General features: G+C 69.6%; 105 protein-coding genes, 3 tRNA genes and 1 riboswitch (2 of these 109 running past the window's edge). Of the genes, 65 read left to right on the forward strand and 43 right to left on the reverse strand.

Features of this window, described 5'->3' with window-relative positions; all coding sequences use genetic code 11:
• Together LQ938_RS00805 and LQ938_RS00810 are read left to right on the forward strand one after the other, a co-directional pair.
• Positions 1-134 carry the final stretch of a GH1 family beta-glucosidase gene (locus LQ938_RS00805; protein ID WP_223722167.1) on the forward strand. It extends 1,312 nt beyond the left edge of the window, so 134 of the gene's 1,446 nt are visible here — the last part of the coding sequence; its start codon lies beyond the left edge, outside the window; the stop codon is at positions 132-134.
• Positions 135-240: 106 nt separating this feature from the next.
• Positions 241-1,236, forward strand: a complete 996-nt coding sequence (locus LQ938_RS00810) for a LacI family DNA-binding transcriptional regulator (protein ID WP_223722168.1) — start codon at positions 241-243, stop codon at positions 1,234-1,236.
• A gap of 175 nt (positions 1,237-1,411) precedes the next feature.
• Here the strand turns inward: LQ938_RS00810 and LQ938_RS00815 are convergent, their stop codons facing one another.
• Together LQ938_RS00815 and LQ938_RS00820 are read right to left on the reverse strand one after the other, a co-directional pair.
• Positions 1,412-2,731 (reverse strand): uracil-xanthine permease family protein, encoded by a 1,320-nt coding sequence (locus LQ938_RS00815; protein ID WP_223722169.1) that lies wholly within the window; start codon positions 2,729-2,731, stop codon positions 1,412-1,414.
• Positions 2,732-2,927: 196 nt separating this feature from the next.
• Positions 2,928-3,944 (reverse strand): phosphoribosylaminoimidazolesuccinocarboxamide synthase, encoded by a 1,017-nt coding sequence (locus LQ938_RS00820; RefSeq protein ID WP_223722170.1) that lies wholly within the window; start codon positions 3,942-3,944, stop codon positions 2,928-2,930.
• 72 nt (positions 3,945-4,016) lie between these two features.
• Here LQ938_RS00820 and LQ938_RS00825 point away from each other — a divergent pair, with 72 nt between their 5' ends.
• The 3 genes from LQ938_RS00825 to LQ938_RS00835 all read left to right on the forward strand — a co-directional run bounded on the left by LQ938_RS00825 (position 4,017) and on the right by LQ938_RS00835 (position 6,889).
• Positions 4,017-4,643 carry a PadR family transcriptional regulator gene (locus LQ938_RS00825; protein ID WP_308116158.1) on the forward strand — a complete coding sequence of 209 codons (627 nt, stop codon included), beginning with the start codon at positions 4,017-4,019 and terminating at the stop codon, positions 4,641-4,643.
• Positions 4,640-6,136 (forward strand): DHA2 family efflux MFS transporter permease subunit, encoded by a 1,497-nt coding sequence (locus LQ938_RS00830; RefSeq protein ID WP_223722171.1) that lies wholly within the window; start codon positions 4,640-4,642, stop codon positions 6,134-6,136. The genes LQ938_RS00825 and LQ938_RS00830 overlap by 4 nt, the downstream gene beginning before the upstream one ends.
• A gap of 204 nt (positions 6,137-6,340) precedes the next feature.
• Positions 6,341-6,889 (forward strand): hypothetical protein, encoded by a 549-nt coding sequence (locus LQ938_RS00835; protein WP_223722172.1) that lies wholly within the window; start codon positions 6,341-6,343, stop codon positions 6,887-6,889.
• A 43-nt stretch (positions 6,890-6,932) separates the two neighbouring features.
• Here LQ938_RS00835 and purD read toward each other — a convergent pair whose 3' ends face one another.
• Complete coding sequence (gene purD, locus LQ938_RS00840; protein WP_223722173.1) at positions 6,933-8,204, reverse strand: phosphoribosylamine--glycine ligase; 1,272 nt, start codon at positions 8,202-8,204, stop codon at positions 6,933-6,935.
• 143 nt (positions 8,205-8,347) lie between these two features.
• Here purD and LQ938_RS00845 point away from each other — a divergent pair, with 143 nt between their 5' ends.
• From LQ938_RS00845 to LQ938_RS00875, 7 genes are all read left to right on the forward strand, one after another.
• Positions 8,348-8,704, forward strand: a complete 357-nt coding sequence (locus LQ938_RS00845; protein WP_223722174.1) for a sterol carrier family protein — start codon at positions 8,348-8,350, stop codon at positions 8,702-8,704.
• A gap of 185 nt (positions 8,705-8,889) precedes the next feature.
• Entirely contained in the window at positions 8,890-9,960 is a 1,071-nt protein-coding gene (locus LQ938_RS00850; protein ID WP_223722175.1) for an HtaA domain-containing protein, read from the forward strand.
• On the forward strand, positions 9,957-11,069 hold the full coding sequence (locus LQ938_RS00855) for a heme/hemin ABC transporter substrate-binding protein (RefSeq protein ID WP_223722176.1): 1,113 nt from the start codon (positions 9,957-9,959) through the stop codon (positions 11,067-11,069). The genes LQ938_RS00850 and LQ938_RS00855 overlap by 4 nt, the downstream gene beginning before the upstream one ends.
• On the forward strand, positions 11,066-12,130 hold the full coding sequence (locus tag LQ938_RS00860) for a FecCD family ABC transporter permease (protein WP_223722177.1): 1,065 nt from the start codon (positions 11,066-11,068) through the stop codon (positions 12,128-12,130). Before LQ938_RS00855 ends, LQ938_RS00860 begins: the two co-directional genes overlap by 4 nt.
• Entirely contained in the window at positions 12,127-12,906 is a 780-nt protein-coding gene (locus LQ938_RS00865; protein WP_223722178.1) for a heme ABC transporter ATP-binding protein, read from the forward strand. The genes LQ938_RS00860 and LQ938_RS00865 overlap by 4 nt, the downstream gene beginning before the upstream one ends.
• Before the next feature lie 117 nt (positions 12,907-13,023).
• Positions 13,024-16,143: an HtaA domain-containing protein gene (locus LQ938_RS00870; RefSeq protein WP_223722179.1), complete on the forward strand. Its 3,120-nt coding sequence runs from the start codon at positions 13,024-13,026 to the stop codon at positions 16,141-16,143.
• Between the two features lie 95 nt (positions 16,144-16,238).
• Positions 16,239-16,589, forward strand: a complete 351-nt coding sequence (locus LQ938_RS00875) for a potassium transporter Trk (RefSeq protein ID WP_223722180.1) — start codon at positions 16,239-16,241, stop codon at positions 16,587-16,589.
• A 47-nt stretch (positions 16,590-16,636) separates the two neighbouring features.
• Here the strand turns inward: LQ938_RS00875 and LQ938_RS00880 are convergent, their stop codons facing one another.
• Both LQ938_RS00880 and LQ938_RS00885 read right to left on the reverse strand, forming a co-directional pair.
• The gene (locus LQ938_RS00880; protein WP_223722181.1) at positions 16,637-16,810 is read right to left on the reverse strand and encodes a hypothetical protein; all 174 of its coding nucleotides are present in this window, start codon (positions 16,808-16,810) and stop codon (positions 16,637-16,639) included.
• Between the two features lie 37 nt (positions 16,811-16,847).
• Positions 16,848-18,053, reverse strand: coding sequence for a fatty acid desaturase family protein (locus LQ938_RS00885; protein WP_223722182.1), 1,206 nt, complete (start codon positions 18,051-18,053; stop codon positions 16,848-16,850).
• A gap of 199 nt (positions 18,054-18,252) precedes the next feature.
• Here LQ938_RS00885 and LQ938_RS00890 point away from each other — a divergent pair, with 199 nt between their 5' ends.
• Positions 18,253-18,990 (forward strand): GAF and ANTAR domain-containing protein, encoded by a 738-nt coding sequence (locus tag LQ938_RS00890; protein WP_223722183.1) that lies wholly within the window; start codon positions 18,253-18,255, stop codon positions 18,988-18,990.
• Between the two features lie 476 nt (positions 18,991-19,466).
• Here the strand turns inward: LQ938_RS00890 and LQ938_RS00895 are convergent, their stop codons facing one another.
• Positions 19,467-20,078, reverse strand: a complete 612-nt coding sequence (locus LQ938_RS00895; protein WP_223722184.1) for a zinc-binding alcohol dehydrogenase — start codon at positions 20,076-20,078, stop codon at positions 19,467-19,469.
• 752 nt (positions 20,079-20,830) lie between these two features.
• Between LQ938_RS00895 and purM the strand changes: the two genes are divergently transcribed.
• Genes purM through LQ938_RS00910 form a run of 3 tightly spaced genes read left to right on the forward strand, consistent with a single transcriptional unit; the run spans position 20,831 to position 24,707 of the window.
• A complete protein-coding gene (purM, locus tag LQ938_RS00900) occupies positions 20,831-21,958 on the forward strand; it encodes a phosphoribosylformylglycinamidine cyclo-ligase (protein ID WP_223722185.1) in 1,128 nt (375 codons plus the stop codon).
• A 6-nt stretch (positions 21,959-21,964) separates the two neighbouring features.
• Positions 21,965-23,425 (forward strand): amidophosphoribosyltransferase, encoded by a 1,461-nt coding sequence (gene purF, locus LQ938_RS00905; RefSeq protein WP_223722186.1) that lies wholly within the window; start codon positions 21,965-21,967, stop codon positions 23,423-23,425.
• A gap of 46 nt (positions 23,426-23,471) precedes the next feature.
• Entirely contained in the window at positions 23,472-24,707 is a 1,236-nt protein-coding gene (locus LQ938_RS00910) for an MFS transporter (RefSeq protein ID WP_223722187.1), read from the forward strand.
• 78 nt (positions 24,708-24,785) lie between these two features.
• On the opposite strand, the gene LQ938_RS00915 is transcribed toward LQ938_RS00910, so the two are convergent.
• Positions 24,786-24,968: a DUF3073 domain-containing protein gene (locus LQ938_RS00915; RefSeq protein WP_223722188.1), complete on the reverse strand. Its 183-nt coding sequence runs from the start codon at positions 24,966-24,968 to the stop codon at positions 24,786-24,788.
• Between the two features lie 142 nt (positions 24,969-25,110).
• Here LQ938_RS00915 and LQ938_RS00920 point away from each other — a divergent pair, with 142 nt between their 5' ends.
• Positions 25,111-25,614 carry a universal stress protein gene (locus LQ938_RS00920; RefSeq protein WP_223722189.1) on the forward strand — a complete coding sequence of 168 codons (504 nt, stop codon included), beginning with the start codon at positions 25,111-25,113 and terminating at the stop codon, positions 25,612-25,614.
• A 3-nt stretch (positions 25,615-25,617) separates the two neighbouring features.
• Here the strand turns inward: LQ938_RS00920 and LQ938_RS00925 are convergent, their stop codons facing one another.
• A complete protein-coding gene (locus tag LQ938_RS00925; protein ID WP_223722190.1) occupies positions 25,618-26,235 on the reverse strand; it encodes a PadR family transcriptional regulator in 618 nt (205 codons plus the stop codon).
• Complete coding sequence (locus tag LQ938_RS00930; protein ID WP_223722191.1) at positions 26,235-27,119, reverse strand: DUF4097 family beta strand repeat-containing protein; 885 nt, start codon at positions 27,117-27,119, stop codon at positions 26,235-26,237. The genes LQ938_RS00925 and LQ938_RS00930 overlap by 1 nt, the downstream gene beginning before the upstream one ends.
• A gap of 150 nt (positions 27,120-27,269) precedes the next feature.
• On the opposite strand from LQ938_RS00930, the gene LQ938_RS00935 reads away from it, so the two are divergent.
• Positions 27,270-28,028 (forward strand): MerR family transcriptional regulator, encoded by a 759-nt coding sequence (locus tag LQ938_RS00935; protein WP_223722192.1) that lies wholly within the window; start codon positions 27,270-27,272, stop codon positions 28,026-28,028.
• 66 nt (positions 28,029-28,094) lie between these two features.
• On the opposite strand, the gene LQ938_RS00940 is transcribed toward LQ938_RS00935, so the two are convergent.
• A complete protein-coding gene (locus tag LQ938_RS00940; RefSeq protein WP_223722193.1) occupies positions 28,095-28,259 on the reverse strand; it encodes a hypothetical protein in 165 nt (54 codons plus the stop codon).
• 342 nt (positions 28,260-28,601) lie between these two features.
• On the opposite strand from LQ938_RS00940, the gene LQ938_RS00945 reads away from it, so the two are divergent.
• The 5 genes from LQ938_RS00945 (at position 28,602) to LQ938_RS00965 (ending at position 34,336) form a co-directional block, all read left to right on the forward strand.
• On the forward strand, positions 28,602-29,564 hold the full coding sequence (locus tag LQ938_RS00945; protein WP_223722194.1) for a DNA topoisomerase IB: 963 nt from the start codon (positions 28,602-28,604) through the stop codon (positions 29,562-29,564).
• Between the two features lie 68 nt (positions 29,565-29,632).
• Positions 29,633-30,082 (forward strand): hypothetical protein, encoded by a 450-nt coding sequence (locus LQ938_RS00950; RefSeq protein WP_223722195.1) that lies wholly within the window; start codon positions 29,633-29,635, stop codon positions 30,080-30,082.
• A 108-nt stretch (positions 30,083-30,190) separates the two neighbouring features.
• On the forward strand, positions 30,191-30,607 hold the full coding sequence (locus LQ938_RS00955) for a fluoride efflux transporter FluC (protein WP_223722196.1): 417 nt from the start codon (positions 30,191-30,193) through the stop codon (positions 30,605-30,607).
• On the forward strand, positions 30,604-30,972 hold the full coding sequence (locus tag LQ938_RS00960) for a fluoride efflux transporter FluC (RefSeq protein ID WP_223722197.1): 369 nt from the start codon (positions 30,604-30,606) through the stop codon (positions 30,970-30,972). The genes LQ938_RS00955 and LQ938_RS00960 overlap by 4 nt, the downstream gene beginning before the upstream one ends.
• 181 nt (positions 30,973-31,153) lie before the next feature.
• Complete coding sequence (locus tag LQ938_RS00965) at positions 31,154-34,336, forward strand: efflux RND transporter permease subunit (protein ID WP_223722198.1); 3,183 nt, start codon at positions 31,154-31,156, stop codon at positions 34,334-34,336.
• A gap of 1,171 nt (positions 34,337-35,507) precedes the next feature.
• On the opposite strand, the gene LQ938_RS00970 is transcribed toward LQ938_RS00965, so the two are convergent.
• The gene (locus LQ938_RS00970) at positions 35,508-36,413 is read right to left on the reverse strand and encodes an aldose 1-epimerase family protein (protein ID WP_223722199.1); all 906 of its coding nucleotides are present in this window, start codon (positions 36,411-36,413) and stop codon (positions 35,508-35,510) included.
• Positions 36,414-36,655: 242 nt separating this feature from the next.
• Here LQ938_RS00970 and LQ938_RS00975 point away from each other — a divergent pair, with 242 nt between their 5' ends.
• Positions 36,656-38,935, forward strand: a complete 2,280-nt coding sequence (locus tag LQ938_RS00975) for a DEAD/DEAH box helicase (RefSeq protein ID WP_223722200.1) — start codon at positions 36,656-36,658, stop codon at positions 38,933-38,935.
• A gap of 102 nt (positions 38,936-39,037) precedes the next feature.
• On the opposite strand, the gene LQ938_RS00980 is transcribed toward LQ938_RS00975, so the two are convergent.
• Positions 39,038-40,156, reverse strand: a complete 1,119-nt coding sequence (locus LQ938_RS00980; protein WP_223722201.1) for an Rv2578c family radical SAM protein — start codon at positions 40,154-40,156, stop codon at positions 39,038-39,040.
• A 120-nt stretch (positions 40,157-40,276) separates the two neighbouring features.
• Between LQ938_RS00980 and LQ938_RS00985 the strand changes: the two genes are divergently transcribed.
• On the forward strand, positions 40,277-41,248 hold the full coding sequence (locus tag LQ938_RS00985) for a M15 family metallopeptidase (RefSeq protein ID WP_223722202.1): 972 nt from the start codon (positions 40,277-40,279) through the stop codon (positions 41,246-41,248).
• Here the strand turns inward: LQ938_RS00985 and LQ938_RS00990 are convergent.
• From LQ938_RS00990 to LQ938_RS01025, 8 genes are all read right to left on the reverse strand, one after another.
• Positions 41,236-41,787: an ECF transporter S component gene (locus LQ938_RS00990; protein WP_223722203.1), complete on the reverse strand. Its 552-nt coding sequence runs from the start codon at positions 41,785-41,787 to the stop codon at positions 41,236-41,238. The genes LQ938_RS00985 and LQ938_RS00990 overlap by 13 nt on opposite strands.
• Positions 41,784-42,653, reverse strand: coding sequence for a siderophore-interacting protein (locus LQ938_RS00995; RefSeq protein WP_223722204.1), 870 nt, complete (start codon positions 42,651-42,653; stop codon positions 41,784-41,786). Before LQ938_RS00995 ends, LQ938_RS00990 begins: the two co-directional genes overlap by 4 nt.
• Before the next feature lie 42 nt (positions 42,654-42,695).
• A complete protein-coding gene (locus tag LQ938_RS01000; protein ID WP_223722205.1) occupies positions 42,696-43,502 on the reverse strand; it encodes an energy-coupling factor transporter transmembrane component T in 807 nt (268 codons plus the stop codon).
• Positions 43,499-45,487 carry an ABC transporter ATP-binding protein gene (locus LQ938_RS01005; RefSeq protein WP_223722206.1) on the reverse strand — a complete coding sequence of 663 codons (1,989 nt, stop codon included), beginning with the start codon at positions 45,485-45,487 and terminating at the stop codon, positions 43,499-43,501. Before LQ938_RS01005 ends, LQ938_RS01000 begins: the two co-directional genes overlap by 4 nt.
• Positions 45,488-45,542: 55 nt before the next feature.
• Positions 45,543-46,163 carry a TetR/AcrR family transcriptional regulator gene (locus LQ938_RS01010; RefSeq protein WP_231341346.1) on the reverse strand — a complete coding sequence of 207 codons (621 nt, stop codon included), beginning with the start codon at positions 46,161-46,163 and terminating at the stop codon, positions 45,543-45,545.
• On the reverse strand, positions 46,160-46,711 hold the full coding sequence (locus LQ938_RS01015; protein WP_223722208.1) for an ECF transporter S component: 552 nt from the start codon (positions 46,709-46,711) through the stop codon (positions 46,160-46,162). The genes LQ938_RS01010 and LQ938_RS01015 overlap by 4 nt, the downstream gene beginning before the upstream one ends.
• A 62-nt stretch (positions 46,712-46,773) precedes the next feature.
• Positions 46,774-47,763, reverse strand: coding sequence for a pirin family protein (locus tag LQ938_RS01020; protein WP_223722209.1), 990 nt, complete (start codon positions 47,761-47,763; stop codon positions 46,774-46,776).
• Positions 47,760-48,140, reverse strand: coding sequence for a GNAT family N-acetyltransferase (locus LQ938_RS01025; RefSeq protein ID WP_223722210.1), 381 nt, complete (start codon positions 48,138-48,140; stop codon positions 47,760-47,762). Before LQ938_RS01025 ends, LQ938_RS01020 begins: the two co-directional genes overlap by 4 nt.
• Positions 48,141-48,218: 78 nt before the next feature.
• Here LQ938_RS01025 and LQ938_RS01030 point away from each other — a divergent pair, with 78 nt between their 5' ends.
• From LQ938_RS01030 to LQ938_RS01060, 7 genes are all read left to right on the forward strand, one after another.
• Positions 48,219-50,732, forward strand: a complete 2,514-nt coding sequence (locus tag LQ938_RS01030) for a DEAD/DEAH box helicase (RefSeq protein WP_223722211.1) — start codon at positions 48,219-48,221, stop codon at positions 50,730-50,732.
• Positions 50,733-51,111: 379 nt separating this feature from the next.
• On the forward strand, positions 51,112-52,281 hold the full coding sequence (locus tag LQ938_RS01035) for a glycoside hydrolase family 3 N-terminal domain-containing protein (protein WP_223722212.1): 1,170 nt from the start codon (positions 51,112-51,114) through the stop codon (positions 52,279-52,281).
• Positions 52,282-52,356: 75 nt separating this feature from the next.
• Positions 52,357-52,824 (forward strand): hypothetical protein, encoded by a 468-nt coding sequence (locus LQ938_RS01040; RefSeq protein ID WP_223722213.1) that lies wholly within the window; start codon positions 52,357-52,359, stop codon positions 52,822-52,824.
• A 114-nt stretch (positions 52,825-52,938) separates the two neighbouring features.
• Positions 52,939-53,487, forward strand: a complete 549-nt coding sequence (locus LQ938_RS01045) for a DUF1697 domain-containing protein (protein ID WP_223722214.1) — start codon at positions 52,939-52,941, stop codon at positions 53,485-53,487.
• A 90-nt stretch (positions 53,488-53,577) separates the two neighbouring features.
• Entirely contained in the window at positions 53,578-55,614 is a 2,037-nt protein-coding gene (gene recQ / locus LQ938_RS01050) for a DNA helicase RecQ (RefSeq protein ID WP_223722215.1), read from the forward strand.
• Between the two features lie 175 nt (positions 55,615-55,789).
• On the forward strand, positions 55,790-57,895 hold the full coding sequence (locus LQ938_RS01055) for an acyl-CoA dehydrogenase family protein (RefSeq protein WP_223722216.1): 2,106 nt from the start codon (positions 55,790-55,792) through the stop codon (positions 57,893-57,895).
• A gap of 52 nt (positions 57,896-57,947) precedes the next feature.
• Positions 57,948-58,526, forward strand: coding sequence for a DNA-3-methyladenine glycosylase I (locus tag LQ938_RS01060; protein WP_374197472.1), 579 nt, complete (start codon positions 57,948-57,950; stop codon positions 58,524-58,526).
• Between the two features lie 96 nt (positions 58,527-58,622).
• On the opposite strand, the gene LQ938_RS01065 is transcribed toward LQ938_RS01060, so the two are convergent.
• From LQ938_RS01065 to LQ938_RS01075, 3 genes are all read right to left on the reverse strand, one after another.
• Positions 58,623-59,129 (reverse strand): recombinase family protein, encoded by a 507-nt coding sequence (locus tag LQ938_RS01065; protein WP_223722218.1) that lies wholly within the window; start codon positions 59,127-59,129, stop codon positions 58,623-58,625.
• Between the two features lie 64 nt (positions 59,130-59,193).
• The gene (locus LQ938_RS01070) at positions 59,194-60,918 is read right to left on the reverse strand and encodes a cation:proton antiporter (protein ID WP_223722219.1); all 1,725 of its coding nucleotides are present in this window, start codon (positions 60,916-60,918) and stop codon (positions 59,194-59,196) included.
• Between the two features lies 1 nt (position 60,919).
• Positions 60,920-61,936, reverse strand: coding sequence for a malate dehydrogenase (locus LQ938_RS01075; protein WP_223722220.1), 1,017 nt, complete (start codon positions 61,934-61,936; stop codon positions 60,920-60,922).
• Positions 61,937-62,010: 74 nt separating this feature from the next.
• On the opposite strand from LQ938_RS01075, the gene pip reads away from it, so the two are divergent.
• On the forward strand, positions 62,011-62,985 hold the full coding sequence (gene pip / locus LQ938_RS01080; RefSeq protein ID WP_223722221.1) for a prolyl aminopeptidase: 975 nt from the start codon (positions 62,011-62,013) through the stop codon (positions 62,983-62,985).
• 57 nt (positions 62,986-63,042) lie between these two features.
• Here the strand turns inward: pip and LQ938_RS01085 are convergent, their stop codons facing one another.
• From LQ938_RS01085 to LQ938_RS01095, 3 genes are all read right to left on the reverse strand, one after another.
• Entirely contained in the window at positions 63,043-64,773 is a 1,731-nt protein-coding gene (locus LQ938_RS01085) for an aldehyde dehydrogenase family protein (RefSeq protein ID WP_223722222.1), read from the reverse strand.
• Positions 64,774-64,851: 78 nt separating this feature from the next.
• Complete coding sequence (locus LQ938_RS01090; RefSeq protein WP_223722223.1) at positions 64,852-67,326, reverse strand: acyltransferase family protein; 2,475 nt, start codon at positions 67,324-67,326, stop codon at positions 64,852-64,854.
• A gap of 113 nt (positions 67,327-67,439) precedes the next feature.
• Positions 67,440-67,700, reverse strand: a complete 261-nt coding sequence (locus LQ938_RS01095; RefSeq protein WP_223722224.1) for a glutaredoxin family protein — start codon at positions 67,698-67,700, stop codon at positions 67,440-67,442.
• A gap of 165 nt (positions 67,701-67,865) precedes the next feature.
• Between LQ938_RS01095 and LQ938_RS01100 the strand changes: the two genes are divergently transcribed.
• Complete coding sequence (locus LQ938_RS01100) at positions 67,866-69,014, forward strand: glycosyltransferase (RefSeq protein WP_223722225.1); 1,149 nt, start codon at positions 67,866-67,868, stop codon at positions 69,012-69,014.
• A 35-nt stretch (positions 69,015-69,049) separates the two neighbouring features.
• On the opposite strand, the gene LQ938_RS01105 is transcribed toward LQ938_RS01100, so the two are convergent.
• Positions 69,050-70,150 (reverse strand): polysaccharide deacetylase family protein, encoded by a 1,101-nt coding sequence (locus tag LQ938_RS01105; protein WP_223722226.1) that lies wholly within the window; start codon positions 70,148-70,150, stop codon positions 69,050-69,052.
• 270 nt (positions 70,151-70,420) lie between these two features.
• Here LQ938_RS01105 and LQ938_RS01110 point away from each other — a divergent pair, with 270 nt between their 5' ends.
• The 3 genes from LQ938_RS01110 (at position 70,421) to LQ938_RS01120 (ending at position 74,087) form a co-directional block, all read left to right on the forward strand.
• Positions 70,421-72,121 carry an AMP-binding protein gene (locus LQ938_RS01110; RefSeq protein WP_223722227.1) on the forward strand — a complete coding sequence of 567 codons (1,701 nt, stop codon included), beginning with the start codon at positions 70,421-70,423 and terminating at the stop codon, positions 72,119-72,121.
• A gap of 126 nt (positions 72,122-72,247) precedes the next feature.
• On the forward strand, positions 72,248-73,765 hold the full coding sequence (locus tag LQ938_RS01115; RefSeq protein ID WP_223722228.1) for a SulP family inorganic anion transporter: 1,518 nt from the start codon (positions 72,248-72,250) through the stop codon (positions 73,763-73,765).
• Positions 73,766-73,847: 82 nt separating this feature from the next.
• On the forward strand, positions 73,848-74,087 hold the full coding sequence (locus LQ938_RS01120; RefSeq protein ID WP_223722229.1) for a DUF3072 domain-containing protein: 240 nt from the start codon (positions 73,848-73,850) through the stop codon (positions 74,085-74,087).
• A 3-nt stretch (positions 74,088-74,090) separates the two neighbouring features.
• Here the strand turns inward: LQ938_RS01120 and LQ938_RS01125 are convergent, their stop codons facing one another.
• The 9 genes from LQ938_RS01125 to LQ938_RS01165 all read right to left on the reverse strand — a co-directional run bounded on the left by LQ938_RS01125 (position 74,091) and on the right by LQ938_RS01165 (position 81,708).
• Positions 74,091-74,471 (reverse strand): DMT family transporter, encoded by a 381-nt coding sequence (locus tag LQ938_RS01125; RefSeq protein ID WP_223722230.1) that lies wholly within the window; start codon positions 74,469-74,471, stop codon positions 74,091-74,093.
• Positions 74,471-74,785 carry a DMT family transporter gene (locus LQ938_RS01130; protein WP_223722231.1) on the reverse strand — a complete coding sequence of 105 codons (315 nt, stop codon included), beginning with the start codon at positions 74,783-74,785 and terminating at the stop codon, positions 74,471-74,473. The genes LQ938_RS01125 and LQ938_RS01130 overlap by 1 nt, the downstream gene beginning before the upstream one ends.
• Before the next feature lie 10 nt (positions 74,786-74,795).
• Positions 74,796-74,861, reverse strand: a riboswitch (guanidine-III (ykkC-III) riboswitch).
• 80 nt (positions 74,862-74,941) lie between these two features.
• Complete coding sequence (locus tag LQ938_RS01135; RefSeq protein ID WP_223722232.1) at positions 74,942-76,279, reverse strand: flavin monoamine oxidase family protein; 1,338 nt, start codon at positions 76,277-76,279, stop codon at positions 74,942-74,944.
• 141 nt (positions 76,280-76,420) lie between these two features.
• Entirely contained in the window at positions 76,421-77,722 is a 1,302-nt protein-coding gene (locus tag LQ938_RS01140; RefSeq protein WP_223722233.1) for a dicarboxylate/amino acid:cation symporter, read from the reverse strand.
• A gap of 212 nt (positions 77,723-77,934) precedes the next feature.
• Complete coding sequence (locus LQ938_RS01145; RefSeq protein WP_223722234.1) at positions 77,935-78,336, reverse strand: hypothetical protein; 402 nt, start codon at positions 78,334-78,336, stop codon at positions 77,935-77,937.
• Positions 78,336-78,767: a hypothetical protein gene (locus tag LQ938_RS01150; RefSeq protein ID WP_223722235.1), complete on the reverse strand. Its 432-nt coding sequence runs from the start codon at positions 78,765-78,767 to the stop codon at positions 78,336-78,338. Before LQ938_RS01150 ends, LQ938_RS01145 begins: the two co-directional genes overlap by 1 nt.
• 598 nt (positions 78,768-79,365) lie before the next feature.
• Positions 79,366-80,457: a GmrSD restriction endonuclease domain-containing protein gene (locus LQ938_RS01155; protein WP_223722236.1), complete on the reverse strand. Its 1,092-nt coding sequence runs from the start codon at positions 80,455-80,457 to the stop codon at positions 79,366-79,368.
• The gene (locus LQ938_RS01160) at positions 80,450-81,082 is read right to left on the reverse strand and encodes a hypothetical protein (RefSeq protein ID WP_223722237.1); all 633 of its coding nucleotides are present in this window, start codon (positions 81,080-81,082) and stop codon (positions 80,450-80,452) included. Before LQ938_RS01160 ends, LQ938_RS01155 begins: the two co-directional genes overlap by 8 nt.
• A gap of 161 nt (positions 81,083-81,243) precedes the next feature.
• Entirely contained in the window at positions 81,244-81,708 is a 465-nt protein-coding gene (locus LQ938_RS01165; protein ID WP_223722238.1) for a zinc ABC transporter ATPase, read from the reverse strand.
• A 241-nt stretch (positions 81,709-81,949) separates the two neighbouring features.
• On the opposite strand from LQ938_RS01165, the gene LQ938_RS01170 reads away from it, so the two are divergent.
• Together LQ938_RS01170 and LQ938_RS01175 are read left to right on the forward strand one after the other, a co-directional pair.
• On the forward strand, positions 81,950-82,522 hold the full coding sequence (locus LQ938_RS01170) for a Pycsar system effector family protein (protein WP_223722239.1): 573 nt from the start codon (positions 81,950-81,952) through the stop codon (positions 82,520-82,522).
• 2 nt (positions 82,523-82,524) lie between these two features.
• A complete protein-coding gene (locus LQ938_RS01175; protein WP_223722240.1) occupies positions 82,525-83,253 on the forward strand; it encodes an adenylate/guanylate cyclase domain-containing protein in 729 nt (242 codons plus the stop codon).
• Positions 83,254-83,566: 313 nt separating this feature from the next.
• Here LQ938_RS01175 and LQ938_RS01180 read toward each other — a convergent pair.
• From LQ938_RS01180 to LQ938_RS01190, 3 genes are all read right to left on the reverse strand, one after another.
• A tRNA-Phe gene (locus LQ938_RS01180) sits at positions 83,567-83,639 on the reverse strand.
• 79 nt (positions 83,640-83,718) lie between these two features.
• Positions 83,719-83,792, reverse strand: a tRNA-Asp gene (locus tag LQ938_RS01185).
• A gap of 27 nt (positions 83,793-83,819) precedes the next feature.
• Positions 83,820-83,892 (reverse strand) — tRNA-Glu (locus tag LQ938_RS01190).
• A gap of 301 nt (positions 83,893-84,193) precedes the next feature.
• Here LQ938_RS01190 and LQ938_RS01195 point away from each other — a divergent pair.
• Entirely contained in the window at positions 84,194-85,543 is a 1,350-nt protein-coding gene (locus LQ938_RS01195) for a peptidoglycan DD-metalloendopeptidase family protein (RefSeq protein WP_223722241.1), read from the forward strand.
• Positions 85,544-85,611: 68 nt separating this feature from the next.
• Here LQ938_RS01195 and LQ938_RS01200 read toward each other — a convergent pair whose 3' ends face one another.
• Positions 85,612-86,145, reverse strand: coding sequence for an inorganic diphosphatase (locus LQ938_RS01200; RefSeq protein ID WP_223722242.1), 534 nt, complete (start codon positions 86,143-86,145; stop codon positions 85,612-85,614).
• A gap of 572 nt (positions 86,146-86,717) precedes the next feature.
• Here LQ938_RS01200 and tilS point away from each other — a divergent pair.
• The 13 genes from tilS to lysS all read left to right on the forward strand — a co-directional run bounded on the left by tilS (position 86,718) and on the right by lysS (position 98,900).
• Positions 86,718-87,704 carry a tRNA lysidine(34) synthetase TilS gene (tilS, locus tag LQ938_RS01205; RefSeq protein ID WP_223722243.1) on the forward strand — a complete coding sequence of 329 codons (987 nt, stop codon included), beginning with the start codon at positions 86,718-86,720 and terminating at the stop codon, positions 87,702-87,704.
• Between the two features lie 200 nt (positions 87,705-87,904).
• The gene (gene hpt / locus LQ938_RS01210; RefSeq protein ID WP_223722244.1) at positions 87,905-88,456 is read left to right on the forward strand and encodes a hypoxanthine phosphoribosyltransferase; all 552 of its coding nucleotides are present in this window, start codon (positions 87,905-87,907) and stop codon (positions 88,454-88,456) included.
• Positions 88,457-88,576: 120 nt separating this feature from the next.
• The gene (gene ftsH, locus LQ938_RS01215) at positions 88,577-90,586 is read left to right on the forward strand and encodes an ATP-dependent zinc metalloprotease FtsH (RefSeq protein WP_223722245.1); all 2,010 of its coding nucleotides are present in this window, start codon (positions 88,577-88,579) and stop codon (positions 90,584-90,586) included.
• A 9-nt stretch (positions 90,587-90,595) separates the two neighbouring features.
• A complete protein-coding gene (gene folE / locus LQ938_RS01220; RefSeq protein ID WP_223722246.1) occupies positions 90,596-91,186 on the forward strand; it encodes a GTP cyclohydrolase I in 591 nt (196 codons plus the stop codon).
• The gene (gene folP, locus LQ938_RS01225; RefSeq protein WP_223722247.1) at positions 91,183-91,983 is read left to right on the forward strand and encodes a dihydropteroate synthase; all 801 of its coding nucleotides are present in this window, start codon (positions 91,183-91,185) and stop codon (positions 91,981-91,983) included. Before folE ends, folP begins: the two co-directional genes overlap by 4 nt.
• Positions 91,980-92,351 (forward strand): dihydroneopterin aldolase, encoded by a 372-nt coding sequence (folB, locus tag LQ938_RS01230; protein ID WP_223722248.1) that lies wholly within the window; start codon positions 91,980-91,982, stop codon positions 92,349-92,351. The genes folP and folB overlap by 4 nt, the downstream gene beginning before the upstream one ends.
• The gene (gene folK / locus LQ938_RS01235) at positions 92,348-92,878 is read left to right on the forward strand and encodes a 2-amino-4-hydroxy-6-hydroxymethyldihydropteridine diphosphokinase (protein ID WP_223722249.1); all 531 of its coding nucleotides are present in this window, start codon (positions 92,348-92,350) and stop codon (positions 92,876-92,878) included. Before folB ends, folK begins: the two co-directional genes overlap by 4 nt.
• Complete coding sequence (locus tag LQ938_RS01240; RefSeq protein ID WP_223722250.1) at positions 92,875-93,360, forward strand: DUF3180 family protein; 486 nt, start codon at positions 92,875-92,877, stop codon at positions 93,358-93,360. The genes folK and LQ938_RS01240 overlap by 4 nt, the downstream gene beginning before the upstream one ends.
• Positions 93,314-93,892, forward strand: a complete 579-nt coding sequence (locus LQ938_RS01245; protein WP_223722251.1) for a PH domain-containing protein — start codon at positions 93,314-93,316, stop codon at positions 93,890-93,892. The genes LQ938_RS01240 and LQ938_RS01245 overlap by 47 nt, the downstream gene beginning before the upstream one ends.
• Positions 93,889-95,583 carry a PH domain-containing protein gene (locus LQ938_RS01250; protein WP_223722252.1) on the forward strand — a complete coding sequence of 565 codons (1,695 nt, stop codon included), beginning with the start codon at positions 93,889-93,891 and terminating at the stop codon, positions 95,581-95,583. The genes LQ938_RS01245 and LQ938_RS01250 overlap by 4 nt, the downstream gene beginning before the upstream one ends.
• Positions 95,580-96,308, forward strand: a complete 729-nt coding sequence (locus tag LQ938_RS01255) for a DUF2520 domain-containing protein (protein ID WP_223722253.1) — start codon at positions 95,580-95,582, stop codon at positions 96,306-96,308. The genes LQ938_RS01250 and LQ938_RS01255 overlap by 4 nt, the downstream gene beginning before the upstream one ends.
• Positions 96,305-97,150, forward strand: a complete 846-nt coding sequence (panC, locus tag LQ938_RS01260) for a pantoate--beta-alanine ligase (RefSeq protein WP_223722254.1) — start codon at positions 96,305-96,307, stop codon at positions 97,148-97,150. The genes LQ938_RS01255 and panC overlap by 4 nt, the downstream gene beginning before the upstream one ends.
• Before the next feature lie 202 nt (positions 97,151-97,352).
• Positions 97,353-98,900: a lysine--tRNA ligase gene (gene lysS, locus LQ938_RS01265; protein WP_223722255.1), complete on the forward strand. Its 1,548-nt coding sequence runs from the start codon at positions 97,353-97,355 to the stop codon at positions 98,898-98,900.
• A gap of 56 nt (positions 98,901-98,956) precedes the next feature.
• Here lysS and LQ938_RS01270 read toward each other — a convergent pair whose 3' ends face one another.
• On the reverse strand, positions 98,957-100,078 hold the full coding sequence (locus LQ938_RS01270) for a DUF4192 family protein (protein WP_223722256.1): 1,122 nt from the start codon (positions 100,076-100,078) through the stop codon (positions 98,957-98,959).
• A gap of 104 nt (positions 100,079-100,182) precedes the next feature.
• Here LQ938_RS01270 and LQ938_RS01275 point away from each other — a divergent pair, with 104 nt between their 5' ends.
• The 7 genes from LQ938_RS01275 to LQ938_RS01305 all read left to right on the forward strand — a co-directional run bounded on the left by LQ938_RS01275 (position 100,183) and on the right by LQ938_RS01305 (position 108,679).
• On the forward strand, positions 100,183-100,371 hold the full coding sequence (locus LQ938_RS01275) for a hypothetical protein (protein WP_223722257.1): 189 nt from the start codon (positions 100,183-100,185) through the stop codon (positions 100,369-100,371).
• Between the two features lie 80 nt (positions 100,372-100,451).
• Positions 100,452-101,915, forward strand: a complete 1,464-nt coding sequence (gene cls / locus LQ938_RS01280; RefSeq protein ID WP_263317615.1) for a cardiolipin synthase — start codon at positions 100,452-100,454, stop codon at positions 101,913-101,915.
• Between the two features lie 148 nt (positions 101,916-102,063).
• Positions 102,064-102,783, forward strand: a complete 720-nt coding sequence (locus LQ938_RS01285) for a hypothetical protein (RefSeq protein WP_223722259.1) — start codon at positions 102,064-102,066, stop codon at positions 102,781-102,783.
• A gap of 511 nt (positions 102,784-103,294) precedes the next feature.
• Positions 103,295-104,242 (forward strand): endonuclease domain-containing protein, encoded by a 948-nt coding sequence (locus LQ938_RS01290; protein ID WP_223722260.1) that lies wholly within the window; start codon positions 103,295-103,297, stop codon positions 104,240-104,242.
• 586 nt (positions 104,243-104,828) lie between these two features.
• Positions 104,829-107,351: an ATP-dependent Clp protease ATP-binding subunit gene (locus LQ938_RS01295; protein ID WP_223722261.1), complete on the forward strand. Its 2,523-nt coding sequence runs from the start codon at positions 104,829-104,831 to the stop codon at positions 107,349-107,351.
• 88 nt (positions 107,352-107,439) lie between these two features.
• Positions 107,440-107,943, forward strand: coding sequence for an amino-acid N-acetyltransferase (locus LQ938_RS01300; RefSeq protein ID WP_223722262.1), 504 nt, complete (start codon positions 107,440-107,442; stop codon positions 107,941-107,943).
• 61 nt (positions 107,944-108,004) lie between these two features.
• Positions 108,005-108,679, forward strand: coding sequence for a hypothetical protein (locus tag LQ938_RS01305; RefSeq protein WP_223722263.1), 675 nt, complete (start codon positions 108,005-108,007; stop codon positions 108,677-108,679).
• Positions 108,680-108,719: 40 nt separating this feature from the next.
• Here the strand turns inward: LQ938_RS01305 and LQ938_RS01310 are convergent, their stop codons facing one another.
• Together LQ938_RS01310 and LQ938_RS01315 are read right to left on the reverse strand one after the other, a co-directional pair.
• Positions 108,720-108,911 carry a hypothetical protein gene (locus LQ938_RS01310; protein ID WP_223722264.1) on the reverse strand — a complete coding sequence of 64 codons (192 nt, stop codon included), beginning with the start codon at positions 108,909-108,911 and terminating at the stop codon, positions 108,720-108,722.
• Between the two features lie 123 nt (positions 108,912-109,034).
• On the reverse strand, positions 109,035-110,567 hold the full coding sequence (locus LQ938_RS01315) for an amino acid permease (protein ID WP_223722265.1): 1,533 nt from the start codon (positions 110,565-110,567) through the stop codon (positions 109,035-109,037).
• 200 nt (positions 110,568-110,767) lie between these two features.
• Here LQ938_RS01315 and LQ938_RS01320 point away from each other — a divergent pair, with 200 nt between their 5' ends.
• The 5 genes from LQ938_RS01320 to LQ938_RS01340 form a co-directional block, all read left to right on the forward strand.
• Positions 110,768-112,123: a glutamine synthetase family protein gene (locus tag LQ938_RS01320; protein ID WP_223722266.1), complete on the forward strand. Its 1,356-nt coding sequence runs from the start codon at positions 110,768-110,770 to the stop codon at positions 112,121-112,123.
• Positions 112,104-112,901, forward strand: coding sequence for a gamma-glutamyl-gamma-aminobutyrate hydrolase family protein (locus tag LQ938_RS01325; RefSeq protein WP_223722267.1), 798 nt, complete (start codon positions 112,104-112,106; stop codon positions 112,899-112,901). Before LQ938_RS01320 ends, LQ938_RS01325 begins: the two co-directional genes overlap by 20 nt.
• Complete coding sequence (locus LQ938_RS01330; RefSeq protein WP_223722268.1) at positions 112,898-114,256, forward strand: aldehyde dehydrogenase family protein; 1,359 nt, start codon at positions 112,898-112,900, stop codon at positions 114,254-114,256. The genes LQ938_RS01325 and LQ938_RS01330 overlap by 4 nt, the downstream gene beginning before the upstream one ends.
• An 82-nt stretch (positions 114,257-114,338) precedes the next feature.
• On the forward strand, positions 114,339-115,112 hold the full coding sequence (locus LQ938_RS01335; RefSeq protein ID WP_223722269.1) for a 3-oxoacyl-ACP reductase: 774 nt from the start codon (positions 114,339-114,341) through the stop codon (positions 115,110-115,112).
• A 187-nt stretch (positions 115,113-115,299) separates the two neighbouring features.
• Positions 115,300-115,343, forward strand: partial view of a FadR/GntR family transcriptional regulator gene (locus LQ938_RS01340; protein ID WP_223722270.1) — the beginning only. The gene runs 676 nt beyond the window's last position; only the first 44 of its 720 coding nucleotides appear in the window; the start codon lies at positions 115,300-115,302; its stop codon lies off the right edge, out of view.

The raw sequence follows: 115,343 nt of genomic DNA on the forward strand, positions 1-115,343 counted from the left end.
TCGACAATTACGAATGGGCGTGGGGGTACGAGAAGCGCTTCGGCATCGTGCGAGTCGACTACGAGACGCAGGAGCGCATTCTCAAAGACAGTGCACACGGATACCGCCGCATCATCGACGCTCGCGCGTTGTAGTCTCGGCTGACGCTCCCCCGTACCGCGGGGGAGCGTGGTGCGCACCCCCGCCATCCGCCCCTCCGGGCGTCGGATGCCGCGGCGGCGCGGGGGAGAAGGAGTCATCATGGCCGGATCGGTGACGATCGAGGAAGTCGCTCGGGTCGCGGGCGTCTCACGATCGACCGTGTCGCGGGTGGTCAACGGGTCGACCGCGGTCAGTCCGGAGGCACTCGACGCCGTCCGGCAGGCGATCGATTCGCTGAACTACGTGCCCAACCGCGCGGCACGATCGCTGGCGAGCAGCCGCACCCTCGCGGTCGCCGTGATCGTGCCCGAAGACGTGCACCGTTTCTTCGGGGACCCGTTCTTCGCCTCGATCATCGCGGGCATCAACGCGACGATCTCCGCATCCGACTACGTGCTGACCCTCGCCATCGCGAGCAACGATCCCGACGACAAGATGATCGGCTACGTGCGCAGCGGCGCCGTCGACGGGGCGATCATCGTGTCGCACCACGAGGGCGACACGTTCGTCGACCGCATCGCCGCGTCGGTGCCCGTCGTGTTCGGCGGCCGCCCGACCTCGCTGACGCCCGAGACCTACTTCGTCGACGTCGACAACGTGCGCGGTGCGCGCGACGCCGTCGAGTACCTGCTCGGCCAGGGCCATCGGTCGATCGCGACGATCACCGGACCCCACACGATGGTCGCGAGCAACGACCGCCTCGACGGCTATCGGCAAGCGCTCGCCGCCGCGGGCGTGAAGCCGGGCGTGATCGCCGACGGCGACTTCACGATCCAGGGCGGAGCGGCCGCGATGCGCAGCATCCTGGCCCAGAGCACTCCGGATGCGGTGTTCGTCGCGAGCGACCTGATGGCCCGCGGCGCGCTGGGCGTGCTCGAGTCGGCGGGGCTCCGCGTGCCCGAGGACGTCGCGGTCGTCGGATACGACGACTCGCTGCTCGCGACCAGCGCCGCGCCGATGCTCACCACGATGCGCCAGCCGTCGTTCGGTCAGGGCAAGCGGATGGCGCAGGTGCTGCTCGAGCGCCTCGAGGGCCACGAGCCTCCCCACGCCACGGTCATGCCGACCGAGCTGATCGTCCGCGACTCCGCCTGAGCCCGGGTGGCGGCTGCGTGCCGCCCGCCCGGCTGGGTGCCGCCTGCCCAACCGGCCCGTGCGCCCTTCCCTCTGGGTTTGGGGCACATTCCTGCGTTTGGGGCGCGAATATTGCGCCCCAAACGAAGAATCGTGCCCCAAACCCGCGCCTCGGTGGGTGCGGTGCCGCCAGGGGTCAGGTCGGGTCGCCGCCGAGCGGACCGACGGCGGGGATGGGGCCGCCATCGTCCGCGCCGGTCTTCCGCCATCGGGCGATCGCGTTGCCGAGGTGGTAGATCACGAGCGCGGCAGCGGAGGCGAGCACGATCGCGCCGAGTTCGAACGCGCCCCAGCTCATCGTGAATCCGGCGACTGCCATGACGAGCGCGACGGCGGCGGTGTACTGGTTCACCGGTCGCGAGAAGTCGACGCGGTTGTCGACCCAGATCTTGATGCCGATGATGCCGATCAGGCCGTAGAGCGCGGTGGTCGCCCCACCCAGCACGCCGGCGGGGATCGAGTTGAAGACCGCCCCGACCTTGGGTGAGAGGCTGAGCAGCACCGCCACGATGCCCGCGACCCAGTACGCGGCCGTCGAGTACACGCGGGTCGCGGCCATGACGCCGATGTTCTCGCCGTACGTCGTGGTGCCCGATCCGCCGAACATGCCCGCGACCGTCGTCGAGACGCCGTCGGCGATCAGCGCCCGGCCGGTCGACCGGTTGGCGGAGGCATCCGTCATCGTGGCGACTCCGCGCACGTGCCCGACGTTCTCGGCGATCAGCACCAGCACGACGGGCAGGAACATCGCGATGGCCGACCACGTACCCGGCTCGGTGAAGTTCGCGAGCTCGAACGTCGGGAGGCCGACCCACGCCGCATCCGCGACCGAACTGAAGTCGAGCTGGCCGAGGACGGCGGCGGTGACGTAGCCGACCACGACGCCGAGGAAGATCGAGATGCGGCCGAGGAACCCGCGGAACAGCACGCTGAACAGGATGATCGACCCGAGCGTGATGCCGGCCACGACCGGACCCTGCTGGAAATTGCCCCACGCGGCGGGCGCGAGGTTGAAGCCGATCAGCGCGACGATCGCGCCGGCGACCACCGGGGGCATCAGACGGTCGATCCAGCCGAGACCGGCGACCTGCACGATGACGCCGACGAGTGCCAGCAGGATGCCGACGGCCACGATGCCGGCGAGCGCCGAACCCATGCCGGCGCTCGCTGTGGCCGCCGTCACGGGCGCGATGAAGGCGAACGACGATCCGAGGTAGCTCGGCAGCTTGTTCTTCGTGATGACCAGGAAGAGCAGCGTGCCGATGCCCGAGAACAGCAGGGTCGTCGAGACGGGGAACCCCGTGATCGTCGGCACCAGGAAGGTCGCGCCGAACATCGCGACGACGTGCTGCGCGCCGATCGCGATGGTCGCCGGCCAGTTCAGGCGTTCGTCGGGTCTGACGACCGCGCCCGGTGCGACGGTCCGGCCGTTGCCGTGCAGTTTCCAGATGGGCATGGTGCTCCTTTGTCGTCGCGGGCGAGGCATCCGCACTCACCGCGGGCCCCGCCTATTCTCCGCGAGACGGGATCTGTGCGCCGAGACTGCGGGTTTACCCCACTGTCTCGGCGCGAAGATCCCGTCTCGCGGACGTGGGGCGGATGCGGGTTACGGGCCCGGGTGCGGCGCGCGGGCGGATGCGGCGGGCGCCGGGTCAGGCGGTGAGGCGCTGCAGCAGCTCGGCGTAGCGGGCAGCCGTGCGAGCGACGACATCGTCGGGCAGCGCGGGCGGGGTGCCTTCTTTCTCCGGCCAGGCTGCAGCGAGCCAGTCGCGCACGATCTGCTTGTCGAAGCTCGCCATCCGCGACTCGGGCGTCGTTCCCTCGGCCCACGCGGCGGCGTCCCAGTACCGCGACGAATCCGGCGTGAGCACCTCGTCGGCGAGCGTCAGGACGCCATCCGCGTCGATGCCGAACTCGAACTTCGTGTCGGCGAGGATCAGACCCCGCTTCTCCGCGGTCGCCGCGGCGCGCGCGTAGATCTCCAGCGACAGGTCGCGCAGCTCCGCCGCGCGTTCGGCGCCGACCAGCTCGACGGTCTGCGCAAACGAGATGTTCTCGTCGTGCTCGCCCATCGGAGCCTTATACGCGGGCGTGAAGATCGGTTCCGGAAGACGGCCGCCGTTACCGAGACCCTCGACGAGCCGGATGCCGCACACCGTCCCGCTCTCCTGGTACTCGGCCCAGCCCGAACCTGTCAGGTATCCGCGTACGACGCATTCCACCGGCAGCATATTCAGATTGCGCACCACCATCGCGCGCCCCGAGACCGCATCCGGGATTAGCGAGTACGCCGCGGCGGCGTCGTCGGCGGACGCGCTGAGCCGGTGGTCGGCGGCCAAGTGATTCGGGATGCGGCGGCCACCGTCGGCGCCGGCGAGCCGGTCGAACCACCAGAGGCTCAGCGTGGTCAGCAGCTCGCCCTTGCCGGGAACTCCCGGCTCGAGCACGTGGTCGAACGCGCTCACCCGGTCGCTCGCGACGACCAGCATCCGGCCGGGGGTGGCGCGGGGGTCAGCCGACGCACCGGCATCCGACGCCCCCGCATCCGACGCATCGTCATCCGCCGCAACGGCACCGCCCGCGTCCGCGTCGTCGCCGGATACGTACAGGTCGCGCACCTTGCCGGAATAGACGTGGTGCCAGCCGGGAAGAGAGAGAGCGTCGGTCACCCGCCCATTATCGCGAGAAAGCGCAGCGAAGAAGCGCTATAGTCCATCTGGACTAGTTCATGAGGAGTACCCGTGCCCACCCCGACCCCGCGTCTCACGCCGCTCAGCGTCATGCTGCTCGCGTTGCTGCGCGAAGACGACATGCATCCGTACGAGATGATCCGGCTGATGCGTATCCGACGCGATGACCGCATCATCCCCCTCACGAACGGCACGATCTACCACACGGTCGAGCGCCTCGAGCGGGCGGGGCTCGTCACCGAGGTCGGCGTGGATCGTGACGGCAATCGCCCCGAACGAACGACGTACGCATTGACGGATGCGGGTTCTGCCGCGGTCGAAGCGTGGGTGCGACACGAACTGCCGCGCATCGATCGCCCCCTGGAGTTCCGGGTCGCGCTGTCGGAGGCCCACGAACTCGACCGCGCGACGGTCGCACAGCTGCTCACCGAACGCCGCGACGGGCTCGAGGCCGACGCGGCGCGGTTGCAGAACGAGGTCGACACCTCGCGCCGCGGCGGAACCCCCGAGCAGTACCTCATCGAGGTGGATCGTCATCTGGCGCTCGTCGCCGCGGACATCGCCTGGCTCGACGCCTTCCTGGTGCGCCTGCAGAACCCCGATCTCGCGTGGGGCGCCGACCCGTCGGCATCCCGCAGCGACCGCTATCTCTCGCAACGAAAGGCCGCACGGCTATGACATCCCCCACCGCCCCCGGCACCGGTACGACTTCCACCGGCAGCCGGCCGGAACGCAGTCCGTGGCCCGCCCTGTGGGCTCTCGTGATCGGGTTCTTCATGATCCTGGTCGACACCACGATCGTCTCGGTCGCCAATCCCGCGATCAAGGCGGCGCTCGACCCGGCCACGGCCAACCTCGACAATGTGGTGTGGGTCACGAGCGCGTACCTGCTCGCCTACGCGGTTCCGCTGCTGATCACGGGTCGGCTCGGTGACCGCTTCGGTCCCAAGAACATCTACCTGATCGGCCTCGCGATCTTCACGATCGCGTCGATCGGATGCGGACTGTCGGGCTCGCTCGGCATGCTGATCGCGATGCGGGCCGTGCAGGGTCTCGGCGCCGCGCTGATGACGCCGCAGACCATGGCGGTCATCACGCGGACCTTCCCGCCCCAGCATCGCGGCGCCGCGATGGGCTTGTGGGGGGCGACGTCGGGCGTCGCGATGCTCGTCGGTCCCTTGGCCGGCGGACTCCTCGTCGACGGACTCGGCTGGCAGTGGATCTTCTTTGTCAACGTGCCCGTGGGCGTTATCGGGTTCGTGCTGGCGTGGATTCTCGTGCCGAAGCTCGCGACGCATCCGCATCGCTTCGACTTGGTCGGCGTCGTCCTGAGCGCCACGGCGATGTTCCTCATCGTGTTCGGCCTGCAGGAGGGCGAGCGCTACGACTGGGGGCAGATCTGGGGACCGATCACGATCTGGATGCTGATCGGCGCGGGCGTCGTCGTGCTGGCGATCTTCATCTGGCAGCAGTTCCACACGCGCAGCGAGCCGCTCGTGCCGATGTCGCTCTTCCGCGACCGCAACTTCTCGGTGTCGAGTCTCGCGATCTCCACGGTGGGCTTCACGGTCACGTCGATGACGCTGCCGTTGATGTTCTTCCTGCAGCTCGCGCGCGGCCTGTCGCCGACCGAGTCGGCGCTGCTGCTGGTGCCGATGGCGATCGCGGCGGGCATCCTCTCGCCGATCGCGGGCCGCATCCTGGACCGCACCGACCCGCGATACCTGCTCGTTCCCGGCATGCTGGCGGTCGCCGGAGCGCTCGTCTGGTACTCGGCGCTGCTGCGCGTCGATACTCCGGTCTGGATGTTCCTGCTGCCCTCGGCGCTGCTCGGCATCGGGCAGGCGGGAATGTGGGGGCCGCTGGCCACGACCGCCACCCGCAACCTCGCGCCGCAGCAGGCCGGCGCGGGCGCGGGCATCTACAACACGACCCGCACGATCGGCTCGGTGCTCGGGTCGGCGGCGATCGCGGTGCTCATGCAGAGCCGCCTCGAGGCCAACCTGCCCGGAGCGTCCGGAGGCGCGTCGGAGTTCGCGGGCGGAACGCTCCCGGATGCGGTCGCCGGCTCCTTCTCGTCGGCGATGGCGCAGTCGATCCTGCTGCCCGCGGCGGTGATGCTCGTCGGCGTCGTGTCGGTGCTGTTCCTCCGCCGCACCCCCACCCGCTGATCCCGCCCCGCTGATCCCGCCCCCGCTGTTCCCGCCCTGCGATGACCGCGAGACTGCATTCGGGCAACGAGACGTTGGTCGGGAGCCGACGTCTCGCCGCGAAACTGCTGTCTCGCGGTCGATCGCAGGCGGGACGGTAGGCGAGGGGTGGCGATCCCGCAAGGCGGGGGACGAGCGGATGCGGCGCTGCGTACCGTGGCCCGCATGGCTCACGCACACTCGATCCCCCGCACCTTCGTGCTCTTCGGTGCCGTAGCCCTCGCGGGCCTCGGCCTCACGGCGTGCGCGCCGGAGGCCGCGCCGACCGCGCCGACCGCGACCGCGACCGCGACCGCATCCGCATCCGCATCCCCGACCGGGTCCTCGGAAGCCTCGCCCGCGCCGACAGACGCGGCCGCGAGTCTCGACTGGCCCGACACTGCGCTCGCGTCACAGATCGGCGTCGCGCTGTTCAACCCGCCGGGTTCCGACCCCGCGATCTCCACCGGGCAATCCATCGCCGGCCCGGCATTGGCGGAGGCGGGACGCACCATCCGCATCACGGCGGAGTGCGCCGGGTCCCGGATGCAGTACGAACTCCGCACGGCTCAGGTCGATGAGGACCAGCGCGTCCTCTTTACCGACACCGTCGCCTGCGGCACGCCGTCGACCGCGACCTTTACGGGCCTCAGTTACTCCGGACCGGTGCAGCTCGCCATCACGAACGCGGACGCCGCCGATGCCGGATGGGTGCAGGCGACGCTCGCCCCGTAGCGCGCACGGTGCACCCCAGGCCCGCCTCACGCCGCCCCGCGCGTCAGCCGGTGACGGCCCGGGCGGCGATGTCGGTGCGGAACTGCCCGCCGTCGAGGTCGATCTCCGCCAGCGCGCGGTAGGCGCGGTCGCGGGCGTCGGCGGCGTCCGCGCCGATGCCGACGACGCTCAGCACGCGGCCACCCGTGGCGATCAGGGCGTCGCCGTCGGTGGCGGTCGCGGCGTGCGCGACGTGCGTGCCGGGCACGGCGGATGCCGCATCCACCCCGGTGAGCACGCGGCCCGTCAGGGGCGCCGCGGGGTATCCCTCGCTCGCGAGCACCACGGTCACGGCCGTCTCCGCGGTGAATCGGGGGCGGGGTTCGTCTTCGAGGGTGCCGGATGCGGCGGCCAGCAGCAGCTGCGACAGCGGATCGATGAGCCGCGGCAGCACGACCTGCGTCTCGGGGTCGCCGAAGCGCGCGTTGAACTCGATGACCTTCACGCCGCGGTCGGTCAGGATCAGGCCCGCGTATAGCAGTCCGATGAACGGGGTGCCCTCCGCATCCAGGTGCCGGATGACGGGCTCCGCGACCTCGCGGGTGACCTGGTCGACGAATGCCTCTTCGCTGCCGAATCGGTCGGCGAGCCAGGGGAGGGGCGAGTACGCGCCCATGCCGCCGGTGTTGGGGCCGGCGTCGCCGTCGGCGAGGCGCTTGAAGTCCTGTGCGGGGCTGAGCGGGCGCACCGTGTCGCCGTCGCTGACGAAGAAGAGCGACACCTCGGGCCCGGCGAGGAACTCCTCCACGAGCACCGGGCCCGTCGTCAGGTACGTGGCGGCGTGGGCGAGCGCAGCGTCGCGGTCATTGGTCACGATGACGCCCTTGCCGGCGGCGAGACCGTCGGCCTTGACGACGTGCGGTGCGCCCAGATCGTCGAGGGCAGCCGCCACCTCGTCGAGCGTGCGCGCCCGGCGTGCGCGGCCCGTCGGCACGCCGGCCGCTTCCATGACGCGCTTCGCGAAGGCCTTCGAGCCCTCCAGCTGGGCGGCGGCGCGACCGGGGCCGAACACCGGGATGCCTTGCGCCCGGAGTCGATCCGCAACGCCCGCGACGAGGGGGGCTTCGGGGCCGATGATGACCAGGTCGACCGCGTTCGCGTGGGCGAAGCCCGTGACCGCACCGGGATCGTTCTGATCGAGGTCGACGAGTGTCGCGTCGCGACCGATGCCCGCGTTGCCCGGCGCGGCGAACAGCTCGTGAGGCGCCGCCTCCGCACGGAGCGCGAGGATGATGGCGTGCTCGCGCGCGCCCGAACCGAGGACCAGGATTCTCACCCGCACAGCCTACCGACGGGCCATCGTTCGCGCCGGTGGCCGGCGCGTGCCCGGCACAACTCCTCCACCTTCGGCCCTCCGGCGCGTATCGGGCGGGTTCGGGCCAGGATTGGAGGAGTTGTGCGACGAAGTACCGTGGAGACATGGCCCGCCGCATCTCCACCGAAGAGGGACGAGCGGCGCTCGCCGGCGTCTCCGCGGCCGAAAACCCGAGTCGCACCGATCTCGCCACCGCCGTGCGCTATCTGCTGCAGCTGCTGGTTGAGAAGGCGCCCGGCCACACGGTCGAGGTGCGGGTTCCCCCTTTCGGCGCGGTGCAGGTCATCGAAGGCCCGCGGCACACCCGCGGCACGCCCCCGAACGTCGTCGAGACGGATGCGCGCACGTGGATTGCGGTCGCGACGGGTGCCGAGCAGTGGGCGGATGCGGCATCCGCCGGTCGCATCGTGGCCTCGGGCACGCGCGCCGACATCTCCGATCTGCTGCCGCTGCGCCCGTGACGCGTCGAGCCCGTCGCGGGTAACACGTTCGACGTTCGGGTTTGGCGGGCGAACTCGCGTGGCCTAACGTAGAAAAGGTTAGGCTTTCCTAACCAACCCGCGCCGGAGTCACCTTGACGTCTCCGCGACCGCCCCGACGGTCAGCGCCGGATGCCACGCCACTGCTCGCCGAGAGGTGCCCTCCCGTGTCACAGCGCTCTGCCCGCCCCGGTTCGTCCGCCCGCGCGGGATGGACGGCCGCACTCGCGCTGGCACTCGCGCCGATGGCACTGACCGGTGCCGCCTCCCCGGCGATCGCGGCCGTCCCGGCTGTCGTTGACGCCAACGCCGCTGCCTCGAGCGCCGCTGTCTCGAGCGCGGCAGCGACCCCCGCCGCGTCGTGCACGATCACCGCGGGCACCCTGACGTGGGGATTCAAGGAGTCGTTCCGCTCCTATATCTCCGGCACGATCGCGAAGGGCGCGTGGGAACCGACCGGCGGCGCCACCTACGAGACCCCGAACTTCGGATGGTCGGCGGCCACGGGGGAGTTCGATCCCGCGACCCTCGTCGGTGACGTGCACTACGTGGGCGGGGTGCACTTCACGGGGCACAACGGACTCCTCGACACCACCATCGCGAACCCGACTCTGCGCTTCGCCGCCGATGGCTCAGGTGCCCTCCTTCTCGACATCACGTCGCTCAGCATGGACGATGCGATGGCCGGCAACACCGAGAACGTGGCCTCTCTCGCGCAGGTGCCGATCGTGTCGCTCGACCTGGCCGCCGCGCCGCTCCAGTCGTCGGGCGACTCGCTCACCGTGACCGGCACGGCGGTGCCGACGACGATGACGGCCGAGGGCTTCGCTGCGTTCGGAAGCTACGACGCCGGCACCCCGTTCGACCCGGTGACCTTCTCGTTCACGGTCGAGTGCCCCGAACCCGAGCCGACGCCGGAACCGACCACGGAGGCATCCGCCGCGACCACGCCGACCCCGGTCGCGGCCTCCGCTGACGGCCCCGCCGACCTCTCGTGGATCCCCTGGCTCGGTGGCGGTATCCTCGCGGCGGCCATCATCGTCTGGGCTGTGCTGCGGCGCCGCACCTCCGGTGCGACCGGTGCTGAGACGGGCCCCGCCAACGCGGGCGACCCCGCGGGCCCCGCCAGCGCGGGGGACAACGGCGCCCCCTCCAACGCGGGCGACAACGCCGCCCCCTCCGGCGCAGACGCCCCCGCGACCCCGGACGACCCGCGCACTCCGGACGGTTCCGCGTGAGACGCCGCATCCGCCTCGCGGCCGCTCTGGCGCTGGCAGCCCTCGCGCTGTCGGGGTGCGCCGGGGTGACGCCGGCTCCGACGGCGAGCTCGGTCGTCGCCGATGCGAGCACGCCGCTGTCTGCGCTCGACCTCGTCGACGACCCGCGCGGGTACGTCGGCGAGTCGACGGCCGTGATGGCGGATGCGGGCATCGATCCGGTCGCGGATGACCCCGCGCAGGCGCTGCCCGCGACGGTCGTCTCACACGATTCCGCGGGTGACTCCTCGGTCACGGTCGACGACACGTCTCGCGTCGTGGCGATGGACCTGTCGGGCTCGATCGCGGCGACGGTTTGGGGGCTCGGGTTCGGCGACACCCTCGTCGGCGTCGATCAGGCCGTCACCTTCCCGGGCACGGAAGACATCCCGGTCGTGACGTCGGGCGGGCACACGGTGAACGCTGAATCGGTCATCGCCCTGCGGCCGACGCTCGTGCTCACGGACGGCAGCATCGGCCCCCGCGACGTCGTCGAGCAGTTGCGCGACGTGGGCATCGCGGTCGTCTTCGTCGCGAACGAGCCGTCGTTCGCCGGCGCCGCGCAGTTGGCGCACGACGTGGCGGCGGTCTACGGCGCTCCGGATGCGGGCACCCTGCTGGCCGATCGCGTTGAGGCGGACGTCGACGCGAAGATCGCCGAGATCGCGGCCATCGCACCGCGCGAGGACGGCGAGAAGCTGCGGATGCTGTTCCTCTACCTCCGTGGCAGCGCGGGGGTCTACTACCTCTTCGGCGAGGAATCGGGCGCCGACCAGCTCATCGAGGGCCTCGGCGGGATCGACGTCGCCGGCGAGCTGGGCTGGGACGGCATGAAACCGATGACGGATGAGGCGATGGTCGCCGCCGATCCCGATCTGGTGCTCGTGATGACGCACGGCATCGAGTCCGTCGGCGGAGTCGACGGACTGCTCGCCGACAAGCCCGCGATCGCTCTCACGGCCGCGGGCGAGCACCGCCGCTTCGTCGACATGGACGACGGCCAGATCCTGTCGTTCGGTCCGCGTTCCGCGCTCGTGCTCGACGCGCTGGCGCGGGCGATCTACGCGCCCGCATCCGGATCCGGCTCGTGAGCGCAGAGGTCGCGCCCGCCCGCGGACTCCCGGGGCGCCGGGTCGCGGTGTACGCGACCGGAGCGGTGCTGCTCGTCGTCGGCGTCATCGTGTCGGCCGGCCTCGGGCAGCTCGCGATCGCACCGCAGGAGGTCGTCGGCTCGGTGCTGCGGGCGATCGGCATCGACAATGGCTGGGCGCCGACCGATCCGCTCATCGAGCAGACCCTGTGGCAGATCCGCTTCCCGCGGATCGCCATGTCGCTGCTCGTCGGCGCGCTGCTGGCCGTCGCCGGCGCGGTGATGCAGGCCATCTTCGGCAACCCGCTCGCGGAGCCCGGCGTGGTCGGGGTCTCGTCGGGTGCCGCGTTGGGCGCGGCGGCCGCCATCGCCCTGGGCCTGTCGTTCTTCGGTTCGTGGACGACGGCGCTTCTCGCGTTCGCCGGCGGACTCGGGGCGACGCTGCTCGTCTACGGCGCCGCGCGCGCCCAGGGACGCACCGAGTCGGTCACGCTGATCCTGACCGGAATCGCGGTGAACGCCTTCGCGGGCGCGGGCCTGGCGATCCTCATGTTCCTCGGCGATACCTCCTCGCGCGAGCAGATCGTGTTCTGGCAGCTCGGGTCCATGAACGGATCGCGCTGGCCCGAGGTCGGGATCGTCGCCGTCGTCGGCGCGGTGGGGGTCGCGGTCGCGATCGGCCTGGCGCGTCGCTACGACCTGCTGGCGCTCGGCGATCGCACCGCCGCGCACCTCGGTGTGCACGTGGAGCGGCTCCGGATCGTCTCCATCGTGCTCGTCGCGCTCCTCACCGGAGTCGCGGTCGCGTTCGTGGGCATCATCGCGTTCGTCGGGCTCGTCATCCCGCACCTGGTCCGGATGCTGATCGGCCCCGCGAACCGTCCACTGCTCATCGCGTCGGCTCTCGGCGGCGGAGCGCTTCTCGTGTACGCCGACGTGCTCGCCCGCACCCTGATGCCGTCGGCGGACCTGCCGATCGGCATCCTCACCTCGCTGATCGGCGGACCGTTCTTCTACTGGCTGATCCGGCGCAGCCGCCGGCAGGGCGGGGGGTGGGCGTGAGTCGCATCGCATATTCCCTCTCCGGCGTCGGGTATCGCGTCGGCGGCGCCACGATCCTCGAAGACGTGACGCTCGAGGTCGCCTACGGGCGCGTCCTCGCGCTCGTCGGGCCGAACGGTGCCGGCAAGTCGAGCCTGCTCGGCATTCTGACCGGCGACGCGTCCCGCTCCTCGGGAACCGTGACCCTCGACGGCCGCCCGATCGAGGGGTTCCGGGCGCGCGAGTTGTCCCGCATCCGTTCCGTGCTGCTGCAGACGAATCAGGTGTCGTTCGGGTACACCGCCGCCGAGGTCGTCGAGATGGGACGCACGCCCTGGGTGGGGTCGGAAACGGCCGGACCCGACGACGTGGCGATCCCGCGCGCCCTGGAGCGAGCGGATGTGGCGCACCTCGCGTCACGCGTCTTCTCGTCGCTCTCGGGTGGGGAGCGCGCCCGCGTATCGCTCGCGCGGGTGCTGGCGCAGGACACCCCGATCGTGCTCCTCGACGAGCCCACGGCGGCGCTCGATCTGCGCCACCAGGAGGATGTGCTGCGTATCGCGCGCGATCTTGCCGCGCAGGGGAGGGCCATCGTCGTCGTGCTGCACGATCTGTCGCTCGCGGCCGCGTACGCCGATGACATCGCGATCCTGCACGAGGGGCGGATGCAGGCGATGGGCGCCCCGTCGGACGTTCTGACCGCGGAGCGCATCGAGCGCGTGTACGGCACGCCGGTGCGGGTTCTCGACGATCCCGACACGGGCCGCCCGGTCGTTCTGCCGCGCCGCTCTCGATAACGAATTGCGAACAACACTCACAGTTCGCGATCAGGTAAGGATAGGCTTTCCTAAGTTTGGCGATGTTCCGCCTCGCGTCTTCCCTGGCGCATCCGCCCCTTTCGAGGAGTCCTACCCGTGCAGAAATTACGAAGAGCACCGCTGTGGCGAGTGCTGGCGAGCGTGCTGACCGGCGCGCTGATCGCATCCGGAGCAGCCCTCGGGGTTGCCATCCCCGCCCATGCCGCTGACGGTTACACCGTCGCCGGTGCGGCGACCAGCACCCCGAACGACAAGATCACCGTCGCCGTGAGCGGTGCGGGTTACGCCGATATTCCGCTGCTGCCGGGGCAGCAGGAGCGATCTCTCTACGTTGCGCTGATCCCGAAGGGCACGGCCCTGTCGGAGATCGGTCAGGGCGGCGCCGTTCCGAACATCGCCGTCTCCCCCGACGCGCAGGGCAACATCGTCGGCTCGCTCGAGCAGTCGGCGGCGACGCTGGATCGCGCGAAGACCTACGAACTCGTGGCGTGGCCGTCGCGCTCGAACCCGTCGGATGCGAACCTCTACGCCCGTGCCGACGTGGCGATCGACTGGAACGCGTTGTTCCCTGCCCCGGTCGAGCCTGAGCCTGAGCCTGAGCCTGAGCCTGAGCCTGAGCCTGAGCCGACTCCGGTCTACACGGTTTCCGGGTCGTCAACGGTCGTTCCGAACGAGAAGGTCACCGTAGCCATCACCGGCGGTGGCTACGCCGACATCCCACTCCTTCCCGGTCAGCAGGCGCGTTCGCTGTACGTCGCGTTGATCCCGGCCGGCACCGATCTGGCCGGCGTCGGCCAGGGCACCGCGTTCCCGAACGCCGCCGTGTCGCCGAACGCGCAGGGGCAGATCTCCGGCTCGCTCGAGCAGAGCGCATCCACGCTGGACCGCACCAAGAGCTACGAGGTCATCGCGTGGCCGTCGCGGTCGGTCCCGACCAACGAGAACGTCTACAGTCGCTCCGCCGTGACGATCGACTGGAACGCACTGTTCCCGGCTCCGGTGCCTACCGTCACCGTCTCGAAGACGTCCGGTCTGGACTCCGAGGGCGAGACGGTCACCGTCTCGGGTACCGGATTCATCGCGAACGCTCCGGCGACGTCGGGCACCCGCCCGCCGCTCGCGGGCAAGTTCGCTGGCGCTTACGTCGCCTTCGGCTCATTCGCCGATGTGTGGCAGCCGTCGGCCGGTGCCGCGAGCACCGCACGTAAGACGTTCGATACCAAATGGGGCCTCCTCGCCGGGGATATGGCCACGGTGGGCGGATCGGCTGCGGGCGCGATCGAGATCACTCCCGAGGGGACGTTCACGACCACGTTGACGGTGTCTGAAGCCGAGGGCGCTCTGGTCGACGGCAACTGGGGTGTGTACACCTACCCGGGCGGCGGCGCGAAGTACGCGCCGTTCGAGACCTACACCCCGATCACCTTCGCTGCGGCCCCGGTGGAGCCGGTGGTCCCATCGATCACCGTGTCGAAGACCGCGGGCCTCGATCCCGAGGGTGAGACCGTCACCGTGACGGGCGCGAACTTCGACACCTCGGCCCTGGGGCTGTACGGCCCGACGGCCGGCAAGCCGGCTGGCTTCTACGCCCAGATCGGCTGGATCAACGAGTCGTGGCGTCCGTCGGAGGGCGCGGCATCCGGAGCGCGCTCGAACGCCTACTCCGCGTGGGTGCAGTCGACCGAGACCGCATCGCCGTACCTGAAGTGGACGACGAACGCTGATGGCACCGCGAACTTCTCGTGGACCGTCACGATCGACAAGGCCACCCTCGACGCGAAGTCCCGCCAGGGCGCGACGCTCGCGGTCTTCACCATCGGCGCGGGCGGAGTGGTCCAGGCGGCCAACGAACTCGCGGTCCCGATCGCTTTCGCCTCCGCCCCGGTGGAGCCGGAGGTTCCGGTCGAGCCCGAGGTTCCGGTCGGCGAACCGACCATCACGGTCACCCCGAACACCGCGCTCGACGCCGGAAAGACGAACGTCCTCACGATCACGGGCAAGAACTTCGTCGGCCCGGGTGCCGCCAACGGTGCGTACGTGCTGTTCGGTGAGACGTCCCTCTGGAGCGGCCAAGGAGCGCTTCCCGCGTCCGGCTGGATCGCCCAGGCGCACGTTCAGACGGGTCAGATCACGAACGGTGAGTTCACCACGACGCTGACGGTGCCCGCGGGCACGCTGGACGCGACGAAGAGCTACCAGGTCGCGACCTCGGCCGCCCACGGTCTGTCGATCACCGACCGTTCGATGGATGCGTTCGCACCGGTCACGGTCGCCGCTCCCGCGGCGCCCTTCGTGGGCTTCCCGCTGGGCGCTTCTGTGCAGCCCGGGCAGACGCTGAGCATCGTCGGTGGCGGCTTCGCTCCGGGTGACGTCGTCACCGCGGTCGCGAACTCGACTCCGGTGACGATCGGAACGGCGACCGCATCCGCATCCGGGATCGTGTCGTTCAGCTGGGCGGTGCCGGCCGGGTTCGAGACGGGCGCGCACACCCTGACGCTGAGCGTCGCCGGCGCGGTCGTCGCGTCTGCGCCGTTCACGGTCACGGCCGCCGCCGTGCTGCCCGCCGTCGAGGCCCCCGCGGCCGAGTCGTGCGTCGCGCAGTCGGTGTCGGGTGCCAGCATCCAGTGGGGAGTGAAGGAATCCTTCCGCTCCTACATCACCGGAAGCATCGCGAACGGCAGCATCTCCGGCGGCTGGGGTGCGGGCGCCGGTGCGTACAGCACCGACTCCGACCGCGGCCGGGTCAGCTACACCGGAGCCGTGCACTACACGGGTCACAACGGTCTGCTCGACATGACCCTGTCGAACCCGCGCATCCAGGTGAACAGCGCCACTTCGGCATCGCTCATCCTGAACGTGCAGTCGACGGATGCGTCCGGCAACGCCGCGGTCAACGCATCCGGGATCGTCTTCGCGACGCTCTCGCTGCCCGCCGCGTCCGAGTCGTCCGCCCGCATCAGCTGGTCGAACGCGTCGGCGACGCTGACGTCCGCGGGAGCCGAGGCCTTCGCCGGCTTCTACTCGGCCGGCACGGTACTCGACCCGGTGTCGTTCAGCTTCCCGCTGGGCGCCGAGGTTCCGTGCGACAGCACCACGACGGGTGACCTCGCCGCCACCGGTGGCGAGTCGTCCTTCGAGGTTATGTGGCTGGGTGCGGGCCTGCTCGCCCTGGGTGCGCTGCTCGTCGTCGCACGCCGCCGTCGCCTGACGGTCTGAGCGAACGGATGCGGCGCGCTCCGGCCGCCGCATCCGACCGAAGCGCCGGTCCCTTCGGGGGCCGGCGCTTCGTCGCAGGTGAGACAATGGGGGTTATGGCCGAAGAGCCGCAGGACCTCCCCCTTCCCCGCACCGTCGTCGACGACCGGATCGAGACCGTGCGTGTGCGCCGCGCCCCCAAGTACGGCGTGTTCCTTGTGCTCGGTGCCGCGCTCGGCGTCCTCGTGGCCATGATCCTGACCTTCGCGTTCGGCGGCACGGAGCGAGCCAGTGCATCCGGCGTCGAGTACGGCCAGATGCAGGTCTTCGGCTTCCTCGCCCTCATCGGCATCGCCGTCGGCGGCACCCTCGGCGGCGTCGTCGCGCTGCTGTTCGACCGGATTCTCAGCCCGCGCGCGCGCCAGGTATCGGTCGATCACGAGCGCACCCGCGTCGACGAGGTCTGACGTCCCACGCCACCGACGGCCGCGATGATGCGGTGGGGAGAGGCGCGTCAGCTGCGGGGCTTGGCCTTCGCCTTGTTCCGGTTGTGGTGGACGATGCCGAAGATCAGAGTGCCGAGAAACAGCACGACCCCGATGATCCCGAGCCAGAGCAGGCCCTCGAGCGCGAAGCCGACGACAGCGAGGATCGCCCAGATGACGAGCAGAACGATGATGGTCTTCATGAGTGGGGGTGTCCTGGGTCTGTGAGGGTGGAGCGGATCAGTGGATGCGGAGCTCGGCGACGAGAGGGCACGCGAACGGGTCTCGCGCAGACAGTCCGACCCGGTTGAGGTACCGGATGACGATCCCGTACGAGCGCAACAGGGTGGTCTCGGTGTAGGGCACGTCGAGGCGATCGCAGTGCTCGCGGACGAGGAGCCGGGCGTGCTTCAGCGCCGGACGCGGCATCGACGGGAACAGGTGGTGCTCGACCTGGTAGTTCAGGCCTCCCATCAGGAGCGAGACCCACCATCCGCCCCGAATATTGCGGGACGTCCGCACCTGGCGGGAGAAGAAGTCGATCTTCGCGTCGTGGGCGATCGTGGGCATGCCCTTGTGGTTCGGCGCGAATGACGCCCCCATCATCACGCCGAAGACGGCCAGCTGCACCCCGAGGAACGCGCACGCCATGCCGAGGGGCAAGAACCAGAACACGGCCGTCAGGTAGATGCCGAAGCGGGCGACGAGCAGAACGCCCTCGAGCCATCGGTGCGCCACATCGGCCTTGATCCCGTTGCCGCTGATCACCGAGCGGGCGGCGATCCAGTGCAGATTGAGTCCCTCGAGGGTGAGAAGGGGGAAGAACAGCCAGCCCTGGAAGCGGAGGAAGAACCGCACCGGCGCGCTCTTCACGGCCGCGACATCCTCGGGCAGGAAGTGGATCGTGTCGGGCATGATGTCGGGGTCCTTCCCGACGGTGTTCGGGTTGCCGTGGTGCCGGGTGTGCTTGTTCATCCACCACGCGTAGCTGAGGCCGACGACGAAGGTGGCGACGAACCGTCCCGCACGGTCGTTCCACTTCCGTGACTCGAACACCTGCCGGTGGGCCGCTTCGTGGGCGAGGAACGCGAACTGGGTGAACAGCACGCCCAGCGCTGCCGCGACGAGGAGCTGCCACCAGGACTCGCCGATCATCACGAATGCGACTCCGCATCCGATCGTCGCGACGACGAGCACGGCGAACAGCGACCAGTAGAAGGCGTATCGGCGCCGCAGGAGCCCCGCGTCCTTCACCTGGGCGAGCAGCGCGGAGTAGCTGGACGTGCCCCCGGAGCGCGCCCCGTTGCCCGGCCCCGTCGTGCGGAACGGGCTCGTGTTCGGGTCTCCCGACGGCACCGGGCGTTCGTCGACATCCGTGCGCGGGCCGTCAGCAGAACGCGACTCTCGAACCGTGGCGCGGTCAGACGGTGCGCGGTGCGTACTCATGCTGCTCCCTGGGCGTCATCAGAATGAAGAACGTTCCGGCGGCCAGGGTCTGGGGCAGCGCTCGATCAGGGTAAGACGGTCGCGCTCGCCGATGCAAGTCGACCCGGACGCGGCGCCGATGTGCATGTCCGCCGTGGTCAACGGGGTGTGCCGCGCGCGGTTACGGTGAATCGGTCACCCAACCGAAGGGACGTCGCCTGTGCCTCATTCGCGAGAATCACGTCTGGTCGAGACGTTCGTCACACTCACCGACAGCCTGGTGGCCGATTACGACGTCGTCGACGTGCTGCAGACGTTGGTCGATCGGGCCGTGGAGCTGTTCGACGCCGCGGCGGGCGCCATCCATCTCGCCGACAAGAACAACGTGCTGCAGGTGGTCGCCTCCACGAGCGAACGCAGCAGCTTCATCGGTCTCCTTCAGCTCAATGCGGGGGAGGGGCCGTGCATCACGGCCGTCACGACGGGCCGGCTCGTGACGGCCGAGAGCGCCGACGAACTGCGCCGGCACTGGCCGCGGTTCGCGGAGGCGTCGAAAGAACGCGGGTACGCGGGCGTCCACGCCATCCCCCTCCGCTTGCGAGACACGACGGTCGGGTCGCTGAACCTGTTCCGCGAAACCGAGGGCGCACTCAACGGCGCCGACGCCCGCGCCGCGCAGGCCCTCGCCGACGTCGCCACGATCAGCCTGCTGCAGCAGCGCACCATCCGGAACGCCACTCTCGCGGCCGAGCAGCTGCAACACGCGCTCGACAGCCGGGTCGCCATCGAACAGGCCAAGGGATACCTGGCACGCGCAGCCGGTGTCGACATGGACACCGCGTTCCGCATGATCCGCCAGTACGCCCGCTCCCGCCAGGAGCGCCTGAGCGACGTCGCCGCGGCGGTCGCGCGCGACGAGATGCCCCTCAGCGAGCTCGTCGCCGACGGCGCGTTCTAGCCGGGCCGCGCGGGCGGTGCGGGTGCGGGCGCCGCGGGGGTGCGGGCGCCGCGGGGGTGCGGCGAACGGATGCGGGCGCGGCCAGGGTGCGGGCGCCGTAGGTGACCCGTGACGTCATCGGATTCGGAGATGTCACGGGATTCGGAGGGTTCGGGCGCGTGGCATCCGAATCTCATCGCACCTCCGAATCTGGCGACACCGCGGGGCGGCCTCCAGGCGGGTGCGGGGGCGAGGTAGGGGCCGGTGCGCGGGGCGGATGCTGGCGCGGGGCAGATGCTGACACCGCTCAGGTGGATGCGGGCGCCGCGGGGGGGATGCGTGACGTCATCGGATTCGGAGATGTCACGGGATTCGGAGGGTTCGGGCGCGTGCGATCCGAACCTCGTCGCATCTCCGAATCTGGCGACAGACGGGGCGGATGCTGGGCGCGGGCGGATGCTGCCGCCGCGGCGCGTGGTGCGCGACCGACGTCCGCGTCAGGCGAGTTCGGCGATGATCGGGTGGATCGCGGCGTCGAACGCGACGACGTCGCCGCGGAGTCCGTCGGTCACGGCGACCGTCAGGGATCCGATCCACCACAGGCCGCGCTGCGTCAGGGGCAGTACCTGCACGTTCAGGTCGAACGAGTGCGCCCGGCGCCCGACCTGGCGCTCGTGGACGGCGATCGCGCTCGCATACGCGCGGTAGGAGGCGCCAGTTCCCGCGGCTTCCCGTTTCGCGTACGTCTCGCTCGCCGCCCGGGCGAAGGCGAGCGCGCCGCCGGCGTGAGGTTCGATCGCTTGCCGCAACTCGTCGGCCCCGTCGACGGGGAGGGCCGCGTAGGTGTCGAAGCCTTCCACGAGCGAGAGCGGAACGGGCGACAGGTGCGCCTGCGGCTCGACCGTCATCGCCCAGTACGCGCGCCATTGCCGCTCGAGCATCGCGTGTTCGTCCGTTGCGGACACCTCGACGGTTTCGAGGCCGCGAAGCGGCGGAAGCTCCTCCGGCGCGCGGATCCCAAGCACCTGGCGCAGATACAGCGCCGTCAGGACGGCCGGACTCGCGTCCTCGCGGACGATCCACTGCGGCCCTGCGGTGCTGCCCGGCATGGCGCCATTGTAGGGGCGCAGCATCCACCGAGAACCGGTTCCGCCGCACCATCCGCCGCGCGAGATGAGGGCCATCCGCCCGGATGAGGAAATCCGCGCCCGATTCCCCCTCCGCTCGGCCGTATCACCTCTTCGCAGACGCACTCTCACCGCGGGCACTTGCTCTTCTCGGCCGCATCCCGTCCGCGCGTAGCCCGTCCGCTCCCGCAGTCCGGCCGCGTGCATCCGCTCCACTTCTTTTCCACCGCAACCCGCGCGAGATGAGGGCAATCCGCCCGGATGAGGGGATCCTGGCCTGATTCCCCCTCCGCTCGGCGATATCCCTTCATCTCGGCCGCGCTCCTCTGCGCGGTCGCGTCCGCGTCTGTCCCGTCTCAACCTCCGCGAGATGAGGGCAATCCGCCCGGATGAGGGGATTCGCGCCTGATTTCCCCTCCGCTCGGCCGTATCCCCTCGTCTCGGCGGTCGCCGGCCCCCTCGTCCCGCTCCGCCGCAACCTCCGCGAGGTGAGGGTAAACCGCCCGGATGAGGGGATTCGCGCCTGATTTCCCCTCCGCTCGGCCATATCCCCTCTCCTGGGCGGTCGCCCACCCGCCCCTCGCCCCCACCCCCGCACCTGCCCCCGCACGCCCCTCGCCCCGCGCACCTCACCCCCCACCCCCGCACCGCACCCCGCCCCCACCCCCGAACCCGCCCCCACCCCCCCCCGCACCACCCCACCGGGTACCCGAAGCCCGGCGCGCGGGTAGGCTGTGCAGGTGGCCGCTCCCTCCCACGACCCCTATGCCGCCGCTGGCGTTGACACCGCCGCAGGCGACTTGGCCGTCGAGCTGATGAAGACCGCTGTCCGGCGTACGCACGGACCCGAGGTACAGGGCGGAGTGGGCGGATTCGCCGGGCTGTTCGACGCATCCGCGTTGCTCGGTTTCACGCGTCCGCTGCTGGCGAGCAGCACCGACGGTGTCGGCACGAAGGTCGCGATCGCGCAGGCCATCGACAAGCACGACACCATCGGTCAGGACCTCGTCGGCATGGTCGTCGATGACATCGTGGTCGTCGGCGCGAAGCCGCTGTTCATGACGGACTACATCGCCTGCGGCAAGGTCTTCCCCGACCGCATCGCCGCGATCGTCACCGGCATCGCCGCCGGATGCGAGGCCACCGGCACGGCTCTCGTCGGCGGAGAGACGGCCGAGCACCCCGGACTCCTCGGGGTCAATGACTATGACGTCGCGGGCGCGGCGACCGGTGTCGTCGAAGCCGACCGCGTGCTGGGCGCCGATCGCGTGCGCCCCGGGGATGCGGTCATCGCCCTCGCCTCGAGCGGTCTGCACTCCAATGGCTACTCGCTCGTTCGCCACATCGTCGCGGGCGCGGGCATCCAGTACGGCGACAACGCGGCGGACTTCGGTGCCACCTGGGGCGAGGCGCTGCTGGAGCCGACGCGCCTCTACACGACGCCCGTCCTCGCCCTCATCGACGCTCTCGGCGGCGGCGTGCACTCGCTCAGCCACGTGACCGGCGGCGGCATCGCGGCGAACCTGGCCCGCGTCCTTCCGCCCGACAGCTGGGTCGACGTCGACCGGGCGACGTGGTCGCCTGCGCCGGTGTTCCGCGTCCTGGCCGACATCGGTGGGCTCGAGCTCACCGCGACGGAGGGCACCTGGAACCTCGGCATCGGCTTCCTCGCCGTCGTTTCTGCGGAGAAGGCGGATGCGGCCGCATCCGTTCTGCGCGAGTACGGCATCGACGCCTGGCAGGTCGGTGTCGTGGGTGACGGGCCGCGGCCTGTCGGTGAGTTCGTCCAGGGGGCGAAGGGTGTCGACGGCGGCGCCGTGCGCTTGGTCGGCGCGTACGCCACACGAGACGGAGCGAAGTAACACCACATGTGCGGCATCGTCGGAATGGTCGGGCAGGGCCTGGTCAACCAGGACATCTACGATTCGCTTCTCCTTCTGCAGCACCGGGGGCAGGACTCCACCGGTATCGCGACAGCGGAGCGGAGCGGTGTCTTCCACGCCGCGAAGGCGAAGGGTCAGGTTCGCGAGGCGTTCCGCACGCGTGACATGCGGGCGCTCCTCGGCAACATCGGCCTCGGTCACGTGCGCTACGCGACCAAGGGGACCGCGTCGAACGAGGAGGAAGCGCAGCCGTTCTACGTGAACGCGCCGTACGGCATCGTCCTCGTCCACAACGGCAACCTCACGAACACGCGCGAGCTGACTGGCGAGCTGTTCCACACCGATCGCCGTCACCTGAACACCACCTCCGACACCGAGCTGCTCGTGAACGTGCTCGCGAATGAGCTGCAGTCCGTGATCTCCGGGCCCGAGCTGGATGCGGCGCAGGTCTTCCAGGCGGTGACCCGCGTGCACGAGCGCGTCGAAGGGTCGTACGCCGCGATCGCGCTCATCGCGGGGTACGGGCTGCTCGCGTTCCGTGACCCGTTCGGCATCCGTCCACTTATTCTCGGCATCCGCCGCGACGACGCCGGCGCCGAGGAGTGGGTCGTCGCGTCCGAGTCGCTCGTGCTGGAGAACGGCGGGTTCGAGGTCGTCCGCGACGTGCTGCCCGGCGAGGCCGTGTTCATCGACCTCGACGGCACGCTGCACTCGCAGATGTGCGCCACCGAGACCCAGCTCGCGCCGTGCTCGTTCGAGTACGTGTACCTCGCCCGCCCCGACTCGGTGATGAACGGCATCTCCGTCTACGAGGCGCGGCTGCGGATGGGTGACCGCCTCGCCGACACGATCGCGAAGCACACCCCGCGCGAGGCCATCGACGTCGTCATGCCCATTCCGGACTCCGCGCGTCCGGCCGCGATGCAGGTCGCGCGAAAGCTCGGCATCGAGTACCGCGAGGGCTTCTACAAGAACCGGTACGTCGGTCGCACCTTCATCATGCCGGGGCAGGCCGTGCGCAAGAAGAGCGTCCGGCAGAAGCTGAACGCGATGTCGAGCGAGTTCAAGGGGAAGAACGTCCTCCTGATCGACGACTCGGTCGTGCGCGGCACCACGAGCAAAGAGATCATCCAGATGGCGCGGGATGCGGGCGCCAAGACGGTGACGTTCGCTTCCGCGGCCCCGCCGGTGCGCTACCCGCACGTCTACGGCATCAACATGCCGTCCCGACACGAGCTGGTCGCGCACGGGCGCACGATCCCCGAGATCGCCCAGGAGCTCGGCGCCGACTACATGGTCTACCAGGAGGTCGAAGACCTGAAGGCCGCGATTCTCGAGGGCTCCGACATCACCGATCTCGACATGAGCTGCTTCGACGGCCGGTACATCACCGGCACCGTGACGGACGAGTACCTGGCCTGGGTCGAGGGCACCCAGACGTCGTGAGCGTGTCGCCGCGCCGCGGATCCGGGGCGACCCGACCCTTCGGACGATGACGCGCGTGGCGGCGGAGAGCCGCGGGCGCGTCCTGGCGGTGCTCGGCATCGTGCTCTTCGCGTTCTCGCTGCGGACGGGTGTCGCGTCGCTCTCGCCGATCGTCGACCACATCGCGCGCGACATCCCGCTCTCGCCGTGGCTGATCGGACTCATCGGCACGGCGCCCCCGGTCTGCTACGCCGTGTTCGGGATCGTCACGCCCGGCCTGGAACGTCGCTTCGGGTTGCAGCGCCTGGCCGTGATCGCGCTCGCCGTGGCGACGGTCGGTCTGCTCGGGCGGGCCGCCGCATCCGATGCGACGCTCCTGCTGGCGGCGACCGCGCTCGTGTTCGCGGCTGTCGGGGTCGGCAACGTGCTGCTGCCGCCGCTCGTGAAGCGGTACTTCCCCGGGCGGATCGGCGCCATGACGACGGTGTTCACGACCGCGATGGCGATCGCGACGTTCCTGCCGCCGCTCGTCGCGGTGCCGGTGGCGGATGCGGCCGGCTGGCGCGCGTCGCTCGGGCTCTGGGCGGTCTTCGCGGTAGCGGCGCTCGCGCCCTGGTTCGTGCTGTTGTGGCGCGAACGGATCCCCGTCGACGGGGCCGCCGACCGCCCCGACGAGTCCGTGCCGCCGCGCGTGCTGCGCCGGCTGTGGGCGCTGCCGACGACCTGGGCACTCGTCGTCGGTTTCGCGGTGACGTCGGGAACGGCCTACACGGCCTTCGCGTGGCTGCCGCAGATCCTGATCGATCTCGCCGGCGTGACGCCCGCGCAGGCCGGCACCCTGCTGTCTCTCTTCGCGGTGATGGGCTTGCCCAGTTCGCTGCTCGTCCCGGTCGTGGTGGCCCGGTTCCGCGGGGCGGTGGGGATCTTGTTCGGCGTCGCCGTCGCGTCGGGTCTCGGCGGTCTCGGCGGCCTCGCGTTCGCGCCCGCTGCGGCGCCCTGGCTCTGGGCGGCGCTGCTCGGCATGTGTCCGCTGCTGTTCCCGCTGGTGCTGGTGCTGTTGAACCTCCGCACCCGCACGCACGAGGGTGCGGTCGCGCTCAGTGGCATCGTGCAGAGCGTCGGCTACGCGATCGCCGCGATCTTTCCGTTCGGCGTCGGCATCGCCCACACCCTGACCGGCGGATGGGGCGTGCCGCTCGGGATGCTTGCTGTCCTGCTGCTCGCCGGAATCCCGGCGGCGATCATCGCGTCGAGGCCGCGGACCGTGGAAGAGGACTGGTCACGTCGTCACGGGGCGTGGTGACGGCGCGCCGGAACGAACGCGGCGACGACCAGCGGATGCGGACCGAACGCCTCGAGAGAGTCAGTGGGCGAGACGGCGCTACGCCTTCTCTTCCTCGTACTCGTCTTCGTAGTCGTCGGCCCACTTATCGACGTACTGGTTCTCGTCGGTCTCCGGCGGAGCGAGTTCACGCTCCAACGCCGAATAGTTCACTGCGGGGCTGTATGACTTCAGCTCCCGGGCGATCTTGGTGTGCTTCGCCTTTTGACGGCCACGCCCCATGCGAGACCCCCTCTGTTCTGACGTCGATTTCGTTACGTGCTCGACGCGTTCACGTGTTCCGGCTCAAGCCGGTAAGAGTAGCATTCAGAATAACACGGTGGCTTCCTGCGATCGCCGCGGGGGGCACGCTGCAGGAGGAACCATGAGCACGTATGCCGACGGCGGTACCGTCATCCTCGGGGCCACGCCCAATCTGCCGGCCCGTGTCTGGGCCGAGGCGGCGCGATACGCGGCCCTGTTCGGCACACAACTCGTCGTGGCGCACGTGGATGTCACCCGGTTCGTGACCTACGAAGACCCCGATGGGGTTCCGCATTCCGCTCCGGTCGACCTCACCCGTATCGCCGCGACGCACGAGTTCGAACGGGTTCAGGAGGCGGCGGAGAAGTTCCTCGCCCCGAGCGGAGTCGCCTGGACCATCCGCACACTGGTGGGTGACCCCGCGATGGCGCTCAAGGGTCTCGCCGACGAACTCGACGCGGCGGTCATCGTCGTCGGCACGCGGCGCCGCGGGTTCGGTGAGACGATGCGCGAGTTCTTCACCGGATCGGTGGCGGCGCGCCTCGCCCATCGCCAGCATCGCCCGGTGCTCGTCGTTCCCCTCCAAGAGTCGGTCGTCGGCGACGACGACCCCTGGAGGGACTGAAGCTCAGCGCAGGCCCGCGCTGAGCGCGCGGGCCGCTGCATCCAGCGATTCACCGAGCGCGTCGACGGCGGATGCGGGAATCTCCCCGCCCCGCGCAACGTGCGTGCGCAGTTCCGCGCGCACCTGACTGCGGAACTCGCCCAGGAGCAGGTCGGCGCGGCGCAGTTGTTCGCGAGCGCGCGTGCGGGGGTCGTCGCCCTCGGTGCCACCCGTCTCATCGGCGGGCGGATTCTCCCGCTCGGAGCGGGCCGCGGCGGCGAGGTCTGCCCGGAGGCTCTTCATCGCCTCGCGGACGTTGCCTCGAACGGTGTCGGCGATCAGGCGCACCGAGTCGGCGAGTTCGGACTCGATGCCCTCGAGGTCACCGGCCCGAGCCGTGACCTCTGCGCGACCGGCGTCGGTGATCTCGTAGACCGTCTTTCGCCCGTCGACCCGCTTGCTGACGAGTCCTTCTTCTTCGAGTTTCGACAGTCGCGGATAGATCGTGCCGGCGCTCGGTGTGTACGTGCCGCCCGTGCGATCGGCGAGCGCCTGCATGATGTCGTACCCGTGCCGCGGGCCCTCGTCGAGAAGGTTCAGCAGGTAGAGCCGCAGGTCGCCGTGGGAGAAGACCGGGGTCATCAGAGCGCCTCCGCTCCGCCATCGGTCGTCTCGGATTCGGGGGCCGACACCGGCTCGGGTGCCGGCTCCGACGCGCGACGGAGCACCGTGATGTCGCCCGAGACCGAGTTGGCGCGGATGTCGGCGAAGGTGCCGCTCAATTCGCCGATCGACCCGGTGAAGTTCGTGGTCGGGCCGGTTCCGCGCCCCGACTGCACGACGCCGTCGATGAGTACGGTGCCGGAGATGCTGCGGACGGCGTAGTTCGAGGGAAGGCCGCGGTCGAGGCGGACGGTGGCCTCGCCGCTCACGGTGTTGAGCGACGCCTTCTGCAGTGATCCGCTGGCGTCGACGAGCATGGCGCCGCCGACCGTGTCGATCGCGGCGCGGGTGATCGCACCGGTCGCCGCCACATCGCCCGAGACGCTGTTCGCGGTGACCGCGCCTTCGATGTTCCGCGCCTGCACGTCGCCGGAGACGGCGTTGACCACGAGGTCGCCGCGGAGTCCGTCGACGAGGACGTCCCCGGAGACGGTGTTGACGCGCGCCTCGGCGTGCAGTTCCGACACGAGCGCGCTCGCGCTCACGACGCCGAGGGTCAGCGCGACGTCGCGGGGAACGGCGACGCTGATCTCCGCCTTGGGCCCGCCGGAGCCGAAGTTGCGGAACACCTCGAGGAAGTTGTCCCACCGCAGCTGCGGGTGGTCGATCTCGACCTTGCCGTCTTCTGCGGAGATGCGCAGATCTTTGATCGTCACGGAGTGCACTTCGATGCGCGCGCCCGGTTCGTCGTGCGCGACGATGTCGATCTGGCCGCCGACGAGTCCGACCTTGAGGGCGTGGACGTCCTCCAGGTCGATCACGCGCGTCTCGCCGGGGTGGATGAGCCACTTCTCGGGGTTCATGTCGTCCTCCTCTGGATGAATGTCGCGATATATCGCGTTCTGAAGATAACACGATATATCGCGTCTTGGAAGGGCGTGATTGGTCGTGAACCCGGGATCTTGACATTGACGTTGCGTCAACGCCTACCGTCGGAGAAGAGAGGAGACGACATGGAGTGGTCGATTCACGAAGTCGCCCGGATGTCGGGAACGACGAGCCGCACGCTGCGCCATTACGACGCGGTCGGGCTGTTGCGCCCGAGTCGCGTCGCGGACAACGGGTACCGGCAGTACGACGAGCGCGCGGTGCTGCGGTTGCAGCGCATCCTGCTGTTGCGAGAACTCGGCCTCGGGCTGGCACGCATCCGCGCGGTACTCGATCTCGACGAATCGGAGACGACGGCGCTGCGTCATCACCTGGACGCGCTGCGTCACGAGCAAGACCGAATCGGCCGGCAGATCGCCGCCGTGGAGAACACGATCGACGTGTGGGAGAAGAGGGGAGAAGTGATGGTGGAGAAGATGTTCGACGGGTTCGATCACACCCGTCACCAGCAGGAGGTCGAGGAGCGCTGGGGGACGGAAGCGGCCGTCCGCTCCGACGAGTGGTGGACCGGTCTCGACGCCACGGCGCGCACCACCTGGCAGCAGGATGCGGCCGACCTCAACGCGCAGTGGCGCGCCGCGGCGGAACGGCGCGCGGACCCGGCCGGCGACGAGGCGCGGGACCTGGCCCGGCGTCACATCGCGTGGCTGGAAGCAATCCCGGGGATGCCCGCGTCCGCATCCGACGGCGACACTGCCGCATACGTGCGCGGTCTTGGCGAGCTGTACGTCGCAGACGCGCGGTTCGGGGCGAACTACGGCGGCGACGCGGGAGCGGCGTTCGTGAGAGACGCACTGAACGCGTATCTGGATGACCCGCGTTGAGCCCGAAAACGAAAGACGGATGCCGCGACCCCGAAGGGCCGCGGCATCCGTCTTCGTGACGAGGCGTCAGACGCGCTTGTTGCCGCTGATGACTCGGAAGAGGAAGGCGATCAGGGCGATCACGCCGACGATCAGCGCGACCCAGAGCAGCCAGTTGAGCGCAGAGCTCAGGCCGCCGACGATGGCCAGCACGATGGCGACGACGATGATGATGATGAGTGCAATGTTCATGGGTGACTCTCCTCGATGTTGTCGGACGCCCTCTCGGGGGGAGATCGCGTAGACGCCCGGATGCCGTTTTAGGCACGCTCCACGGTGTCATGGGGTCATCTCTCAGGTTGGGGGCTTGACGGATTTTGCGAACGGGTGATAGCGCGTAGTGCGCGGGGGAACCCTCTGTCAAGCCGCGGTCACGGGTCCGGAAGCGGGCCTATCGTCGGGCCCAGGCGGACGACGACCCGTCGCGGAAGGACCAGCCATGTCAGCATCCGGCCTCACCCGGCACTGCCTCACCCGGCACTGTCTCGAGCGGAAGGGCGAGCTCATCACCGCCCTTCGCGCGCGCTGATCACGGTGGTTCGTCTCGTTCGCGTGGATCCGCGCGCAGATCCCGGCATTTCCCGCACGCGTGCGGGCAGCGGCTTCCGGTACACGGCCCCGGATGGCGACTCCGCATCCGCCGCCGACAAGGAGCGCATCACGGCGCTCGTGATCCCGCCGGCGTGGACCGAGGTGTGGATCACGACCGAGGCGCACGGTCACATCCAGGCGGTGGGAACGGATGACGCCGGCCGCCGCCAGTACCTCTACCACCCGGATTGGTCGCAGCGCCGAGACAGGGGCAAATACGCCCGTGCGTTGGCGCTCGCCGAGTCGCTGCCCCGCGCGCGCGGACGTGTGACGGCCGCGCTGCGACGCGGAGACGAGTCCCGCGAGGCAGTGCTCGCGATCGCGTTCCGGATGCTGGATTCCGGCGCCATCCGCATCGGTTCACGGCAGTATCTCGCCCGTGGAGGCGGCCGCGGGCTCACGACGCTGCAGCGGCGGGACGTCAGCATCGAAGCGGGCGTGGTGACGCTCGACTTTCCGGCGAAGAGCGGTGTGCGCGCGCACATCGAGCTCACCGATGAAGACCTCGCGGTCGCGCTCGAACCGCTCACCGGGGCGCGCTCGCGCTCGACCGTGCTCGCGTATCGCCGCGGACGCCGCCGCGTGCCGCTCACCCCGGCCGATGTGAACGCCTACATCCGGGGTCTCACCGGCGGCGACTTCACCGCGAAGGACTTCCGGACCCTGCGCGGCACGATCGCGGCGGCCGACGCGCTCGCGCGCATCGGGCCCGTGGAGACGAAGCGGGCGCGGAAGATCAGCGAGCGCGAGGCCGTGAAAGCGACCGCGGCGACCCTCGGCAATACCCCGTCGGTGGCGCGCAGCAGCTACATCGACCCGCGGGTGTGGAAGGCGTACGGCAAGGGGCACCTGCTCGATCTCACGATCTCGCCCGAGACGGCCCTCCGCAACCTCGTCGAGGGCTGACCCCCGCGCGAGGTCTTCGCGCGGGGGGCCGGAATAGGATCTGGTGCCATGTCGATCTGGTACCGGTGATGTTCAACGCTGCGATCGGGCTGATCGTTCTGAGCGCTCTGGGAGCGGCCATGGTGGGGTGGGCCGTCCCGTTGTACACATTCATCCGCGAGAACATGGCGCAGGCTCTGGGGCGTGCGAGCCGGGTGCTCTTTTCCACGGAACGTGGATGGATGCTGCTCGTCGGGTTCGGGGCGGTCGTGGAGGTCATTGCGGTCGCGTGGTTCGTGTCGATGCTGCACGCGACAGCGGCGTGGAGCGGGGCCAATGGGTCGTCCGCGACCGTGGTCGGCTACTTCGCGAGTGCGGTGCTGGCGGTCCTCGCGCTGTGGGTGGGGGTTCCGATCCGCAATGCTCTGAGACCGGTCATCGCCCGTGAATGGGTGGCGACCCTCATCGCGGTGAGCATCCCGGTGGTGTGCGTGGTCGTCTCGTGGTGGTGTGCCTTCGCTCTGTGGGCGGCGAAGTAGGAGCGGTCGTCGAATCGTGGGCCGCAATCGCGAGGACGCGGGGCCATGAGTCGAGAAGCATCCCGCCCGCAGCGAGAAGCGCCGCACCGGCCGAACTACTCTGGGCGCGTGGCATCTCGCAGCGGGTTCTCGTGGGCGCATCTGGGGCTCGTCGTGCTCGGCGGTGCGCTCGGCACGGCTGCACGCGCCGGGCTGCTCCTCATCGCGGTGCCGGTGTGGCAGACCCTTGTCGTGCCGGTGATCAACCTGCTCGGCGGGCTGCTGCTCGGTGTCCTCACCGGGTTGCTCGTGCGACACGGCGACACGTCGCGCGCGCGGGCGGCGCGGCAGTTCTTCGGCACCGGAGTGCTCGGCGGGTTCACGACCTACAGCACCTTCGCGCTGCAGGCAGCGGAGGGTGCCTCGCTCTGGCTGACCCTCGGCACCGCGGTTCTCGGGGTGGTCGCCGCGCTCGTCGGGCTGCGGCTCGCGCGGGGGCCGCATGGCGAGCCCCGCGGCAGCGCACGTGGGGCGGCGACCCCGTGAGCCCCGCCGTCTTCGTGCTCGTTGCGGTCGCCGGTGGCGTCGGGGCCGGGCTCCGGTACGTGCTCGACCTGTGGGTGACGTCGATCGCGGGCACGCGTTTCCCGTGGGGAACGCTCGTCATCAACGTCGTGGGCTCGTTCGCGCTCGGGCTGCTCGTCGGAGCGGTGACGGATGCCGACATCCTCGCCGTCATCGGCATCGGAATCCTCGGCGGTTTCACGACCTTCAGTTCCGTGGCCACCGCGAGCGCCGTGCTCTGGGACGAGCGGCGGAACACTGCATCCGTCGTCAACGCCCTGGGGACCCTGGTGCTCACGGTCGCTGCGGCCTCCGGCGGCCTCGCGCTCGCCGCACTGCTCGCCTGACGCGCTGCTCGCCTGACGCCCTGACGCCCTGACGCCCTGACGCTCCGCCGTTCTTCCGCTCGCAACCGGAGATCGCGGCACCCCCGCGTGCGATACTTGGCTCGATACAGCCATGTATCGTGCCGCATCGCGGCGACGCCTCCTTCCCCCGGTTCGCGCCGGCCGTCACGAAAGCGCGCCCGTGTCTTCACTCGCCGTCCTGAGTCTCAAGAACCGCGCGCTGATCGCGCTCATCACGATCGTGGCGGCCATCTTCGGCTCGCTCGCTCTCGTGAACGCCAAGCAGGAACTCATTCCGTCGATCGAGCTTCCGGTGCTGTCGATCGTGACGACCTACCCGGGAGCCTCTCCCGACGTCGTGAACAACGATGTCTCGACGCCGATCGAGACCGCGATCCAGGGCGTGCCGGGGCTCGAGTCGACGACCGCCACGAGCACGACCAACGCGTCCATCATCCAGGCGTCGTTCACCTACGGCACTGATCTCGCGACCTCCGAGCAGAAGATCCTGCAGGCCATCAACCGCATCGAGTCGCAGCTGCCGGCCGATGTCGAGCCGAACGTGATCTCGGCGAGCATCGACGACTTCCCTGTGGTGCAGATCGCGGTCACCGGCTACGACGATGAAGCCGCCGCGCAGTCCGCCCTCGAATCGAGCGTGGTTCCCGAGCTCCAGGACGTCGACGGCGTCAACGCCGCGCAGATCGTCGGCGGCATCGGTGAGCGCATCACGATCACCCCCGATCAGGCGGCACTCGCCGAGCGCGGATTCACGCAGCAGGCGATCACCGACGCGCTCGATGCGAACGGCGTGCTGTTCCCGGGCGGCGAGATCACCCAGTCCGATCAGACCCTGACGGTGCAGACGGGCGCGAAGATCACGTCGGTCGACGAGCTCGCATCGCTGCCGCTCGTGCCGACGGATGCGGCGCAGTTCGGTGCGGGCGCCGTCACGATCGGCGACGTCGCGGCCGTGGCCGAGGTGGCCGACCCCGTCACGTCGATCTCCCGGGTCGACGGCGAAGCGGCGCTCACGATCGCGGTGACCAAGCTCCCGTCGGCCAACACGGTCGACGTGTCGCGCGGCATCCTGGACGTGCTGCCCACGCTCGAAGATGACGTGCCCGGCGCAACCTTCACCGTGGTCTTCGACCAGGCGCCGTTCATCCAGCAGTCGATCGAAGCGCTCGCTCAGGAGGGCCTGCTCGGCCTCGTCTTCGCGGTGCTCGTGATCCTGCTCTTCTTGCTCTCGGTGCGTTCCACGCTCGTGACCGCGATCTCGATTCCGACGAGCGTGCTGATCACGTTCATCGGAATCCAGGCCTTCGGGTACTCCCTCAACATCCTCACCCTCGGTGCCCTGACGATCGCCATCGGCCGCGTCGTGGACGACTCGATCGTCGTGATCGAGAACATCAAACGGCATTACGTGCGGGGCGCCGACAAGCTCGCCTCGATCCTGCTCGCCGTCCGGGAGGTGGCCGCGGCGATCACCGCGTCGACCCTGACGACCGTCGCCGTCTTCCTGCCGATCGCGTTCGTCGGAGACCTGACGGGCGAACTGTTCCGCCCCTTTGCGCTGACCGTTACGATCGCGATGGTCTCGTCGCTCCTCGTGGCGCTGACCATCGTGCCCGTGCTGGCGTACTGGTTCCTGCGCCCCGGCAAGCCTGTCCTCGACGAGAACGGTGCGCAGATCGATCCGGAGGACCCGGCCGCGCCGCCGAGCCGGCTGCAGAAGGCGTACCTGCCGGCGCTGCGGTGGACGCTCTCGCACGGCTTCATCACCCTGCTCCTCGCGGTCGTCGTGCTCGCCGGCACGCTCCTCGCCGTGCCGCTGATGAAGGTCAACTTCCTCGGCGACAGCGGTCAGAACACGCTCACCGTGACCCAGGAGCTGGCGCCGGCCGCGAGCCTCGACGCCGAAGACGCCGCCGCGCAGCGCGTAGAGCAGGCGCTCGTCGACCTCGACGGCGTGCAGACCGTGCAGGTCTCGATCGGTTCGACCGGTTCGGCGCTGCGCGACGCGTTCAGCGGTGGGGGCGCCGGAGTCACCTACTCGATCACGACGGATGCGGACGCAGACCAGGCCGAGGTGCGCGCTGCGGTGCAGTCCGCGGTCGCCGACCTCGACGACGTCGGCACCATCACGGTCGCCGCGGCCGGCGGTGGATTCGGCTCGAGCGACATCGAGGTCGACGTCACCGCGCCCGATGCGAGCACGCTCCAGAACGCGACGGATGCGGTCGTCGCGTCGCTGCAGGCCCGCGACGGGCTCGGCCAGGTGTCGAGCAACCTCGCCGCATCGCTTCCGTACATCAGTGTCGCGGTCGATCGCGCGGCGGCCGCCGAGCGGGGTCTTTCCGAGGTCGCTGTCGGCGGGCTCGTCTCGAACACCATGCAGCCGCGCCAGATCGGCACGATCGAGGTCGATGAGACCGCGGTCACCGTCTACCTCGCGGCGTCGGCCACGCCGGCCACGATCGACGATCTCCGCGCCCTGCAGATCCCGACGGCGACCGGCCCGGTGCGGCTCGACGAGATCGCGACCGTCGACCAGACCGACGGCCCGACATCGATCACCACGGAGCGCGGCCAGCGCACCGCGACCGTGACGGTCACCCCGCAGAGCGACGACCTGAACGCCGCGTCGACGCTCGTGAACGAGGCGCTCGCCGACACCGACCTGCCGCAGGGCGCCGACGCATCCGTCGGCGGCGTGCTGACGCAGCAGCAGGACGGCTTCGCTCAGCTCGGTCTCGCCATGCTCGCCGCCATCCTGATCGTCTACATCATCATGGTGGCGACGTTCCGGTCGCTGCGTCAGCCGCTGCTGCTGCTCGTCTCGGTGCCGTTCGCGGCGACGGGCGCGATCCTGCTGCAGATCGTCAGCGGCATCCCGCTCGGCATCGCGTCGCTGATCGGTGTCATCATGCTGATCGGCATCGTGGTGACCAACGCGATCGTGCTCGTCGACCTGGTCAACCAGTACCGGGAGAAGGGTCTGAGCACGTTCGACGCGACGATCGCCGGCGGCTCACGGCGTCTGCGCCCGATCCTGATGACCGCTCTTGCGACGATCTTCGCCCTCACGCCGATGGCGCTCGGGATCACCGGTCACGGCGGGTTCATCTCCCAGCCGCTGGCGATCGTCGTTATCGGCGGGTTGGTGTCGTCGACCGTGCTGACCCTGCTCGTGCTGCCGACGCTGTACAACCTCGTCGAGGGCGCACGCGAACGTCGCGCCGCGCGTCGAGACGAGGCTCCGGACGACGACGGCGGAGACGACGCGGAACCGCATGCTGCCCCGAGCGGACCTGCTCCGACGCGTCGAGCGCTCCGCTCGAAGGGGTCTGCGGCCTGACGTCCGACTCTCCCGCGCGCGGCGTCGCGCGGGGCGGTGTCGCGACGATCACCGTCTCGACACCGGCGTCGGCCTGCGTCGGGGCGACGGATGCGGGGGCGTCGGCCGTTTCGATCGTGAACGTGTCGTCGGCTTCGGCGACGGTGGCTTCGGCAAAGACGGCGTCAGCGACGACGGCTTCCGCGCGGACGGGAACGGGCGCGGCGAGCACGGATGCGGGCGCCGCAGCGCGGGCAGCAGCGGCTTCGGCGAGCGCGGCGTCGCGGCGCACGCAGAGCGCGAGGCATCCGAGGAAGATCCCCGACCAGCCGAAGATCGCCCCGAAGGCGATGACCTCGAACAGGGCGAGGTTGATCTGGCCGGTGACGAACACCCAGGCGCCCGCGAACACGCCCGCGAAGACGAGGACCGTCGCCAGCACCAGGCGGCGCGGCATCCGGTGCATCAGGAACGGGCTCGTTACGAGCAGGCCGGCGAACCCGAGCACCATGGCGGCGGCGACGCGGTCGTGCACGAATCCGTTGGAGTTGAGCGGGACGCAGCCCACGAGCGACAGGTTGACGCCCATGATCGAGTACATGATGCGCGTGGTGCGGGCGGCGCCGCGTCGGATGCGTCCGGGCGCGAGAGCGCGCAGCTCGCGCGCGACGGCGCCGGCGTAGATCACGACGAGGATTCCGCCGGCGATGAGCGCGCCGTTGAAGAATGCCGCTGATCCGTTCTTGAACGTGCCCAGCTGGCTGAAATGCAGGTGCCACCAGACGGGGTCGGTGGTCGTGGCGATGGAGATCCCGATGCCGACGAGCATGGTCGTGCCGATCAGTACCGCGAGGCGGGAGGCTGATGCGGCGCGCAGACGCTCGACCCACGCCAGCGCCCCCGTGCGCTCTGGAGGAGTCGGCCCTGCCACCGCCACCGCGGGGAAGAATACGACGAAAGAAGAAACAGCAGAACGCATGCGGGTACCCTCCACCCAGACGGACACCGATAAACCGCCGGTGGAGTCGCGTGGATCCCCGCCCCGCACCGGATGACGAGCGCCAGACCCTGAATCCGGCGCGGCAGAAAGACTGCCGGTCTAAAGGTATCGGTCGCGGGTTAACGCTGACCCCGGAGTGTGTTACCTCTTAACGCAGAAATCCGGGCATTCAGGGTCGATCAGGGCGTGCGCTCACGCGTGCAGCGTGATTCCCCACCGCAGATGCCAGGCCTCGCCGTGTTCGAGCCAGCGGAGGTCGCGCCCGGAGTTGAGCGCATCGGCCGGCGCCGTCATGGGCTCGATGGCCAGCGCGAGGTCGTGTCCGGGGTACCGGTCGGTCGTGAAGAGCTGCAGGTACTCGAACCCCTCGCCCGCCCACAGCTCGACCCGCCGCCCGTCGGGGGCGTGCAGGATCGCACGAATGAGGCCATCCGCCCCGCGGGGGATTCCCGTGAATGCCGCGTCGAGAGCGAGGTCGCCGACCCGCCGCGGGACGCGGAGATCGTGCTCCTCGTCGAGGGGCTCCTCGGCGATCGGGAGGTTCCGCTCATCGAGGCGGAACCAGGACGCGGCATCCAGCTCGAGGCGAAGGTCGGCGGTCGCGGCGTCGGAGAAGCACAGATAGGGGTGGATGCCGACCGCCACGGGAGCAGCGGCCGCCCCCACGTTGACGATCTCGTGCTCGACCGTGATGCCCGCATCCGTCAGCGTGTAGATCACCCGGGTCTCGAGGTGAAACGGGTACCCGGTCTGGGGAACGACAGCGGCCGCCAGCGTGACCGCATCCGCGGAGGTCGCGACCGGCCGGTACGGCGTGAACCGCAGCAGACCGTGCGAGGCGTTGCCGAACTTCGGCTCCGAGATGGCGAGCTGGTACGTCTGCCCGCGCTGGGTCCAGAGGCCATCGCGGATGCGGTTCGGCCAGGGAACGAGCACGACACCGGATGCGGCCGGTGTCGGCAGGTCGTCGGCGTATCGCGGCACGAGATCCACGTCGCCCACGCGCAGGGCACGGAGCGCGGCGCCCACTTGGGCGATCTCCGCAGACCCCCGCTCGGAACGGAGGGTGAAACGGTGACCGGTCGGATCGGCGCTCATGCGTTCAGCGTAGACGGCACGCGCTCGGCACTCTTCCAGGCCGGTGCGCTACTCTTGAGGGTCGGCTCTGGACACCGCGCATGTTGTGCGGATGGGTTTGTGAGTTCTAGGGGCCGATGGTGAGTGCCGATCGGCACACATGATCATCATCGATAATGGCCCCCGGATGACGGATGTCCCGGGTTATCCCCGCGTGCGCGCGGGTGCTGTTCTCGTTCGAGAGAACCCAGAAGGACACACGCATGCCCAAGAACAAGAAGCCCGCCGGCGGACGACCGGCGAAGAACTTCGAGCCCCGCTACGGATCGAAGACCTCCTATCAGGACCGCAAGCGTCGCCCCGGCGAAGCATCGGCGGGAACCACCGGCTCCAAGAGCGCCGGCCACCGCGGCTACCGCGCGGAGGAAGCGACCGCCGAAGCTCCGAAGCGCCGCTGGACCGCATCCGACCGTGCCGGTCGCGACGAGTCGCGCAGCATCCGCACCACGGGCCGCGATGAGCGCCCCGCCCGCTCGTTCGACGACCGCCCCCAGCGCCGCGTCGCCGGGGAGCGTCCGGCCCGGTCGTTCGATGACCGCGCGCCCCGCACGTACGGCGATCGCCCGCAGCGTGATGACCGCGCTCCTCGCACGTACGGTGACCGCCCGCAGCGTGATGACCGCGCGCCTCGTACGTACGGTGACCGTCCCGCTCGTGACGACCGTGGCGCTCGCTCCTACGGCGACCGTCCGGCCCGTGACGACCGTGCGCCCCGCACGTACGGTGACCGCCCGCAGCGTGATGACCGCGCGCCTCGTACCTACGGTGACCGTCCCGCTCGTGACGACCGCGCGCCCCGCACGTACGGTGACCGCCCGCAGCGTGATGACCGTGGCGCTCGCTCCTACGGCGACCGTCCGGCCCGTGACGACCGTGCGCCCCGCACGTACGGTGACCGCCCTCAGCGTGACGATCGCGCGCCTCGCACGTACAGCGACCGACCGCAGCGTGACGACCGTGCGCGCCGCGACGAGCGTCCGGCCCGGTCGTTCGACGAGCGTCCGGCCCGCACGAACAGCGACCGTCCGCAGCGCGACGAGCGTCCGGCCCGTTCTTTCAACGATCGCCCCCAGCGTTCCTTCTCGGACCGTCCGGCCCAGAGCGATCGTCCGCGCCGCACCTCCGACGAGCGTCCCGCACGCTCCTCCGACGACCGCGCGCCGCGCACCGATCGCCCCCGTCGCACTGACGGTCCGGGTCGATCGGACTGGAAGGCGACGCCGAAGGCGTACGACGCGCACGTCGACACCGTGCACGAGCGTCTCGAGGCCGAGTCGGTTGTGGCCGAGTCGGTCGAAGGCCAGGGCTTCGGTGAAATCGGCCTGGGCGACAACATCGTGAAGGCGCTCGCCGAGCTCGGCGCCGCATCCCCGTTCCCGATCCAGACCGCGACGATCCCGTCGATCCTCGAGGGTCGCGACGTTCTCGGGCGCGGACGCACCGGCTCCGGAAAGACCATCGCGTTCGGCGCGCCGCTCGTCGAGAATGTGCTGCGTTCGCAGAAGGGGAGCAAGCGCGAGTTCGGCCGCAAGCCGCGCGCGCTGATCCTCGCCCCCACGCGCGAGCTCGCCCTGCAGATCGACCGCACGGTGCAGCCCATCGCGCGGAGCGTGGGCCTGTTCACGACGCAGATCTACGGCGGCGTGCCGCAGGCGCGTCAGGTCGGAGCACTCAAGAAGGGCGTCGACATCATCATCGGCACCCCCGGCCGCATCGAAGACCTGGTGAACCAGGGCAAGCTCGACCTCTCGCAGGTGCAGATCGCGGTCCTCGACGAGGCCGACCACATGGCCGAGCTCGGGTTCGTCGAGCCTGTTCAGCGGATCCTCCGCGAGACCGCCCCGAACAGCCAGAAGCTGCTGTTCTCCGCGACGCTCGACCGTGAGGTCGCCGCGCTCGTCGACGAGTTCCTGCGCGATCCCGCCGTGTACGAGGTTGCCGGGGAGACCCAGGAGTCCAGCACGATCGAGCACCGCGTGTTCGTGATCGACCACCGCGACAAAGCCGAAATGCTCACGTCGCTCGTCGACCGCGAGGGCAAGACGCTCGTCTTCGCTCGCACCCGCGCCTACGCCGAGATGCTCGCGGAGTCCTTCGAGGACGCCGGTATCGCCGCGGTCGCCCTGCACGGAGACCTCAACCAGGCCAAGCGCACGCGCAACCTGCAGCGCATGACCGACGGCAAGGTGCGCGTGCTCGTGGCCACCGACGTCGCGGCTCGCGGCATCCACGTCGACGACATCGACCTGGTCGTCCAGGCCGATGCGCCCGACGAGTTCAAGGCGTACCTGCATCGCTCGGGGCGTACCGGTCGCGCGGGTCGCTCGGGCACGGTCGTGACCCTGGTGACGCGTCAGCGCCGTCGGCGCATGACCGAGCTGCTCGGTCGCGCCGAGATCGACGCGCCGTTCGACGAGGTGCGCCTCGGCGACGACGTGATCGAAGAGGTCACCGGCCGCCAGCTCGCCGACGTCGCGAACTGACGCCGCACCACCCCTAGACCGCGAGACTGCAGTTTCGCGCCGAGACGTTGGGTTACACCCGCTGTCTCGGCGCGAGAATGCAGTCTCGCGGTTTTTCGCGCGTCAGAACAGGCGCGGCGGGGCGGCGGATGCGGATGCGGCGGATGCGGATGCAGCAGCGGCGGCGGAAGCAGCGGCGGCGGCGAGGCCGCGGGAGGTCACGCGCACGGGCAGGGCTCCGGGCGGACCCCCGCCGGCGGGACGAGCGCGCACCGGCTCCTCCTCGTCGCGGCCGTCGAGGCCGTGGGCGCGGAGGAGCGGTCGCACCCGGCGCGCGAGCCACTGCCGGTACGCCTTCGGCGCGGCGGCGCTGACGCCCGGGTAGAGGCCGAGATAGCTCGACACGAGATGCGGATGCGTGCTCTCCAGCCACTGCATGAACCACGGCTTGACCCCCGCGCGCAAGTGCAGCGCCCCGTAGACGACGCGCACCGCGCCGGCATCCCGGATCCGGCGGAGGGCGTCGTCGAGCGCGGCGATCGAATCGGTGAGGTGCGGCAGCACCGGCATCAGGAAGACGGTGACGCGGAACCCCGCATCCGTCGCCGCGCGCACGGTGTCGAGCCGGGCCTGCGCGGACGGCGTGCCCGGCTCGATCTGCTTCTGCAGCTCGTCGTCGTACACCGCGATCGACATCGCGATGGAGATCGGCACGCGCGCGTGGGCCTTCTGCAGCAGCGGAAGATCGCGGCGCAGCAGGGTTCCTTTCGTGAGGATCGAGAAGGGGGTGTCCGACCCGGCGAGCGCCTCGATGATGCCCGGCATGAGCCGGTAGCGGCCCTCCGCGCGCTGGTACGGATCGGTGTTGGTGCCGAGCGCCACATGCTCACGGCCCCACGAGCCGCGGTGCAGCTCTCGCTCGAGCACCTCGGCCACATTCACCTTCACGACGACCTGCGAGTCGAAATCCCGCCCGGCGTCCAGGTCGAGATACGTGTGCGTGCCCCGGGCGAAGCAGTACACGCACGCATGACTGCATCCTCGATACGGGTTCACGGTCCAGTCGAACGGCATCGCCGACGAACCCGGCACGTGGTTCAGAGCCGAACGCGCCGCGACCTCGTGGAACGTCATCCCGGCGAACTCGGGCGTCGTCACAGAACGGACGAGACCCGACAACTGCTCCATTCCGGGCAGTGCCGCCGCATCCGACGCGTCTACCTGCTGCCCCTGCCATCGCATCCTCAGAGTAGAACAAAGAACCGATACTAAGTCAACCACCGGGTGTCCATATTCGTAGATAAAACGGATGCGGTCGCCGTGTCGGCCGCGATCGGGCGATGGGTGGACGACAATGGATCAGTGATCCGATCCGCCGACCCCGCGGCGGCCTCGACCCGTCGCGCTGCGCGAGTTGCGTCGGTGCGCGTGCGCCGTCGCCGCATCGTTGCGCTCTTCGCGGTCGTCGCCGTGGTGATCATTGCGGTCGCGATCGCGACGACGCGCGGCTCCGGAGGCGGCTCCGACCCGAGCGCCGTGGAGCCGGAATGGCCGGCGTCCGTCGACGCGATCCCCGCGCCGCAGTTCACGACCGTCGCCGCTGCGCCCTCGATCTGCGACGACCCTGCCGTCGCGGCCGCCGTCGCCGCGGGCGACGACGAGGCGGTCGTCATCGCGGCCGGTGGCGGCGCGGCGTTCCGCGAGGCCGTCGTCTCCGGCACCGCATCCGCCTGCGTCTCGCTCTCCGATCCGGCGCGGCGCTGGGTCGTGGTGAACAAGCAGCGTCCGCTCGATCCGCTCGACTACGTCCCCGGCAATCTGGTGCGCGTGCAGGGGCTGCAGACGATGAACTCCGGCATCCTGCGGCAGGATGCGGCGGAGGCACTGCAGGCCATGGCGAGCGCGATCGACCAGTCGGGCGTGGGGGCCATCGGGCAGCTGAGCGGATACCGCTCCTACGACGTGCAGGTCACGACCTACGCCGAGAACGTCGCGCGGGGAGGGCAGGCGGAGGCCGACATCTCGAGCGCCCGACCGGGCTTCAGCGAGCACCAGCTCGGCATCACGATGGATCTCATGCCGTGCGCGAACGGATGCGGCACCCTCGACGACTTCGGGGCGTCACCGGAAGGCCAGTGGGTCGCCGAGAACAGCTGGCAGTTCGGTTTCGTCGTCCGCTACGAGGAGGGGTACACCGTGATCACCGGGTACGAGGCCGAGCCGTGGCACCTGCGGTACCTCGGCCCCGAGCTCGCCCGCGCCTATCACGACGGCGGATGGCACACCCTCGAGGAGTTCTTCAACCTGCCCGCCGCGCCGGGTTACCCCGGCTGAGATTCCGCGGCGGTCCGCGGACGGTAGCGTGCGAGCCGCGCGACGCCCGCGCGATGCAACCGGTCGCCGACGAGCACGCCGAGTGCGGTGCCCGCGAGGCAGCTCGCGATCGTCAGCGCGAAGAACCCGATCTGCGCGCCCACCGGCATCGACCAGAGGTTGAACGAGACGGCCGCGAGGATCGGATACAGGATGCCGACGAGGAGTGCCCCGGCGTAATGCACCCAGGTGGCCCAGTAGCGGTAGATCACGACGAGAAACGCGACCTCGGCGAAGAAGGCCCACCACAGGCTGGTCGCGAGGTACGGGAAGGCGACGAGACCCGAGATGAGCCCGACGAGGATGCCGGCGAGCGGCCGGTGCAGCAGTCGCAGCGCCACCGTGGCGGGCAGGAGCCAGAGGCCCGCGATCGCGACCGAGATGAACGGGAAGACACCGAACAGCACGGTCGAGACAGCGGCGGCGCCCCAGAGCAGCACGCCCCCGGCCACGCCGATCGCGGCGCAGGTGAGCAGATAGACGGTCGATACGCGACTCATCGGGTTTCCTCTCCGGACGGAACGGTATGCGGATGCGGAGCCGCACCCTCGGGCCCCACTCGCCAGTAGCCGACGAAACCGATGGCGTCCTTCGGCACCCCGCGCTCGACGAGCGCGCGGCGACCCCCGGTTGCGAGCGCCTGCTCGCCCACCACGAACGCGTGCACGTCGGGTTGCGCGAGCGGCACGGTCCGCACCTCCGCGAGCGCCAGGGTCCCCGGAACCGTCTCGGCGTCGCGCACGAGCCACCGCACGTCGACGCCGGCGGGGCGGTCGAACTCCAGGGCGTCCTCGGCGCTCGGCACCTCGACGAGTGCGGTGCCGACCGCATCCGCCGGCAGGCTCGCGCAGATCCCCGCCACCGCGGGGAGCCCGGTCTCGTCCGCGACGAGCAGCACCCGGTCGAGGCCGTAGTCGGGGTGGAACGTGATGCCCTCATCGATGATGACGACGCTGTCGCCCGGCACCGCGGCGTGCGCCCACCGCGAGGCGGGGCCGGCGTCGGGCCCGGTGCCGTGCAGCACGAAATCGACGTCGAGCTCGGCGCCGCCGTCGGCCGACGCGGGTCGGTAGGCCCGCACCGTGTAGTTGCGCATCACCGGCCGCATTCCCTCCGGGATGCGGAGGAACTTCAGGTAGCCGATGAGCTTGTTGGCCTTCGCCGGAACCCGGTCGAGCCCCGCCTCACCGCCGACGGGCAGGAAGATCCGGAACCACTGGTCGAATCCCATGGGCGTGAACCGGTCGATGTCGCCCTCGCCGAGGGTGATCCGCATCCAGTGCGCAGACACCTGCCGGGTGCGCACGACACGGAGATGGAGCAGTTCTTGCACGGCGGGTTTGATGAGCCGACTCGAGCGGGCCATGGCGTCCTTTCGGGAACGGAGGGGTCTTGCGAGAGCCGGGGCTCAGGCGATGCCCCACGGGAAGAGAGAGAGGAAGATCGCGGCCGACGCCACCCAGAAGGCCAGCACGAACAGGGTGTCGCGGGTGCGGAAAGGCACGTCATAGCGCTCGGTGCGGTCGTCGTACGCGCCGAACGCGCGGGCATCCATCGCCAGCGCGACCCGCTCGGCGTGCCGGATCGCGCCGGCGAGCAGCGGCACGACGTACCCGAGTGCGCGTGCGGCTGCGGCGAACGGTCCGCGCCCGCCGTGGGCGCCGCGCACACGATGCGCCTGCCGGATGAGGTCGAGCTCGTGCGCGAAGCACGGCACGAATCGGAACGCGGCCAGGGCGGTGTACCCGATCCGGTACGGCACGCGCAGCTGCTGCACCATCGCGCGGACGAGGTCGGCGCCGGTGGTCGTGAGCCCCGACAGCAGCGCGAGCGTGATGATGGCGCCGAGCCGGAGCGCCGTCGCGAAGCCGATCGCGAGCGCGCCGGCGAAGAGCTTCCACTCGCCGATCTGCAGCACCACCGGGGTCGTGTCGACCCGGGACGCATCGGCCCAGAGCGAGAACCCGCATCCGATGATCGCGATCCCCAGCGGCACGGCGAGCACCAGGATGCCGGCGAGCTGCGGCGTCCACCGCGCCCCCACCAGCAGCACGGCGTACGCCAGCACGAGGAAGACGAGCGGCGTCGTCAGGTCGCGCACGAACACGAGCAGCACGGTCGCCGGGATCACGGCCGCGAGCTTCGCGAGCGGGTTGAGCGCGGACAGGAAACGCCCCGCGCGCACGGGGGCGACGGTGTCGACCGCGACGCTCACGGGGGATCCCCCGGAAGGTCGGCCAGGCGCGTGGCGCGAGCGATCTGCGGATGCTGCGACAACCCGCGCACGGCGCGGCGGAGCGGCGGCACCCGGAGTCCCGCCCGTTCGATGAGGGCGACGTCGTCGAACACCGCGCCGGTCGGTCCGTGCGCGGCGATCCGGCCGTCCTCGACCACGATCATCCGGTCCGCGTACTCGGACACGAGCTGCATGTCGTGGGTGACGACGATGATCGTGGTGCCGCCGCGGTTCAGTTCGGCGAGGAGACCCAGCAGCTCGTCGGCGCGCGCGCGGTCCTGCCCGAAGGTCGGCTCGTCGAGGGCCAGCACGGGCGCTCCCGCGACGAGCGCGGTTCCGACCGAGAGCCGGCGCTTCTGCCCGCCGGAGAGCAGGAACGGGTGGGCGTCGGCTTTGCCCTCGAGACCGAATCTCTCCAGGAGCGCGCTGGTGCGGGCGTGCACCTCGTCCTCCGAGAGGCGCAGGCGGCGTAGGCCGTGCGCGATCTCGTCGGCGACGGTGTGCGCGATGAACTGGTGCTCGGGATTCTGGAACACGAACCCGATTCGCGACGGCAGGGTGCGCGGATCGGTGCGCGAGACATCGATCCCGTCGACCCGCACCGATCCTCGCGGCGGCGGGATCACGCCGGCGATCGCCTGCAGGAGCGTCGTCTTCCCCGCGCCATTCGCGCCCACGATCGCGACGAACTCGCCGCGGACGACGTCGAGCGACACGTCGTGCAGCACCTCGACGCGCTCGCGGCGGCGTCCGCGGGTGAGGCTCAGCCCGCGGACCTGCACGACCGCATCCGTGGGTCGCGTCCGGTCGGAATCGGCCGGGGTCGTGCCCTGCTGCGGTGCGCTGACTGTCGCGCCCTGCGCGGGCCCGCTGACTGTCGCGCCCTGCGCGGGCCCGCTGACTGTCGCGCCCTGCGCCGGCCCGCTGAGAAGAGGGCCATCCGCCGAGAGGAGGGGGATTCGGCCCGAATCACCCTCATCCGGGCTGATCATCCTCGTCTCGGCGAGGGGCGCGGCGAGAGGCGCGGCGAGTGCCGTGGCGCCCAGCGCAGAGGGCGCGCGGGGCGGATGCTGCGCGAGCACCGCGCGGAGTTCCTCCGGTGTGAGCGGCAGCGGGTCGCACACGTACCCCGCTGTGCGCAGCCGCAGCGCCGCGAGCGCCGATGTCGGCAGCCACACGCCGAGGTGATGCAGCTCCGCGGCCCGGCGCCGGAGCACATCGTCGACCGGTCCGTTCGCGACGGTGCGGCCGGCCTGGTCGAGCACGACGACGCGGTCGACGATGGCGACGACGGCGTCGAGGTTGTGTTCGATGAGCACGATCGACCGGTCGCCCTCCGCGACGAGCTCGGCGAGCGTCGCGTAAACCTCCTCGATGCCCTGCGGGTCGAGGTTCGCCGTGGGCTCGTCGAGCACGAGCAGCGGCGAGCCCATCGCCAGCGCGGCCGCGATCGCCAGCCGCTGACGGCCGCCGCCCGACAGGACGTCCGGATTCTCGGCGCGCCGGTGCCAGAGCCCGACGCGGCGCAGCGACTCCTCGGCGCGGCGCAGCACCTCATCCGCCGGGAGACGCAGGTTCTCGGGGCCGAAGGCGACCTCGTCGAGGATCGTGCCCGTGACGAGCTGCGCGTCGGGATCCTGGAACACCATGGCGACATGCGTGCTGAGCGTGGCGACCGTCGCCTCCGTCGTCGCGATGCCGGCGACCTCGACGGTGCCCGTCAGCTCCGCCGGGACGACGTGCGGGATCAACCCGTCGAGCGACAGCGCGAGCGTGGACTTTCCCGATCCGCTGGGCCCGAGCAGTAGCACGACCTCGCCGCGACCCACCTCGAAACTGACGGATGCGGGCGACGGATCGGTCGCGCCGTTGTGCGTGATGCCGACGTCGCGGAGGCGGAGGAGGGGCGCATCCGGGGTCGACTCGGTGCGACCTCGCGGAGGCGACGGATGCGGATCGGGCACAGGGATTCCCGGGAGGAGAGGGCGGGTGACCCCCTCAACTTAGCCGACCCTAACCTCAGTCGGAAGCGTGCGCGCGCGGCGGGAGTCCGGCGAGGAGTTCGCGGATGCCGACGCGATACGCATCCGACAGCACCGCCGCCGGCATTCCGCACAGCAGCGCGAACTGCAGGCCGCGCCACTGCGCGACGATGCGGGTCGCAGCGTTCTCGGCCGCGGTCTGCGGGTATCCCTCGGCGACGAGCACGTCGCGCACGAGCGCGACCCAGCCCGTGCCGAGCTCGCCGAGAAACTCCGCCCACTCGTCGGGGGCGCCGATCGCGACTCCGAACCGGTGGAAGAACATCACCAGGTACGGGCGGTTCGCCTCGTCGCCGATGTCGTCCCATGCCCGCAGCAGGCGGGCCTCCAGGGGCAGATCGTCGGCGCCGAGACGGTCGAAGACCGCCGCGAGGTGCGGAAAACGCTCGGACGCCCGCGCAGCCGCCGCTTGGAGCAGGCCGCCCTTGGAGCCGAAGTAGTACAGCAGCATCCGGTTGTTCGAACCGATCTGGCGCGCGATGCCCGAGAGGCTGTGGTCGAGCATCCCGTCGGCGAGGATCAGATCGGCGACGAGCCCCGCAAGGCGCCGCCGCTCGGGGGTGTCGGCGGAGGATTCGGCGGTGGGCACGTCCGTCACCGCCGTCCGGTGCGGACGACGCCGGCGCGGCGAAGCCCCACGCCGAGCCGCAGACCGATCGCGGTCCAGGCGGCGGGCGCGAGCACGGCGACGACGAGGTACGCGACCTGCGCCCACGGTGCGTAGCTGGAGATGTGCGCCGCGAAGGCGACCGCGACCGCGATGACCACCCCGATGATGACCGCCGAGATGTAGAAACGCCACGTGGGCCAGGCGCGATAGCGGGTGAGCGCCGCGACGAGCTCCTGGATCCCGCCGAACAGGATGGCGGTGCCGAGGTAGCGGAGTGTCCACTGCGGGCTCGTCGCGCTCGCGACCAGAGCCGCCAGCACGTGGGTGAGAAGCGCGACCCAGGGAAGCCGCAGCACTTCCTGCGCGATGATGCCGGGCAGCACGTGCACCCCGAGAACCAACCCGTACGCGATCGGCACGGTCGAGAGCACGAAGAGCGTGGCCCAGCCGGCGATGCCACCGAGCAGGCCGGTCACGACACCGATCGCGGCGCAGATCAGCAGCACGCGGGTGGACATGACGACGGGACGGGCCACGGCTCCAGCGTACCGGCGGCGGCCGGGCCCCCGGACGCCCCGGACCGGGAAAGACCGGTCGCTCAGAGGCGACGCCCGCGACGGCGCAGCCGCACCGCGGGCAGCGGCGGCGCCGGCACGCGTACATCGCCGTGATCGGCGACCCGACCGAAGCGCGCGGAGTGCGCCTCCCATTCCTCGCGGGCGGCGACGATCTCCTCGTGCGAGCGACCGACGAAGTTCCACCACATGACGATCTCGTCCTCGAACGGTTCGCCGCCGAGGAGGAAGAACGTCGCCCCGGATGCGGAGTGCACATCGATTCCGTCGCGCTGGATGCCGAGGTACAGCAACTGCATGTCGCCGACGGTCTCGGTGGTGTCCGCATCCGTCGTCACGCGCAGGTCGCCGTCGACGCCGACGATGGCGTACTCCCATTCCGGATGCAGCGGCACCCGCACACGCGACCCGGCGGGCACCCGCACCTCGGCCCCCACGAGAGGCGTGAACGCGCTCGCGGGCGACGTCGTGCCGGCGAACTCGCCCATCACGACGACCGCCTCGGCGCGCTCGCCCGTGACGGCGGGCAGGGTCAGTTGCGGCAGCGACGCGTGCTGCTCGAACGCGGGGGCACCGTGGCGTCGGGACTCGGGCAATGCCACCCACAGCTGCAGGGCATCGAGCGGGATCGGCTCGTCGGTCACGGAGTACTCGCTGTGCGAGATGCCCGCACCACTCGTCATGAGGTTCAGTGCACCGCGCGAGATGAGCACATCGCTGCCGAGCGAGTCGCGGTGACGCACGACGCCCTCGAACGGCCAGGTCACCGTCTGCAGGCCGATGTGCGGATGCGGCTCCACGCGCATGAGCGCGCGCTGCGGCCCGAAGCGGTCGAGGAAGCACCAGGCGCCGACCATCGGCAGGTCGCGCTGCGGGAGGGCCCGCCGCACGTCCATCGCGCGCACGCCGCCGAGCGGCACCTCTCGCGCCTCGAGCATGACCGAGCGGGGTCCGTCGCACTCCACGGCGGATTCGGTGGTCTCCTCGACCGGACCGGCATCGAGCCGCGTCATCGCTCGCCGCCGCCGCCGCCGCTCGCGTCGGGCTCGTCGCCCGGGGGCGGCGGCTCCACTCCGGTGAGGCGACTCGAGGGCCAGGCGATGTCGAGGCCCGGCACGTCGTGGCCGCGCAGGTACTTCGCCACGAACGGGCACAGCGGTACGACGGTCTCACCGCGCGACGCGACATCCGCCATCGCCGCGGAGATGAGCCGGCTCCCGAGACCCTGCCCCGCATACGCCGGGTCCACCTGCGTGTGGGGGAACACGAGCCGCCCGCGCCGGTCGGGCTGGAACCGGGTGAACCCCGCGTCGCGACCGTCGACGCGGATCACGTACTGCCCCTCGGTATCCTCGCGGACCACCTGGATCGTCGGATCGTCCTCGCTCATGGCACATCCCCTCGTCGCTGCGTCCACGGTAACGGGCCAGCGGTGCCCGCGGGTCGCCGCATCCGGCAGACTCGAGAGATGACCGCATCCCTCGCCGAGCTCGTCAGAACCGCCGGCGACGACGCGGATGCGCTCTACGACGCCTTCCTGTCGTGGGCGGTCGATCGGGGCATCGAGCTCTACCCGGCACAGGACGAGGCGGTCATCGAACTCGTATCGGGCGCGAACGTCGTGCTCTCGACCCCCACCGGCACGGGCAAATCGCTCGTCGCGGTCGCCGCGCACGCTGCCTGCCTCGCCCGCGGCGGTCGCTCCTACTACACGGCGCCGATCAAGGCGCTCGTGAGCGAGAAGTTCTTCGCGCTCGTCGAGATCTTCGGGGCGGAGAACGTGGGCATGGTCACCGGGGACTCGTCGGTGAACCCGGATGCGTCGATCATCTGCTGCACGGCCGAGATCCTCGCGAATCTCGCGCTGCGGCACGGGTCGGATGCGGACGTCGACCAGGTCGTGATGGACGAGTTCCACTACTACGGCGATCCCGATCGCGGGTGGGCGTGGCAGGTGCCGCTGCTCGCCCTGCCGCGCGCGCAGTTCCTGCTGATGTCGGCGACCCTGGGCGACGTGACCCCGATCACGGCAGACCTGGCGCAGCGCACCGGCCGCAGCACCGTCGAGGTCACCGGAGCCGAACGCCCCGTCCCGCTGCACTTCTCCTATGAGCGGCGCCCCGCGCACGAGCTCGTCGAGACGCTGCTCGAGGCGGGCGAAGCACCCATCTACATCGTGCACTTCTCGCAGCTGCAGGCCATGGAACGCGCGCAAGCGCTCGCGAGCGTCAAGGTCACGACCCGCGCGCAGCGCGACGAGATCGCCGAGGCGATCGGCGCGTTCCGCTTCACGACCGCGTTCGGCAAGACGCTGTCGCGACTCGTGCGCTCGGGCATCGGCGTGCACCACGCGGGGATGCTGCCGCGCTACCGACGCCTCGTCGAGACCCTCGCCCAGCAAGGGCTGCTCCGCGTCATCTGCGGCACCGACACCCTCGGGGTCGGCATCAACGTGCCGATCCGCACCGTCCTGCTGACCGCGCTGTCGAAGTTCGACGGCACCAAGATGCGCCAGGTCAGCGCCCGCGAGTTCCACCAGATCGCCGGTCGCGCCGGACGCGCGGGCTACGACACCTACGGCAACGTCGTCGTGATGGCGCCCGAGTGGGAGATCGAGAACGCCGAGTCGCTGCGCCGGGCCGGCGACGACGCCGCGAAGCGCAAGAAGATCGTCCGCAAGAAGGCGCCGGCGGGCGTCGTGAACTGGGGCGAGGGGTCGTTCGAGCGACTCATCGAGGCGCCTCCGGAGCCGCTCGTTCCGCAGATGCAGCTCACCGCCGCGATGCTCATCAACGTCATCGGCCGCGGCGGCGACGTGTTCGCCGACGTCCGCGCGCTCGTGTTCGACAACCACGAACCGCGTGCCCGGCAGCTCGCGCTCGCCCGCCGCGCGCTGGCGATCTTCCGCACGCTCCGCACGGCCGGTGTCGTCGAGGTCGGGCCGGATGGCCGCATCCGGCTCACCGTCGACCTGCAACCCAACTTCGCCCTGAACCAGCCGCTGTCGCCGTTCGCGCTCGCCGCGATCGAATTGCTCGACCCGGAAGACGCCGCGGGGGCCGCCGGGTCGGGGCACTACGCCCTCGACGTCGTGAGCGTCATCGAGGCGACGCTCGACGACCCGCGGCCCGTGCTCAAACAGCAGGAGTTCAAAGCGCGCGGCGAAGCGGTCGGGGCGATGAAGCGCGACGGCATCGAGTACGACGAGCGGATGGCCCTTCTCGAGGAGGTCACGCACCCGAAGCCCCTCGCGGATCTCCTGGCGCAGTCGTTCGAGGTCTTCGCGAGCAGTCAGCCGTGGATCCGGGATTTCGAGCTGCGACCGAAGTCGGTCGTCCGTGACATGTTCGAGCAGGCGTTCTCGTTCGCCGAGTTCGTCTCGTGGTACCAGCTCGGCCGGAGCGAAGGCCTCGTGCTCCGCTACCTCAGCGACGCCTACCGGGCGATCCGGCAGACCGTGCCGTCCGAGGCCCGCACCGACGAACTGCTCGACATCATCGAGTGGCTCGGCGAGCTCGTGCGGCAGGTCGACTCGAGCCTCGTCGATGAGTGGGAGAGCCTCATCCACCCCGAGGCGACGCCGCTCGGTGCCCCGATCGTGCCGCCGGCGCCGCCATCCGTGGTCACCAACCGCCGCGCGTTCACGGTGCTCGTGCGCAACGAGCTGTTCCGCCGGGTGACGCTCGCCGCGCGGCAGCGCGACGACGAGCTCGTGGCGCTCGATCCCGAGATCGACTGGCCGGCCGTGCTCGACGCCTACTTCGACGAGCACGACGAGATCCTCACGGGTGGTCCCGCGCGGTCGCCCGCGCTGTGCACGATCGACGAGTCGGACGCGACCGCCGGTCTCTGGCGCGTGGAGCAGATCCTCGACGATCCGGACGGCAACCACGACTGGCGCATCCGCGCGGAGGTCGACCTCGCTGCATCCGCCGAAGAGGGCACCGCCGTCGTCCGGGTGACCGAGGCCCTGCGCCTGTAGCCGCCGGCCCGGGCTCTGCCGCTGTAGCTGTGGCCGGGTGTCGTCGCGCCTTGTGACGGTACCCGCGGGCGACGTCCCTGCGGGGACTGGGCTGACAACTCCTCCACTTCTCGGGGTTCTCGGCCTAGCGGTGGTCCGGCGTGCGGTTTTGGAGGAGTTACCCGCTGCGGGCAGCCCTGACGCAGGCCGCGCCTGCCGGTGGTCCGCGCGGCGCGGCGGTGGTGGCTGGTGGCCGTCGCGCCGGGGGCCGGCCGATAACTCCTCCACTTCGAGGGGTTTTCGGCCTCGGGGTGGCCCGGCGTGCGGTTTTGGAGGAGTTTGCGGGTCGAAGCGTGCGTGACCCGGGAGCGTCGGCCACGCGAGCGGGCAGGATGGGGGGATGCGCGCACACGTCGGATGGGGGAAGGTCGCGGCCGTCGCGCTCGTCGCGGCCGCCGTACTCACCGGCTGCGCGGCGGAGCGGCCCGTCGGCACCGAACCGGCGTCCGCCGCGCCGACCCCGACCGCCACCCCGACGCCCACTCCGGCGGATCCGATCGCGGGACTCGACCTCGACGAGCGCGTCGGGCAGCTGTTCATGGTCGGCACGTCCGTCGACGGCGCCGACCCGACCACCCTTGCGGCCGTCGCCGATCAGCGTGTCGCCGGCATCTTCCTGCACGGGCGTTCGTCGGCCGGGGCCGGCGCCACCGCCGCGCTCGTCGCCCAGTTCACGGCCGTGCACGATTCCGCATCGCCGCGACTCTGGGTCGCGACCGACCAGGAGGGCGGCGATGTGCAGGTGCTCAGCGGCGACGGGTTCGAGAAGATGCCGACGGCGCTGACGTCCGCTCAGCGCGACGACGCGACCCTGCGGGCCGACGCGGCGCGGTGGGGTGCGCAGCTTCGCGCTGCGGGCATCGACATGAACCTCGCGCCCGTTGCGGATATCGTGACGAGCCCCGAGACCGCCCGCGACAACAAGCCGATCGGCATCTACAACCGCGAGTACGGGTTCGACGAGGCGACTGTCGCCGCGAAGTCCGGTGCGTTCGCGCAGGGGATGCGGGATGCGGGCGTACTGCCGACGCTGAAGCACTTCCCGGGCCTCGGTCGGGTGACCGGCAATACCGACTACGCGGCCGATGTCGTCGACGGCCAGGTCGGCGCCGACTCGCCCGACGTCTCGGTCTACCGCACGCTGCTGCCGCAGGGCCCCGCGGTCGTGATGATGTCGACCGCCGTGTACGACCGGATCGATCCGAGCGCTCCGGCGGCGTTCTCGGCGCCCGTGGTGACGGGGCTCCTCCGCGGCGACCTGGGTTTCGACGGGGTCGTGATGACCGACGACCTCTCGGCTCCCGAGCAGGTGGCGCGGTGGTCGCCGGGTGAACGTGCGACCCTCGCGGTGGATGCGGGCGTCGACCTTCTCCTCGTCTCCGCGGATGCCTCGGTGTTCCCCGAGATGTACGAGGCGGTGCGCTCGCGGGCCGAGTCCGACCCCGCGTTCGCCGAGAAGGTCGACGACGCCGCCCGCCGGGTCGTCGAGTTGAAAGCGGATTTCCCCTGAGCTCGGCAACCCCCTCTTCAGGCGGCATCGCAGCGGTACGTTGGCAGCTCGATCGGTCGAGGGGGAGGAGGCGTCATGGCGTCATCGCGGGAAGATGTGGTCGGGGAAATTCTGGCGTTGAACGGGGAGGATGTTCCGTTCGCGTTCGCGGCGTTCGAGGGTGGTGTGGTCGGGGTCTGGGATTACGCCGACGCGAAGTGGGCCGGCCTGTTGGCGGCGGGGCAGATCAGTCGCGATTACGAGCTGACCGTGACGCTGCACGACGACGGAAGCTACTCGCTCCTCGATGAGACGCACGACACGCAGACCCGGCTCGACACGAAGGGTCTGCATCACGAGCGTTCGTTCTTCAAAGGAACGAAGCGCACCTTCAGCTTCAACGCGTCGTTCGCCCCGATCGCGTCCGATCACGGTCAGGTCGGCAACACGTTCGGGTGGAAGTTCGACACCGAGGAGATGAAGGAGCCCGTCCGCGAGATCCTCACTCGCTACGGATGGATCCCTCGCCACCGATCCTTCCTCGATCGACTCTTCGGGCGCTGACGTCCGGATGCCGGCCCGCCCTCGGCCGGACGGCGGTCCGCCGCCGGCCGGATGACGGGCCGCCGGCAGTCCCGCCGGTCACCGGATGTCCGGTCACCGCGCCATGATGGCGGGGTGACCACCTACCTTGCCTTCCTCCGCGCGATCAATCTTGGGGCGAAGCGCGTCTTCCCGAAGGACGACATCCGCCGCGCGGTGGAGTCCGCCGGCTTCGACGACGTCGTCACGCATCTGAACACGGGCAACGTGCGCTTCACGAGTGGGATGCGGTCGCGCCCCCGTATCGAGGAGGCGCTCGAGCGTGCGTTCCTCGCGGACCGCGGATTCGATGTGCCGACGATCGTGTTCTCCGCCGCCGAGTTCGCGGCGCTCGCCGCGGAGGCCCGCGCGCTCTCGGCGGCGCGCCCGGGACTCGCGCGGCATTACGTGTATCTGCTGAAGGACGAACTCTCGGCGGAGGTGGCGGCGCAGGTCGAGGCGACGTCCGGACCGCTCGGCGAGATGGTGGTGAGCGGTCGCGCGGCGCACGCGCTCCTCGGGCCCGGGTACGCCGACGGCACGGTCGATCCGCTTCGTGCGGCGAAGCTGCTCGGGGTGGCGACCAACCGCAACCTCAACGTCGTCTCGGGTCTCGCCGAGCGCTGGTGCACCTCGACCGACTGAGCCCGGCGACCTCTCCTCCCCAGCGCACGGTTCGGGTCGGCGGATGCGGGCGCGTGCCGCGGCGTCGGACGCGCTCGTTACGCTGGTGAGGTGAACGCATCCCCGACCGACCGACCCGGATGGGATGTTCCGCCCGACGAGTGGGCTCCGCCCGAGTACGACGACGCGCCCCCGCCTTACGACGAGGCGCCGCCCTACGACGACGTCCCCGCGTTCGATCCCGCGGTCGCTCCGCCGGACGACGGGTGGGTGCCCCCGACCGACGAGCCGTGGGCGTTGGCGCAACCGGATGCGGCCGCCCCGCGCCGTGACTTCACCGGCGCCGATCCGCTCACGGTGTTGAAAGAGGTCTACGGCTACGACGCCTTCCGCGGCGACCAGGCCGAGATCGTCGCGCAGGTCGTGGGTGGTGCCGACGCGATCGTGCTGATGCCCACCGGTGGCGGAAAGAGCGTGACCTACCAGGTGCCCGCGCTCGTGCGCCCGGGCACGGGTCTCGTCGTCAGCCCGCTGATCGCCCTCATGCACGATCAGGTCGAAGCGCTTCGCGCGAACGGCGTGAATGCCGCCTACCTGAACTCGACGCAGAGTCAGGCCGAGCGCATGTCGGTCGAGCGGTCCTACGTGGCCGGCGAGATCGACCTGCTCTATGTCGCCCCTGAGCGTCTCACGCTCTCGTCGACCGCCGCGCTCCTCGCCCGCGGCCGTCTAAGCGTGATCGCGATCGACGAGGCCCACTGCGTGTCGCAGTGGGGTCACGACTTCCGCCCCGACTACCTCGCCCTCGGATCGCTCGGCGAGCAGTTCCCGGGCGTTCCGCGGATGGCGCTGACGGCGACCGCGACGCACGCCACGCACCAGGAGATCACCGAGCGCCTGCAGTTGCGTGAGGCGAAGCATTTCGTCGCGAGCTTCGATCGCCCCAACATCCAGTACCGCATCGACCCCAAGGTCGAGCCGCGCAAGCAGCTGGTCGGCTTCATCCGCTCCCAGCCCGAGGGCTCGGCGGGCATCGTCTACGCACTGAGCCGCAAGAGCGTCGAGCAGACCGCGGAGTATCTGCGCGCGCAGGGCCTCGATGCGCTGCCGTACCACGCGGGTCTTCCGGCCGAGACGCGGGCTCGCAACCAGTCCCGGTTCCTCCGCGATGACGGGGTCATCATGGTGGCGACGATCGCGTTCGGCATGGGAATCGACAAGCCGGATGTGCGCTTCGTGGCGCACATCGACCTGCCGAAGTCCGTCGAGGGGTACTACCAGGAGACCGGCCGTGCCGGTCGTGACGGCGAGCCGTCGGTCGTGTGGATGGCGTACGGCCTCGGCGATGTCGTGCAGCAGCGTCGGATGATCGATCAGAGCCCCGGTGATCGCACCTACAAGATGCGGCTCGGCCAGCACCTCGACGCCATGCTGGCGCTGTGCGAGACGGTGGCCTGCCGCCGTCAGAACCTGCTCGGTTACTTCGGCCAGCAGTCCGAACCCTGCGGAAACTGCGACACCTGCCTGACCCCGCCCGAGACGTACGACGGGCTCGTGCCGGCGCAGAAGCTGCTCTCGACCGTCGTGCGGTTGCAGCGCGAGCGCAACCAGTCGTTCGGTGCGGGTCAGATCATCGACATCCTCCGCGGTGCCGACACCGAACGCATCCGCCAGCAACGTCACAAGGAGATCGCCACCTACGGGATCGGCGCCGACCTCACCGAGCAGGACTGGCGGAGCGTCGTGCGGCAGTTGCTCGCACGCGGGATTCTCGTGGCACAGGGCGACTACGGCACCCTGGCGCTCGGCGAGTCGGCGGCCGCCGTGCTCCGCGGTGACGAGCAAGTGCCGCTGCGGCGCGACACCATCGGCCGCACGGCCAGCGCACCGCGTGCGCGGCGGGCCTCCGCATCCGATGCCCTTCCCGAGGGTGATCGCGGACTGTTCGAGGCGCTGCGCGAGTGGCGCGCGCAGACGGCGCGCGAGCAGGGCGTGCCGGCGTACATCGTGTTCGGCGATGCGACGCTCCGTGCGCTCGCCGAACATCGCCCAGGGTCGCTCGCAGATCTCGACGGCATCAGCGGTATCGGCGCGAAGAAGAAGGATGCCTACGGGCAGGCCGTCCTCGACGTGATCGCCGCGGGCTGAGCGCGATTTCGGCGACGGTGTAGCCGACACACAACCGCAGACGCCCTCGGGCGGCCCCAGGTTTGTACGCATCGTGCAACCGAGTTGGGAAGCTGTTGTGGCCCTTCTACGTTTTACGTGATGTGCGCTCGTCCTCGACGGAGCGCCTCCCGTCTCCGCAACGAAGGGTGATGCCATGGTTGACGCCGTCGTCCGAACCGAAAAGCCCGCCACCAGCCGCCGCACTCCGGCCGGAGGAGCGCCGACCGCGCCGCACTCCGCCGCCGAGGCCGCCGAGCCCCGGATCAACGTGGCCGAGGTCACCGATCTGCTGCTGGGCACCTGGGCCGACACGCGCCGCGAGGCGCGCGAGATGATCAAGGACCCCGCGTTCTGGAACATCGAGGGTCAGACCGTGGCCGAGCAGCGCGAACGCGTGCTCGGCCAGCTGCGCCTCATCGTCGACGCGGGCGCCGCGGCCCGTTCCTACCCACCCGAGTACGGCGGACTGGGTGACAACGGGGCCAACATCGCCGGCTTCGAGGAGCTCGTGCTCGCCGATCCGAGCCTGCAGATCAAGGCCGGCGTGCAGTGGGGGCTCTTCGGCTCCGCCATCCTGCAGCTGGGCACCAAGAAGCACCACGACAAGTGGCTGGGGGATGCGGCGTCGCTCGCTCTTCCGGGTGCGTTCGCGATGACCGAGACCGGCCACGGCTCGGATGTGGCGGCGGTCGGAACCACGGCGACCTACGACGCCGAGACCGAGGAGTTCGTCATCCACACGCCGTTCCGCGGTGCCTGGAAGGATTACCTCGGCAACGCGGCCCTGCACGGCCGCGCGGCCACCGTGTTCGCGCAGCTCATCACGGGCGGCGTGAATTACGGCGTGCACTGCTTCTTCGTGCCGATCCGTGACGAGAGCGGTGCGTTCCTCGACGGCGTCGGCGGCGAAGACGACGGCGTCAAGGGTGGCCTCAACGGCATCGACAACGGCCGTCTCCACTTCGATCACGTGCGGGTTCCGCGCGAGAACCTGCTCAACCGTTACGGCGACGTCGCCCCCGATGGCAGCTACTCGAGCGAGATCGACAGCCCCGGCCGTCGCTTCTTCACGATGCTCGGCGCGCTGGTGCAGGGCCGGGTGTCGCTCGACGGTTCGGCGACGACCGCATCCGCCCTCGCCCTCTACATCGCGGTGACGTACGGCAACCAGCGCCGCCAGTTCGACTCCGGCTCGGGCACGTCCGAGGTCGTGCTCCTCGACTACGGCCGGCACCAGCGTCGACTGCTGCCGAGGCTCGCCACGGCGTACGCGCAGGCGTTCGCGCACGACGAGTTCCTGAAGAAGTTCGATGGTGTCTTCTCCGGCCGCAGCGACACCGACGCGGAGCGCGAAGACCTCGAGACCCTCGCGGCCGCGCTGAAGCCCCTCAGCACGTGGAACGCGCTCGACACGATCCAGGAGGCGCGCGAAGCGTGCGGAGGCTCCGGGTTCCTCGCCGAGAACCGGCTCGTCGGTCTGCACCACGACCTCGACGTCTACACGACGTTCGAGGGCGACAACAACGTGCTGCTGCAGCTCGTCGGAAAGCGGCTGCTGAGCGACTACGGCCGACAGTTCAAGGGCAAGGACACGGCAGCGCTCGCCCGCTACGCGGTCGGTCAGACCGCCGGCAAGGTGTTCCACAACGCGGGTCTGCGACAGCTGGGGCAATCCGTCACCGATTTCGGGTCGACCGCGCGGTCGGTGGAGCTCGGCCTCCGCGAGGAGCAGCAGCGGGAGTTGCTGACCACGCGCGTGCACACGATGGTCGCCGACGTCGCCGCGCGTCTGCGCCCGGCGAGCAAGCTGTCACCGGCTGAGGCGGCGGCGCTGTTCAACGAGAACCAGTCCGATCTGATCGAGGCGGCCCGGGCACACGGCGAGCTGCTGCAGTGGGAGGCGTTCACCGACGCGATCCACCGGGTCAGCGACGACGGCACGCTGCAGGTGCTCACCTGGCTCCGCGACCTGTTCGGTCTCTCGCTCATCGAGAAGCACCTGGCCTGGTATCTCCTGTCCGGGCGTCTGTCGGCGCAGCGGGCCGGGGCGGTGTCGCGCTACATCGGGCGCCTCTGCACGCGGCTGCGGCCGCACGCGCAGGATCTCGTCGACGGCTGGGGCTTCGCCCCCGAGCACGTGCGCGCGCCCATCGCATCGGGTGCCGAGCAGGAACGTCAGGACGAGGCCCGCGCCTACATGGCGGCGCTCGCCGCGTCGGGCAATGCGCCCGTCTCGGAGAAGTCGCTCAAGAAGAAGTGACCGCGCGGGCGGCGCCGCATCCGGCCCGGATGTCGGCGCCGCCCGTTAGCGTGTGAGGGTGACTGACGTGATCCTCGGCTCCGACGGGCGTGCCCGCTGCGCGTGGGCGGGCACCGACGCCGAGTACGTTCGCTACCACGACGAGGAGTGGGGTCGCCCGCTCCACGGCGACCGGCCGCTGTTCGAGAAGGCCAGCCTCGAGGGGTTCCAGGCCGGGCTCAGCTGGCTGACGATTCTGCGCAAGCGCCCCCGTTTCCGCGCGGTGTTCGCCGACTTCGAGCCGGCCGTGGTCGCCGGATTCGGCCCCGACGACATCGAACGGTTGATGGCGGATGCGGGGATCGTGCGCAATCGCGCGAAGATCGAGGCCGTCATCGGCAACGCCCAGCGGGTGCACGAGATGGCCCCGGGCGAGTTCGACGCGCTGATGTGGTCGTTCGCGCCGACCGTTCCCGGTGACCGCCCGGCGACGTTCGCCGACGTTCCCGCGACGACACCCGAGTCGGTCGCCCTCAGCAAAGAGCTACGGCGACGAGGGTTCCGCTTCGTCGGGCCGACGACGATGTACGCGCTGATGCAGTCCTCGGGCATGGTCGACGATCATGTCGTCGGATGCTGGCGCGCCGCCTGACGCGTTCGCCTGACGCCGCGTGACGCCTGGCGTGCATGCCTGACCCGGCGCACCGCCGGACGGGTGCGACCGACCCGCGCGGCCGCCGGTTTCCGGTCAGCGTCCGGCGTCGAACAGGTGCCGGGCGCCCTTGCCGATCACCTTGACGACGACGCCGCGGCGGTGCAGTTCGGCCACCGTGCGGGTCTCTTCGTCGATGTCGCGGCCGAGCGCGTGCACGCTCGTTACGACGAGCACGTCTCCGGCATCCAAGCGTCCGATCAGGCGCCCGAGCCGGGCCTCCCAGCCCTCGAGGATGTCGGGCGCGGGATGGCGGAATCCTTCGATGGGCACGCCGTAGCGGGTGAGTTCGTCGCGCTGCGCGACGACCGAGGGCATGTCGGGGCGGTTGACCACGAGCCCGACGAGCCGCGACCCCGCGGGACGGGCGCGCCACCAGTTGCGATCGGACTGCAGCTCGGTGAAGCACTTCGGGCACTCGGCGGCGGTATGCGGCAGATGCAGGGGGCTCGTCACCGCGTGCTCGACGGCCGGATCTTGCGCGGCGTGCGTGTGCGCGCCGTCGTCCGGTGCGTCCCGATCAGGTATGGCCGCGTCGCTCATGATGCCCCGTTCGTCGTCCCCACTGCGTCCATTCTCCCTCGGCGGCCGGCCCTCGCGGTACGCCCTACTCGATGTCGTCGTCGGTGAGCCGAAGTTCCAGGCTGAGCTGGTCGGCGTCGAGTTCGGCGAGGGCGTGGCGGAGCGCCGCCGTGCTGAAGGTGCCGGTGCGTCCGACCTCGATCAGGCGCCTCCGCATGGTCTCGATGAGCGCGAGGCGCAGCTCGAGCATCTCGCGCGCGGTGGCGGTCGATTCGTCGTCGGGGGGTTGCGCCATCCGCAGTCCGACCGTGTCGACGAGGTGCGGCGAGAACGTGCTGCCGTCGCGGCGGACGAGTGCCGGATCGCCGAGCGAGGCCACCGCCGCGGTGCGCAGTTCGGCGTCGAGGCGCAGCTGCTCTTCCGGAGTGGGTCCGGCGGCGGTGGGCGGGATGCGGAGCAATCGAACGAGACCCGGCAGGGTGAATCCCTGGAGCAGCAAGCTGATGATCGCCACCATGAACGCCACGAAGATGAGCAGCGGGCGGTGCTCGGTGTTGGCGGGAAGCGTCTGCGCGGCCGCGAGGGTCACCACGCCGCGCATGCCGGCCCAGACGATCACGGTGCCGTGCTTCCACCCGAGCGGAGACGCGCGGTAGTAGTCGAGATCGGCGCTCATGCGCTGCATCCGGCGCCGGACCATGGCGAGGCGTGCGGTCATCCGGGCGGGGTCGGACGATCCGCGCGGGGGAATGCGCCCCGCCTCGACGTCATCGATACGTTCGTTCATGCGGTCGAAGTCGACGGCGTCGTAGCGGCGCGCGCGTCGCCCCTGCCGCCAGATGATGAACGACACGTACACGGCACGGACGAGCAGGATGATGCCGAGCGAGGCGAACGCGAGCCATGTTCCGTGCCAGAGACCGTCGTGCTCGGTGAGGTTCTTCGAGACGACGTCGGTGAGCTCCAGCCCCATGATGAGGAAGACGCCGCCCTCGAGCACGAGTTCGATCGTGCGCCAGTTGATCTCATCCGACAGGCGCTGATCCGGGGTGAAGAAGCGGGCCGCGCCCTGGCCGGTGACGATTCCCGCGACGACGGCCGCGACGAGTCCCGATCCGCCCAGGTATTCGGTCGGCAGGTAGGCGATGAAGGGCACCGTGAAGCTGATCGCCGTGTTCGCGGCGGAGTTCGCCACCCAGGCGCGCAGGCGCAGGTTCACGAAGCCGACGACGGCGCCCATCACGATCGCGATGAGCACACCCCAGACGAAAGTGCCGACGGCATCCGCGAAGGCGAAGCCGCTCGCCACGGCGACCGTGGCGGTGCGCAGCAGCACCAGCGCCGTCGCGTCGTTGAGGAGGCTCTCGCCCTCGAGCAGGGTGACGACGCGGGGGGAGATGCCCACGCGCTTCACGATCGAGGTCGCGACGGCATCGGTCGGCGACAGGATGGCGCCGAGCGCGATGCCGACGGGCAGGCTGAGCCCCGGGATGACCCAGGTGAAGAAGATGCCGAGGAGCACCGCGCTGCCCACCACGAGCAGCACGGAGAGCCCGGCGATGGGGCGGAAGTCCCGGCGGAACTCGATCGCCGGCAGCTGCACGGCGGAGGAGTAGAGCAGGGGCGGCAGCACCCCGACCAGGATCCACTCCGGGTCGATCGGGGGGATGTCGGGCACGAACGGCAGGGCGGCCAGCAGCAGACCGATCGCGACGAGCACCAGCGGGCCGGCGATGTTCAGCCGACGGCCGAGCGCGGTCACGACCGCGACGATCACGACGCCGAGGATGACGACGACGAGTTCTCCCATCTCAGAGAGCCCCGAGCGCGTGCACGGCGTCGCGTTCTTCGACGAGTTCGGCGGTCGACGCGTCGATGCGCGCGCGGGCGCGATCGTCGATGGTCAGGCCCTCGACGATGCGGTAGCCGGAGCCGTCGGAGGTGACGGGGAACGAGGAGAACAGCCCCGCGGGCACGCCGTACTCGCCGTGCGAGACGACCGCGGCGGAGGTCCAGCCGCGGGCCTCGGACGTGCCGAGCACGTCGTCGCGCACGTGGGTGATGGCCGCGTTCGCGGCGGACGCGACCGACGACGAGCCGCGCACCTCGATGATCTCGGCGCCGCGCCCCGCGACCCGCGGGATGAACTCGTCGTCCACCCAGCGCGCGGCCGCATCCGCTCCGCCGAATCGCTCTTCCAGGGCGCGGAGCGCGGGCGTGCCCGCGACGGTCGCGTGCGAGATGTCGGGGAACTGGGTCGCCGAGTGGTTGCCCCAGATGGCGACGTCGCGCACGACTCCGACGGGGGCGTCGAGCGTCGCCGCGAGCTGCGCGGCCGCGCGGTTGTGGTCGAGGCGCGTGAGGGCGCTGAAGCGTTCGGGCGGCACTCCGGGGGCGGATGCGGAGGCGATCAGCGCATTCGTGTTCGCGGGGTTGCCGACGACGACCGCGCGCACGTCATCGGCCGCGTGTGCGGCGATCGCGGCGCCCTGGGGCCCGAAGATGCCGGCGTTGGCGGCGAGCAGGTCGCGGCGCTCCATTCCCGGGCCGCGGGGTCGCGCTCCGACGAGGAGCGCGATGTTGCAACCGTCGAACGCGACCGCGGGGTCTTCCGTGATCTCCACATCGTGCAGCAGCTCGAACGCGCCATCCTGAAGCTCGAGCGCGGCACCCTCGGCGGAGCGGATGCCGGGACGCACCTCGAGCAGCCGCAGGCGCACGGGCCGATCCGCGCCCAGCATGTCGCCCGCAGCGATCCGGAAGAGCAGCGCGTAGCCGATCTGCCCCCCGGCGCCGGTGATCGTGATGGTCGTGACCGCAGCCGTCATACGCCCGAGCATATGGCGCACGCGGCCGCACCGCCGCTCCCGAGCGATCCGGAGGCGCACGGTACCGTGAAGTCATGACGGTGAACGAGATCGACGATGTGCTGTACCCGCCGATCGAGCCGTACGCCACGGGCGAGCTGCTCGTCGGCGACGGGCAGCGGGTGTACTGGGAGCAGTCCGGAAACCCCGACGGAAAGCCGGTCGTCTTCCTCCACGGCGGGCCGGGTGCGGGGACCTCGCCCTGGCAGCGGCGCTTCTTCGACCCCGAGCGCTACCGGATCGTGCTGTTCGATCAGCGCGGATGCGGGCGGTCCACGCCGCACGCGAGCGACCCGGCCGCCGACCTGCGGTTCAACACGACGTGGCACCTGGTCGGCGACCTCGAACTGCTCCGCCGCAACCTCGGCATCTCGACGTGGCAGGTGTTCGGCGGATCCTGGGGCAGCGCGCTCGCCCTCGCCTACGCGCAGGCGCATCCGGAGGTCGTCAGCGAACTCGTGCTGCGCGGCATCTTCACGCTTCGCCGCCACGAACTCGAGTGGTTCTACGAGGGCGGCGCATCGGCGATCTTCCCCGATCTGTGGGAGGACTACCTCGCCGCGATCCCCGTGCTGGAGCGCAACCACTTGATCGACGCCTATCACCGGCGGCTGTTCGATCCGGATCCGGCCGTGCACCGCCCGGCCGCGCTCGCGTGGACCCGCTGGGAAGCATCGACGCTGACGCTGCGTCCCGATCCCGACCTCGTCGCCTCGATGACGGATGCGGATGCCGCCACCGCCTTCGCGCGGATCGAGAACCACTACTTCGTCAACGCGGGATGGTTCCGCGAAGGACAGCTCATCGACGAGGTCGACCGCATCCGGCACATCCCCGCCGTGATCGTGCAGGGGCGGTACGACGTCTGCACGCCGATCATGACGGCATGGGATCTGCACCGCGCCTGGCCCGAGGCGGAGCTCGCCGTGATCGACGATGCGTCGCACTCGGCGACCGAGCCCGGGATCGCTGCCGCCCTGCGCGCGGCGACCGACCGCTTCGCGGGCTGACCGGCGGGAGTGCCCGCTCTCTCTGGGCGGACCCGCTCTACCCGCGCCGCCGCGCGCTCACGCGCCCATCGCGCGGATCAGTGTCGCGATGAGGCGCAGCGGCGATCGGCCGATCAGGTAGCGGGTGAGTCCTTCGCTCACGGCCGTCGAGGTGCGTGAGGTCACGAACCACGGGGGCGTGGGGAGCACGCTGAACCGCCCGCGACCCAGTGAACGCGGGAACGGGCGGAAGGGGCCGCGCAGAACGGACCGCTCGACCCCCGCCAGGAGCAGGGTGTTGTGCACGATCCCGAGGCCGCTGCCCACGTCGTCGAGGGTGCTTCCGGGGAAAGCGCCCCAGGACAGGATCGGCGTCGCGAACACCACGCCCGTCCAAGCGTTGATCGCGATGCCGCCGTAACGCAGGTCGGCGATCGCCCGGTCGAGGTCGTCGCCGAGGTCGCGCTCCGTGGCCGGGTCGATCAGGACGTTGGCCCCCAGGGTGCCGGTCAGCCGCTCGTTCGCGTGCGCGATCGCGGCGCGCAGGAAGTCGCCGCCGTGACCACCCAGCTCGACGACGCCCAGCACGGGCGCGAAGTACTCCGTCGTCTCGATCGGATGCGGATCGTCACCGGCGGCGACCTCCACGAGCAGGCGCCCGCCCCCGGCCTGCTGCGCGCCGGGGTAGGTGGCACCCGCGGCGGTGAGGCGCTCCGCGGCGTGCGGGTACCAGACGGGGCGCGCGGGAGCAGCGGCGTAGGCGGTCTCCAACGCCCGGAGGAACGCGTCGCGCTGCGGCCAGTCCCGGCTGAGGAGCACGACCTGGCCGGCGATGCAGTTGTGGCCGCTGTTGTGCAGCCGCATGGTGGCGATGTGCTCCGCCTGGAAACGCAGGTCGGCATCGGTCCACGGCCCGGGCACGACGATGATCGGCGAGACCCCGCCGAGCTCGGCCGTGATGGGGGTGGTGAGGAGCGGTTCTCCGGACGCGCGGCGGGCGACCGCATCCGGCCCCGTTCCCCACACGATCGCGTCGAACGTGGTCGCCGAGCCCGTGATGTGCACGTGCGCGAACGACGGATGCCGGGTCAAATACGCGCCGACCGGTCCGCCTCCGCGGACGATGCGTACGAAGCCGGCGTCGATCAGCGGCGCGAGCGCCCGCTCGAACACGGGTACGAGGGCGTCCTGCGTGGGATTGACCTTCAGCAGCCCGACCCGGTTCTCGGCGAGCAGTTCGTACAGCACATCGAGCACGGGGATCGCGGTGATGTTGCCGGCACCGAGCACGAGCCCGACGCCCGCCGGAGCCCCCGGGTCGAGTTGGCCGAGGCCCGCCGCACGCGCGGCCGACCCGGCATCCACGCCCGGCCGGAACCAGACCTCGCCGGTGTGCCCCGACAGCAGCAAGGCGTCGATCGCGCTCGCCGGAAAGACGTGCGCCCGGATGCGGTCGTCCGGAGCGGCGTCGATGCGCACGCCGTCGAGCGGGCTCGCGCCGCGGGCGAGCGTGCGCAGCGTGCGCAGATAGCCATCGAGCGCGCTGAGGACGGCGTACGGGCCCGAGAGCCACTCCTCGCCGCGCAGCGGATGGCGCGCGTCGAGGCCCTTGGAGGCGGCGGCGATCGTGGCCCATTCCTCCGCGACGGCGCCGACGGCATCCCGCACCTGGTCGAGCAGCGACGCCCGCTGGTCGAGGCGCAGAGTCGACCACGCGTCGGCCCCCGTGGCGAGCTCGTCGATCGCCAGATCGAGCGCGGCGGTCTCGGCATCCGAGAGTTCGGATGGGGCAGGGCTGATCGAGGTCACGGCGCTCTCCTTCGGGCGGCCGCCGAGCGGACTCGGAGGTGCGCTCAGCCTACCGATCCGCCGTCGCCGCGCCGCGGATCAGAGCAGACCCTGCGCGCCGAGAGCCGCACGCAGGACGGGGGCGATGTGCTCGGCGTACGCGACCGTCAGGTGCGTCTGGTCGTACTTGGTGGGGATGGTGCCGGCGAAGGCCGGGCACACGTTCTCCCAGCAGCTGAACGGGAGCGAACTGAGGGCATGGTCCCCGGATGCGGCCGCCGCCGCCTCGGCTGCTGACTGCATGTCGGTCCACGTCGTGTCGACGGAGGTGAGGCAGTTCGCGGGGCTCGACAGCGGTGAGTAGCACTGCCCGAGATCGGCGCCGAGCGGCGGCGGCGCGAGGTACGCGATGCGGCCGGGCATCGCATAGGTCGACATCTCGGCCTGCGTCGCCGCGATGAGCGCCGGTGCCGAGAGGTCGGTGCCGTCGGTCGTCCGACCGAGCGTGTAGGCGTTCGAGACCACGACGAGCTGGGCGGGGTCGGCGGCGATCGCCGCGCGCACGTCGGTCTTCCGCTGCGGGCAGGCGGCCATGACCCCGGCGCCGTCGTTCTGCACGAGCACGTCGGTGAATCGGCATCCGTAGAGCCCGATCGTCGTGATGCGCCACGCCCCGGCGCTGTCCTCGGCGATCTTCTTGAACGCGGGCGCGTACGCCATCGCGGTCGAGTCGCCGACGAGGTACATGTGGTTAGGGGCATCGGTGCTTCCCCACGTGCATCCGGCCGCGTCGAACGCGGCATCGGGTGAGAAGCAGTCGTGGGCGGGGTTGTCGCTCGATGAACGCGAGATCACGTCGTCGAGCGAGGGGGAGAGGGCGGGCCAGGCGGTGGCGGATGCGGCCGCCGCCAGTTCGTCCTGGAGCGCGGGGAGCGGGTCGGTCTGCTCCTCGGCGGCAGGCGCGGGCGGTGCGAGCGGGCCGAGGGTGGGGATGCCTCCGACCGTCGACTGCAGGGTGATGGCGATGACGCCGGCGCCGATCACGAGCACGACAACGCCGAGGACGGCCTGCCCGGCGAAGCGAGCGCGCCAGGCCGACCAGGCCGCGCGACGCGTGTCGGGCGCCGTCGGGCGCTCATCCGATCCGGGCTCGGGGGTCGCCGAGGGAGATGCTGCGTGGGACGCGGCGGCGCCGACGGCGAGAAGCTCGGATGCGGGCGGGCCGCTCGGGGACGCGACCGCCGGGGACGCGACCGCCGGGGACGCGACCGCCGGGGGCGCGACCGCCGGGCGCGCGGGCGCCCCGGGGTAGTAGCGTGCGCCGGGAGTCCAGCCGGCGGGCCGACTCTGCAGCGTCCGTGCGGGCGGGGTTACGGGCGCCGGAGGTGCGACAGGCGCCGCAGGTGCGACGGGCGCAGCGGATGCGACGGGCGCAACCGGGGCCTCCGCACCGGCGCGCGAATCGGGCGCGCCCGCGGGGCGCGGGTACGCGCGGAGCCACGGCGAGCGGTGGAGCGGCTGCTCCACGACGAGATAGGACGCGACCGACAATGCAGCGATCGCGCCCAGGACGATCGGGGTCGTCGGGGCGCCCGCGGGCAGCAGAACTCCCGCGAAGACGATGACGGGGAAGTGCCAGAGGTAGATCGAGTACGAGAGGTCGCCGATCGCGACGCTCAGGGGGTTGCTGAGGGGGAACAGATGCCGGGCCCGAGGGTCGCCCGCGACGCCCGCGGCGATCACGAGCGCAGTGGCGGCGACGGGCAGGGCGGCCCACGGCGCCGGAAACGCGCTGTCGGCGTCGATCGCGACGAACGACCACAGGATTCCCGCGAGTCCCGCCCAGGCGAGCGGCACGCGGAGCAGACCCGGGACGCGGGCGAGCACGGGCGTCAGCGCGGCGAGGAGCGCGCCCGTGCCGAGTTCCCAGGCGCGCGTCGCGGTGGAGAAGTAGGCCACCGTCGGCTGGGCCGCCGTGTCGGTCAGAGCCCACGCGAAGGAGGCGACGACGATGACCGCGGCGGCGAGCCCGACCGTGATCCTCCGCGAGGTGGGGGTTCGCCGCGCGAGCGGAATCACCAGGAGTGCGACCAGAAGCAGCGGCCAGAGCAGGTAGAACTGCTCCTCGACCGACAGTGACCAGAAGTGCTGCAGCGGAGAGACCGCATCCGTCGACCGGAAGTAGTCGGTGCCGTCGGCGGCGAACCGCCAGTTCGACGACAGCAGCATGGCCGCGATCGCATCGCCCAGGGTCTGCTCGGCGCGGGGGCGGTTGAACACGAAGAACGCCGCGGTCGTCACGGCGACCAGCACGAGAAGCGACGCGGGCAGGATGCGGCGGATGCGGCGGGCCGCGAACGCGCGGAGCCGGATGCGGCCGGTGCGCTCCTGCTCGCGGAGCAGCAGGCCCGTGATCAGGAAGCCGGAGATGACGAAGAACACGTCGACCCCGACGAACCCTCCGGCCGGAAAGCCGATCGCGTGGCACAGCACGACGGCCACCACGGCGATGGCCCGGAGTCCCTGAACATCGCGCCGAACAGGGGGCGCGGCGGAGGAGGGAGAGGAGTTCATAGGGGAGGGCGGCGCCGCGATCGAGACGCATCACCGCCGACCAGTGTAGGCCTGGGAGCGGTACCACGGCACCCGCGCCCTATCGTTGCCTCTCGCAGCGCGGGGAGAGCGACTCAGATCAGCGAGAGCTCGCGGAGCTTCGCGTCGACGTCGGCGTTCGAGGGCTCGACGTGGTGCGAGGAGTCCGGGTAGACGACGACGGGGATCTGGGTGCGCCCGGAGATGTCGCGCGCGACGTCAGCGGCCGCGGGGTCGGCTTCGAGGTCGATGTAGGTGTACTCGACGCCGAGGCCGTCGAGCTGCGCCTTCGTGCGGCGGCAGTCGCTGCACCAGGCAGCGCCGAACATGGTGATCCCGGACGATGTTTCGCTCATGAAACCAGGGTAAGAGTGAACATCAGGTGTCCGGGTCGTGACGGTCTCCTTAGCGACTTCCTGTGCGGATGCCCAGCCCCCGGTTTTCGATCAGGTCGGCATGTCAGGATGAAGACGATCTCCTGATCCGGGTGGTCGTTTCTGTTTTTCCCCAAGGCGGTTCGTATGCAGGTCACGGTCGTCGTGCCGACGTTCAATGAAGCTCCCAATGTGGCGGAGCTGGTTCGTCGGGTCGCCGCATCCGCTCACGGATACACGGTCGACATCCTCTTCGTGGACGACAGCACCGATGACACCCCCCGGGTGATCGAGCAGGTCGCTGCGACCGCTCCGGTCCCGGTGCGTCTCATCCACCGCGACAACCCGGTCGGCGGGCTCGGTGGCGCGGTGACCGCGGGGATCGCCGCGGCCGACTCCGACATCTGCGTCGTCATGGACGGCGACCTGCAGCATCCGCCCGAGACCATCGCGAACCTCGTCACGCGCTTCCGTCGCGGCGACGTCGATCTCGTCGTCGCGTCGCGGTACGCCGAGGAGGGCGCCGCGACCGGGCTTTCCGACGCGTCGCGCGTGCTGGTCTCGCGCGCCTCGACCTACCTCACGAAGGCCATGTTCCCGCTGCGCTTGAAAGAGGTGAGCGACCCGATGACCGGGTTCTTCCTCGTCGACCGCCGCGCTCTCGACCTCGAAGAGCTGCGCCCGCGCGGCTTCAAGATCCTCCTCGAGATCCTGGCCCGTCATCCCGTCCGCGTCGTCGAGGTGCCGTTCTCGTTCGCCGACCGGCACGCGGGCGCGTCGAAGGCGTCGTTCCGTCAGGGTCTGCACTTCCTCGCCCAGCTCACCGCTCTGCGCTTCGGCAAGATGTCGATGTTCGCGATCATCGGCGGGCTCGGCGCGATCGCGAACCTCGCCATCGTCTGGGTGCTCGCGCACGTCGGCATGGGCGACATCAGCTCGATGCTCGTCGCCGCCGAGATCACGATCATCGCGAACTTCCTGCTGCAGGAGCGGTTCGTCTTCCAGGACGTCAAGGCGGATGCGTCGGGCATCGTGTCGCGATTCGCGAAATCGTTCGCGTTCAACAACGCCGAACTGATCGTCCGCATCCCGATCACGACGCTGATCATCTCGAACTGGCACATCTCGGTCGTCATCGCGACCGGCATCACCCTCGTCGCCGCGTTCGTCCTGCGATTCCTCTTCCACTCGCTCGTCGTCTACGCGCCCCGTCGCGCCGGCGCTCGGAAGACGTCGCCGGCCCGCGCGCTGGTCGAAGAACTCGACCGCCAGGCCGTCTCTCCCGGCGAGCTCTGAGCCCGGTCGTCCGGCGACGAGCCTGATCCCGGTCCTCAGCCGACCAGGTTCCGGAAGTCGTCGAGGTCCATTCCGTAGTTGATGCGGATGGTGGGCAGGGCGAGCTTGTCGGTGCCGGCGCGTACGTAGCCGGGCTCGACCGTGCGCGCCATCTCGAACCCCGCGCGGCGCAGTGCCTCTTTCGCGGTGTCGTTGTAGTGGCCGTAGGGGTAGGCCATGACCTCTTTCGCACCGAGGATCGCCGCGGAGGTCTCCATGTCGGCGGCGATCTGATCGACGGTCCAGTTCACCATCCGGCCCTGCCCGTTCTCGCCCGCGGTGTGCATGTCGTGGGTGTGTGAGCGCTGCAGCACGTACATGTTGGGCGTGGGCTCGGTGCGGGCCGAGGTGATCACGAACGACGTGGTCGGCACGCGATAGTTCTGCACGATCGGGGCGGCGAGTTCGAGCCAGCTCGAGTCGGCGTCATCGTCGGTGACGATCGCCGACAGCCGGGGGATGTACAGCGCCCCGTCGATGAAGGCGCTCAGTTCGTCCCAGGTCGGAAGGTAGAAGCCGCTCTCCGCGAGGTAATGGATGTGCGACTCGAAGTCGCCGATGTAGGTGTAGTTGGCTTTCAACCAGCCGGACTCGCCCTCGGGCTTCGTCGTGAACTGGTGGTACATCAGGATCGGCACGCCGACGTTCTCGGCGGCGACGTCGTCGGGTGACTTCCACGCGGCGTGCACCGTGGTCTCGTGGTCGGCGCAGGTGACGAGGTCGGCGCCGTTGATGCGCGCCCCGACGCTGTAGGACGCGGCGTCACTCGGCGTCGCGTACCACCCCGCGAACACCGCGCCGTCGCGGCGGGGGATCGGCAGGTGGGCGTAGAGGGCGCCCTCGGTCTGCAGCTGCGGGGCCTCCGCGATGCCGTCGCCCGCGAAGCTCACGGCGCACGCGCGCGGATCGGCGGCGGTGCGGAGCAGTTGCTGCGCGGCGGTGAGTGGCGTCGCGCTCGGGGTCGGCGCGGGTGTCGCGCTGAGCGTCACCGCGGGGTACGGGGCGGCGGATGCGGGCGTGAACCCGCGGAGGAACGTGAGGGTGGCGGCGACGCCGGCGGCGACCACGACGACCGGGATCAGCACGGCGACGAACACCCGGAAGGCCCTCCGTCGACGTGGCGGTCGGGTATATGTGCGCCGTCGAGCCACCATCGTCGTTTCCCCCTACATGGGCGCTCGGCGCCCTCCCCCGTGCGAGGCGACGACCCCGCGACGGTCAGAGTGTAGCGGCGTCGGGTGACGCGGCTGGGGTGCGACATCCGGAGCCCGCCGACCCCGGTCGTAGACTGGGCTGCTGACCATCGGGGCGCTCTGGCGCACTCCCTCGGCCGCCGCATCCGTCACGAACCAACGAACGAAGACACCATGCCGCACTCCGCCGCCGGTCTCGCCTACCGCGAGGCGCGGGACACCCTGCTCGCCCACTCGCACGACGTGGAGGCCGCGCGCGACGCGTTCTCGTGGCCCGACGTGGGGCCGCACTTCAACTGGGCGGTCGACTGGTTCGACGGCATCGCCGAGGGGAACGATCGCGTCGCCCTGCGCGTCGTCGAGGAGGACGGCAGCGAGGCGTCGCGCACGTTCGACGAGATGCGCCGCCGCTCGAACCGGGTGGCGAACTGGTTGATCGCGCAGGGTGTCGGGCGGGGCGACCGCGTGATGCTGATGATCGACAACCGCGTCGAGCTGTGGGAGGCGATGCTCGGGATCATGAAGATCGGCGCCGTGATCCTGCCGACGTCGGTGGTGCTCGGTCCCGACGACCTGGCGGAGCGCATCGATCGCGCCGGCATCCGCGTCGTGATCGCCGACCAGGACGACGCGGCGAAGTTCGACGGCTTCGACCTCGACCTGGTGCGCATCGTGGTCGGGGCGTCACGAGCGGGATGGGTGTCGTTCACGGATGCGGACGCCGCATCCGACGCGGCACCCGGCATCGTCGGCGACTCGACCGACACCTCGATCGTGTACTTCACCTCCGGCACGACGTCGCGGCCGAAGATGGTCGAGCACACCCACCTCTCGTACCCCGTGGGCCACCTCAGCACGACGTACTGGATCGGTGTGCGGCCGGGAGACGTGCACATGACGATCAGTGCACCCGGCTGGGGCAAGCACGCGTGGAGCCTGTTTTTCGCCCCGTGGATCGCCGAGGCCACGATCTTCGTCTACAACTACGGCCGGTTCGATGCCGGCGCCCTCGTCGCCCAGCTCGATCGTGCCGGCGTGAACTCGTTCTGCGCGCCGCCGACGGTATGGCGGATGCTGATCCAGGCCGATCTGGAGCAGCGCCCCCGCGGGCTCCGCGAACTGCTCTCGGCCGGCGAGCCGCTGAACCCCGAGGTCATCGCGACGATCGAGCGCTGGTGGGGCATCCAGATCCGCGACGGCTACGGGCAGACCGAACTGACCGCGGTCGTCGGCAACACCCCGGGCGTCGCGCTGAAGCCCGGGTCGATGGGGCGGGCGCTGCCCGGGGTCGACGTCGTGCTGCTCGACCCGGTCACCGGCGAGATCGCGGACGAGGGTGAGATCTGCCTGCCGACGCATCCGGTGCGTCCGCTGAACCTCATGCCCGGCTACATCGGCGACGCCGAGCGCACTGCGCTGGTCGAGTACGACGGTTTCTACCACACGAGCGATGTCGCCTCCCGCGACGAGAACGGCTTCCTCACGTTCATCGGCCGCACCGACGACGTGTTCAAGGCGAGCGATTACAAGGTGTCGCCGTTCGAGGTGGAATCGATCCTGCTCGAGCACCCGGCGGTCGCCGAGGCCGGCGTGGTGGGTGCGCCCGACGAGCTGCGGTTGAACATCGTGAAGGCGTACGTGCACCTCGCGGCCGGGGCGCCGGCGGATGCGGAGACCGCGCGCAGCATCCTGGCGCACGCGCGCGAGCACCTGCCGCCGTACATGCGGGTGCGGCGGGTCGAGTTCTTCGAGTTACCGAAGACGATCTCGGGCAAGATCCGTCGCGTCGAACTCCGCGAACGCGAGATCGCGCACGCCGGCGAACGGATCGAGAGCGAGTTCCGCGAGTCGGACTTCCCGGGTCTGAAGGGCTGACGCGAGGCCACCCCGCCGGATGCGCGCCCGTAAAATGACGTCGCGGCGCATTGTCGCCATCCTGTTGCCGCCTCCCGCGTGATCGTGCCGGGGCGTCGTCGACACCCCCTTCACCCCGGGAGCCGCATGTCCGCCGTCGTCACCGCGCCGCCGCGTCGCGTTCGAATCGAACCGACCGTCCTGCAGGCGCTGCGCAGTCCGCGCCTGCTCACCCGCGAGGTGCTCGCAGGCCTCGTCGTCGCGATCGCGCTCATCCCCGAGGCGATCGCCTTCTCGATCATCGCGGGCGTCGACCCGCGGGTCGGGCTCTTCTCGTCTTTCGTGATGGCGGTCGTCATCGCGTTCGTGGGTGGCCGCCCCGCGATGATCACGGCCGCGACCGGAGCCGTCGCCCTCGTGATCGCCCCGGTGGCGCGCGAGTACGGCATGGACTACTTCATCGCGACCGTGCTGCTCGCCGGCATCATCCAGGTGCTCCTCGCCGTGCTGGGCGTCGCGAAGCTCATGCGCTTCATTCCGCGCAGCGTCATGGTCGGGTTCGTGAACGCGCTCGCGATCCTCATCTTCCTCTCGCAGATGCCTCAGCTCGTCGATGTGCCGTGGGCGGTGTATCCGCTGGTCGCGGTGGGGCTGCTCATCCTGTTCCTGTTGCCGAAGATCACGCGGGTCGTGCCCGCACCTCTCGTGGCGATCATCCTGCTGACGGCCGCCGTGGTGGTCTTCGCGATCTCCGTGCCCACGGTCGGTGACCAGGGTGCGCTGCCGCGGAGCCTTCCCGAGCTCTTCGTGCCCAACGTGCCGCTCTCGTTCGAGACCCTCGGCATCATCGGGCCGTACGCGCTCGCCGTGGCGGTTGTCGGTCTGCTCGAATCGCTCATGACGGCGAAGCTCGTGGATGACGTGACCGACACCCGCTCGAGCAAGACCCGTGAGGCATGGGGTCAGGGAGTGGCCAACCTCGCGTCCGGGTTCTTCGGCGGCATGGGCGGCTGCGCGATGATCGGCCAGACCATGATCAATGTGAAGGCCTCCGGCGCTCGCACCCGGATCTCCACGTTCCTCGCCGGCGTATTCCTCCTGGTGCTCGTCGTCGTGCTCGGCGACGTCGTTGCGATCATCCCGATGGCGGTGCTCGTGTCGGTCATGATCTTCGTCTCCGTGGCCACCTTCGATTGGCACAGCATCCGCCCGTCGACGCTCCGTCGCCTCCCGTTGAGTGAGACGGCCGTCATGGTCGTGACGGTTGCGATCACGGTGTGGACCCATAACCTCGCGATCGGCGTGGTGGTGGGTGTCGTGATGGCGATGGTGCTGTTCGCGCGTCGGGTCGCGCACTTCGCGACGGTGACCCGGACCACGGATGCGGGTGCCCCGGAACCCACCGCGCACTACCGCGTGGACGGAGAGCTCTTCTTCGCCTCGAGCAATGACCTCACCACCCAGTTCGAGTACACGACCGATCCCGATCGGATCGTGATCGACCTGTCGCGCTCGCACGTCTGGGATGCATCGACCGTGGCTGCGCTCGACGCGATCGTGACGAAATACGAACGCCTCGGCAAGAAGGTCGTGTTCGAGGGGATGAACGACGAGACGACCGCATTCCACGGCCGACTTTCGGGCGGACTCGGCGCCGGTCACTGACCTGTTGCCCGCGTCACCTACGGCAGCGCGGCGGGGGAGTCAACCCGCTGCCGGTGTCGGCGGGCGCGCCTAGCCTCGGAGCATGTCCGATGCGAACAACACTCCCGAGACTCTCGGCGCCGTGCACGATAGCGACAACCCCGCCGAGAAGGATCCCTCCGATTGGGTCACGGGCGACGAGCCCATGACCGCGCCGCAGGCGAGCTACCTCGACACCCTCGCCCGAGAGGCTGGCGAGGAGATCCCCGCCGACCTCACGAAGGCTGAGGCATCCGAGCAGATCGATCGTCTGCAGGCCGAGACCGGCCGCGGCAACAGCTGAGCGTCAGTCGCCAGAGCGCGATCGCACACCCGGGACGCCGCCAGCGTCCCGGGTGTTTTCGCGGGGCGCGGATGGTGCGAGCTTCAGACCGATGACCGCGGCGATGATTCCGGCGATGCACACGAGCTTCGCGATCGAGAACGGCTCGGCGCCGGTGAGCAGCGCGTACGCGACGGTCAGGGCCGCGCCGATGCCCACCCACACGGCGTACGCCGTGCCGATCGGGATGCTGCGTGCCGCCCAGCCGAGTCCGAGCATGCTGGCGACGATCCCGACCGCGAAGACCACCGTGGGTACCGGTTTGGAGAGGCCGTCGGAGGCGCCGAGGGCCGTCGCCCACACCGCTTCGCACACGGCGCTGAGGATGAGCACGAGCCACGGCATCAGCTGACCACCTTGAGTCCGATGACCGACGCGACCAGCAGTAGAAGCAGCAGGATGCGAACGAGCGAGGCGCGCTCGGCGCCCGTGACCATCGCCCAGATGACCGTGAGGGTCGCCCCGATCCCCACCCAGACGGCGTAGGCCGTGCCGGTGGGCAGCTCGGTCATCGCGTAGGCGAGCCCGGCCATGCTCGCGACGAGGGCGACGCCGAACACGATCGTGGGGCGCGGGCGCCGAAACCCGCGAGATGCCGCGAGTGCGGCGGCCCAGACGGCCTCCAGCATTCCCGAGGCGATGAGGATGATCCACGCCATGACATGACCTTCCGAGTCAGTCTTGTCGAGATGCGGGTACTGCTCCCTCGTCCGCAGGGCCGGATGGGCCCTCTGCTCCAGAGTAGCGCCGGGGCCCGCCCGCATCCGAAAAGCACCGCAGTTTGGGGGTGGCGAGGCTCCTCCGCCCGGGACTCGTCAGCGCCAGGCCTCGGCGACGGCGATCTCGCGGCCGAGCACGCGACAGGCCGCGCGGTGCCCCGAGAGCAGGGCGGCCGTGACGGTCGCCGGGTCGTCGGTCCAGGTCGCCTCGCCTGCGATGTGCAAGACGCCCTCGACCGGGGTCGCGAGGTCGTCGTGGTCGGCCGTGGTCGATCCGAGGGTCATGTAGGCGTACGAGCCGCGGGCGAACGGGTCGTCCTGCCAGGCGGTGATGTCGACACCGATGGGGCGCTCGACGCGCGCGCCGTAGAGGCGGCGGAGCTGCGCCAGCACCGAGTCCACGACGCGATCCTCCGGCCAGTCGCGGATCTCGCGCGCGGCCGGGCCGGCGGCGAAGGTCAGCAGCGTGGGGGTGCCGTGGAGGGGGGTCAGGTCGTACCAGGAGTGCCACCACCGGCTGTCCGGTCCTTGCTGGCGGATCGCGTAGACGTCGTCGTCCCAGAACGCCGTCTCGAACCGCAGGAAGATCTTCTCGAACGCGTTCATCGTGAGTCGGCCGAGCGCTGCCGCGTTGATCTCCGGCAGGGGCGGATCGAAGGTGAACTCGTCGCTGCGCAGCACCCCGACGGGCACCGTCACGATCACGCGGGCGGCGTTCACGATGCGCTCGCCGGTCGGGTCGTCGGCGACGGTCACGGTCACGCCGCCCTTCGACCACTGCACGCGGGTGACGGTGTGGGAGAGGCGGATGTCGAGTCCCTCCGCGAGTCCGGCGGGGAGCCGGTCGTAACCGCCCGGGAACACGACTTCGTCGCCGTCGATCGCATCGTCGTCGAGTCCGTGCGCGGCGAGGTCTTCGATCCACGCGCCGTACTGCTCCTCCGCGCGGTGTTCGAGGTACTCCCGCACGCGCTGAGTCCGGTCTTCGTCCCAGCCTTGCGCCACAAGGGCGGCCTCGGTGACGTCGCGGTACGAGGCGTCGGGGGCGGATGCGGCGACGGTTTCGAGCAGCGTCTCATCGACCGTGTGGATGTCGTCGGTGAAGCGGGTCGCATCCGCATCCGAGAGTCGGGTGCCGTCCGGGGAGTAGTAGGCGATGGGGCGGCTGTCGGGCTGGTAGCCGCCGACGGTGAACTCGATCGTCCGCATCCCGAACGCCGCGGCGGCCTCGGCCACCGGGCTGTCGGTGATGCCGTGGATCCACGACGCGCCGAGGTCGGTCGCGTGTCCGCCGGTGCGGTCTGTGTGCACGCGCCCGCCCGTGCGATCGCGGGCTTCCAGCACAACGACCGACTGGCCGTTCTTTGCGAGAAGGCGGGCCGCGGTGATTCCCGCGACACCCGCACCGATGACGACCGTGTCGAACTCGTGCATGTCGGGACCCTACTCCTCGCATCGCGCTCTTCTGCCCGCGATGGCGCCAGTTCCCTGTCATGGCTGCAGAAACATGTGGCGCCAGAACAGGAAACTGCAGCCTTCGGGGGGTGGCGAACCTGGCGCGGCGGGCCGCCCGGGTCAGTCCGCGGCGTCGGCTCTCTCGAGCTTGTCCTTCAGCTCGTCGAGGTCGACGGCGCCGGTCGTCACCTGTTTGGTGCCGTTGTACACGTCGCGGTCGAGTTGCTTGCTGGCGTTGGCGACGAGCATCGCGACGAAGGTGTCGCCGTTGACGTTGAGGAAGGTGCGGAAGATGCCGGCGAACCAGTCGACCGCGATGAGCAGGCCGACGGCCTCGAACGGCAGCCCGAGGGAGGTCGCGAGGAACATCGCGACGACGGGGAAGCCGCCGGGCACGGTGATCGTGCCCATGTTCAGAAGGATGGCGAGCGCCATCCCGAGCACGATCGTGCCGAAGTCGAGCGAGACGTTGCCGGATTGCGCGAGGAACATCACGACGATCATGTAGTTGAGCACGGCGCCGTACGACCCCATCGTGAGGCCGACCGAGAGGGTGAAGTTCGCGACCGGCTGGCTCACGCCGATCTTCTCGATCGCGGTGCGGAGCACGGTCGGGTACGTGACGGCGGAGCTCGTCGTCGTGATGGCGATCATCGTCTGGTCGGTGAGCTTGGCGGGGAGCTTCGCGGGGTTGAGGCCGGTGCGTAGCCAGACGACGAGGATGAACAGGGCCAGGATGATCAGCACACCGATCAGGGTCGAGCCGAGGTAGGCGAGGGCGCTGGTGACGACCGAGAAGCCGACGGTGCCGGAGAGGTTGGCGAGCAGGCAGAAGACGCCGATCGGCGCAATCAGCATCACGAATCGGATCATCGTGAGCACGATCTGCTGGATCTGGTCGAAGAAGTCGAGCACCAGGCGGTTGCCGCTCTTAGCGATGTAGGTGTTGAGCGCGACGCCGAACAGCAGCGAGAAGATGATGATCGGCACCATGGTCGCGGTCGACATGGCGTCGAAGATGTTCGTGGAGACGAAGTTGACGACGGTCTGCTGCCAGCCGGTGGTCTCGCCGGCCGACTCCTGCAGGGCGGGGTCGACGCCGCCGGAGAAGTCGATGCCCGCGCCGGGCTGGAGGATGGAGCTGATGCCCCAGGCGAGCACGGCGGCGACGATCGAGAATCCGATCATCCACTTGAAGGTGCGGAACGCCATCTTGCCCATGCCGGATCCGGTCATCGCGCCCGTCGCGACGATGACCGACGACATGACGAGCGGCACGATCGCCATCTGGATGAGGCGGATGAACAGGTCGCCGACGAACTTCAGGTTCGCCGCCCACTCGCCGACGATCAGCCCGAACACGATTCCGAGGATGGCGGCGGCGCCGATCTGCAGGGCGGGGTTCTTCAGGACTTTGGGCACGACGTTCTCCATTCGCACGCCGCCGAGTTGGGGGGTGGGGCGGCGGCGTGCGGGGCCAAGGTAAGAGATCGTTGCCTGCGATTTCGACTCGACGCGAGGGGTGTAACACGGTTTTTACGAGGATGACGCGTGGGTGCGTGCTCAGCTCGGTCTACGCCGTGTGAAAGGAGGGAGCCCGCACGCTGGGACGGACACGCCAGAGTGCCCGCCCTCTATCTGTGGAACGTCACAAGCTCCGGCGAGAAGTTCGACGGGGGGAGGAGTCTGACGTCGCCGCCCACTTGAATCATCTCGCTGTCTTCTTCCACTCTCTGGGGAGTGATCCTCTCCATGTCGTGCCATAGGAGTTCAAACAACTCGCGGGCGGTGGAGTTCGGATCGGGCGTCAAGATCGCGACGAGTCGATGCTCTCGACTGCGGAAGACGACGACCACGAGGGGGCCGGTCGCAGCCGCTGACTCGACTTGGTAGTGGTCGTCACCGGCGCTGGTGTCGTAGGGGTGCCACCCTGGCGCCTCGTGGGTCGCTGCAGGCAACGGATGCGTTGGTCCCAGTCCCCACTCGTTTTCGGCGAGCGAGGCCAGGGCTCGGGCAGTGTTCGTGTCGGACGGCATCACAGGCTGTCGTTGACCCACTGGGGGCATGTACGCGTCGGAGCCGAGGCTGAGTCACGACAGTAAGCGGTGACAACCCCCAGCTCGTATGGATCGGGGCTCTCAGCCCCTGGGTTGCGTTCCTGGATGAGCTCGAAGTTGATCACCACATCGCCGTTGGGATCTTGATAGTACGCACCGTACAGGTAGCGCCCGTTGGGCTGGAGATAGCCCCCGGTGTTGATGCTGACGGTGTTTTCAATTGTTTGCTGCTCGACATTGTGGGTGTTCAGCGCGTGTAGGTACCCGAACGAGCCGGTGGATCCCTGGCGGAGGACCACCTTCTCGCCGGAGCCGTCAAGGGTGACGCTCAGGCAGCTGAATTCCGGTCGATTCGGATAGCTCGTGGTTCCCGCCGCGCATCCGTCGGCGAGCGCGACGGCATCGCTCACATCTGCAGTGGATGCAGAAGAGGAGCTACCGTACTTGGTCTGCATCACGGGGTCACTCGTGTAGGCGACCCACTCTCCGGCGGGCGCTTCAGATGGTGTGGGCGAAGTCGCTGCAGATGCGGGCGTGAACGACCACGAAGCAGCCACGAACAAAGCGACGACACCTGCTCCGACCTTCATCTTCGTTCTCATTCGCAATCTCCCTCGAGGTTTGACTCGGAATCGGAGTGAGCGACGTTACGGAACTCGCTTGAGAGCTGCAAGGGGTCGCGCCGATCGCGATCGCTCACCGCGCTGCCCGCTGCTGGGCTTCGCGGATCGGGCACATCGGACCCAATCGGCTGCGTTCGACACGAGGGACTCGGCCGGAGATTCAAGAGAACCCCATGAGTAGAAGCCACACGAGGGTTTCAGTTGCTCCCACGGGCGTCGACTCCGTGACCTCACGATTTTCAGTTGTATGCGCCGGGTTTGTGGGTGCCCACGAGTGCTCGTTTGCCGCGTGATTCCGCGGGAGTCGTGCTCGTTGGTGATGGCTGGTTCTCGATGGTTTCAACCGAGTTCCCGGCCCAGGACCGGCCCGGCGGCGAGGGTGTTGCTACGGCTCAAGCTCTTCAAGCTCTTCGGGCTCTTCGAGCTCGTACGGCAGATCGAACAAGTAGCTCGACAGTGCGATGGACCGAGCTCGCCGGTTGGCGAGGTCTGAGGCGGCGCGGGCGGCCGCCCGTCCGTATCCCCTGGCCTGGGCCACTGGGCCAGGCGCTTCAGGATCCTTTATATAGGCGTCGATGGCCGTTGAAAGCGAAGCAAGCTTCTGGGCGATGTCAGCGCGCGTTTTTCGGTCGAACGGTAGATCTGTGACGCGGTCCGCTAGGACGAGGAATAGCGAGTAGAAATCTGTCTTCTTTTTCCACCGGAGATCGGTCGGCCAGGAGAGGAGCTGTGATAGCTCCCCCAGGACAGCCGAGAAAGTCGAGACTGCGGTTTCGCGGTCCGGGAATTCTGACTCGAAGTTCCGATAGTACTTGTCAAGGTTAGATTTCTTATTCTGGAGGCCGTAGAGAAGCGAAACGGCGAGTTCGCTCACATACTCGATGTCGAGCATGCGGCGAATGTCGTTAGCGGTAAACACCCCTGAGGTAACCCAGAAGTCGTTACTCGAGAGCGACTCCATGGTCTTTATGAATTCGCCCCAGTAGGTGGAGTGTCGAAGCTCCTGAGCGTTGAGAGCGATGTTGTTCCTATTTAAGCGGCCGAAGATGTCACGAATTTCTGCATCGGCGAGCGAAGGAAGCTCACGAACGACAAACTTGTACTGGAAGACTTGCCTCCTCTGATCATCGGTGAGGTCATCGAAGTAGGAACCGGCAAGCGTGCCGGACTCGTCGCCAAGGGGTACATCGCCCGCAATAAATGTGAGGCACGCCCTGATTCGTTGTTGGCCGTCCACGACGATATAGGTTTCGTCTCCGTCAGCATCCACCCGCGTCTGCAAGTAGAGCTCCGGTACCGGATATCCGCGCAGGATCGTGTCCATCAACGCCGCCTGCTGTTTTTCCTGCCAGACGGGGTTTCTCTGGTACGGAGGCTTGAGTTCCAGCTCCTCCGCCTTGTGCCGCTTCCAGAACCAAGAGACTGTGTGGTGGGTCGCCTCCAGGAACCACTGATTCGACTGCTCAGGATTAGTCATTTTCGTTTACCTCGTTGATGCCGGTCGGGCCTTGGTTCTGGTCATCGAGCAGCTCACCTCGGAGCTTTTCAACGCCTCTTCGTTGGTAATCACGTAGCGAATCAAAATCGCGATAGATTCGCGCCTTGACGTCTCGGTCCATTGTGGGATGGACGCGAGCGACCCGTCCCAGCGCTGAGGCCCATTGGGGGCCAAAGGATAGATGCGCCAAGACCGTATCAGTGGCGATGGTGCCGTCGAAGACGAGGGATGAACGATGGTGTCTCCAGTGTCCACGTAGCTCTCGCGCTGTTTCTCCTCGCATTGCACGAATGTTTCGCCAGGCCTCCTCGAAGTGGGTTGGGCTTATGATCGCCACGTCTATATCCGACTCTCCGTGGAAAGCACGAAATCGCTTTTCTTCGCGCGGCGACAGACTGAACCCCACGGCTCCACTGCCGACGACCACGATGCAGAGCGGATCGACGCCCAGGCCGCGGCCCAACACTGTTCTCCAAGCGGTGTACTGCTCGCGTGACGCGAAGACATGCGGGAGTCGATCGAGCACGTGGAGGCTGGTGAACTGTGCGACATCCATCGTGCGCATCGCCTCTTGTAGCTGATCGAGGGCGCCCGTCTTATCCATCTGCGGCTCCCCCCACATGGGCACACTAGCAGTGGGAGAGACTCCAGCGGCCAGCGGTCTGTTGTTGGCGACATGACGATGTCGACCGTGAGCAGACCACTGGTTCTGACCTCGAATTCGGTGTCGATCTGGAAGGCCTGTAAACACGTCCATCGACGAGGTCATCCGAGCACAACAGGCTGCCCTCCCGCAGCGCCGTCGCCACGGCCTCTTGCCTCGACGTAACTGAAGATGCGGCCGTCCTGCTCCTCGTCAGTAATGCGTTCGGCGAGGTTGCTGAGGGTTTCGGTTGGCATATCCCTCCGCTCCTGCGCGACCCGCCGAGCATCCCGCTCGTCGATCGCATCGACCAAATCATCGAGCACGGTGTGGACGTCGGTACTCCGGCGCTCTGCGAGCTTCGAGATCTCCTTCGCGGCATCCTCGAGGGTGTAGAGCCGTTGCCACGGGTGCTCGCCGTGACGTGCGATCGCGACCGTCTCGCGAGTGTAGGAGTGTGCGCCGCCGGCGACGAGCCACCGCTCCTGACCCTCAGCGTTGAGGAAGAAGTCGACGATGTACTCTCCGCAGGGCATCTTGTACACGCCGGGTTCGGTCGGCGCGCTCTCTTTGGCATCGGCGATCATCTCGCGGATGATGCGATCCCAGTCCTCGTTCTGATCGTCCATCAGTTACCTCCCCTGCACAGAACAGACAAGCCTCTCATCAGACGGACTGGGGTGTCCACTGGCTCGTGCCCCCTCGCGTGAAGAGCCACGGCGCTTCACGCGAGTTGCCCCAGTCGCGGCCAGATGACAGAAGCCTCATCGACAGATCCTGAAGGACTGAGGGCGTCGTATTGTCCGAGGTCGCATGTACTTTGACTCTGTGTTGACCTCACTATTGCGGCGCAGGGGTCGTTCCGCCGCCCGCAATGATCGCGCTGCCAACCCCGACCATGCTTGGAAGGCGCTCGGCCTGGTTAATGAGTGGATTCGGCACGCGGATGCGAAGGCAGGTGTGACGCTCGCCTTCACGGGCGTCCTCGCCGCAATGCTCTTCAACCTCGTAAAGGATTTCGAGTCGAGGACGGTCTGGTCGGATGCGGTCGTCGTCGCGGCGTGCGTGCTCCTCGTAGTCACGGGGGGACTTTGCGCGTGGACATTGACACCTCGCGTGCGAGACAAGGACGCGAGCAACCTCGCCATCAACCGGCTGTTCTACGCGAGCATCAGCAAGAACTTCAAGGGCGACCGGCACCGTTACGTCGATGTCCTTCACACGCTCACTGCGGATTCCGACGAGCTCACCCGAGACATTGCACATCAGGTTCATGCCAACGCAGAGATCGCGACCACTAAGTCGCGGTGGGCTACGTGGGCCATTCGCTCGGCCGTTGCCGCTGGCGCGGCGGTCGCTCTCCTTGCCATTCTCATCGGCGCTGCAAACTCACAGGGGTAACTATGGACGGCAACTACAAGACATATAGCTACGTCTCCAGTTCAGACCGCATCAAGGCGATATTGGATCAGCCAGCGGGTGCATTCGAAGAGACTGAGGCGCTTCCGGACCGCGACAAGCTCACATTCTCCAACGGGTTCTACGGCAAGTGTTCTGCGATCTTCATCGACATCCGGGACTCGTCTGGTCTTACGGCAAAGCACAAGCGGCCCACGCTGGCCAAGATCTACCGTGCTTTTATCTCTGAGATGGTCGCAGTACTGAACTCCACCTCCATCGTCAGGGAGGTGAACATCGTCGGCGATTGTGTTTGGGCCGTGTACAACACACCGCTCAAGACCGACATCACCGAGGTGTTCACGATCGCGGCCCGGGCAAATACTCTGCTGAAGCTGCTCAACCATCACTACGCGAAGAAGGGCATCGACGCGCTCAAGATAGGCATCGGTGTGGACTACGGTCGCGCTCTGATGATCAAGGCGGGGTTCAGTGGCAGCGGGATCAACGATGTGATCTACATGGGTGACGTGGTCAACAGCGCGGCGCACCTCGCTCATGAAGCAGGCCGCGGTTGGAATCGACCGATCTACGTCGGCAGCGACATCCACTTAAACCTGCGCGACGATGACAAAAAGTGGTTCAACTCCACCTACCTGAGCGGTCACGGGACGACTTACACCGCTGACGTTGTCATCTCAACGATGAGCGAGTACATCGACGCGCTCAACTAATCTGTCCGAGCCGTTGGTTCGGCGACACCGTCGTCCGTGACTTCTTGGCGAGTTCGCGGGCTGAAACCGGTTGCGCTGTCGTGTTTGAGAACCGCAATACGACGACGACCGGCCCCAGACCGGCCCCGTCCAGTGGAGACAACGGCCATCGCCTGTGCGTGCTGCGCGTTTCGTCGCGTTGCGCTCGCTCCACGGCCGAGCCGCAACAGGCAAGGCGAGCGGTTCAGAATTTGCCCCTCATCAGGGAAAAGGCGAAACCCCCGCGAATAGAAGCTCCGCGAGGGTTTCTGGGATGACGTAATGATCATCCGTGTGGCTCCGACGGGCGTCGATCCCGTGACCTCACGATTTTCAGTCGTGCGCTCTACCAACTGAGCTACAGAGCCGCGCGGTACTGCGGTGAAACCGATTGCCGCGTCTTAAACGAAAGGCCCTCTCTCAGAAGAAAGGGCCCGTCGCTTAGAGCGACCCTGACGGGACTTGAACCCGCGACCTCCGCCGTGACAGGGCGGCACGCTAACCAACTGCGCTACAGGGCCATGATGTATTCAATTATGAGTGGTGAGTGACCCCAACGGGATTCGAACCCGTGCTACCGCCGTGAAAGGGCGGCGTCCTAGGCCGCTAAACGATGGGGCCGAGCGAACCCGCTGGGCTCACGCTTACCGAAGAGCAAGCATACGCATTCCCCAGGGGATTCGCCAATCGAGATCGCGAACGCCCGCGCGCCATCGTTCCGGCGGCATCTGGCGGGGTGAGGATGGCACCGGTGCTGTGCGTGCAGCATCCGGGATTCTGTTGCGGTTGTGACTGATGTTGTTAGTGTGGTCATCGTTGCGCCCGGTATGGAGAGGCTCTCGTGACGAACGAAGAACTGCCCCCGGCGGAGGACTGCGACTGCGCTCCTACCGCTGAAGAGCGAGCGCGATTCTGGCCCGGCATGACCCGTCGCACGGCCATCGGTGTCGGAGCCCTCGGCGTCGCCGGCCTCGCCGCCGTCGGCAGCCCGTACATCCCCCGCGCGTTTGCGATCGAGGGTTACCCGTCGTGGGACGACGTGCAGCGGGCCAAGGCGAACGAGACGGCCAAGAACGGCGAGATCTCTCGCATCCAGGGCCTGATCTCGCAGCTGCAGGCCGATGTCGCCAACAAGCAGGCCATTGCCGACCAGAAGTCTCAAGAGTTCTACGCCGCAGAGCAGGCGTACTTCGACGCAGGAACCCGCGCCGACAGCCTGCAGGCGCAGGCCGATCAGGGTGCCGCCGCCGCCACCGAGGCCGCCAACAAGGCGGGCAAGGTCGCGAGCCAGCTCTACCGCTCCGGTGGCGACGACACATCGATGCAGCTGTTCTTCGCCGGGTCCGCCGCCGGCGCCGACGACCTGCTCGACCGCCTCGGCACGATGGACAAGCTCCTCGAGCGCAACCAGACGGTGTACGCGGATGCGGTGCGCGCACGCAACGCCGCGCAGGCCGCGACCGCGACCGCGACGGCCGCGCGCGATGAGCGCGACCGACTGCAGCAGATCGCCAACGCGGCCATGGAAGAAGCGGTCGCCGCATCCGACGCCGCCCAGGCCGCCCTCGACGCGCAGAACGAGAACCTCGGCACGCTGCAGGCGCAGCTCGCCGCCCTCCAGGACACGACCGCCAAGACCGTCGCCGACTACCAGGCCGGCGTCGCCGAGCAGAAGCGTCGCGACGAAGAAGCCCGCAAGGCGCGCGAAGCCGCGGCAGCCGCGGCAGCCGCTGCGGCGGCGGCGGCAGCAGCGGCGGCTGCGGCCGCCCAGCAGGGCAACAGCGGCGGTGGCGGAGGCGGAAGCAGCGGCGGTGGTGGCGGAGGCGGTGCTGCCCCCGGCGGCAGCGGCGGCGGCTCCGGATGGGTGCGGCCCAGCAGCGGACGCATCAGCTCCGGCTACGGCCCTCGCCAGTCGCAGTGCGGCCCGCAGGGCTGCTCGAGCAGCTTCCACCGCGGCCTCGACTTCGCGCCCGGATGCGGCGCGGCGATCTACGCGGCAGCATCCGGCACCGTCGAGATGTCGCAGGTATACAGCGGGTACGGAAACTACATCCGCATCAACCACGGCGGCGGCCTCGCCACCGGCTACGCGCACATCGTCAACGGTGGGCTGTACGTGCGCCGCGGACAGTACGTGAACGCCGGCCAGCTCATCGCCGCGGTCGGCAACACCGGCGGGTCGTTCGGCTGCCACCTGCACTTCGAGGTCTACACGTCGGGTGGCACGACCGACCCGGCGCCGTTCCTTCGGGCCCGCGGCGTCAGCGTCTGAACCCCCACGACCAACAGAAGAGCGGATGCCGATTCACCGGCATCCGCTCTTCGTTGTTCAGGTGAGAATCAGAGCGTGTTGGGCGCTTCGCCCTCGCCCTGCGTCTTCGTCTGCTCGCCGTGGTCTTCGAACCGGGTGAACGCCTCGGCGACGAGGCGCTCGGCCTCATCCACGCCCGCCCACTCGTCGACCTTGACCCACTTGTTCGGCTCGAGGTCCTTGTAGTGCTCGAAGAAGTGGCCGATCTCGTTCTTGGTCCACTCGTCGATATCGCCCACATCCTGGATGTGCGCCCAGCGCGGATCCTTCGCGAGCACGGCCACGACCTTGTCGTCGCCGCCGGCCTCGTCGCTCATCTTCAGCACGGCCACGGGCCGCACCTTCGCGAGCACGCCCGGGTAGATGTCGCGGTCGAGCAGCAGCAGTACGTCGAGCGGGTCGCCGTCTTCGCCGAGGGTGTTCTCGAAGAACCCGTAGTTGGCCGGGTACCCCATGGGGGTGAACAGCACGCGGTCGAGGAAGACCCGGCCAGTGCCGTGGTCGACCTCGTACTTCACGCGGCTGCCGCGGGGGATCTCGATGACGGCGTCGTATGCGCCCATACGTGTGGCTCCTTCGGAAGTTCAGTGGATGGCGGCACCAGCCTAGCCGCGCCACCTCGCGCGCACCGGCGGGGGTGTTGTGGGGGTGACGTGTGGGGGAGGTGCGCTCGACGGGAGTGCGCGGAGGCGGAGGTGCCGTGGGGTGCGGTGCGCTCGAGTGAAAGGTGCGGTGCGCGAGTGGGAGGGGTTTGGGGTGCGACGCGCACGAGTGGGAGGCGGAGGCGCGCTCCGGCACGGCACGTCGGCCCGGAGCGAGGAGATCTGCCGAAGCGAGGACGGATGGGGGGAATGCGGCCCTCGCTTCGGCAGATCTCCTCGCTTCGGCCGTGCCGCGGGCAGAAGTAGGGCTCCTGGCTTCGGACGGTCTGCGGGCGGGGGTAGAGCTCTTGGCTTCGGCCGGGCTGTGGGCCAGGGCAGACCTCCTCGCTTCGGCCGGGCTGTGGGCCGGGGTATGGCTCCTGGCTTCTGCCGGTCTGCCGTCCGGGTCGGATCTCCTCGGTCTGGCGATCGCCTCGGTTCGAGGGGCGGAGTCCCCGAGCGCGGATGCCGAGGCCGCGCGCTAGCGTGAACCCGTGACAGATCACCGCCCCGCGCTCGATCCCGCGGTTGCCGAGCTGCGCCGTGCTGTGCGCCCCGCGCTCGCCTCGCACCGGACCGTGCTCGTCGCGCTCTCGGGCGGTGCCGACTCGCTCGCCCTCGCCGCTGCGGTCGCGTTCGAGGCCCCGCGGGCGGGAGTGCGCGCGATCGCCGTCACCGTCGACCACGACCTGCAGCCAGGGTCGGCCTCGGTCGCTGCTGACGCCGCGAACTCGGCCCGTGGGCTGGGCCTCGAAGCCATCGTGGTGGGGGTCGAAGTGGGCGCGGATGGCGGCCCCGAAGCCGCCGCGCGCACCGCCCGGTACGCCGCGCTCCGCGACGCCGCGACCGACTACTCCGCGAGCGGCGTGCTGCTCGGCCACACCCTCGATGACCAGGCCGAGACCGTGCTGCTCGGGCTCGCTCGGGGTTCGGGTGCGACGAGCCTCGCCGGCATGGCGGGTGAACTCGACGACGACGAGATCACCTGGATGCGGCCGCTGCTCGCCGTGCGCCGAGAGTCGACCCACGCAGCCTGCGCCGCGCAGGGGCTCATCCCGTGGGAAGACCCGCACAACTCGGACGACAGCTACGCCCGGGTGCGCGTCCGCCTCCGGGTGCTTCCGGTGCTCGAGGCGGAGCTCGGCCCGGGCATCGCCGACGCGCTCGCGCGAACCGCCGAGCAAATGCGCGAGGACGCGGAGGCCTTCGCCGACATGATCGAGGAGACGATCGAGGACATCGTCGAGCCCGCCGAAGCCGGCATCGCGATCTCGGTCGCCGCGCTCGCCGCCAACCCCGCCGCCCTCCGGAACCGCATCATCCGCCACGTCGCCGCGAGCGAGTTCCACGTCTCGTTGACCCGCGCGCAGACACTCGAGGTCGCGAGACTCGTCACAGACTGGCACGGGCAGGGCCCGATCGACCTGCCCGCATTCCGGGCGCACCGCGCGGACGGCCGCATCCTGTTCACCGCCCGCTGACTGACCGCACCGGATGCTGAATCCTCGGCTCTGGCGAGGAGATCTGCCGGAGCGAGGGCCGAATTGCCCGCATCCGTCCTCGCCTCGGCAGATCTCCTCGCTTCGGGCCGTGCTCCCACCACCACGCCCCGGATGCGGCACCCCACGCCCCCCCCGACCCGGGATGCGGCACCGCACGCCGCCCCGGGTACGCTCGGAGGATGCGTGCTGCCGACATCGCGGACGACCTGACCACGGTCCTCGCCACCGAGGAAGACATCCTCGCCAAACTGGAGGACATCGCCGCGCAGGTCGCGGCCGACTACGAGGGCAAGGACCTCGTGCTCGTGGGCGTGCTGAAGGGCGCGATCATGGTGATGGCCGACTTCTCGCGGGCGCTGCCGATGCTCGTGCCGATGGACTGGATGGCCGTCTCCTCGTACGGCACCGGCACACGGTCGAGCGGCGTCGTGCAGATCCGCAAAGACCTCGACACCGACATCCACGACAAGCACGTGCTGATCGTCGAGGACATCATCGACTCCGGCCTGACCCTCAGCTGGCTGCTGGAGAACTTCGCGGCGCGCGGGGCCGCATCCGTCGAGGTGTTCGCGTTGTTCCGCAAGCCCGAGGCGGCCAAGGTGCAGGTCGACTGCCGTTACGTCGGCTTCGACATCCCCAATGAGTTCGTCGTGGGCTACGGCCTCGACTACGCCGAGCGTTACCGCAACCTGCGCGACGTCGCGGTGCTCGCTCCCCACGTGTACTCGTAGCGCGCCCGCGGTGTACGCCGTGGGCGAATGCACAGACCCGGCATAGATCGCCCGCGCTACCCTGGAGCGACCGTCCGCAGGCGGCTCGTCGACGAAAGGGCCGGGGTCCGTCCCCGCACAATGGACTTCAAGAAGATCACGCGCAACCCGCTCCTGTACGTCTTGCTGATCGGGCTCTTCCTGATCGTGGGTTTCTCGTTGATCTCGAGTCTGGGCGCGGCCAAGCAGGTGACGACCCAGCAGGGTCTCGAACTGCTGCAGGGCAACACGGTCACCGAGGTCACGAACACCGACGGTGACCAGCGCGTCGACATGAAGCTCTCGAGCCCGTACGAAGGTGCGAACGAGGTGCAGTTCTACTACGTGAACGCCCGCGCGAGCGAGGTCGTCGACGCGATCGGTGCATCGAACCCGTCCGACGGTTACAACGACATCGTGCCCCGCGCGACCTGGTTCGACGGCATCCTCTCGCTGCTCCTGCCGATCCTGCTGCTCGGTCTGATCTTCTGGTTCCTGATCTCGTCCGCCCAGGGCGGCGGCAACAAGGTCATGCAGTTCGGAAAGTCCCGCGCGAAGCTCGTCACGAAGGAGACGCCGACCGTCACGTTCGAAGACGTCGCCGGCTCCGACGAGGCGATCGAAGAGATGCAGGAGATCAAGGACTTCCTGAAGGACCCGACGAAGTTCCAGGCGCTCGGTGCCCGCATCCCGAAGGGCGTGCTGCTGTACGGCCCTCCCGGAACCGGTAAGACCCTTCTCGCCCGCGCGGTCGCGGGGGAGGCGGGCGTGCCGTTCTACTCGATCTCGGGCTCCGACTTCGTCGAGATGTTCGTCGGTGTCGGCGCGAGCCGCGTCCGCGACCTCTTCGGCCAGGCCAAAGAGAACTCGCCGGCCATCATCTTCATCGACGAGATCGACGCCGTCGGTCGCCACCGCGGCGCCGGCATGGGCGGCGGGCACGACGAGCGCGAGCAGACGCTGAACCAGATGCTGGTGGAGATGGATGGCTTCGACCCCAAGGTCAACGTCATCGTGATCGCGGCGACCAACCGCCCCGACATCCTCGACCCCGCACTGCTGCGCCCGGGCCGTTTCGACCGCCAGATCGGCGTCGACGCCCCCGACTTGCAGGGCCGCAAGCGCATCCTCGAGGTGCACGGCCGCGGCAAGCCGCTCGCCGACTCGGTCGACCTCGAGGTCGTGGCACGCAAGACCCCCGGGTTCACCGGTGCCGACCTCGCCAACGTTCTGAACGAAGCGGCGCTGCTCACGGCCCGCTCCGATGCTCAGCTGATCGACAACCGCGCGCTCGACGAGGCGATCGACCGCGTGATCGCCGGCCCGCAGCGTCGCACCCGCGTCATGCGCGACAAGGAGAAGTTGATCACCGCGTACCACGAGGGCGGCCACGCCCTCGCCGCGGCCTCGATGAACTTCACCGACCCGGTGACGAAGGTGACGATCCTGCCGCGCGGCAAGGCGCTCGGGTACACGATGGTGCTGCCGCTCGACGACAAGTACTCCGTCACCCGCAACGAACTGCAAGACCAGCTGACGTACGCCATGGGCGGTCGCGTGGCGGAGGAGATCGTCTTCCACGACCCCACGACCGGTGCCTCGAACGACATCGAGAAGGCGACCGACATCGCCCGCAAGATGGTCACCGAGTACGGCATGACGACGGATGTGGGGCCGGTCAAGCTCGGCTCGTCGTCGGGCGAGGTCTTCATGGGACGCGACATGGGGCACGGCCGCGACTTCAGCGAGCGCGTCGCCGAACGGGTCGACAGTCAGGTGCGCGCGCTCATCGAGCAGGCGCACAACGAGGCCTACCAGGTGCTCAACGACAACCGCGACATCCTCGACAAGCTCGCGCTCGAACTGCTCGAGAAGGAGACGCTCGACCACAACCAGCTGGCCGAGATCTTCCGCGACATCAAGCGTCTGCCCGAGCGTCCGCAGTGGCTCTCGAGCTCGGAGCGTCCGGTGTCGCAGCTGCCTCCGGTCGACGTGCCCCGTCGCACGCTGCCCGCCGGCGCCGTGGCGCAGGAGGAGGCGGCGGCGCCCGTCGCCGAGAAGGCCCCGCACCGTCGCCCGTCGACCGGTCAGGCCAGACCCGCGACCGCGTAGGCTCGGCGCGTGGCCGTCGACCGTGAACGCATCGCCGCGCTCGTGCGAGAACTCCTCGACGCGATCGGTGAAGACCCCGAACGTCCGGGGCTGAAGTCGACCCCGCAACGGGTCGCCGACACCTACGTCGAGTTCTTCTCCGGAATCGGAGCGGATGCTGCCGGCCCCCTCGCGAACACCATTTCGGTGAGCCGCGGTCCGGCACCAGAAACCCTCCCGTCGGGGGCGGTTATGCTGCAGGGCATCCGCTTCCGCTCGGTGTGCGAACACCACCTGCTGCCGTTCCGCGGACGCGCTCACATCGCCTACCTCCCGGGGGAGCAGGTCGTCGGACTCGGGGCGCTGCCCCGAGTCGTCGACGTGCTGGCGGCGCGCCCGCAGGTGCAGGAGCGTCTCGGCGAGCAGATCGCCGACACGATCGACGGTGCGCTCGACGCCCGCGGTGTGCTCGTCGTGCTGAGCGCGTCGCACGACTGCGTGACCACGCGCGGGGGCCGGCAGCCGGATGCGGAAACTGTCACGATCGCGGCACGCGGTGAGCTCGCCGAACCGGCCGCGCGGGCCGAGCTCATCGCTCTGCTCGCCGGAGCCGCCGCGTGACGTCGATCATGGGGATCGTCAATGTGACCCCCGACTCCTTCAGCGACGGCGGTCGCTACCTCGACCACGCAGCGGCGGTCGCCCACGGGCTGCGGCTGCGCGCCGACGGCGCCGACATCCTCGACGTCGGCGGCGAGTCCACGCGACCCGGCTCGGAACGGGTGTCGGCCGAGGTCGAACAGGAGCGGGTCGTGCCGGTCGTGCACGCGCTCACCGAAGCGGGTGCGGTCGTCAGCATCGACACGATGAACGCCAGTACGGCGGCCGCGGCCATCGCGGCGGGCGCCCGCATCGTGAACGACGTCTCCGGCGGTCTCGCCGACCCGGGCATGCTCACCGTGGTCGCCGCGTCGCGCGCCGACGTGGTGCTCGGTCACTGGCGCGGGCACTCCGACCGCATGTACGCGGAGGCCGAGTACCGCGATGTCGCCCGCGACGTCGTCGTCGAGCTCCGCGAGCGCCTGGCCGCTGCGGCGGTCGCCGGAATCGCGCCGTCGCGGGTGATTCTCGACCCGGGGATTGGGTTCGCGAAGCGTGGCGAGCAGAACTGGGAGATGCTGCGCGGGCTTTCGCAGCTCGTCGGCGTCGGACCCCGGGTGCTGGTCGGAACCAGCCGCAAGCGCTTCCTCACCGATGCGCTCGACGGCGAGGTGACCGAGGAACGCCGCGACCTGGCGACCTCTGTGACGAGTGCGCTCGCCGCGCTCTCGGGAGCCTGGGGAGTGCGCGTGCACGATGTGCGCGCGACCCGCGACGCACTGCGCGTCGCGGACGCGTGGCGAGGAGGAACCTCATGACCGGTGACCGCATCACCCTCACCGGAGTGCGCGGCTTCGGCTACCACGGCGTGTTCCCGGACGAGCGGCGCGACGGCCAGGAGTTCGTCGTCGACGTCACGATCCGCATCGATCTGCGACCGGCCGCCGCGAGCGACGACGTCGCCGACACGGTGCACTACGGCGAACTCGCCGAGCAGATCGTCGCCGACATCGCCGGTCCTCCGGTCGACCTCATCGAAACGCTCGCCGCGCGGATCGCCGACGGCGTGCTCGATCGCCTGGGCGTCATCGCGGTCACCGTCACGGTCCACAAGCCGTCCGCGCCGATCACCGTGCCCTTCGGCGACGTCGCCGTGACCATCGAACGAGAGCGGAGCGCCTCATGAGTCGTCGCCTGGCCCAGGGGTTCGAGGGCGATGCGCCGCGGGAGTCCGCATCCGTCACCGCCGTCATCGCGTTCGGATCGAACCTCGGCGACCGCGCGACGATCTTCGCCGAAGCCGCCGACGATCTTCGCCGCATGCCGCTCACGAGTGACGTGCGCGTCGCGCCGGCGATCGAATCCGTCGCCATTCGCGTGGAGGGGCCGGATGCAGACGCCCCCGCCTACCTGAACACCGTCGCCCTCATCGCCACCCGGCTCGCGCCCTCGATCCTGATGTCGTACCTGCACGCGATCGAGGACCGGCACGGCCGCGAACGTCGCGAGCAGTGGGGCGACCGGACGCTCGATCTCGACCTGATCGCCTATGGGGACCGGCAGATCCGGACGCGCCGGCTGACGGTGCCGCATCCGCGTGCCGCCGAACGCGCCTTCGTGCTTGACCCGTGGCTGGCGCTGGACCCGGATGCGGAGCTGCCCGGCCTCGGACGCGTCGCCGAGCTGCGCGCCGCGATCGAGGACCCCTCGTGAAGCGCACGAGCCCCGGCGTTCTGGCGATCGCCGCGATTCTCGGGATCGGCGTCGGCTTCCTGATCGACCAGGTGCTCACCTCGATGGGCAACGCCACGTTCACCCCGATGATCTCCCTCCCCGTGCTGCTCGCGCTGCTCGGGGCGCTCTGCCTCGCGCTCGCGATCCCGATCCGGCGGGCGACCCGCGGCCCGAACGGCGCCCCGATCGACCCGTTCCGCGCCGTCCGTGTCGCGATGCTCGCGAAGGCGTCGAGCATCGTCGGCGCAGCGATCGGTGGCATCGCCGGGGGACTGCTGCTGTTCCTCGTGACGCGCCCGGTGTCGCCCTCGCTAGGCTCGACGAGCACGATCATCGCGACGATCGTGGCCTGCGCCGCCCTGATCGCGGCGGCGCTCATCGCCGAGAACCTGTGCACCATCCGGAAGGACGACGATGACGAACAGCCCGGAGACGCCGGCGGAAGCACCATCGCCCGCTGAGAATGGTGCGCTCGACACGGCGACACTCCAGGGGATTCCGCAGCCGCGCGGCGAGGGAATCGCCCCGGATGACGGCAGTTGGCACCAGCTCGCGAAGCGGTACCTGACCCTGCAGCTGATCTCGACCACGCTGTGGATCGCCCTCATCGCGGTCGCGGCGGTCGTGATCACGGGGCTGACGCAGGTCGCCTGGGTGTGGATCCCCGCCGGCATCCTGCTGGTGATCCTGCTCATCACGCTGCCGATCATTCCGCGGCAGGTGCGCGCGTTCGGCTACCGGCTGCGCGAAGACGACCTCGTGCTGCGGCGCGGCATCCTGTTCCAGCGCGTCGTCGCCGTGCCGTACGGGCGCATGCAGCTCATCGACATCACGCACGGTCCCCTCGACCGGGCGTTCGGTATCGCACAGTTGAAGCTCGTGACGGCCGCTGCGACCAGCGCGGTCGTGCTGCCCGGTCTCACCCAGGCAGCCGCGGAGCAGCTGCGCGACACGCTCATCGCGGTGGCCGAGACGCGCCGGACCGGACTGTGACCGACGCCGCGGCACCGGTCGTCCGCGCCCGGTCGGCCCTCAGCGACGGCGAATGGCAGCGGATGCATCCGCTCTCGCCGTTGCTGCGTGGAGGCCTGTTCCTCATCGTGGTGCTCGGTTTCGTCGTCGCGAACCTGCGCGAGCGTCTCATCGAGATCTTCCTGCCGGGGCTCACACCCGGATTCCGCGGGGGGCCGCCGGAGGACCCGATCGACTACATCCTCGGCCACGACCTCGTGCTGCTGGCGCTGCTGGCCGTGCTCGGCATCGTCGTCGTGCTCGTCCTGCTCTTCTGGCTGTCGTGGCGGTTCCACTCGTTCCGCATCACCGGCGATGACGTCGAGGTGCGCAGCGGGGTGCTGTTCCGGTCGAACCGGCGTGCGCCCCTCGACCGCGTGCAGGGCGTGAACCTCACGCGCCCGCTCGTGGCGCGCCTCATCGGGCTCGCGAAACTCGAGGTCGTTGGCGCCGGCCTCGACGCCAACGTGCGGCTCGAGTACCTCTCGACCGCGAACGCCGAGGCGGTGCGCCACGACATCCTGCGTCTCGCCTCCGGACGCACGCTCGGCGAGGCCGCGCCCGGGGGCACGCCCCGCTCCTGGCAGGGCGGCGCCGCGGCCTCCGTGATGACCGGGGTTACCGGCATCGTGGATGGTGCGGAAGAGCCCGTGAGCGAGCCCGCGTCGGTCGTCCGCATCCCCTTCGCCCGACTGGTCGGCTCGGTGCTGCTCAGCGACACGACCGTCGCCCTGATCCTCGTGGCGATCGGGGCGGTCGTCGCGATGCAGTTCTGGCCCCCGTGGCTGCTCTTCACCCTCCTCCCCCTCGTCCTCGGGTTCGGGGCGTACTACGTGCGGTCGATCACACGGTCGCTCCGCTACGCGATCGCCCCCACGCCGCACGGGGTGCGCATCGTCTTCGGGCTGTTCACGACCGTCACCGAGATCCTGCCGCCGGGCCGGGTGCATGCCGTGCAGGTGCGTCAGCCGCTGCTGTGGCGACCGGCCGGATGGTGGACCATCACGGTCAACCGCCTGTCGGGAACGAGTTCGGGGCAGGAGGCCGCGGCCGCTTTCACCCACGTGCTGCCGGTCGGAACCCGCGCCGACGCGGAACGGGTCGTCGCCCTGCTGCTGCCCTGGCTCGACGCCGACGAACGCGCGCTCATCTTCGACCGCGGGGTGCTGGCCGCATCCGCCGACGATCCGTACACCACGACGCCGCCGCGCGGCCGGGTGCTGCGGCCGATCTCATGGCGTCGGAACGGCCTCACGCTCTCGCCGACCGCGCTGTTCCTCCGGCGGGGACGCATCGTGCGCTCGCTCGTGATCGTGCCGCTCGCTCGTGCGCAGAGCATCGCGGTGCATCAGGGGCCGATCTACCGGATGCTGCGGCTCGCCCGCATCCGCGCGCACACGGTCGCGGGCACCGTCGACACCGGCATCGGGGCCATCGACCGCGCCGACGCGCTCGCGCTGTTCGCCGCGGCGGAAGCGCGCGCGATCGCCAGCGCCGCGACCGACCGGTCGCACCGGTGGGACGCGGATGCGGATGCGGGTGCGGGCGCGGATCTCCGGCCGGACGCGGTTGCGGACCCGGACGCGGTTGCGGACCTGGACGCGGGTGCGGATGCAGGGACCGATGCGGGCACGAGCGCGTCCGTGCCGCCGAGCGAAAGGACACACGAGTGAACCGCGACGGGCGTCTGGGCGTCGGAATCATCGGCGCCGGCCGAGTCGGACCGATCGTCGGTGCGGCACTGGCGGGCGCGGGGCACGCGCTCGTCGGCATCACGTCGGGATCCGATGACGACCGGGTCGAGGCGATCCTGCCGGGGGTTCCCGTGCTCGATGTCGCCGAGGTCGTGCGGCGCAGCGAACTCGTCGTGATCGCGGTTCCGCACGATGAGCTGCCGGGTCTCGTGTCGGGGCTCGCCGAGCTCGGCTCGTGGCAGATCGGGCAGCTCGTGCTGCACGTCGATGCCGGGTACGGCACCGAGGTGCTGGCGCCCGCGGCCGGGCGCGGCGCCATCCCGCTCGCCGTGCACCCCGCGATCTCGTTCACCGGCACGAGCATCGACCTCCGCCAGCTGCCGGCGTCGTATGCGGCGGTCACGGCGCCCGCGGCGGTGCTGCCGATCGCGCAGGCCCTCGCGGTCGAGATGGGCTGCGAGCCGGTCGTGGTGGCGGAAGCGGACCGGCCGGCGTATGCCGAAGCGATCGCCACGGCGACGCAGTTCGCGCGGTCGATCGTGCAGCAGGCCACCGGCATCCTGAGCGGGATCGGGGTCGAGAATCCCGGCGGGTTCCTGTCGGCGCTCGTCCGCTCAACGGTCGACGATGCGCTCATCCGCGCCACACCGCCGAGCGCACGGCTGGAGGGTCTCGACGGACTGGACGGTACGGTTAGCGGATGATCCGCTCCCTTCCGGAGCTGCGCACCCGACTGGCAGACGCCAGAGCCGCAGCTCCCGGGTCGCGTGTCGCCCTGGTCTCCACGATCGGTGCGCTTCACGACGGCCACATCGACCTCATCCGCGCCGCGCAGGAGAACGCCGACATCGTCGTCGTCTCGCTGTTCGTCAACCCGCTGCGTTTCCGGACGGTGGCGGAGTACGAGGCGTATCCGCGCACGCCCGAGGCGGATGCCGAACTGCTCGAGCGGTTGGGCGTCGACATCGCGTTCGCCCCGGATGCGGCGGAACTGCTGCCGACCCGCACGTCGGTGACGAAGGTGTCGGCCGGAGATCTCGGCCTGCGCTACGAGGGACGCACGCGCCCGTTCTACTTCGACGGCCTGCTCACGGTCGAGGCGATCCTCTTCCACCTCGTCGCGCCCGACGTCGCCGTCTACGGTCAGCGCGATCGTCAGCGCGCGTTCCTCGTGCGGCGGATGGCGCGGGACCTCTTCTTCGACGTCGACGTGATCGATGTGGAGACCGCTCGGAGTGCCGATGGCCTCCCGCTCTCGACGCGGCTCGACGTGCTCGAGCCGGCCGACCGCTCGGCGGCGACGCTGCTCGTGCGGGCGTTGGAGGCGGCCGCCTCGAACGCCGATCGCGACGTCGACGCGTGCATCGCGGCGGCGCAGTCTGCGCTGATGGGAGAGAACCGCATCCGTCTCGAGTACCTGAACGTGGTCGACCCGGCGACGTTCCTGCCCGTCGACGAGGGGCACCGCGGACCCGCGCTCGCCCTCATCGCCGCGACCGTCGGTACGCACCGCTTCATCGACAACGCCGAGATCTACATCCGCTGACGCGGCCCCTCCTCCGGTCCTCTTCGCCGACCGGCCCCTTTGTCGCCCAGCCACCCCCTTTCGAGCGGGTCGCACGGGGGTGGCTCGGGGGTAGGGGGGGTCGCCGAAGGGTCCGGCGTCGGAGCGGCGCCGGAGGGCCAGGCCGGAGGGGCCGCGCCGGGGGCGCGGATAGACTGGGCGGGACTTCCGAGGAGCCCCCACGATGACCGAATCGACCGATTCCGCCGCGCCCGCCGAGATGAGCGAAGACGACGTCTTCGAGCAGAAGGCGGTCCGCCTCGCGAAGCGCGAGCGCCTCATCGCGGAGCGGACGGATGCGGCCGGGGGCGCCTACCCCGTCTCGCTGCCGCTCACCCACACCATCCCGCAGCTGCGCGCCGAGTACGGCGAGCTGGAGGCGGGCGCCGAGACCGGCGTGACGGCCGCCGTCGCGGGCCGGATCGTCTTCAGCCGCAACACCGGCAAGCTCTGCTTCGCGAGCCTGCAGTCCGGTGACGGCAGCCGCATCCAGGCCATGGTCTCGCTCGCGTCGGTCGGTGAGGAGTCACTGCAGCGCTGGAAGGACCTCGTCGACCTCGGCGACCACGTCTACGTCTCCGGCGAAGTGATCTCGAGCCGGCGCGGCGAGCTGTCGATCATGGTCACCGACTGGGCGATCGCCTCGAAGGCCCTGCTGCCGCTGCCGAACCTGCACAGCGAACTCAACGAGGAGACGCGGGTGCGCTCGCGCTTCCTCGACCTCATCGTGCGCGACCAGGCGCGGGTGACGGTGCGCGCCCGCGCGGCCGTCAACGCGAGCCTTCGCCAGACGTTCACCGACCACGAGTTCATCGAGGTCGAGACCCCCATGCTGCAGGTTCAGCACGGCGGCGCCTCGGCCCGCCCGTTCGTCACGCACTCGAACGCGTTCGACACCGACCTGTACCTCCGGATCGCGCCCGAGCTGTACCTCAAGCGCGCGGTCGTCGGCGGACTCGACCGGGTCTACGAGATCAACCGCAACTTCCGCAACGAGGGCGCCGACTCCACGCACAGCCCGGAGTTCGCAATGCTCGAGGCGTATCAGGGGTACAGCGACTACAACGGGATCGCCGACCTCACGCAGGAGCTGATCCAGAACGCGGCGATCGCCGTCACGGGTTCGACGACGGTGACCTGGGCCGACGGCACCGAGTACGACCTCGGGGGCGAGTGGGACCGCATCTCGATGTACGACTCCCTGAACGACGCCCTCGTGGCCGCGGGTGGCGACCTCGCGGGGCGCCGCGTGACCCCGCAGACTCCGGTGGACGAGTTGCGCGCGATCGCGGCCGCCGCCGGCGTCGACGAGCCGCAGCATCCGACCCACGGCAAGTTCGTCGAAGAGCTGTGGGAGCACTTCGTGAAGGGCGACCTCGTGCGCCCGACCTTCGTCATGGACTTCCCGGTCGACACGAGCCCGCTCGTGCGCGAGCACCGTTCGATCCCCGGTGTCGTCGAGAAATGGGACCTCTACATCCGCGGCTTCGAACTGGCCACCGGATACTCCGAACTCATCGACCCGGTGATCCAGCGCGAGCGGTTCGTCGAGCAGGCGAAGCTCGCCGCCCGCGGTGACGTCGAGGCCATGCGCATCGACGAAGAGTTCCTGCGCGCGATGGAGCACGGCATGCCCCCGATGGGCGGCATGGGCATGGGGATCGACCGGCTTCTCATGGCGATCACGGGCCTCGGCATCCGAGAGACGATCCTCTTCCCCCTCGTGAAGTAGCGCGGGCTGCCGGTTACCGGCGCGGGGGGCGCCCCTACCGGAGGTCGAACCGCCGGTCACCGGCGCGCGGGGCGGAACGCCCAATCCGGGAGGTGCCCGGCCTGCACCATCGACAGCACGATGCGGCTCAGCCCGTGCTCGGGATCGATCTCGCACGCGGCCAGGGCGTAGTGCTCGGCATGGCTCGACCGGCCGAGCGCCCACGACAGCCACCCGCACACCGACAGTGCTCCGGGGCGCACGTCGCGCGGCGCCACCGCAGCGGCCCACCGCGCGACCGCGAGGGCATCCGCCAGGCGGTCGGCATCCGGGCGCTCCCCCTCGCCCATCATGCGTTCGGCCGGCCCGCTCGGATACTGCGCGCCGTTCTCCCACCGCAGCTGCGCCTCGAACGCGCGGTCACCGGCGTCGACGCCGTCGATCCAGGTGGTGATGCCGACGTCGCGAAGCGCCGGGCGGGACAGACACCAGATGAGGGTCGCGAGGCCGAAGACGTTCGTCTCGTCGGTTTCGTGCTCGAGCGCGAGCTCGAAGAAGACCGGCAGATCGTCGAGAGCGCTGACGGCCGAGAAGGCCAGCGGGTCGACGCGCTCGCCGCTGGCCGGGGCGGGCGCCCCCGCCACGACGCCCAGCGCGAACTCGAGCTGCCGGAGCGCCTGACCCACGCGTTCGCGACTCGCCAGATCGACGGCCGGAAGCTCCGCGCCGGAGAGGTGATCCGGATGCGGCGTTCCGGTCGCCGCGGTCGCTGCCGCCGGTGGTGCGGGCAGCGCGGTCAGCGCGTGGCCGCCGGGCGGGTGCGCATCGCCCAGGTAGCGGGTCCAGGAGTCCGGGCCGACGTAGAGGAGGTCGATGACGTCGAGCCCCGAGCGATGCGCGGCGCGCTCGATCGCATCGGCGACGGCCCGCCGCGGCACGTCCGCGTCGATCGCCTCGTCGCCGTAGACGATCGCCACGATCGCATCGACGAGCGAGACACGGCAGGCGAGACCGAGGACGGTGGAGGCGAATGCGGCGGGGTCGGTGTCGCCCGGCGGAAGGTCGAAGCGCATGCCGCCCGCGCTTCGCCCGCCGCTGAACGGGATCAGCACGACGCTGCGGCTCGGCGCGAAGCCGAGGAGGTGAGGAACCATGGTCAGGAGGTCGGCCGCATCCGCAGCCTTGATGATCGTCGTCATGCGACGACCCTGCGGCCCGCGCGGACGATGAAACCGAGTCCCACAGCGCCAACCGGGCATTCGGGCACGGGGGAGGACAAGTGGGCGGCGGGTAGAATGGGCCGATGGAGAACTTCTGGGTCGCGGCACTGTGGGCAGTGGGGCCGACGATCCTCGTCACGGCGGCGTTCTTCTTCGTGATCCGGTCGATCATCCGGATGGACCGCACCGAGCGTCGCGTGCACGCTCGGATCGAAGCGGAAGAGCGGGCCAAACGGGGCCTCCCGCCCGTCGCCACCGCATCCGACAACTGACGGCACGACAGCCCGTCCGGGCGTTCACCGAGCGCCCCCGCCCGGTACGCTGAACGAAATTCAGCCGGGGAGGCCGTGTGCTGCAGATCGTCTTCGATCCGTCGTGGTGGCTGATCTTCGTCTTCGTCTTCGACATCGCGGTGCGCATCGCCGCGGTGATCATCGTGCCCCGCAACCGCCGCCCCACCGCCGCGATGGCGTGGCTGCTCGCGATCTACTTCATCCCGATCATCGGGGTGTTCCTCTTCCTCCTGATCGGTACGCCGCGACCGCCGCGGGTGCGCCGACGCCGGCAGCGGGCGATCAACGACTACCTGCAGAAAGCATCCGCCGGGCTCGACTTCGGCACACTCCGCCCCGACGCGCCGGAGTGGTTCACGTCGCTCGTCACGCTCAATCAGAATCTGGGCGCGCTGCCTCTGTCGGGTGACAACGACGCCCACCTGATCGCCGACTACCAGGAGAGCCTCGACGCGATGGCCGAGGGGATCCGGCGCGCGAAGGACTACGTCCACGTCGAGTTCTACATCCTCCAGTCCGATGCATCCACCGACAACTTCTTCCGGGCGCTCGAAGAGGTCGCCGCGCGCGGGGTGACCGTGCGTGTGCTGCTCGACCACTGGGCGAACCGCGGCAAGCCGTACTACCGCCGCACGCTCAAGCGCCTGACCGCCATGGGTGCGGAGTGGCATCTGATGCTGCCCGTGCAGCCGCTGCGCGGGAAGTATCAGCGGCCGGATCTTCGCAATCACCGCAAGCTCGTTGTGATCGACGGGCAGGTGGCCTTCATGGGGTCGCAGAACGTCACCGACTCGACCTACAACCTGCGCAAGAACATCCGCCGCGGGCTGCACTGGGTCGACCTGATGGCCCGGCTCGAGGGCCCGGTCGTCGGCAGTGTCGCGGCGGTCTTCCTCTCCGACTGGTACAGCGAGACCGACGAGATCCTCGGCGGCGACATCGACGACTTCGAGTTGAGCCGCGCGACCGGCGACTTGGACTGCCAGATCGTGCCATCCGGGCCGGGATTCGAGTTCGAGAACAATCTGCGCCTCTTCCTCGGCCTCATGTACGCGGCGCAGCGGCGCATCGTGCTGGTGAGCCCGTATTTCGTGCCGGATGAAGCCATGCTGCTCGCCATCACGACGGCCTGCCACCGCGGGGTCGAGGTGGAGCTCTTCGTCTCGGAGGAGGGCGACCAGGCGATGGTCTATCACGCGCAGCGCAGCTACTACGAGGCGCTGCTGCGCGCGGGCGTGCGGATCTGGCTCTACCGCCGGCCGTACATCCTGCACACGAAGGCGTTCACGATCGACGAAGAGGTCGCCGTCATCGGCTCGAGCAACATGGACATGCGCTCGTTCGGTCTGAACATGGAGATCTCGTTGCTCGTGCGGGGTGGAGAGTTCGTGCGCGAGATGCGATCTGTGGAAGACAAGTACCGCTCGCTCAGCCGGGAGTTGACGCTGGAGGAGTGGATGACGCAGCCGCTCCGCTCGACCGTGCTCGACAACCTCGCCCGGCTGACCTCCGCGCTCCAGTGAGCGCAGGTCCCCGGGAGCGGGTGCTCGCGGATCGGCGGCCCCGGCGGGGGAGCTCGGCGGGGGAGCTCGCGCGCTGCCGCCCGGGCGCGAGATGATGGGGGCGGCCGTGCGGATCCGCGCCGGTGCGGGTTCGCGAGAGGGGTCGCTCATGAAACGACGGGGATGGGCGGTGATCGCGACCGCTCTGCTCGGCGCGACGCTGCTGGCAGGATGCGCGAGTGAGCCGGGTGGGGGTTCGGCCTCGCAAGCGCCGGGAGAGCTCGAGCTCGGTGCCGCCTGGGTGGATGGCGGCCGCATGATCGCCCTCACCACCTGGGGCAGCTCGACCTGCGTGCCGTTCGCCGAGAGCGCGGAGCTCGACGGTTCGACGCTCGCCGTGACGCTGGCCGATCAGCAGACGGACGGAGCGCCGCCCGTCTGCACGAGTGACAACGTGCAGAGGGCGACTCTTGTGGGGGTCCCCGCGGGAACCGACCCGGCGCAAGACCTGACGCTCGCGGTGGAGTACGCATCCGGATCCGCATCCGCCGTCGGCGACGTGACCCTCGCGGGTGTCGCCGGACTCGCGATGCCTGCCGCCGAGACGGACTACGCGCCGAGCGCCGGATGGGTCGGCGACGACGGCACGTTCGCGTTCGTCACGTGGGGCTCCTCGACCTGCGCGCCCGAGATCGAGGGCGTCGCGGAAACCAGCGCGACCGAGGTGACGGTGACGTTCGCCGCGCCGCCCGCCGACCGGGTGTGCACGATGGACATGGCCCCGCGCGTCGCGCTCGCCGTCGCCCCGGGCCTCACCGGCGCCGATGGCGCCGCGCTCGTGCTGCAGGGCGACTCGTTCGACGGCCTCCGCGCGCCGATCCTCGGCTGACCCCCGCGCGGTCGGGGGGTTGACCCCCGCGCCGGGGTGGTGGGCTGACCCGGCGCGGGTGGTGGGCTGACCCCCGCGCGGGTGGTGGTTGCGGATGTCGCGTGCGTGCCGCGTGCCTGGTGGCTGGTGCCTGGTGCCTGGTGCTTGGCGCTCGCGTGTCGCAATCTGCCGCCGTCCCCTGCGCATTGCGACACGTGAGCGCCTGATTGTTCGCTCACGTGTCGCAATCTGCGGGTTGTGGCGACGGATTGCGCCACCTGAGCAGCTGATCGTTGGTGCTCAGGTGTCGCGATTTGTCGCCGACCGCTGCCGATTGCGACACTTGAGCGGCTGAGCGCGTGGTTGTTCGCTCACGTGTCGCGATTTGTCGCCGACCGCTGCGAATTGCGCCACGTGAGCAGGTCGGTAGGGGATCCCGACTCCTCCTCCCCAGCGGGGAAAAGGGTGCCGATCGGCCCCAAAGCCGGTCCGCGGGCTGCGCGACGAGGCCGGAATCTGCCAGCGTGCCGTCATGTCACTCGAACCCCTACCCGCGTTACTCGGCGACCGCTTCGGCGTCGGAACGGCCCTCGATGCCGGGGTGCCGGCCGGGCGCCTCCGTCGCTCAGATCTCGAGAGCCCGTTCCACGGTGTGCGGGTTCGGCCCGACGCGACGCTTCCGGAGGCGTATGCCGAGTCGGGTCCTGCGGAGCGGGACCACCTCATGCGGGCGCTCGCTTTCCTGCCCCGCCTGGACGGGGAAGCATTCTTCAGCCACGTGACGGCGGCCGTGATCTTGCAGCTGCCTCTGCCGCCCTACGTCGTCGTCGACGCTCCCGTCCACGTGTCGGTGCTCCCGCCGCATCGGCCCCCGCGGGCGAAGGGCATCAAGGGACACGTCGCGATGCCGCATCTCACGGCCACTCGGCGTGACGGGGTGATCGGCGCGCGCGTGACGAGTCCGGCGACGACGTGGGCGATGCTCGGCGGATCGCTGGTCGACCTTCGGGACGTGGTCGCCGCGGGGGATGCGTGCATCCGCACGTGGCGAGTGTCGGACCCGATCGCGAGCCTGGATGAGCTGAGCGCCGTCGTCTCGGCGGGCCGCCGGATCGGGATCGAGCGCTTGCGGACGGCACTTCCTCTGCTGCGGTCACGGAGCGCGTCCCGTCCGGAGACGTGGTGTCGGCTGACCCTGATGGATGCGGGGCTCGAAGAACCGGAGTCGAACTTCGACATATACGTCGACGGTGTGCGCGAGGCTTGCGTCGACCTTGCCTACCCGAAGTTGCGGATCGCGATCGAGTACGAGGGTGAGCACCACCTGCGTGACGCGACGCAATGGGCACGTGACATCGTTCGGTACGAGCGGCTCGCTGCCGCGGGATGGCACGTCATCCGGGTCACGCGAGCGGAACTCTTCGAGACGCCCGAGAAGTTCGTGCGCCGTGTGCGGGTCGCGATCTCCGCTCGGTCCTGATCCCGCCCGCCCGACTCACGTGACGCAATCTGCCGCCGGATGTCGCCGATTGCGCCACGCGAACCATCGCGCAGGGGGCTCACGTGGCGCAATCGGGCGTCGGGGGCGACGGTTTGCGACACGTGAGCGGAAGGAAGGGCGCGGATGCGGTCGGGGGCGGGGACGCGGATGCGGGAGGGCGGAAGCGGAGCCGCGGGAGGCTCACGTGACGCAATCTGCCGCCGGATGTCGCCGATTGCGCCACGCGAACCGTCGCGCAGGGGGCTCACGTGGCGCAATCGGGCGTTGGGGGCGACGGTTTGCGACACGTGAGCGGAAGGAAGGGCGCGGATGCGGGAGGGCGGGAGCAAAAGCACGTCCGCAGCCACGGGCGCGGATGCGGACGGCGCGGGAGCGGGTGCGGAAGGACCGGAGCGGATGCGGACGGCGACGGGCACGGCACGGGAGCGCACCCGGCGGAGGGCCGCTCGGCCGTGCGCCCCCAGCGAACACGGGCATGCCGCATCCGTGGGCTGGTTAGCCTCGTTGTACTGCGCCAGACTGCGCCAATTGTGAGGCGCCAGGAGTGCCCCCGGAGGAGTGGACGATGTTCGAGAGATTCACGGACCGAGCCCGTCGTGTGGTTGTTCTCGCCCAAGAAGAGGCGAAGATGCTCAACCACAACTACATCGGTACCGAGCACATTCTGCTCGGGCTGATCCACGAGGGCGAGGGTGTCGCTGCCAAGGCCCTCGAATCCCTCGGCATCTCGCTCGACGCCGTGCGCGAGCAGGTGCAAGACATCATCGGCCAGGGTCAGCAGCAGCCGACCGGCCACATCCCCTTCACGCCGCGTGCGAAGAAGGTGCTGGAGCTGTCGCTGCGCGAAGCGCTGCAGCTCGGCCACAACTACATCGGCACCGAGCACATCCTGCTCGGCCTCATCCGCGAGGGTGAGGGCGTTGCCGCTCAGGTGCTCGTGAAGCTCGGCGCCGACCTCAACAAGGTGCGCCAGCAGGTCATCCAGCTGCTCTCGGGCTACCAGGGCAAGGAGCCGGCTGCCGTCTCCGGTGCCGCGAACGAGTCGCCGCAGGCCGCGCAAGGCGGGTCCGCCGTGCTCGACCAGTTCGGTCGCAACCTCACGCAGGCCGCGCGCGACAACAAGCTCGACCCGGTGATCGGGCGCGAGAAGGAGATCGAGCGCGTGATGCAGATCCTGTCGCGCCGCTCGAAGAACAATCCCGTCCTCATCGGTGAGCCCGGCGTCGGCAAGACCGCCGTCGTCGAGGGCCTCGCCCAGGCCATCGTCAAGGGCGATGTGCCCGAGACGCTCAAGGACAAGCAGGTCTACTCGCTCGACCTCGGCTCGCTCATCGCCGGGTCCCGCTACCGCGGTGACTTCGAAGAGCGGCTGAAGAAGGTCACGAAGGAGATCCGCACGCGCGGCGACATCATCGTCTTCATCGACGAGATCCACACCCTGGTGGGTGCGGGTGCCGCAGAGGGCGCAATCGATGCGGCCAGCATCCTGAAGCCGCTGCTCGCCCGCGGTGAGCTCCAGACCATCGGTGCCACCACGCTCGACGAGTACCGCAAACACTTCGAGAAGGATGCGGCTCTCGAGCGCCGGTTCCAGCCCATCCAGGTGGCCGAGCCGAGCCTGCCCCACGCGATCAACATCCTCAAGGGGCTGCGCGACCGCTACGAGGCCCACCACAAGGTGCAGATCACGGATGGCGCGATCGTCGCGGCCGCGAACCTCGCTGACCGCTACATCTCCGACCGCTTCCTGCCCGACAAGGCCATCGACCTGATCGACGAGGCCGGCGCCCGCCTGCGTCTGTCGATCCTCTCGAGCCCGCCGGAGCTGCGCGAGTTCGACGAGAAGATCGCCAAGGTCCGCGAGCAGAAAGAGGTCGCGTCCGAGGAGCAGGACTTCGAGAAGGCCGCGTCGCTCCGCGATGAGGAGAAGTCGCTGCTCGCCGAGCGCCTGCGCCTCGAGAAGCAGTGGAAGAGCGGCGACGTCGCGACGACCGCTGTGGTCGACGAGGGCCTGATCGCCGAGGTGCTCGCACAGGCCACCGGCATCCCCGTCTTCAAGCTGACCGAGGAGGAGACCAGCCGTCTCGTCTTCATGGAGAAGGCGCTGCACCAGCGCGTCATCGGCCAGGAAGAGGCGATCGCGGCGCTGTCGCGCACCATCCGCCGTCAGCGTGCCGGCCTCAAGGACCCGAAGCGCCCCTCCGGCTCGTTCATCTTCGCCGGCCCCACGGGTGTCGGAAAGACCGAGCTCGCCAAGGCGCTCGCCGAGTTCCTGTTCGACGACGAGGGCGCGCTGATCTCGCTCGACATGTCGGAGTTCGGTGAGAAGCACACGGTCTCGAGGCTCTTCGGTGCCCCTCCCGGGTTCGTCGGCTTCGAAGAGGGCGGCCAGCTCACCGAGAAGGTGCGGCGCAAGCCGTTCTCGGTGGTGCTGTTCGACGAGATCGAGAAGGCCCACCCCGACATCTTCAACTCGCTGCTGCAGATCCTCGAAGAGGGTCGTCTGACCGACGGTCAGGGCCGCGTCATCGACTTCAAGAACACGGTCATCATCATGACCACCAACCTCGGTTCGACGGCGATCGCCGGCGGCCCGGTCGGGTTCCAGGTCGAAGGTAACGCCCAGACGACGTACGAGCGGATGAAGGGCAAGGTCGACGAGGAGCTGAAGCGTCACTTCAAGCCCGAGTTCCTCAACCGCGTCGACGACGTCATCGTCTTCCCGCAGCTGAACAAGGACGAGCTGCGCCAGATCGTCGGGCTCTTCACGAAGCGCCTCGCCGACCGGCTGCTCGACCGCGACCTCACCATCGAGGTGTCGGATGCAGCGAAGGACCGGCTCATCGAGATCGGGTTCGACCCGACCCTCGGTGCCCGTCCGCTTCGCCGGGCGATGCAGCGCGAGGTCGAAGACCAGCTGAGTGAAGAGATCCTGCACGGTCGCCTCAACGCGGGCGATCACGTGAAGGTCGATCTGCAGGACGGCAAGTTCGTGTTCGACACCGCTCCCCGCGGGGAGAAGGTCGCCGTCGGTGTCGCCACCGCCGGTGAGATCAGCGCGACCCCCGACATCGTCGCGGGCGCCTGACCTGACGCTCAAGAAGGGGGCGGATGCTGCGGCATCCGCCCCCTTCGTCGTTCCTCACCGCGAGGGCGGGTCGGCGTAGGGTGGGGGCGTGAGCGAATTCACCGTGCGTGCGGCGCGGACCTCGGACGTCCGTGCCATCCACCGGATGCTGGAGCCGTACGTGCAGCGCCGCATCCTGCTCGGCAAAGACATCGTCGTGCTCTACGAGGCGGTGCAGCAGTTCATCGTCGCGGAGGACTCCGACGGCACCGTGATCGGCTGCGGCGCGCTGCACGTGATGTGGGACGACCTCGGCGAGATCCGCACGCTCATCGTGTCGGATGACTGGCTGCACCGCGGCGTCGGGCGGGGCATCGTCGAAGCCCTCGAGAACGCGGCCCGCGCGCTCGGCCTGTCGCGCCTGTTCTGCCTGACCTTCGAAGTCGAATTCTTCACTCGGCGCGGGTTCTCCGAGATCGGCGAGCACGTCGTCGACCCCGACGTGTACTCGCAGCTCGTGCGCAGCCCCGACGAGGGCATCGCGGAATTCCTCGACCTCGCGCACGTCAAACCGAACACGCTCGGCAACACCCGGATGCTGAAGAACCTCTGACTCCGCGCCCGCCCGGGCGTGCCGCATCCGCTCCACGGCGGGCGGAGCTTAGCCTGGACGCGTGAGCACTCCCGTACGACGTCGACAGTCCCCGGCCGTCTATCGCCGTCGCCGCCTCGTGCTCCTCGTCGGGGTGCTGCTCGTGATCGGCCTGGTCTGGCTGCTCGTCGCGCAGCCGTGGCGAGGAAACGCGGCCCCGATGCCCGCGACGACGCCATCCGCGTCCGCCCCTGCATCCACCCCGGACTCCGCGACCGATTCCGCCACCGACGAGCCGAACGACGGCGCGAACTCGGATGCGGTCGACCCGGGCACGGTCGACGGCGTGCCGACCTGCACCGCCCAGGACGTCACGGTCGAAGCGTTGACGGATGCGACGAGTTACGCCGCCGACCAGAACCCGCAGCTGTCGATCCGCCTGACGAACTCGTCGGCCGCGGATTGCACGATCAACGTCGGCACCACCGGGCAGTCGTTCACCATCACGAGCGGCAACGACACGTGGTGGCGCTCGACGGACTGTCAGTCGGAGCCGAGCGACACGATCGTCACGTTGACAACCGGCCAGACCGTCACGAGCGCCGCACCCATCACCTGGGATCGCACCCGCTCATCCGTCGACACCTGCCAGGACGCGAACCGGGTGAAGGCCCCCGGTGGCGGCGCCTCGTACCACCTCGCCGTCGCGATCGGCGGAATCGCGGCGACGTCGACGGCGCAGTTCATCCTGAACTAGCGGGGCGCCCGCAACGAGCAGCGCCCTCCGAGCAGCGCCCTCAACCCGCGCGGCGTCCCTTGCCGCCGGCGCCGAAGGCGAGCACCAGGCCGTAGCCGGAGACCGCCCCGCCGATCCAGCTGAAGAAGTGCAGCCAGGACGGCGCACCGTTCAGGTCCCAGATGACGAAGCCGACGCACGCGGCGAGTCCGAGGAGAGCCATGATGAGCCCGGTGATGCGGTAGGTGTTCACGCACTCACCGTAGGGGGTCGGGGTTCGCCGTGACCAGTCGAGTCCGAGCCCGGACACACGAACACGCGATCGCGCGCGAGGGGGTGCGTGCGATCGCGTGCCCGTGGTGAGGCCTCGCAGAGACTACTTCGTGCCGTCGAAGACCTCTTTCTCCATCGCGTCGTAGCCCTCGGCCTGCGGGTCACCGTGCAGTCCTCCCGACAGGGCGTATTCCTCTTCCGGCGAGAGGATGAGCCGGTTCCGGCCGTAGAGCGCGAACCCGATGAAGATCACGGCGTAGACCACGATGATCGCGACGATCGCGAGCAGATACGCCGGGTTGACCAGCAGCCCCACGAAGACGATCGCGGCGATGATCGCGGCCGAGTAGGCCCCGAACAGACCCCACGGGCTCTTGTACGGACGATTGGCGTTCGGGAACTTCCGGCGCAGCACGATGAACGACACCATCTGCAGGAAGTAGGCGAGCACCGCGCCCCACACGGCAATGTTGAGCACGATCGCTCCCGCCGGGCTCGCGTCACCGCCGGCGGCCTGCACGATCACGAGGGCCAGGAAGCCGAGCACCGCGCCGAAGACGAGCGCGACCCACGGGGTCTGGCTCTTCTTGCCGGTGAGCGACAGCCAGCGTGGGTAGTACCCGGCCCGCGAGAGCGAGTACATGTTGCGGCCGTAGGCGAACATGATGCCCATGAGCGAGGCCAGCAGGCCGACCAGGGCGAGGAGGGCGAGGATCGCCGCCGCCTGATCGCCGACCATCGTGCGGAACCCGTCGAGGAGCGGCTCGAGTGAGGCGCCCGTGGCCTCGGCGCCGAGCACGCCGGTGTTCAGGAACAGCACGATGAGGCCGGTGACGATCAGGGTTCCGCGTGCCCAGAGACCGGCGCGCGGGATGTCGCGGGCCGGGTTGTGCGACTCTTCGGCCGCGAGCGGGAGCTCCTCGATACCGAGGAAGAACCACATCGCGAACGGGAGGGCGAGCAGGATCGACCAGATGCCGAACGGGAGGAACGCGCTCTCGCCCGCGGCGGGGGCGATGTCCCACAGCGAGTCCCAGCTGAACTGCCCGGAGAAGACCGCCATCACGCCGAAGACGACGATGATCGCGATCGAGATGATCGACACGACGATCGCGAAGACGAACGAGATGTTGGCACCCGCCGCGTTCAGCGCGATGAAGACCGCGTACAGGATCAGCCACCACACGAACGATGGCAGGCTGACGCCGGTCAGGAGCGACAGCGCCGCATCCGCATACTGACCCGAGAAGTAGACGACCACCGCCGTCGTGGCGACGTACTCGATGGTCTCGGCGAGGCCGGTCGCGAGACCACCCCATGGGCCGAGTGCGGATCGCGCGAACGAGTACGCGCCGCCCGTGTGCGGCATGGCCGCCGCCATCTCGCCGATCGAGAAGGTGAGGCCGTAGTACATGACGACGAGGATGACGAAGGCGATCAGCATGCCGCCGAAACCGGCGAAGCCGATGCCGAAGTTCCAGCCGGAGAAGTCGCCCGAGATCACCGCCGCGACGGCGAGACCCCAGAGGCCCCAGACGCCGGCCGATCTCTTCAGGGTGCGCTTTTCGAAATACCCGGTTTCAGCTCGGGTGTAGGTCGCTCCGGCGACCCGCCGTGAATCACTGCTCTGGGACATCCATCCTCCGTGAGGCTTCGGGTGCTGCACGTGATCAGGCGCGCCGGAACGCGCGCCGTTTCGGTTGATTGTGGAGGTTATTGGCATGCTGTGTCTACCTTTGAAGATCAAATCCTCGTTACAGTGAGGTCACCCGCGTGGCACCGCCGTGCGAAAAGGTAGGTTCGCCCGACGTCGTCGGGCCGATGAGAGGACGACGGATGCCGGGCAATCTCTCCGTGACCGAACTGGACGCCGCGATCACCGCGGGCGAGATCGACACCGTCATCGTCGCCGTGCCCGATGCGCAGGGCCGCCTCGTCGGCAAGCGCGTGTCGGCACGGATGTGGCGGGACGTCGTGCTGCCCGAGGGTGCCGAGGCCTGCAACTACCTGCTGTCGGTGGACGTCGACCTGAACACGGTCGACGGCTACGCCATGTCGAGCTGGGAGACCGGGTACGGCGACATGGTGCTCGCGCCCGACCTCGACACGCTCCGCCGCATTCCCTGGCAGCCGGGCACCGCCCTCGTGATGAGCGACCTGCGCGCCGCGGACGGGCGGGATGTCGCCCCCTCGCCGCGCAGCATCCTGAATCGTCAACGCGCACGCCTGGCGGAGCGCGACCTCGTCGCGTTCGCGGCCACGGAGCTCGAATTCATCGTCTTCGACGACACCTTCCGCGAAGCCTGGCGGAAGGGCTACCGGGATCTCGCCACCTCGACCGACTACAACGTCGACTACAACCTGCTCGCCACGACCCGCATGGAGCCGCTGCTGCGCGATATCCGCAACGGGATGGACGGCGCGGGGATGTACTGCGAGGGCGTGAAGGGCGAGTGCAACTTCGGCCAGCAGGAGATCGGATTCCGCTACAGCGAGGCGCTCGATACCGCCGACGACCACACGATCTACAAGAACGGGGCGAAGGAGATCGCCGACGCGCACGGGAAGTCGTTGACCTTCATGGCCAAGTTCAACGAGCGCGAGGGCAACAGCTGCCACATCCACCTGTCGGTGCGCTCGAGCGACGGCGAACCGGTCATGTCGGGCGACGGCGAGCACGGCTTCAGCCCCCTCATGGAGAACTGGATCGCGGGCGTGCTCGCCACGCTCCGGGAGTTCACCCTGCTGTACGCGCCCACGATCAACTCCTACAAGCGCTACGCGAAGGGCTCGTTCGCTCCCACCGGGGTCGCGTGGGGCATCGACAACCGCACGTGCGCCCTGCGCGTGGTCGGCCACGGTCAGGGCCTCCGCGTCGAGAACCGCGTGCCCGGCGGTGATGTGAACCCATACCTGGCGATCTCCGCGATCATCGCCGGCGGGCTGTACGGGATCGAGAACGAACTCGCCCTGCCCGACCCGATGACGGGCAACGCCTACACCTCCGGCGTCGACACCCTGCCGACCACGCTCCGCGAGGCCGCCGCGCTGTTCTCCGAGTCGACGATCGCCCGTGCCGCCTTCGGCGACGACGTGGTCGAGCATTATCTGAACCAGGCGCGCATCGAGGTGGAAGCCTTCGACGCGGCCGTAACCGACTGGGAGCGCGTGCGTGGCTTCGAACGACTCTGACCGCGTGCCCGTCGTGGGCCTGAGTACGTACCTCGAGCGGGCGAAGCAGGGCGTGTGGGACGTGCGGGCGGCGTTCCTTCCGCAGCAGTACTTCGACGCGGTGACCGCCTCGGGCGGGGCGGCGGTCCTCCTTCCGCCGCAGCCCAACCCGGAACCCTCCGCCGAAACAGTGCTCGACGGTCTCGATGGGCTGATCCTCACGGGCGGTCTCGACGTGCAACCCGAGCTCTACGGCGCCGAGCGGCATCCGCTCACCGACCCCGCGCGCGCAGACCGCGATGCCTGGGAACTGGCGCTCCTGCGCGGCGCACGTCGACGCGGCATCCCCGTCTTCGGGATCTGCCGTGGCCTGCAGCTCATCAACGTGGCCTTCGGGGGCAGCCTGCACCAGCACCTGCCCGACGACCTCGGCACCGAGCGCTACCGGATCGGCGGCGGCGTGTTCGCCGACAACACGGTGATCGTCGAGGACGGCACCCGGCTGGCCGGGCTCGTCGGCGCCGGCGAGTACGGCGTGCACAGCTATCACCACCAGGGCGTCGACCGCGTCGGCGAGGGACTCACCGTGACGGCGCGCACGGACGACGGCCTCGTGCAGGCATTCGAGCTGCCCGGCGACGAATACCTCGTGGCCGTGCAGTGGCACCCGGAAGAGAACTCGGCCGACCGGCGCCTGTTCCTCGGCCTCGTGGCAGCCGCATCCGCCCACCGTGCGGCGCGCGATGCCGCATCCGCCGCCGGGGCGACGACATCTGTACCGCGAGGAGTGGACGCATGAGCACCATCACCCTGATCGACCCGTCGACCGGGCGGGCATTCCAGGAGCTGCCCCGCGCGAGCGTCGAGGAGGCGGATGCGGCGATCGCTCTGGCCGTCACCGCGCAGCGTGCGTGGGCGGCGCTCGCCCCCGGCGCACGGGCCGACGCGCTGCGCGCCTTCGCCCGGGTCGTCGAGGAGCACGTCGAGGAGCTCGCACAGCTCGAGGTCCGCAACTCCGGCCACCCGATCGGGTCGGCGCGCTGGGAAGCGGGCCACGTCGCGCAGGTGCTGAACTACTACGCGGGTGCGCCGGAGCGGCTGCTCGGGGCGCAGATCCCCGTGCCCGGCGGCATCGACCTCACGTTCCACGAGCCGTACGGTGTCGTCGGCATCATCGTGCCGTGGAACTTCCCCATGACGATCGCGTCGTGGGGCTTCGCGCCGGCGCTCGCCGCCGGAAACGCGGTCGTGCTGAAACCCGCCGAGCTCACCCCGCTCACCGCGCTGCGCCTCGGCGAACTCGCCCTCGAGGCGGGCCTTCCCGAGGGGCTCTTCCAGGTCACCGCCGGATCCGGTTCAGTCGTCGGCCAGCGGTTCGTGACGCATCCGGACGTCCGCAAGGTCGTCTTCACCGGATCGACCGAGGTCGGCGTCGACGTCGCGGCCGGATGCGCCGGGATGCTGAAACCGGTCACGCTCGAACTCGGCGGCAAGAGCGCCAACATCGTGTTCGCGGATGCGGACCTCGAAAAGGCCGCCGCGGCGACCCCGGGCTCGGTCTTCGACAACGCCGGACAGGACTGCTGCGCGCGCAGCCGCATCCTGGTGCAGCGCTCGGTGTACGACCGGTTCCTGGAACTGCTCGAGCCGGCCGTCGCCGCGTGGCGGGTGGGCGACCCCTCCCGCGACGACGTCGACATGGGCCCGCTCATCTCCGCGCGCCACCGGGACGGCGTCGCATCGTTCCTCGACGAAGCCGACATCGCCTTCCGCGGCAGCGCGCCTGAGGGCGAGGGTTTCTGGTTCGCCCCGGCCGTCGTGCTCGCCGACCCCGCCGACCGGGTCGCCCGCGACGAGATCTTCGGCCCGATCGTGGCGGTGCTGCCGTTCGACGACGAAGCCGACGGCATCCGTCTCGCGAACGACACGATCTACGGCCTCGCCGGATCGATCTGGACCGAGAACCTCGGCCGCGCCGTGCGGGTCTCGCGCGCCGTGAAGAGCGGCGTGCTCTCGGTCAACTCGCACTCGTCGGTGCGGTACTGGACGCCCTTCGGCGGCATGAAGGCCTCCGGCCTCGGCCGCGAACTCGGCCCCGACGCCGCTGAGCACTTCACCGAGACGAAGAACGTGTTCTTCGCCACCGACGCGTGAGGCCCGTCCGCATCCGGGATCAGCACCCGGACCACCTGTGCGCGCGGGACGCACCGGAGATGTCATCGAAAGGAAACACCACATGGATCTGACGCAGCGACTGAAGGATCGTGTCGCGATCATCACGGGCGGGGCCAGCGGCATCGGCTTCGCCACGGCGCGCCGATTCGCCGCCGAAGGTGCCCACGTCGTGATCGCCGACCTCGACCCGGTGTCGGGTGCGCGGGCGGCCGAAGCGGTCGGCGGCACCTCCCGCACCGTCAACGTCGCCGACGAGGAATCCGTGGACGCGCTGTTCGACGGGATCGCGGCGGAGTTCGGGCGGATCGACATCGCGTTCAACAACGCCGGGATCTCCCCGGCCGACGACGACTCGATCGAGACGACCGGGCTGCCCGCGTGGGAACGCGTGCAGGACGTCAACCTCAAGAGCGTCTACCTCTGCTCCCGGGCGGCCCTGCGGTACATGGTTCCGGCCGGCAGCGGATCGATCATCAACACGGCGTCCTTCGTCGCGCTGCTCGGGTCGGCGACCTCGCAGATCTCGTACACCGCCTCGAAGGGCGGCGTGCTCGCGATGACCCGCGAGCTCGGCGTGCAGTTCGCGCGCCAGGGCATCCGGGTCAACGCCCTCTGCCCTGGACCGGTGAACACACCCCTGCTGCAGGAGCTGTTCGCCAAAGACCCGGAGCGTGCCCAGCGCCGACTCGTGCACGTGCCGATGGGGCGCTTCGCCGAGCCCGACGAACTCGCCGCCGCGGTCGCGTTCCTCGCCTCCGATGACGCATCGTTCATCACCGCGACTGCATTCGTGGTCGACGGTGGCATCACGAACGCCTACGTCACCCCGCTCTGATGCCGGGCCGCGCGTCGGGGCCGTGGGGACGGAGTCCGGCGCGCGGGTCGGGGTGTTGTGCGGCGCGGGCGGGCGTTTGTGTGGCGCGCGCGGGCGGTTTCGTCGCGTGGGGTGTGCTCACCGGCGGCGTTGTCGCCGCGCGGGATGTGCGGGCGGGCGGCGTTGTGCACATGAGAGGCTCGAACCGATGAGCGACGAGCAGGGGCTGGACCGGGTACGCCGCGCGGTGTA

It is taken from the genome of Microbacterium sp. cx-55 (genome assembly GCF_021117345.1).
Classification (GTDB): Bacteria; Actinomycetota; Actinomycetes; order Actinomycetales; family Microbacteriaceae; genus Microbacterium.

Coding starts and splice junctions, on each gene's coding strand:
- LQ938_RS01335 (WP_223722269.1), top strand. CDS start 114,339: ATGGATCTGACGCAGCGACTGAAGGATCGTGTCGCGATCATCACGGGC.
- LQ938_RS01270 (WP_223722256.1), bottom strand. CDS start 100,078: ATGACGACGATCATCAAGGCTGCGGATGCGGCCGACCTCCTGACCATG.
- LQ938_RS01320 (WP_223722266.1), top strand. CDS start 110,768: ATGCCGGGCAATCTCTCCGTGACCGAACTGGACGCCGCGATCACCGCG.
- LQ938_RS01285 (WP_223722259.1), top strand. CDS start 102,064: ATGAAACGACGGGGATGGGCGGTGATCGCGACCGCTCTGCTCGGCGCG.
- LQ938_RS00975 (WP_223722200.1), top strand. CDS start 36,656: ATGCCCAAGAACAAGAAGCCCGCCGGCGGACGACCGGCGAAGAACTTC.
- LQ938_RS00925 (WP_223722190.1), bottom strand. CDS start 26,235: ATGACCCCGGTCTTCTCCCACGGCGACCTGCGGCTCTACCTGCTGAAC.
- LQ938_RS00940 (WP_223722193.1), bottom strand. CDS start 28,259: ATGAACATTGCACTCATCATCATCATCGTCGTCGCCATCGTGCTGGCC.
- LQ938_RS00875 (WP_223722180.1), top strand. CDS start 16,239: ATGGCCGAAGAGCCGCAGGACCTCCCCCTTCCCCGCACCGTCGTCGAC.
- LQ938_RS01145 (WP_223722234.1), bottom strand. CDS start 78,336: ATGCCGTCCGACACGAACACTGCCCGAGCCCTGGCCTCGCTCGCCGAA.
- folK (WP_223722249.1), top strand. CDS start 92,348: ATGAGTCGTCGCCTGGCCCAGGGGTTCGAGGGCGATGCGCCGCGGGAG.
- LQ938_RS00845 (WP_223722174.1), top strand. CDS start 8,348: ATGGCCCGCCGCATCTCCACCGAAGAGGGACGAGCGGCGCTCGCCGGC.
- LQ938_RS00935 (WP_223722192.1), top strand. CDS start 27,270: ATGGAGTGGTCGATTCACGAAGTCGCCCGGATGTCGGGAACGACGAGC.
- LQ938_RS01035 (WP_223722212.1), top strand. CDS start 51,112: ATGCGCGCACACGTCGGATGGGGGAAGGTCGCGGCCGTCGCGCTCGTC.
- LQ938_RS01040 (WP_223722213.1), top strand. CDS start 52,357: ATGGCGTCATCGCGGGAAGATGTGGTCGGGGAAATTCTGGCGTTGAAC.
- LQ938_RS01295 (WP_223722261.1), top strand. CDS start 104,829: ATGTTCGAGAGATTCACGGACCGAGCCCGTCGTGTGGTTGTTCTCGCC.
- LQ938_RS00880 (WP_223722181.1), bottom strand. CDS start 16,810: ATGAAGACCATCATCGTTCTGCTCGTCATCTGGGCGATCCTCGCTGTC.
- LQ938_RS01055 (WP_223722216.1), top strand. CDS start 55,790: ATGGTTGACGCCGTCGTCCGAACCGAAAAGCCCGCCACCAGCCGCCGC.
- LQ938_RS01025 (WP_223722210.1), bottom strand. CDS start 48,140: ATGAGCGAGGACGATCCGACGATCCAGGTGGTCCGCGAGGATACCGAG.
- LQ938_RS00915 (WP_223722188.1), bottom strand. CDS start 24,968: ATGGGGCGTGGCCGTCAAAAGGCGAAGCACACCAAGATCGCCCGGGAG.
- LQ938_RS01110 (WP_223722227.1), top strand. CDS start 70,421: ATGCCGCACTCCGCCGCCGGTCTCGCCTACCGCGAGGCGCGGGACACC.
- pip (WP_223722221.1), top strand. CDS start 62,011: ATGACGGTGAACGAGATCGACGATGTGCTGTACCCGCCGATCGAGCCG.
- LQ938_RS01070 (WP_223722219.1), bottom strand. CDS start 60,918: ATGGGAGAACTCGTCGTCGTCATCCTCGGCGTCGTGATCGTCGCGGTC.
- LQ938_RS01160 (WP_223722237.1), bottom strand. CDS start 81,082: ATGGATAAGACGGGCGCCCTCGATCAGCTACAAGAGGCGATGCGCACG.
- LQ938_RS00980 (WP_223722201.1), bottom strand. CDS start 40,156: ATGCGATGGCAGGGGCAGCAGGTAGACGCGTCGGATGCGGCGGCACTG.
- LQ938_RS01165 (WP_223722238.1), bottom strand. CDS start 81,708: ATGATCGCCGATGCCAAAGAGAGCGCGCCGACCGAACCCGGCGTGTAC.
- LQ938_RS01175 (WP_223722240.1), top strand. CDS start 82,525: ATGGACGGCAACTACAAGACATATAGCTACGTCTCCAGTTCAGACCGC.
- LQ938_RS00895 (WP_223722184.1), bottom strand. CDS start 20,078: ATGCCGGGCAGCACCGCAGGGCCGCAGTGGATCGTCCGCGAGGACGCG.
- LQ938_RS01275 (WP_223722257.1), top strand. CDS start 100,183: ATGGAGAACTTCTGGGTCGCGGCACTGTGGGCAGTGGGGCCGACGATC.
- LQ938_RS01100 (WP_223722225.1), top strand. CDS start 67,866: ATGCAGGTCACGGTCGTCGTGCCGACGTTCAATGAAGCTCCCAATGTG.
- LQ938_RS01125 (WP_223722230.1), bottom strand. CDS start 74,471: ATGCCGTGGCTCGTGCTCATCCTCAGCGCCGTGTGCGAAGCGGTGTGG.
- LQ938_RS00885 (WP_223722182.1), bottom strand. CDS start 18,053: ATGAGTACGCACCGCGCACCGTCTGACCGCGCCACGGTTCGAGAGTCG.
- LQ938_RS01330 (WP_223722268.1), top strand. CDS start 112,898: ATGAGCACCATCACCCTGATCGACCCGTCGACCGGGCGGGCATTCCAG.
- LQ938_RS00990 (WP_223722203.1), bottom strand. CDS start 41,787: ATGAGTCGCGTATCGACCGTCTATCTGCTCACCTGCGCCGCGATCGGC.
- lysS (WP_223722255.1), top strand. CDS start 97,353: ATGACCGAATCGACCGATTCCGCCGCGCCCGCCGAGATGAGCGAAGAC.
- LQ938_RS01065 (WP_223722218.1), bottom strand. CDS start 59,129: ATGAGCGACGCGGCCATACCTGATCGGGACGCACCGGACGACGGCGCG.
- LQ938_RS01200 (WP_223722242.1), bottom strand. CDS start 86,145: ATGGGCGCATACGACGCCGTCATCGAGATCCCCCGCGGCAGCCGCGTG.
- LQ938_RS00815 (WP_223722169.1), bottom strand. CDS start 2,731: ATGCCCATCTGGAAACTGCACGGCAACGGCCGGACCGTCGCACCGGGC.
- LQ938_RS01030 (WP_223722211.1), top strand. CDS start 48,219: ATGACCGCATCCCTCGCCGAGCTCGTCAGAACCGCCGGCGACGACGCG.
- LQ938_RS00920 (WP_223722189.1), top strand. CDS start 25,111: ATGAGCACGTATGCCGACGGCGGTACCGTCATCCTCGGGGCCACGCCC.
- LQ938_RS00835 (WP_223722172.1), top strand. CDS start 6,341: ATGGCTCACGCACACTCGATCCCCCGCACCTTCGTGCTCTTCGGTGCC.
- ftsH (WP_223722245.1), top strand. CDS start 88,577: ATGGACTTCAAGAAGATCACGCGCAACCCGCTCCTGTACGTCTTGCTG.
- purF (WP_223722186.1), top strand. CDS start 21,965: ATGTGCGGCATCGTCGGAATGGTCGGGCAGGGCCTGGTCAACCAGGAC.
- LQ938_RS00810 (WP_223722168.1), top strand. CDS start 241: ATGGCCGGATCGGTGACGATCGAGGAAGTCGCTCGGGTCGCGGGCGTC.
- LQ938_RS00930 (WP_223722191.1), bottom strand. CDS start 27,119: ATGAACCCCGAGAAGTGGCTCATCCACCCCGGCGAGACGCGCGTGATC.
- LQ938_RS01130 (WP_223722231.1), bottom strand. CDS start 74,785: ATGGCGTGGATCATCCTCATCGCCTCGGGAATGCTGGAGGCCGTCTGG.
- LQ938_RS01245 (WP_223722251.1), top strand. CDS start 93,314: ATGACGAACAGCCCGGAGACGCCGGCGGAAGCACCATCGCCCGCTGAG.
- hpt (WP_223722244.1), top strand. CDS start 87,905: ATGCGTGCTGCCGACATCGCGGACGACCTGACCACGGTCCTCGCCACC.
- LQ938_RS01115 (WP_223722228.1), top strand. CDS start 72,248: ATGTCCGCCGTCGTCACCGCGCCGCCGCGTCGCGTTCGAATCGAACCG.
- panC (WP_223722254.1), top strand. CDS start 96,305: ATGATCCGCTCCCTTCCGGAGCTGCGCACCCGACTGGCAGACGCCAGA.
- LQ938_RS01155 (WP_223722236.1), bottom strand. CDS start 80,457: ATGACTAATCCTGAGCAGTCGAATCAGTGGTTCCTGGAGGCGACCCAC.
- LQ938_RS00950 (WP_223722195.1), top strand. CDS start 29,633: ATGTTCAACGCTGCGATCGGGCTGATCGTTCTGAGCGCTCTGGGAGCG.
- folB (WP_223722248.1), top strand. CDS start 91,980: ATGACCGGTGACCGCATCACCCTCACCGGAGTGCGCGGCTTCGGCTAC.
- LQ938_RS01195 (WP_223722241.1), top strand. CDS start 84,194: ATGACCCGTCGCACGGCCATCGGTGTCGGAGCCCTCGGCGTCGCCGGC.
- LQ938_RS01020 (WP_223722209.1), bottom strand. CDS start 47,763: ATGACGCGGCTCGATGCCGGTCCGGTCGAGGAGACCACCGAATCCGCC.
- LQ938_RS01090 (WP_223722223.1), bottom strand. CDS start 67,326: ATGAACTCCTCTCCCTCCTCCGCCGCGCCCCCTGTTCGGCGCGATGTT.
- LQ938_RS01315 (WP_223722265.1), bottom strand. CDS start 110,567: ATGTCCCAGAGCAGTGATTCACGGCGGGTCGCCGGAGCGACCTACACC.
- LQ938_RS00910 (WP_223722187.1), top strand. CDS start 23,472: ATGACGCGCGTGGCGGCGGAGAGCCGCGGGCGCGTCCTGGCGGTGCTC.
- LQ938_RS01075 (WP_223722220.1), bottom strand. CDS start 61,936: ATGACGGCTGCGGTCACGACCATCACGATCACCGGCGCCGGGGGGCAG.
- LQ938_RS01095 (WP_223722224.1), bottom strand. CDS start 67,700: ATGAGCGAAACATCGTCCGGGATCACCATGTTCGGCGCTGCCTGGTGC.
- LQ938_RS00830 (WP_223722171.1), top strand. CDS start 4,640: ATGACATCCCCCACCGCCCCCGGCACCGGTACGACTTCCACCGGCAGC.
- LQ938_RS01135 (WP_223722232.1), bottom strand. CDS start 76,279: ATGCACGAGTTCGACACGGTCGTCATCGGTGCGGGTGTCGCGGGAATC.
- LQ938_RS01120 (WP_223722229.1), top strand. CDS start 73,848: ATGTCCGATGCGAACAACACTCCCGAGACTCTCGGCGCCGTGCACGAT.
- LQ938_RS00970 (WP_223722199.1), bottom strand. CDS start 36,413: ATGAGCGCCGATCCGACCGGTCACCGTTTCACCCTCCGTTCCGAGCGG.
- LQ938_RS01290 (WP_223722260.1), top strand. CDS start 103,295: ATGTCACTCGAACCCCTACCCGCGTTACTCGGCGACCGCTTCGGCGTC.
- LQ938_RS00995 (WP_223722204.1), bottom strand. CDS start 42,653: ATGGCCCGCTCGAGTCGGCTCATCAAACCCGCCGTGCAAGAACTGCTC.